This is a genomic window from Gillisia sp. JM1, from assembly GCF_000424645.1.
Lineage (GTDB): Bacteria > Bacteroidota > Bacteroidia > Flavobacteriales > Flavobacteriaceae > Gillisia.
This window is the reverse complement of the sequence record NZ_KE384218.1, coordinates 1,697,465-1,812,807: the sequence shown is the minus strand read 5'-3', so window position 1 is coordinate 1,812,807 and position 115,343 is coordinate 1,697,465. Positions and strand designations below refer to the sequence as shown.

Below are 115,343 nucleotides of genomic sequence, written 5' to 3'. Positions count from 1 at the left end.
AAATACCGATACTCCCAATCCAAAATCTGATGAATTTACCAGTTCTACAGCCTCTTTTTCATCTTTAAATGTAGTTACAGAAATTACAGGTCCAAAAGTCTCTTCTTTGAACACCGTCATTTCTTTATTAACACCCGTTAAAATTGTTGGCTCGTAATAAGTACCATTTCTAACACCTCCTAAATGAATCTTTGCTCCTTGTTTTACAGATTCTGACACTTGTTTCTCAAGATCTTCTGCAAGATCTTCGCGTGCTAAGACTCCAATATAAGTCTTCTCATCCATAGGATCTCCACTTTTCAACTCTCTTACCTGCTTGGAGAAAAGCTCCAAAAACTCTTCTGCAATAGAATCTTGTAATAAAAGTCTTTTTCCCGCAATACAACTTTGTCCTGTATTCTGGTATCTGGCTTGCACACAAGTAGCTACCGTTTTTTTTATATTGGCATCTTTAAAAACTACTAATGCATTGCTACCCCCTAACTCTAAAACAGATTTTTTTATCTCTTCTCCTGCCACCGAAGCCACAGAACTACCTGCGGGTTTACTTCCTGTTAATGTAACCGCTTTAACTCTTTTATCTCTGATTACATCTTCTACTTTTTTACTCCCAATTGGTAAATTTTGAAAGCATCCCTTTGGAAAGCCAGCTCGTTCAAATATCTTTTGAATATTTTCTCCAGATTGCATCACATTACTGGCGTGTTTTAATACTCCGATATTACCTGCCATTAATGCAGGAGCTGCAAACCTAAATACTTGCCAAAAAGGATAATTCCAAGGCATTACAGCCAAAACAATTCCTATGGGTTCAAAAGAAGTATAGCTCTTCCTGGCATCCGTTTTAATAGTTTCTTTGGATAAATGCTTTTCTGCATTTTCAGCATAATATTCACACACCCAAGCACATTTTTCAACTTCTGCAATTGCCTGAGTAATTGGCTTTCCCATTTCTAAAGTAATGGTTTCGGCGTATTCCTGCTTATTCTTTTTTAGTTCTGCTGCTGCAGCCATCATTAATTTAGAGCGCTCACTGAATGAAGTTTGTTTCCAGCTTTGGAATCTCTTATCAGCAACATCTAATGCTTCATCTATATCTCTCTTGGTAAATTCTTTGATACTGGCTACTTCCTCACCATTATAGGGGTTTCTGGATACAATCATAACTTTTTTTTCAATTTGATTAAAGATAAAAAATAACCAAGCAAAGGAATAAGCGATTAAGAGACTTTTAACTGTGCATTTGTTTATAAATCGGTTCAAAAGTTGATTAAGCAATTAAAGAAATAGCATTTATTTTAATTAAATTTAATAAACTTAAAAACTATGAATCATCGAGATAATGAATTGCCTCGTCTTAGACCAGAAATTCCATCGGCAAGAGTTTCAGAAAAAATGAGTCTGGAGGAACAATTCCAAAACAAAACGCTCCGCCCAGTTATTAAACTTCAAAACGAACTTTTTGTAGAAGTATTCAGGAACTACATTAAGAAACACAAAAACAGTTTTCACGCATATTCTGTGGAAAAGAAATTGAGTTTTATTGAAAATGCTATTCAGAGGGATATCAAATTCAGAAATAACTTAAAAGGTATTGTTATTGGCCAATTTACTGTTGAAGAATATTTACTTTATATAGAAAATTCTTCTGCTTTAAATAAGCGGATGATGAATATTGTTAAAGAACGAATGTTTAGCAATATCCAACTACTAGAACAAGAAATGGCGTACTAACAGTCCTAAAAGGATAGTTATTGTAAAGCTTATTAAAGTTCCTATAAGCACATATTCTGTTTGCTTTCGAGCTCCGGTTTCAGATTTATCGCTAAATCTCAAGATGGACTTGGCAGCGATCAAAAATCCTATTGCAGAGAAATTATTTGTAAGAATAAAGGTGAGTACCAAGGATCCGTTCAAAAATACCGATATAGCGTCCGGCGTCATCTAGACTGTTCTTATTCTGGGTCTCTTTAATTTCATTTTGCCATTTCTTGGTTGCTTTTCCTATTAAAAAACCTGCTGGAAAGATCACAAATAAATAAGCTCCAACAACCGCTAGTATAGTTGTAGAATTAAAAAATTCTTTTAGAAATGGGAGAATATTAGAAAATCCATTTATTAGGTATAGCCATACCATCACTATTATTATTAAATGAAAAAGCTGATCTAGAATAAAATACTTGAGGTTATCTTTTTTCTGATTTAGTTTCCACCAGTCTATTAAAAAATGGGTGCTGCTAATAATTAATCCAATATACCACCATTCCAATTTCTGAAGAAAAAGCACCGTTAAAACTCCTGCTAGCAAGGCATGAATAATTAAAAAATAAGATTTTACCTTATACTTTCTTTTATGCTTTATCCAGCTATTTGGTTGTAGTACGAAATCTGTTAAGAGATGGGCCAGTAGTAATTGTATTAAAATGAGCATATTATCTTCTGTTTACTAACTTATTTGTAATCACGGCTCTATACCTATTTAATAAAACTGAAATCGCATCCCAACCAGCGGCCTTTTTACGTTGATTTACGGCAGACTGGCTAATATCTATGGCTGCAGCAACTTCACGTTCTTTAAGATCTTTCAAAAGGTAGTAAACCACTTCGGCAGATGCTGTACTCCATTTATCAGTAATGGTATCTAATAGAAATAAAGAGGTGTTAAACTCGTCATTTATCTCTTCAGAATCTGTCTTTAATTTAGTTTTTCTGTTTTCAGTTTTCATTTCATCTAAACTGCGTCCCGAAAATTGAAAAGCGGGACCATTAGATTCAGAAATTGCTTCTCGTTCTAAGTCTTGCTCTCCAATTCCAATGGCTATCTTAAAATCGGCTATTTTAGAATATGCTTTATTCTTAAGCGTTTCCTTGAAATGAATTCTGTTTATGGCTGTTTTAATTTGTAGTGCTATTTTGAGGGCATCTTCAGGATTTTTAATAATTCCTTGAAAACTATCTCCCCTATATATCTGAAGACGTACTTCCTCTTGCTTATATTCCTGTGTAATGGCTTCGAACTCTTGCTTAAGAGTATCTAGTACTTCTTGTAGCACTTTCTCTTCATAAAGAGAAGAATCTATCAAATCTGCTGTTAAAACTGCTATCATAACTTCAAATATATAAATTTTATTAGTCTGAAACCTTATAAATGTAAAATATTAGTCTGCAGACTTATAAAGTACTAATATAAGCTTATAGACTTATAATTATAAAACAAAGGAAGTTCAGCTAATTATTAAATTTTTGCAAATAATTATATCAGTTAAAACCTGATACTTACTTTTAATTAAAACTATAAAAATGATACCAAATAAAACCCAATTATTCAATAATTGCTTGGATGCTGTCAACAAGAAAATACAACGTTACAAAGCAGAAATGGATACTATAAAAGAATCTATGGAAGCGAATGATGTACATACAGATTATGATGAAGAAGGAAGTAAAGGAGAATTATTAGGTGACTTTGAAAAGTACGCCAAATACCTAGATACTGCTCAAACAATGAAACTCACTCTCACTAAAATAGATAGGGAACACTACAGTGAATCAATAAAATTTGGGAGCATTATCGAAACTGAAGAAAGATATTATTTTATTGCCTGTGCCTTAGGAGAAATCAAAATGGATGATGGCAGTAGTGTCTATGTGATTTCTACTGAAGCTCCGATTTATGAAAAAATAAAAGGTAAAAAAGCAGGTGACACCTTTATGTTAAATGAAAAGGAAATAGAAATTATTGAAGTACGCTAGCTAGCTATTCCGGATATTCTATTCTTAAATGAAAAATATTCTTGAGTTTTTGTTTTAATATCTTTTTAATTAGCTGGATCTCTTTGAAGGTGATATTTGCATTTAAGAACTGAGCTTCATCCATTTGCTTATTGATGATCCTTTCTACAAAATCATCTATTTTAGCAGCAGTTGGCTCCTTTAAGCTTTTACTAGCTGCTTCTACACTATCACACATCATTAAAATTGCCGTCTCTTTACTAAAAGGAATTGGACCAGGATATCTGAAATCTAATGTAGAAACCTTATCGTTCATTTCCTTTTCTTTCATATAAAAGAAATACACCAAAGAAGTTCCATGATGGGTTCTAATAAAATCTATCACCCTATCTGGGAGATTATTTTTTCTGGCTATTTCAATTCCATGTATCACATGATCTATAATTACTTCAGCACTTTCTGCTGGAGATAGTTCGTCATGAGAATTCACAGAACTGGTTTGGTTTTCAGAAAAATAAGTAGGATTCTCCATCTTACCAATATCATGATACAAGGCTCCTACCCTAGCCAACATAGCGTTTGCTCCAATTTCATTTGCAGCAGCTTCAGCCAAATTTGCAACATTTAGAGAATGATGAAAAGTCCCAGGTGCCTTCTCTGCTAATTCCTTCAGAAGTTTAGAATTGGTATCAGATAATTCTAAAAGCGACATATCTGAAACCAATCCAAAGAGTTTTTCATAAATATAAATAAGCGGCTGCACGAACAAAGTTGCCAATCCGCCTAAAATAAAAGTAAGGAACATTTCAGAATTGAGGTCCTGTATATTTCCCTCCTGAATAATGGTAAAAGCAAAATAAACAAGGATATAAATAAAGGTGATTTGCCCTACTGAAATAAACAAATTAGCTCTTTTATACAATTCTGAAACCGTGAGGATAGTTACTATCCCAGCGATGATCTGAAGGAACATATATTCGTAGCTATTGGGAACTACAAAACCTAAAATCAGAACAGTAATTACATGGGTGAATAAACCCAATCTGGAGTCAAAAAAAGCTTTTAAGGTTAATGGCAGGATGCAAAGCGGAACAATATAAACGTATTTCGCTTCAAAATTTACAACTAAAGTGGTTAGAAACACCATCAAAAAAATATTGAAGAAAATAAATGAAACCTTCACATTGTTATCAAAAATATCTCTTCTATTTCTCCTTATAAACAATAGTAACATCAGCAAAGCGAGACAAACTAATATACTGTAACCAAATAAGATCCAATTATAACTGGAATCGCTCCATACTTGAGATTCATATTCAGATTTAAGCGATGTTAAAATATCTAAGGTTTCTCCTTCTACTATTTCCCCTTTAGAAATTATTATAGTGCCTCTTTCTATACTTCCTCTGGTATAAGAAATGGAACCTAATTTACTATCCAGTTCCTTCTGAGTAAGTTTGGCATCGTATGTAACATTTGGTTTTATAGTATTATAAAAGAATTCTAATAATTCTGGCTTTAAAGAAGATAAACTACTCTGGTTAATTTGAACATTCAGATACGGGCGGATTTCATCTTGAAGCAATAATTTATCATAGTTAACTTCAAAAGCTTCGTTCCCTCTCTTCAAATAGACCAATTTGTTCAAATCGCCTGGTTTTGCTTCAAGTAAAACTCCATATTCATATATATCGTCTAAGGCCTTTTCAATAAAACCAGACAACAGCCTTCCTTTTCTTTTTAAAATACTATCTGTAAAAGTTTTCTCTAATTGTTCTGGAACCTTAGAAGTTACTTGCTCTACTACATTTTCATTAACCGTGTAATAAGGAATATGGTTAGTGTTTATCTGAAGCTTTTCTTTAACTATTTCAGCATCGCTTTTTAAGATCGCAAAATCAAATGGCGCATATAAATTTTCATATTGCCACGGCTTGCCTTTAGTGATCTCGTATTTAAATTTGCCTCCCTTTGGAAGAAGATAAACAATTAAAAACGCCGTGACTATAAATAGAAAAACCTTGTAGAATAAAGCCTGATTTTTGTAAAAGTTGTTTACGAAATTCTTCATGTATTTTTATACTATTTTTCAAATGTAGTAAAAAAACATGGTGCACCTAGAAGCCTTGGTTTGTTCTTGATAAAATCACTAAATTCGCATCAAGAGAAAATTAAAATTTTAAGTTATGAATAAGGAAGTAGTAATTGTAAGCGCTGCAAGAACACCAATAGGAAGTTTCCTAGGTGGATTATCTACAGTACCAGCCACAAAGTTAGGTTCTATCGCAATTCAGGGAGCTTTAAATAAAATAGGATTAAAGCCAGAAATGGTTGATGAAGTATTAATGGGAAATGTGGTGCAAGCCGGAGTTGGACAAGCTCCAGCTAGGCAAGCTGCCTTAGGTGCCGGAATTCCGGATACCGTACCATGTACTACAATAAATAAAGTGTGTGCTAGCGGAATGAAAGCAGTAATGCAAGGAGCACAAGCTATTATGTTAGGTGATGCCGATATTATTGTGGCAGGTGGAATGGAAAACATGAGTTTGATACCACATTACATGCACTTAAGATCTGGACATAAATTTGGTCCAGCTACCATGATAGATGGAATGCAAAAAGATGGATTGGTAGATGCATACGATCACAATGCAATGGGAACCTGTGCCGATCTTTGTGCTACAGAGCATAATTTTAGTAGAGAAGATCAAGATGCTTTTGCTATTCAATCTTATGAAAGATCTGCCAAGGCCTGGAAAGATGGGAAATATGATAATGAAGTTGTTCCTGTGGAAGTTCCACAAAGAAAAGGAGATCCTATAGTAATAAAAGAAGATGAAGAATTCAAGAATGTAAGAATGGATAAAATCTCTTCTTTACGTCCTGCATTTTCTAAAGACGGAACCGTTACAGCAGCAAATGCGTCAACTATTAATGATGGAGCTGGAGCAGTTGTCTTAATGAGCCGTGAAAAAGCAGATGAATTGGGATTAAAAGTATTAGCGAGCATTAAGAGCTTTGCAGATGCCGCACATGAACCAAAATGGTTTACAACTGCACCTTCAAAAGCACTTCCAAAAGCACTAGCCAAAGCTGGTATTTCTCAAGATGATGTAGACTTTTTTGAATTTAACGAAGCTTTTGCCGTTGTTGGATTGGCAAATATGAAGATCTTAGGTCTTACAGATAAAAACACCAATGTAAATGGTGGAGCTGTTTCTTTGGGTCATCCTCTTGGGTGTTCTGGGGTTAGAATCATTATAACTCTACTGAATGTTTTAGAACAGAATAACGCTAAAACCGGAGCTGCTGCAATTTGCAACGGAGGTGGTGGAGCATCTGCAATTGTAATTCAGAGAGACTAAGTTAAATTAGCAAGCTTTAATTAATGCAATACGGAATATGCAACTTAAGTATTGTGCCGGTTAGAATCCAACCGGCCGATGCTTCCGAAATGGTTACCCAGCTCTTGTATGGGGAATATTTTAAAGTCCTTGAAGAACGCGGTAAATGGAGCCGAATTCGTATTGCTTTCGATTCTTACGAAGGTTGGATAGATAACCGACAATTTATTAAGGTAGAAGAATCAATTTATTTTGATCTTTCTTCTGAGGAAAGAAGGTATTCCGCAGACCTCATCGAATTCCTTACAGATGAATCTGAAGGTCTCACAACCATAGCTTTAGGATCTGTACTTAATAGTAATAAGCCACTTAAAAATACTTTTGATGGTAGTAGTATTACCGGAATAAAAGAAAAAAACAATTTGGTGAAAACTGCGCTTTTGTACCTCAACGCACCTTATATGTGGGCTGGGAAAACTCCTTTTGGAATAGATTGTAGTGGGCTTACCCAAATGGTTTATATGCTTAATGGTTATTCTTTATTAAGAGATGCCTCCCAACAAGCTGCACAAGGAGAAGCCTTAAGTTTTATAGAGGAAAGTGAACCTGGAGATCTTGCCTTTTTCGATAATTCTGAGGGGAAGATCACTCATGTGGGTATTATTATGCATGATAATTATATTATCCATGTAAATGGAAAAGTAAGAATAGATAGAATAGATCACTCTGGTATTTTTAATACTGAATTGAAAAGGCATACGCATCAACTGAGAGTAATTAAAAAGATCATTTAAACATCTTAGGCTATGCATTATAATATGTTATTGATAAGGTGTATTCTAGAATCTCATTTTAATTTCACATTGTTATAAGCTGCTTCAAAAACTATATATGTTTCATTTTAAAATCTAAATGAGATCCTGAAATAAATTCAGGATGAGGTGCGCCATAAAGTGTCATTATTTATTCCCTGCAATATCTGCAAACTTTTAAAGTGTCTAAAAACTTAAGCATAAAAAAAGGCTGTCAATTATGACAGCCTTTTTTTATTAAGAATATAAATTCTTATTTATTTTCTTGAGCAGATAATTTTGCTTTTAATGCATCTGCTTTTTCATTTTCTCCTAATTGATAGTAGATATTCATAGTAGTTCTAATAGCTTCTATATTCTCAGCATCATTTTCCATTACTGTTTCTAAATATGGCAATGCTTTTCTGTAAACATCTTTACGTTTTTCAGCAAGCTCATCATATTTATTAGTATCAGCCTTACTCATTCCTAAGGTATTCATCTCTTCAACAATTTTAGCTTCGTTAGCTAATATTGCAGCAGCAATATTTAAACGAGCTTCAGCCATCTCTGGCTCATATTGTAATGCTTTTTCGTAATAAGAAATTGCACCATCACTATCTCCCATTTCAAAAGCAGTAACTCCTAAATTGTAATATAAAGTAGCATTTGTTGGGTCTTGAGCAACAATTTGTTCCATAAGTTCTTTATACTTATCTTTTTTACCCATTCTGTAATACATATCCGCTTCGGTTTGCATTAAAGAAGTGTCATCAGGATTAGCCTCTTTTGCTGCTTCTAACGCGCTTATAGCCTCTTCTTCTCTACCTTGCTCAATATATATTAAAGCGATATTCTTAGTGATCTCTCCTGCTTTAGAAGGTGCAATTCTATCTTCTGGCTTGATATACTCACCAGTTTTAACCATCAAGTCGCGTTGTGATTTCGGCATAGCCTCTTCTTCGCCAGTAGTCTTATTAATTGCAAAATATTCAGTTTCAATACCTGTATATCCTAAATCATTAAGATCTTCATAGTATTTAATAGCTGTATCATAATTTTTCGCACTTACTGCATTAGATGCTGCAAAATATAGATATAAGGTATCCTTAGGATTCAATTTATATCCTGCATATAGTTTCTCTGCAGCCATATCATATTTCTCAGCATTCTGATCATTGATTGCACTTTGGATTAAACTATTAGTAACACCAGCCAAGCCTTGAGCAGCCGCTTCTGCATTTCCTAACTCCTCAGCTTTTTTGAAAGCCTCTGAAGCAGTCATAAGATCTTGAACAGAAGTTCCCTCTCCTGTGCCTAAATATGCTTGACCTTTAAAAACATAAAAGTCTTCTTGAACATTGTCATTAGCATCACCTAACATGGCTTCTGCTTGAGTTAACAAAGTTTTAGCTTCCGCATAACTTCCTTTTTCAATTGCCTTACCAGCATCGCGAACTTCCTTTTTCTGGGCTATCGCAACTACTGTAAGTAAAGATAAGCCTATTGTTAAAATATTCTTTTTCATTCTATTATAGTTTTTTGTTAGTTATTCATCTTCATTATTGTCAGCAATAGTTGTGCCATCAGAATTTTCGTCACTGATATCAGTATCTGTCAGCTCTTCTAGTAATTCTTCTACTACTTCTTCATCATCCTTCATTACTTTGGCAACTGCCGCAATAGCATCATTACTTTTAAGATTAATAAGTCGAACCCCTTGTGTAGCTCTTCCCATAACTCTTAGATTATCTACACTCATTCTAATAGCAAGTCCAGATCTATTAATGATCATAAGATCATCGCTATCACTTACGTTCTTAATAGCTACTAATTCCCCGGTCTTCTCTGTTACTGAAATTGTTTTCACTCCCTTACCACCACGATTTGTAATTCGATAGTCGTCAAGTTTTGAACGTTTTCCATAACCATTGGCAGAAACTACTAAAATATCAGTATCCATTTCGTTTACAGCGATCATACCAATAACTTCATCATCATCACTAGCTAAAGTAATACCTCTAACCCCTGAGGCATTTCTCCCCATTGGTCTGGTCTTTTCTTCCTCAAATCTAATGGCTTTACCACTTTTAATTGCCAACATAACATGGCTGTTTCCTGTAGTAAGCTTAGCTTCTAAAAGCTCATCGTCTTCGCGAATGGTAATTGCATTAATACCGTTTATTCTAGGTCTAGAGTATTGCTCTAAAGAAGTTTTCTTAACCTGACCTTTCTTGGTAGCCATGATCACAAAGTGACTATTTATATACTCTTCATCTTTGAGATCTTGAGTATTAATAAATGCTTTCACCTTATCGTCTGGTTCAATATTTATTAAATTCTGAATAGCTCTACCCTTAGAGGTTTTACTTCCTTCAGGAATTTCATAAACACGCATCCAATAACATTTCCCTTTCTGAGTAAAGAAGATCATGTATTGATGATTGGTTCCTGTAAACAAATGTTCTAGGAAATCTTCGTTTCTAGTGGTAGACCCTTTTTGACCTACTCCTCCTCTATTCTGAGTTTTATATTCTGTAAGTGATGTCCTTTTAATATAACCTGCATGAGATATAGTAATTACCACTTGCTCATCTGGTATCATATCTTCTATACTAAGATCTCCACCTGCATATTCTATAACAGATCTACGCTCATCTCCATATTTGCTCTTGATCTCCAACAACTCATCTGTAATAACCTTCATACGACGATCTTTTCTATCAAGAATATCCTTAAGGTCTTCAATAGTTTTAATGATCTCATCATATTCTGAACGTAATTTATCTTGTTCCAGACCTGTAAGTTGTCTCAATCGCATTTCTACGATTGCTTTTGCCTGAAGTTCAGATAAACTAAAACGCTCAATCAATTTAGATCGAGCTTCTTCTCCATTACTAGATGATCTAATTAAAGCAATCACTTCATCTATATTGTCTGAAGCAATAATTAATCCTTCTAAAATGTGTGCTCTCTCTTCAGCTTTACGCAATTCATACTGAGTACGTCTTACAACAACTTCATGACGGTGCTCCACAAAATGAACGATCATATCCTTCAAATTCAACATTTCAGGTCGACCTTTTACCAAGGCAATATTATTAACACTGAAACTGGTTTGAAGTGAGGTATGCTTAAAAAGTGTATTTAATACAATATTTGGAATCGCATCACGCTTAAGAATGTAAACGATACGCATTCCATTTCTATCTGATTCATCTCGGATAGTAGAAATCCCTTCGATCTTCTTCTCATTAACAAGATCGGCGGTTTTCTTGATCATATCGGCCTTGTTCACCTGATATGGAATCTCTGTTACAATGATCGCTTCCTTACCTTGAACCTCTTCCAAAGTAGATTTTGCACGCATCATCACTCTACCTCTACCCGTTTTAAAGGCTTCACGAACACCATCGTAACCATATATAATACCTCCCGTTGGGAAATCTGGTGCTTTTATATGAGTAATTAACTCATCTATATCTATATCATTGTTCTCAATGTACGCAACCGTACCATCAATAACTTCAGATAGATTATGAGGAGGCATATTGGTTGCCATCCCTACTGCAATACCACTCGCTCCATTTATCAATAAATTGGGAACTCGCGTAGGCAATACGGTAGGCTCTTCTAAAGTATCATCAAAATTCAATCGGTGGTCTACGGTCTCTTTGTCTATGTCTGCCAACATATCCTCAGCGATCTTTCGCATTCTGGCTTCAGTATATCGCATTGCTGCAGGACTATCACCATCTATAGATCCAAAGTTACCTTGACCATCTACAAGCATATATCGTAAACTCCATTCTTGAGCCATACGCACCATAGCATCGTATACAGAAGTATCCCCGTGTGGGTGATACTTACCTAATACTTCCCCTACAATTCTTGCAGATTTCTTGTGAGACCCAGTAGCTCTAATTCCTAATTCATGCATGCCGAACAAAACCCTTCTATGAACAGGTTTTAATCCGTCACGAACATCAGGTAAAGCACGTGACACAATGACCGACATCGAATAATCGATATAAGCCGACTTCATTTCATCTTCAATGTTGATAGGAATTAACTTTTCTCCTTCAGCCATATTAAATATTTTAATTTAGTTTGAAAATATAACGTGCCAATTTACGGTTTTCGCAGTTGTTTTGAGCACTATTGACAAGGCTTTGTGTAAATTTTATTAACAAAAAATTAGCGCAGCTTCGTTAATAAGTTAGCTATCTTATATTTTGATTATTGAAAGTAATTTTGTCAATTAGCTAGCGACATATTACTTAAAAGGTATAATTTTTGAACTACCTGATATATTGTTAATAAATAATTTAGAGAAAGGAAATAAGATGGATGATAATTTTTCTCCCAAAGTAAAGGATGTGATTGCCTATAGCAAAGAAGAAGCTCTTAGGCTAGGCCACGACTTTATTGGTACAGAACATTTAATGCTAGGGCTATTGCGAGATGGAGATGGTAAAGCCATAAACATATTGAATGCCCTAGATATAGACTTAAGTCATTTAAGACGAAAAGTAGAAATATTAAGCCCTGCAAACCCAGAATCTTTAGGGATTTCTAATGAAAAAAAGAATTTACACCTAACTAGACAAGCAGAGCGGGCTTTAAAAACTACATTTTTGGAGGCTAAGCTTTTTCAAAGCACCTCTATTAATACTGCACATTTATTATTGTGCATTCTAAGAAATGAAAATGACCCTACAACCAAACTTTTAAATAAATTAAAGATTGATTACGATGGAGTCAAAGATCAATTCAAATATATGATTACAAGTGATGACGATTATCTAGAAGCTCCAAGAGCAGAATCATTTTCAGATGAAGATGCGAATGCCGATGATGCTACCAAGGACAATCCTTTTAGTAACACTGGAAAAACCAACAAGAAATCTAAAACCCCTGTTCTGGATAACTTTGGAAGAGATCTTACTGCAATGGCAGAGTTAGATAAATTAGACCCTGTTGTTGGTAGAGAGAAAGAGATAGAACGAGTTAGTCAGATCCTTAGTAGACGTAAAAAAAACAACCCTCTTTTAATTGGAGAACCTGGTGTTGGAAAATCTGCAATCGCTGAAGGCTTAGCATTGAGAATTGTGCAACGAAAAGTGTCTAGAATACTTTTTGATAAGCGTGTGGTAACTCTTGACCTTGCAAGTATAGTTGCAGGAACAAAATATAGAGGACAATTCGAAGAGCGCATGAAAGCGGTTATGAACGAACTTGAAAAGAATGATGATATTATTCTTTTTATAGATGAAATTCATACCATTGTAGGCGCAGGTGGAGCAACAGGAAGTTTAGATGCAAGTAACATGTTTAAACCAGCCTTAGCAAGAGGTGAGATACAATGTGTTGGTGCCACTACGCTAGATGAGTATAGACAATATATCGAAAAAGATGGTGCCTTAGAAAGAAGGTTCCAAAAAGTTATTGTGGAACCAACCACGGTAGATGAGACTTTAGAGATCCTAAACAACATTAAAGGCAAATACGAAGAACACCATAATGTTAATTATACTCCAGAAGCAATTAATGCCTGCGTAAAATTAACTAACAGATATATTACAGATAGATTCCTTCCAGACAAAGCTATAGATGCTCTAGATGAAGCTGGTGCTCGTGTTCATATTACTAATATCGAAGTGCCGAAGCAAATTTTAGATCTGGAACAAAAGTTAGAAGCGGTTCGAGAAGAGAAAAATGCTGTTGTTAAGAAACAGAAGTACGAAGAAGCTGCAAAACTAAGGGACGACGAAAAAAATCTCGAAAAGCAGCTTAGTATTGCTCAAGAAAAATGGGAAGAAGAATCTAAAAAGCATAAAGAAATTGTGACAGAAGATCATGTTGCAGATGTGGTCTCTATGATGACTGGTGTCCCAGTAAACAGAATAGCACAAACAGAAATAACTAAACTTGCAGAACTGCCAAATCGTATAAAAGGAAAAGTGATAGGTCAGGATGATGCAGTTAACAAAGTTGTAAAGGCTATTCAACGAAATAGGGCTGGTCTAAAAGATCCTAATAAGCCAATTGGCTCCTTTATTTTCTTAGGTCAAACAGGTGTAGGTAAGACACAACTTGCTAAAGTGCTTGCAAGAGAACTTTTTGATAACGACGATACCCTCATAAGAATTGATATGAGTGAGTATATGGAGAAATTTGCTATTTCAAGATTAATTGGTGCACCTCCGGGATACATTGGTTATGAAGAAGGTGGACAGTTAACTGAAAAAGTTAGACGTAAGCCTTATGCTGTTATCCTGTTGGATGAAGTAGAAAAAGCCCATCCAGATGTTTTCAATATGCTTTTACAGGTATTAGATGATGGATACCTTACGGATAGTTTAGGAAGAAAGATCGACTTTAGAAATACCATTATAATAATGACTTCTAATATTGGGTCTCGTAAACTTAAAGATTTTGGGCAAGGAGTTGGTTTTGGAACTGCTTCACAAAAATCTCAAATAGATGATAATGCAAGAAGTGTAATTCAAAATGCATTGAAGAAAGCTTTTGCACCAGAATTTCTAAATAGAATAGATGATGTAGTGATCTTTAATTCTCTAGATAGAGATGATATTCACAAAATTATTGATATCGAATTAGAAAAACTTTATTCCCGAATTGGAATTATAGGTTATACTTTGGTATTAAGCGAGAATGCAAAAGATTACATAGCAGATAAAGGATTCGATAAAGAATATGGAGCAAGACCTTTAAATAGAGCTATTCAAAAATATATTGAAGATGCTTTAGCTGAAGAAATAATAACTTCTCATCTTCAAGAAGGTGATACCATATATATGGATCTTGATAAAGAAAGTGATAAGCTTACAATTAAAATTGAAAAAGCAACTGAAGAAAACGAGGTTAAATAATTATATTTTTTAAAAGAAGACAGCCATAAAGTAATATTTATTGGCTGTTTTTTTTTGCTTCAATTAATTTAAAAATCTGAACAAATTTAAAGATAAAAATTATATATAACTGAATTTCAGTCAATTAAATAAAATTGCTGTGTAAACAAAAAACATTTGATTTTCCTCCTTAAATTATTAAATTTGAATTCATAATAGCCCCTAATAATTTATGATAAATTCTGCTCTAGAGCTTCAATTCGGATCGGTAACTTTTTTTGATAATATTCAAATAGCCGAACTGAATGAAGGTATCCTTTTCGACATTACCCATAATCAAGAAATATTAGAATTAGCTCGGGAACGATTTAACAATAACCCCTACGGATATATTTCGAATAGAGTGAACTCTTATTCTGTAAACCCTATGATACATTTAGAATCGGCTAATGTTTCCAATCTTATTGCAATAGCAGTAGTGTCTACAAATCCAGTAGTAAAGCAAAATTGTATAATAGAAAAACATTTTTTTAGAAACAGCAGTTCTTTTGAAGTTTTTGAAACGCTGGACGAAGCCGTTAACTGGATGAAGCACCAACTTATTTAATCGAACAAGACCTCTTGTTCAATTTTAAAATTATCTACAACGTTTTTGGCTGCTTTAATATGTGTAGACATAATTTGATCTTCCAATAAAATTGGCACTACTTTTCTAAAATCCGTAACTACTTCCTGAAGAAACGGTGATGTTTTTTGTGGCTCTCTATAATGCAATGCTTGAGAAGCATTAAACAGTTCTATAGCCAGAATAGTAGAAATATTATCTACCACTTTTAAAAGTTTAGTGGCGCCATTGGAGCCCATACTCACATGATCCTCCTGTCCATTAGAGGAAACTATAGAATCTATACTAGCAGGAGTTGCATATTGTTTATTCTGACTCACAATACTGGCCGCAGTATATTGCGGAATCATGAATCCGCTATTTAAACCTGGATTTTCAACCAGGAATGTTGGGAGATCTCTTAATCCCGAAACTAATTGATAGATCCTTCTTTCAGAAATATTGCCAATCTCTGCCATTGCAATAGCCATATAATCTAGAGCTAGAGCCAAAGGTTGCCCATGAAAATTTCCTCCGGAAATGATCTTATCTTCTTCAATAAAAATATTAGGATTGTCTGTAACCGAGTTGATTTCGGTTTTTATCGTATTTCTTACAAAAGATAAGGTGTCTTTACTTGCTCCGTGCACCTGCGGAATACACCTAAAAGAATAAGGATCTTGTACACTTGCCTTCTCCTCCATTGCTATTTCACTTTCCTTTAAAAACCCTCTAATTCTTTCAGCAGTTTTCACTTGTCCTCGGTGAGGACGTACCATATGTACAAGCTCATTATACGGTGACATATTACAATTAAAGGCATCTATAGAAATAGCACCAATTAAATCTGCCAAGTAACATAACCTATAAGATTCTATCAAAGCATAAACTCCATGAGCACTCATAAATTGAGTTCCATTTAGCAAAGCCAAACCTTCTTTAGATTGCATTTTTATTGGTTCCCAATCAAACTTCTTGAGTACAGTTGCAGCATCCAATTGCTCCCCTTCAAAATAAACCTCTCCCTTTCCCAAAAGCGGCAAAGACAAATGGGCTAAAGGCGCAAGATCACCAGAAGCTCCTAAAGAACCCTGTTCGTAGACCACTGGTAAAATATCTTCATTATAAAAATCGATTAATCTTTGAACTGTTTCCAATGCAATCCCGCTATGTCCATAGCTTAAGGACTGAATCTTCAATAATAACATCAAACGGATTATAGGTTTAGACACTAAAGCACCTGTACCACATGCATGAGACATGACTAAATTTTCCTGCAGTTGTGTTAGGTGCTCATTTGAGATCTTTACATTACAAAGAGATCCAAAACCAGTATTAATTCCATAAACAGGAACATCGCTTTGTTTAATCCTTTCGTCTAGATATTTACGCGATTTCACAATATTTACTCTAGACTCTTCACTCAATTCCAGTTTCATTTTATTTTCAAGAATATCCTGAATAACATGTAGATCAAGAACGGCAGAACTTATATAGTGATATGAAGTCATAAACAATTTAGCATTTTAGGAAGAAAAGAAATCAATAATATCAGGGTTCTTAAGAATTCTTAAAGAATAAGTTAGCTTAAATCTCGCAAGCTTAGAACTGCAGCAAAAGTTAAACAAGTGCTAAAATAACTGAAAATTCTTCAATTACCTTCAGATTACATTTCCTTTTTAAATAAATCTAAAAATGATCTTCCAATACTATCTGCAATATCTCCGGCTATTAAACCTTCATAACTCATTTCTTCTGCCAAAATATCTCCTGTTTTCCCATGTAAATAAACTCCAAAAACAGCAGCTATCAAAGGTTCATATTGTTGAGATATAAGGGAAGTTATTACTCCAGAAAGTACATCTCCGCTTCCAGCAGTAGCCATTCCCGGATTTCCTGTATTATTTATATAAAGATCGTCCTTAAAAACAGTAATAGTATGCGCTCCTTTTATTACCACGATCAGCTTATGTTTTTTACTGAATTTTTTAACCTTTTCTAATTTATCAAAATCGTCTTCCCATTTCCCAATAAGGCGTTCTAATTCTCCGGGGTGTGGTGTTAAAACAGTATTCTCTGGCAATTCTTTTATTAGTTCTTTTTCTTTTGAAAGAATATTAATACCATCGGCATCAATAACCATCGGCTTTTTAGTGTTGATCAATAAATCCTTAAAAGCTGCAGTTGTTTCTTTGGAAGTACCTGCTCCCATCCCGAAACAAATCACATCTGGAGATAGATCGAATTCTATATTACTAAGAGTTTCTTCATTTTCATCTGTAATTACCATAGCTTCAGGCAAAATACTTTGTAGAATTTGGTATCCGCATTTTGGAGAAAAGATAGTTACCATTCCGGCACCAGTCTTTAAGGTAGCTTTTGCAGTAAGAGAAATACTGCCTATTTTCCCATAGCTTCCTCCAATAATAAGCACATGGCCATAATCGCCTTTATGAGCAAAATTTATTCTGGGTTTATATAGTAATTGAGCTTCAGGCTTATTAATTAATTGTTTGTTTACAGCGGTTTTAGCCAAATATTCTCTATCTAATCCTATATCTATTACTTGCATATCACCTATATACTCAGCTGCCTGTGGCAAGAAAAATATAAGCTTTGGAGTTTGAAATGTAATGGTAACATTTGCTTTGATGGCGGGCCGGTTTTCATTTGGCATTTTATCAGCAAACATTCCAGAAGGCATATCTATAGCAACAATAAAGGCTTTAGACCTATTTATGTGCTGCACTAATTTCCCAACCCAATCTTCTAAAGGTCTGTTAAGCCCAATCCCAAAAATGGCATCTATAATGAAATCTTTTTCTGAAATTTCTGGAAAATCATCTTCCCCTTTAATTGCGCTTGGCCAGTTATTGCTAACTTCTTTTATTCTATCGTAATTCAAGAGAAAATCTTGAGATCTTTTATTGCTGTAATTAACCACATAAGCAATCACTTGATACCCGTGTTCTAATAAAAGTCTTCCGATTACTAACCCATCTCCCCCATTATTCCCAATTCCGCAAAAGATCTTAATTGGAATTTGGGCACCATTCAATTTGGAATGAATATCGTTGAAAACCAAAGTTGCGGCTCGTTCCATTAATTCAGTAGAACTTATTTTTTGTTTTTCTATGGTCACTTTATCAGCTTTGGCAAGCTGTTCTATATCAAATATTTTCATTCTTTGGGTTCTTTATCTCGTTCTTACAAATATAAAATTTATACCTCTGCAATAATATATAAGACATAGATTCTTAAGAATTATGTTTATTTGCACCACTATTCAAATTGAAATAAATAAATTTGCGCAAATTCTAAAAGAGATGAAAAAAATAGCCCTTAACGATATACATCATTCCCTAAACGCTAAAATGGTTCCATTTGCAGGTTTCGATATGCCTGTTTCTTATGAAGGCGTTAATATAGAACACGAAACTGTTCGTAAAGATGTGGGGGTTTTTGATGTTTCTCATATGGGGGAATTTTTGATCTCTGGAGAACATGCATTAGAACTTATCCAAAAGATCAGTTCTAATGATGCTTCTAAATTAATAGATGGAAAAGCCCAATATTCTTGCATGCCTAATGAAGATGGAGGAATTGTAGATGATCTTATTATCTATAGAATGAATGCTGAAAAGTATATTCTTGTGGTAAATGCTTCCAATATTGAAAAAGATTGGAACTGGATTGCTCATCATAACACGATGGATGCAACCATGAAAGATCTTTCAGATGAATATTCATTATTAGCTATTCAAGGACCTAAAGCTGCAGAAGCAATGCAATCTTTAACCGATGTAAATTTAAAAGATCTTAAATTTTATACTTTTGAAGTTGCTGAATTTGCAGGAGTGAAAAATGTAATCATATCTGCTACAGGATATACTGGTAGTGGTGGTTTTGAAATTTATTTAAAAAATGAGGATGCAGAAACCATCTGGAATAAAGTATTTAAAGCCGGAGCCGATTTTGGTATCAAACCTATTGGATTGGCAGCAAGAGATACTTTAAGATTGGAAATGGGATATTGCCTTTACGGAAACGATATAGACGATACAACTTCTCCAATTGAAGCAGGACTAGGATGGATCACTAAATTCACTAAAGATTTTATCAATGCTGAAGCATTACAAAAACAGAAAGAAGAAGGTCCAAAAAGAAAATTGATCGCCTTTGAAATGGATGAGAGAGGAATTCCAAGACATGGATATGATATAGTGGATGCTGAAGGAAAAACAATTGGATATGTTACTTCTGGAACCATGTCTCCATCCCTGGATAAAGGAATTGGAATGGGTTACATCCCAACAGAAATGGCTAAGGCTAAAGATAAGATCTATATTCAAATAAGAAAAAAAGCAGTTCCTGCTTCATTAGTGAAACTGCCTTTCTATAAAGGATAAACCCATTGGAAAAAGTACTGATATTAGGAGCAAGCGGCTTTATAGGGAATGCCCTGTATAAGGAGCTCTGCTCCTATTTTGATACTTATGGTACCTATCATACCAATTCAGATTTCTTTGAAGCAAATCATAAGTTTTATGAATTTGATATGGAATCTGAAAACATTGATATTTTACTGGAAAATCTTAGGCCAACGGTAATTGTTTCTGCGCTCCGGGGAGAATTTAATGCTCAGGTAAACACCCATTTTTCAATAATAGATTATATTTTAAGGAACAATAGCAAATTGCTTTTCATCTCTTCAGCAAACGTTTTTGATGCCTTTACCAACTATCCTTCTTACGAGTATGATAAAACATTATCGCAAAGTATTTATGGCAGATTCAAAATTAAAATTGAAAACGCTCTGCTTAGACTTCCAAATAATAAATATAATATATTGAGATTACCAATGGTTTTTGGTGCTCATTCTCCCAGAACTTTGGAAATTAAAAATAAAATTGAATTTGGTGAAGCTATAGAAGTTTTCCCGAATGTGGTGGTTAATGCAACAGATATTACGCGGCTTACTCAGCAAATTCATTATATAATCAATAGAAAAAAAGAAGGGGTATTTCATTTAGGAAGTGAGGATCTCACCCATCAGCATGACCTAGTAAAGGATATTGCTACCGCTTTGGGGTATAAAAACCCACTTTTAAAGCAAGTATATGATTCTAATTACGATCGTTTTCTAGCTGTTTTACCAAAAGACAATCTCTTACCAAAAAATCTACGCATTTCTCTTCAGCACGTCATCAACTCCTCTGTGGTGATCTAAATTTGTTAAGCTTTCCCTAAACTATAAAGCATTTTTCAAGAGTTCTCTGCTATTTAGTAACTTTAAGAAAACCAAAACAAATGAATACTCCACAATTTAAAGATCTTAAAGCGGTATTTATAAACTGTACGCTTAAAAAGTCACCAAAGCAAAGTCACACTAGAGGACTTATAGAAGTTTCAAAAACTATTATGGAAAAGGAAGGCGTGGTGGTAGAAGTAATTCGTGCTGCAGATTATACCCTTCCTAATGGAATCCAGCCAGACATGACCAAAGAAGGAGAAGAAAAAGATGATTGGCCAGAACTATTCAAGAAAATTATAGCGGCAGATATTTTAGTGCTTTGCACTCCAATCTGGTTAGGCGCTAAATCTTCTATATGCACCAAAATAGTAGAACGTTTATATGCAATGAGTGCTCAACAAAATAAAAAAGGGCAATATATTTATTATGGAAAAGTAGGTGGCTGTTTAATCACTGGAAACGAAGATGGAATAAAACATTGTGCTATGAATATGTTATACTCCCTACAGCATTTAGGCTATTCCATTCCACCTCAAGCAGATGCCGGATGGATTGGAGAAGTTGGTCCTGGACCAAGTTATCTAGATGAAGAATCTAATGCCAAAGAAAGTGATTTCACCAATAGGAATACTACCTTTATGACTTATAATCTAATGCATTTAGCAAGTCTGCTAAAGCAATTTGGAGGATTTCCTGCTTATGGTAATTTACCTGAGGAATGGAAAAACGGTAAAAGATGGTCTTTTGAGAATCCTGAATATCGTTAAAAATCAAGAACCTCGGGGGTAAGCCCACAAGATCTGAAATGAGAAACAATTGTAAAAAACTTAAAACAAGCCTAAAGGAATTAAAAATTTTATTATGAAAAAATTATCTGAAAAAGAAATAAACGAAAAATTGAAATCTCTAGAAGGATGGAGCTATACTGATAATGCTTTGCAGACTTCTTTTGAATTCGAAAACTTTAAGGAAGCTTTTACTTTAATGACGAGAATTGCTTTTGAAGCTGAAGCACAACAACATCATCCAGATTGGAACAATGTTTATAATCAATTAGAAATTTCACTTTCTACTCATGATGCTGGTGGTGTTACCGAAAAGGATTTTAAACTGGCTAAAGCAATTGAAGGAATTGTAAATGCAGAGTAAATTATAATTAATTATAGAGGTCAGTAGATAGTTTCATATTCTAATGCCAATAGTCCTGCAAATGTCAGGTTGAGCATTTCGACTTCGCTCAATACAAGCTAAAGTCGAAACCTAATTTTTCATTCCAATAGTTCTCTCCCGAGAAATCGGGACGCTCGAACTGACTAAATAATGTCTTTACATCATTAATAATCAATTAATTAGTAGTGTGAAAGTATATGCATTTAACTACTGACCTTTAATTAATTTAATTGTCGTTCCATTTTTTTAGCTAGAAATGGAACGTTTTTTTATTTTTACACCAGATTTATAATATTTATGGGAAGAGCATTCGAATTTAGAAAAGCACGTAAAATGAAGCGTTGGTCTGCAATGGCTAAAGCATTTACTAGAATTGGGAAAGATATAGTAATGGCTGTAAAAGAAGGCGGCCCCGATCCAGATAGTAATTCCAGACTTCGTGCAGTTATTCAGAATGCGAAAAGTGTGAACATGCCTAAAGATAATATCGATCGTGCTATTAAACGTGCGAGTGATAAAGATCAAGGGGATTATAAAATAGTGCTTTTTGAAGGATATGCTCCTCATGGGATCGCTGTTCTGGTTGAAACAGCTACAGATAATAACAATAGAACAGTTGCAAATGTGCGTATGCACTTTAGTAAGAGTGATGGAAATCTAGGAACTTCAGGTTCTGTAGAATTCATGTTCGATCATACCTGTAATTTCAGAATACCTGCGGAAGGGCAAGATGCTGAAGAATTAGAGCTGGAATTAATTGATTTTGGTGCAGAAGAAGTTTTTGAAGATGAAGATGGGATATTAATTTATGCTCCTTTTGAAAGTTTTGGAGCCATTCAGAAAGAATTAGAGAATAGAGAAATAGAGATTTTATCGTCTGGCTTCGAAAGAATTCCCCAATTAACTAAGAAATTATCTACAGATGAAACTGCAGATGTAGAGAAATTATTGGAACGTTTGGACGAAGATGATGATGTGCAAAACGTATATCATACCATGGATGAATCTGAAGATTAAGTCCTTCAGGTTCTAAAATTGTTCGGGGAATTTCCCTTGAACACCTTCATAAAAACTTTGAATTTTCGGAAGATCTTTTTCAATATTACCTGTAGTATAAAAAGGCTTAGAAAATATTGTTAGCTTTTTTCCATAATCCAAAGCGACCATTATAATGGGAACATTGGCTGCTTCAGCAATATAATAGAATCCTGTTCTCCATCTTTCAGATTTTTGTCTAGTCCCTTCTGGAGATAAAGCTAGCCTGAAAATTTTCTTAGATTCAAAAATAGCGGCAATTGCCTCAACTTTCTTTTCTTTAGAAACCCTATCCACGGGTGCTCCACCCATCCATTTAAAATACCAGCCAAATGGAGGTTTGAACAATTTCTTTTTTCCAACAAAATTAATTTCGATATCTAAGATGTTCCGAGTTAAAACTCCCAAAGAAAAATCCCACCAACTGGTGTGGGGAGCTACAACAAACACACATTTTTTAATATTTGAATCGAAATCACCTTGAATTCTCCATTTAAATACTTCAAAATAAATGAACTTAGAAACGGAACTCATAGGGTTTAAATTATTCTCGGTTACCTTTAGTAGGTTCTCCTTTGCGGCGTTTTCTTTCTTCTATAAGTAAAGCTAATTCTCTACCGGTTTGTCCTCTTACCGAAGTATTTTCCTGCGCTCTTCTAATTAAATAGGGAATAACCTCCCTAACAGGCCCAAAAGGAACTAGTTTTGCCGTATTATAGCCTTTTTTAGCAAGGTTTAAACTAATATGATCACTCATGCCATACAATTGACTGAACCACACTCGGGAGTCGTTAATGGCAATGTTCTTATCTTCCATAACTTGTAAGGCAAGATAATTACTCATTTCATTGTGAGTTCCTACAAATAAAGATATATCATCTATTTGTCCCAAACAGTAAGCTAAAACGCCGTTGAAACTAACATCTGTAGCTTCTTTGCTTTCACATATAGGAGTTGGATATCCCATTTTATTCGCACGTTGATTTTCTTTTTCCATGTAAGCCCCACGTACGATCTTTGCACCAATCTTATAACCTGCGGCTTTTGCTTTTGAATGTAAGGCTTTTAAATAATTTCCTCTATCCCATCTATAACATTGCAGCGTATTAAACACAATCGCTTTTTGCTGATTGTATTTCTCCATCATCTCTTCCATAAGATCATCTGCGGCATCTTGCATCCAGGATTCCTCTCCATCTGCCAAAACACTAATATCATTCTTATAGGCAGCGCCACAAATAAGATCTACTCTATTCCTAACCCGAGCCCATTCTTCTTCTTCCTCTGTGCTCAAAGTTTCTTTAGAAGATACTTTTTCCCAAATTTCTAATCTTCCTACTCCTGTTGGTTTAAAAACAGCAAAAGGAAGTTCTTTCTTTTCTGCGGCAAATTCAATAATACTGATCTTCTTTTTCATGGCAGAGTCAAATTGCGCCTCCTCCGCTTTTCCTTCTACAGAATAATCCAAAATACTATGAACTTTCTTAGTATACATTTTTTCTATCACCTTCATACAATCTTCCATAGTCTCACCACCACTAAATTGCTTAAAAATGGTGCTTTTAATAAGACCTTCTACTGGTAAATGCAGTTTCAAAGATATGTTGGTAAGATAAGTACCAATCTTAACTAAGGTCGGCCTATTGATCATGTTAAATAAAAACAGCGCTCTATTAAGATCATCGTTCGATTTTAATTTAAAAGCTGTCTCGGTATCGTCAAAGATTTTTTGTGAGATCATACGTAGGATATTAATGCGACAAATATAATTATTGAGTTAGGATAATTTAATTATTTTCTGCTTATTTTCGATATCTATAAATTTAAATAAAACCTTTTTAAATATGGCTGTTTTAGCTAGTCAAGCTCCAATTTTTTATGCAGAAAACGGGTGCGCCGAATTATCTAATTACCTAAGGGCTTCCAAACCGTCAATGATCTTTGTTTTGGTGGACTCTAATACCCACAATAATTGCCTGAATATTTTTCTTCAGCAGCTAGAAACAACTATTACAATTGAAGTAATTGAGATGGAAGCCGGTGAAGAACACAAAAATATTGAAACATGTTCTGGAATCTGGGAAACCCTGTCTGAGCTCGGCGCAGATAGAAAAAGCCTACTGATTAATTTAGGTGGTGGCGTAGTTACAGATCTTGGTGGGTTTGTTGCAAGTACTTTTAAAAGAGGAATTCCTTATATGAATGTACCCACTAGCCTACTCGCGATGGTCGATGCGTCGGTTGGCGGTAAATGCGGAGTAGACCTCGGGAATTTAAAAAATCAAATAGGTGTTATTAATCAGCCGGAAATGGTTTTAATAGATTCTAATTATTTATCTACGCTACCTGCAAATGAAATGCGTAGCGGTTTGGCTGAAATTTTAAAACATGGCCTCATTGCAAATGAAGCATATTGGGAAAAAGCCACCAACCTGGAAGCTCTTACATTAGAGGATCTTGACAGCCTTATTATAGAATCTATAGAAATAAAATCTAGAATTGTCCAGGAAGATCCTACAGAAAAAAGTGTTAGAAAAACACTAAACTATGGCCATACCTTAGGTCACGCAATAGAATCCTATTTTTTAACCAATCCTAATAAAATCACTTTACTTCATGGGGAGGCAGTTGCAGCTGGTATGATCATGGCTACCCATCTTTCTTATAAGATATGTGGTTTTCCTGAAAAAAAATTAGAGAATATCACCAATAAAATCAATGAATTATTTCCGAAGATAAATCTCTTAGAAGAAGATTATGAAATGGTGCTTGATCTTCTGAAATTTGACAAGAAAAATTCACACGGAAACATAAATTTTGTTCTTTTGAAGGATATTGGGAAAGCAGAATTAGATGTAATTGTGCCAAATGACCAGTTAATAGAGGCCATGAATTATTATTTAAAAAATTAATTTGAAAATTTATTTGACCGCTTGAAAATAATGCTATTTTTACTATAATTGCATCATCAAATCTTAGTTATGAAAAGAGTCATTGTAGATTACAAAAAGTTAACTCCAGAAATTTTAAGCCTATTGGTAGACAAATATCCTGATGGATATGATGATGACCATGTAATTTCATTTAAAAATGCTAAAAATGAAACTGTTGAGGCGGTAGAAGTGCGAACAGAAGATTCCATATACTTGGTCAAGGTAAGTACCAAGTTAGAGAATAGTATGGCAAACTACGACGAAGATGATTATGATGACTCCGATTTCAATGAGCCAATATCTGAAATTCCCGAAAAAGATAACGGTGAGGAAGATGATGATGAAGATCTAGATAGATAATTCAATAAAAAAGCGGCCTGTTTAGAAATAGGCCGCTTTTTACTCTTTTATATGTATTAAGATTTAAGCATGTTGCATATCGTGCTTTCCTTCATTTATCTCTTCAATAAGCTTGGCATTAAAAGCCGGAAGATCATCTGGATTTCTACTTGTAACTAAGGCTTCATCCACAACTACTTCTTCATCTACCCAATTTGCACCTGCATTCATAAGATCTTTTTTGATAGAATTAAAAGAAGTCATTTTTCTACCTTCAACTACATCTGCTTCTATTAAGATCCAAGGAGCATGACATATTGCAGCTACTGGTTTCTTTTGCTTAAAGAAATCTCTTACAAAGTTGAGAGCATCCTCATCTCTTCTCAATATATCCGGGTTAATAACTCCTCCAGGCAACATAAGCGCATTATAATCTTTAGCAGTTACTTCACTTAAAGTCTTATCTACTTTATACTCTTTAGACCAATTTCCATCTGCCCAAGATTTAATATTTCCAGATTTCAAACTAACTATTTCAACTTGAAATCCTTCCTTTTCCATTGCTTCTTTAGGAGATTTTAATTCACTTTCTTCAAATCCATCTGTTGCCAAAATTGCTATTCTCTTTTTCATAATCGTTGATTTAAATATTAAAATTATAATTGATCCAAAGATACTTTTACTGACTTTCAATATTTATTAAGAGGTTTATAAAATATGATGAGTTTTGGTTAAACCTCTGCTAAATAGAATTTTATTTTGTTAATTATCGTTGGAAGAATTAGATTCCAAATCTTTCATAATTTTATCGTCTTCCTTTAATTTTTGCTTTTTTTCTTCCAGTTTGACTAATTCCTGATTAATTGCAGGTTCACCGAATTCTGTAGGAATTATTTTTTCCTTTTTATATTGTGCATATTGAACAGTGAATTCTGCCCCAAAGAACATAATTAAGCAAGTATAATTTACCCATAGTAAAATAAGAACCATGGAGGATGCTCCTCCATAAACTGAAGCTGGATCTGTTCTACCAAAATAGATTCCAATAAGATATTCTCCTATTAAAAAAAGTATGGTTGTTAAGGTTGCGCCATAAAGAGTAACTTTCCATCTAATCTTTATATCTGGCAACAATTTAAAGATGGAGCCAAAAAGTAAGGTGATAAATACAAGAGAAAGAAATGAATTCACTAAATCGAGACCTAAGGCAGTTACAGCAGGGGCATAACTTTCTATATAATCGCTTAACATTCTAATGATTGCTGAAACAATTAATCCCAAAAGCATTAAAAATCCTATAACTAAGATCATCCCAAAAGAAATCACTCTATCTATAAACATCCTAAAATAAGTACCCTCCTTTTCAGCAACATTCCAGATATTATTCATCGCTTTTTTAAGCTGAAAAAAAACTCCTGTCGCTCCAAATATTAGCATGAATATCCCAAAAATAACCGCAAAAGTAGAATTACTGCTCAAGGCAGCATTGCTTATCATATTTTCTACGATCATTGCGGAATCCTCACCTATAAATTCTGCTATTTGACCAGTAATCCGACCTTGAACCGCTTCTCTACCAAAAAAATAGCCTGCAATACTTACTACAATTATAAGCAAAGAAGGTAATGAAAATAGGGTGTAATACGCAATAATGGCACTTCTCGCCCATGGATCGTTACCATTCCAACTTACATATGCCTTTTTTAAAAGCTTCCAAAAGGTCTTCAGTTTTTTCATAATCCATAATGAGATTTAAATAGGACCAAATGGTGTTTTTGATGTCCTGCTAAAATAAATCCAGCGGCACGCGGGCTTAATTGCGATTTACTTGCTTCTCCAATTTTACAATACATCTCTTCCTCAAAGCTTTCAAAAAGAGCTATGCCAGCATCTCTTACAACTTCAAATTCTTTAATAAGACTGCTAAGACTTCTTCTTTCTGCTTTAGATACTGGAACGTAAGCATCTTGATCAAATCCCGCTATAGGTGTTAGGTCTTCACGTGCAATAGTTAAGGCTCTATACTGGAAGATTCGCTCTGTATCAATAACATGTTGAATAGACTGTGCAACGGTCCATTTCCCTTCTGCATAAGAATGTTTTAAATCTTCTTCTTGTAGACCTTTTAAGAAAATCACAAATTCCTTTTTCTGATCTTTTAAAATTGAAATCAAATCTTCATCAGGCAATTTATCTATATACGTTTGATAAAAGGGGTTATATTCTGAGGTCAGTAATTGTGATGTTGTCATAATTTAAATAAAATTTTTGAAACTTCAAGGTATAAAAAAACCCTTTGGTCCAAATGGAATAAAGGGTTTTATGAAAAAATAATAAATGATCTATAATTCTTTAAATATAGAATGCATTAAACGCTTTTTGTCGTTCATGCTTTCTTCTAAGGATATCATAGTTTCTGTTCTATAAACTCCTTCAATATCATCTAATTGAAATATTATCTCTTTTGCATGCTGTGTGTTTTTAGCACGTATTTTACAGAAAACATTAAATTTCCCTGTAGTTACATGGGCAACAGTTACAAATGGAATATCGTTTATTCGCTCTAAAACAAATTTTGTTTGAGAAGTGTTCTTCAAAAATATCCCTACGTAAGCTATAAATGCATATCCTAATTTTTCGTAGTTCAGTGTCAATGTAGAACCCAAAATAATTTGCGCCTCTTCCATCTTTTTAACACGTACATGCACGGTTCCTGCAGAAATATTCAGTTTTTTAGCAATATCAGTAAACGGGGTACGCGTGTTCTCGATTAACATATCCAGAATCTGATGATCGGTTTCGTCTAATTTATATTTTGCCATGATTCTTAAAGTCTTTTAATGAAACACAAAATTAACACAATTTCACTAGACGATTAGCAAAGAAATTTAATTTTTTTCCTAATTTATCATTAATACTTCATAATTAACAAGAATTTTATCTACTATAACGTTTTCGGTGAGTAAATTATGGTCAGGAAGAGTAACGTTCTTAAAATCGCAGTTGATTTCCTTGTGTCCAAAGAACTCTAATTTTGGGGAAATGTTTTCTACGAATGGTAAAAAAGTCACCTCTTCATCTTTTAAAATTTCTTTAAACTGAATCGCTATATCAACATTCTTCCCGTTAATCTCTGCATTTCTTAAAATCAGATCGTAAAACAGTTTCTCGTTTTCCGGAATATTAAAATAAGTTGAAGTTTCAACTTTCTTATAAGCTTGAGTTGCAATTGCATTTAAGCCTGAAAAAAGAGCGTATAAGACATATTCTCTTGTTTTGTCCCGAGCGTAATCGCCCTTCGAATGACCAGCCTCAAATAAAATGGTTGGTACTCCCAGACTCTGGAACGTATCCCCCGTGCAATTGGCATTATAACCATCATCATATCTTCCAATCTTGTTTGAGATAAGCTTAGAGAGGTCTTCATAGATAGCACCTATAACTTTCATAGACTCTTCGCGGGACTTGGTTAAAGACCTTCCAATATCTTCTGAAGGGGTTAGAAAAGATAAAATAGCTGGAATTTCATTTGCTCCAGCACTAAATATAGTGCGCTGGTCATGAAGATTGAAGCAAAAATCTGGCTGAAGATCATCAAATGTCTTTCTTAAAACTTGACTTTCCACCTGAGTTAAGTTTTTTGCATCTCTATTTAGATCGATCTCATTAGCATTTACACGACTATAAGATCGTGCTCCATCTGGATTTAGCATTGGGATTATATATAAAGTACAATTACTCAATATATCTTTTACTACAAAATCCTGCGAATGATCGCTAAAAACATTCAGCATATCAAATACAGCTTTTGTAGTAGTGGATTCATTTCCGTGCATTTGAGACCACATGAGAATTTTAAGTTTTCCAGAACCAACTTTAATTAAATGGATAGGTTCCCCTAAAGTTGATTCCCCTAAAACTTCTACCTCAAAATTCGAAGTCGCTTTTTTTAGTGGATTAGAAATATGAGTAGCATTTATATATCTACCAGTTAGAGAAGCCTCTTTGAAAGTTTCGTAATTGTTTAATATAGATGAAAGTATATTTATCATGTTTACAAAAGTAAATAATCATTAATTTACAAATGTAAACAGTTAAAACTAACTATCCTGTTTACATTAGTAAACAAATTATTTAAATCTATTAGGAACGAAAGTGGAAAAATTCCAATCTTAACTATATTATAACTTAAACACTTTGTTTTTAGTTGATTATATATAACTACCTAAACTTAAAGTTTATTATAATTAAGCTAAATTACAATTGTAACTTGCTATATCCATTACATTGTTTTACATTTGTAAACACGCAAAGTTCAATATTAAATTTACAATGGTAAACAGTGATGATTTCTCAAAAAGACTAGTAATAATTCTAGATTATTATGATATTTCGGCAGCTGCTTTTGCAGATGCTATCCAAGTTGGTCGCTCTTCTATCTCCCATATATTATCTGGAAGGAATAAACCTAGTCTAGATTTTGTGCTTAAAATTGTGCAAACCTATCCTGAAGTAGAATTATATTGGCTCTTAAATGGGAAAGGAAGTTTCCCTAAATCGGAAGATGAGAAAGTGGTTCCCTCAAGTAAATCAGAGACTCCTGCCCCATTAATTAGGGATGAAAAATCAAAAAGCGAACAACCAATTGAAAGTTCTATTAAACCCGAGAGCCTTCCTGGAAGTAGCTTTTCAGCAAAAACGATTAAAAGAGTGGTGCTTTTTTATGAGGATGGCACTTTTGAGGCCTTCGAAAATTGATAATTAGGCTATATTATCTTTATTTTTGCGGTATGAAAGCCTATAATGGGCATTTAATATAAATAATCAATTTCACTTCCGTGAATAAAACGAACTCAATAATCGTTCAAAACTTATTTAGATGAAAAAACTCCTCCTTTGCCTCTGTATATTTTTTCTGTTAGTCTCTTGCTATTCCCCAGAGAAAGAATGCAAACAATTCCATACAGGAACATTTAAATTTGAATCTTATTTAAATGGAGAACTGGTCACTTCTACATTCACTAGGAATGACACGCTGGAAGTAGACACTTTTAAAGGCTCTGTAGACACTTCCTCTGTAAGATGGCTCAATGATTGCGAATATATAATAAAGAATCTACACCCTAAAAATATGGCAGAAAGGAAACCTTTGCATATTAAGATACTTACCACAAAAAATGATTCCTATACTTTTGAATATGGTTTGGTTGGAGATCCAAAGAAAAAGAAAGGTACCGTAACCAAGGTTAAAGATTAATTAGCGATTTTGGATATGCCTGGTTTCGTCTGGCAAGCGATCAACCACTTCGTCACCCTGAACTCGTTTGAGGGTCTTTCTCTAGTCTCGCTGAGATGATTAAAAACACTTCGACAAGCTCAGAGTGAAAATATCGAAACACGAAACTGTAACCAAGCATCGGGAGTTTTAGAGACTTTCTCTGGATTTATAGAAATGCTAATACACACTTCGACAAGCTCAGTGCGACAGCAGCAGAATATAAAACTATCCGGAAGCATCCTTTAGGAACTTGCCCTGAACTCATAGAGATGTTGAAACAATTCCTCTAACCAGCTGAAAATAAATCAAGACCCTCGGGGCAAGCCACTAGGTATGTCCCGATGGTCCGGGAGGAAAATACTTTTAAAAATTCGAGGCAAGCCCGCATGAATGTTTCGGGCAGGCCTCGGGGAAATAAACTCTCAATGAGGGATTAAATAAACAAAACTGATATATTATTCGATTTTTCTGTTTTTTAGAAGATCGTTTTGCTCTTGCATTAAAACTGTTAGATCAGACAGCAACTGAATTTCCTTAGGAGTTTCAACAGTTTTATCTTTAGGGTTTTGCGCTTTTCTTCTGAAGTTATTCATGAACTTTACTACGAGAAAAATGGTAAATCCAATGATCACAAAATCCAGCATAGCTTCTACCAAAGCGCCATAGCCTATAGCTATCTCTTTTAATTCCACAGCACCAACTTGAGTAGCATCAATTCCATCCCGAAGTATAATTCTTCTGTCTGCGAAATTAACCCCATCTGTGAGCAGGGAAAGAGGTGGTAATACTACTTGTTTAACCAGAACGTCCACAACTTTATTAAAGGCAGTACCAATTATGATACCCACCGCCATGTCTATCATATTGCCTTTAACGGCAAACTCCTTGAATTCTTTAAACAAACCCATTACTCATCAAATAATTTTGTTTGACTTTCCTCTCCATTATTTTTCTCTTTATACACTATCCCTGAAGAGTTGCTTTCTTGCTTCTTATTTTCCTCTCCTTCGACAACTTCCTCCTCCTGAACTTCCAAATCTTCGAGAACCACTTCCTCTACCTCATAAGGCGTAGGTTCCAATAAATTAATTTGCTTAATTTTTTCTGTAGTCAACTGGTTTCCAAGTGCCTTAACTCCTTTTACTGAAATAAATTCTTCAATATTAATTATTTGATTTTCTCTAAGTTCTTTTCCTCTGATTTTAGAGAAAACAAGCTCTACTTGCGGAATATAATCTGTAGAAACCAATTCTAAATAAGACTTTTCGTGATCTCCTATAAACTGCTCTTCTCTATCTTCATGTTCAATTAAGAATCGCTTCACATAATAACGCTCCTTATCTGCTTCCCAATAAACTGCTGAGATAGGTTTTTTAGGGACCCATTTTTCCAGAACTATAAATTCATCATCAAATCTAGTGGTTAATTCTGGCTTAATGGTTTTAGCAACTCCATCTTGAGTAACTAGCAATAGCCTATCCTCTCCCTTGAATTCACCTAATAAATCTCCACGTTCATCTACATTTAGCCTCTTCACACTATCATCAAACCAAATTCTCCGAGGTTTAAGTGTAGAAACTCCTTCCTCCTTCAACTCTATTTTCTTAACTGCATATTTGGTGACGATATTTCCTTTTACATTTCGGCCTTTTATTGCCATATCTGCAAAGTCTACTTCAAATTTAAGCTTCTTAATACTGCCTACTTGTCTAAGATACACAGTAACAACCTCAGCTTCACCATTAGGATTTGCTGAAAAATATAAGATTTTGGACTCTTTTTTACCCTGAGAAACAGGATATTCCCGATCTCTGGTTATAGAAGTCACTGCAAAGCGTTTTATATAAGAAGAACCGCCTTTTCCATCACGATAGATCAAATTATAGATAGTCCGCTTATCTTTCTTTTTGAAGACAGCCACATGAACAATATCTTTTCCTATAAATGTTTTGGAATCTACTTTGGTAACCATCATTATACCATCTGCAGTAAAACAAATGATATCATCTATATCTGAACAGTCTGCAACAAATTCATCCTTTTTTAAAGAGGTTCCAATAAACCCTTCTTTTCTATTTACATAAAGCTTTGTGTTGTGCATAGCCACTTTAGAAGCCTCTATGTCTTCAAATAGTTTAAGCTCTGTTTTACGCTCCCTTCCTGCTCCATACTCCTTTTTCAACCTTGCAAAATAGGCAATAGCAAAGTCTACAAGATGATCTAAATGATGTTTCACTTGTGCTATTTCATCTTCTAGGGCATCAATCTTTTGTTGCGCTTTATCTATATCGAATTTAGATATCCTCTTAATTCGGATTTCTGTTAATCTAGTAATGTCATCTTCGGTAACTGCACGTTTTAAATGTGTGGTATGTGGTTTTAAACCCTTATCTATCGCATTTATAACGCCTTGCCAAGTCTCTTCTTCTTCAATATCACGATAGACCCGGTTTTCTATAAAAATTCGTTCTAATGATGCAAAATGCCATTGCTCTTCAAACTCCTCTAATCTAATCTCCAGATCACTCTTAAGAAGACTGAGAGTGTGATCTGTAGATCGTTTCAGCATTTCTGAAACTCCAAGAAAGATCGGTTTATTATCAATGATCACACAACCTAAAGGAGAAATAGAATTCTCGCAGGTAGTAAACGCATATAATGCATCTATCATTTTATCTGGAGACACATTTGGCGGTAAATAGATCAAGATCTCCACATGCTCTGCAGTGTTATCCTCTATTCGCTTGATCTTTATCTTGCCTTTATCGTTTGCTTTTAATACAGATTCTATTAAAGAAGTGGTTGTAGTGCCAAAGGGTATCTCTGTTATTGCCAGTGTATTCTTATCGTATAGAGATATTTTTGCGCGAACCCTTACTTTTCCTCCACGTTTCCCATCATTATAATTTGAAACATCTGCTTCTCCTGAGGTTGGAAAATCTGGAAATAGTTTAAAACTCTTCCCCTTTAAATGTTTAACGGAAGCATCTATAAGTTCAATAAAATTATGAGGTAAAATACGGGTACTTAATCCTACCGCAATTCCCTCAGCGCCTTGAGCAAGTAATAGAGGAAATCTAACAGGTAGATTTACTGGTTCCTTTTTTCTACCATCATAAGAAAGCTGCCAATTGGTTATTTTAGGATTATAAATAACTTCCAAAGCAAATTTGGAAAGCCTAGCTTCAATATATCTAGGGGCAGCTGCGCGGTCGCCGGTAAAAACATTCCCCCAGTTTCCCTGCATATCTATAAGCAGTTCTTTTTGCCCAACCTGCACCATGGCATCTCCAATACTCGCATCACCGTGAGGATGATACTGCATGGTATGCCCAACTATATTTGCTACTTTATTGTATCTCCCATCATCCAGATCTTTCATAGAATGCATGATCCTGCGCTGTACTGGTTTAAAACCATCTTCTACAGCCGGAACAGCACGTTCTAAAATTACATAAGAAGCATAATCTAAAAACCAATCCTTGTACATTCCTGTAACCCGAATAAGTTTTTCTTTAGACTGCTCCTGTTCTTCTGGGGCTTCTTGGGAATTATCTTGATATTCTAAATCCATTAAGACGCTGCTTTGTTTTTCTCAAGTACTTTTCTAAGCGACTCGATCATTCCTCGTTTCTTCTTTTTATTTAAAAAGGTAATATTGAAGGTGTATTTTCTTAGTCCTTTCTTTCTTCTACTCCTAATATAAATTCTGAGCGTGGCATAAAAAAAGAGATCTATAACTTTAAAATCTATTAGTTTTCCTTTTGGAAATTCTGCTCTTTTTACTCGGTATTCAATGAATTTTGAAAAAAACAAGCCATTGTTCTTAAAATTCAGCGTTTCCCCATCACTATCAAAATCGAAAAGCTGCCCGATTCTGTGGAAATAAATTCCGAAAATAATAAGTAAAATATTTGGTAGAAAATGACTGAAAGTAATAGTGCTTTCATTGTCTGAAGCCATTAACTCCAAATTCACAAAGATATTTGTTACAAAAGCTGCTACAATTAACATGTAAATAGGTGGAACAAGCTTAGTTTCACTAGTATTTTTAAACCTCATAGGCTATTCCTCTATCAAATCGAGTTCGACTTTTAAATTATCTATTATAAATTCCTGCCTGTCTGGCGTATTTTTACCCATATAAAACCCTAACAATTCTTCAATAGACATTTCTTTATCTAACATTACAGGATCCAATCTAATATTTTCCCCAATAAAATGCTTGAATTCGTCTGGAGATATCTCTCCAAGTCCTTTAAATCGGGTGATTTCTGCTTTCCCGCTCAATTTCTCTTCAGCTTGTTGTTTTTCCAACTGGCTGTAGCAATATATTGTTTCCTTTTTATTCCGAACCCTAAATAAGGGAGTTTGTAGAATATATAAATGATTTTCTTTTATAAGCTCTGGAAAGAACTGAAGGAAAAATGTTATTAATAACAACCTAATGTGCATTCCATCTACATCGGCATCTGTTGCAATTACGATATTGTTATATCTTAGATCTGCAATAGATTCTTCTATATTTAAGGCTGCTTGCAATAAATTAAATTCTTCGTTCTCGTAAACGATCTTTTTAGAAAGTCCATAGCTATTTAAAGGTTTCCCTTTTAAACTAAAAACAGCTTGAGTGTTCACATCTCTGGATTTAGTGATACTACCACTCGCAGAATCTCCCTCGGTAATAAATAAAGTAGATTCTAAATATTTCTCTTTCTTACTATCCCCTAAATGAATTCTACAATCTCTAAGTTTTTTATTGTGTAAACTTGATTTTTTCGCTCTATCCTTGGCTAATTTTCTAATTCCCGATAATTCCTTCCGCTCGCGTTCTGCCTGTAAAATCTTTCTTTGTAATTTATCTGCAGTCTCCGGATTCTTATGAAGATAGTTATCCAGATATTTTTTTAGAAAATCGTTAATGTGTGTTCTTACGGTTGGTAAATCGCCACCCATATCTGTAGAACCTAATTTAGTTTTGGTCTGACTTTCAAAGACAGGCTCCATTACTTTTATACTAATTGCTGTAACAACAGATTTTCGAATATCTGAAGATTCATAGTTTTTCCCGAAGTATTCTCTGATGGTTCTTACTAAAGATTCCCTATAGGCGGCTAAATGCGTTCCTCCTTGAGAAGTATTTTGTCCATTTACAAAAGAATGGTATTCTTCAGAATATTGAGTTTTACTGTGTGTAAGTGCAAGTTCTATATCTTCACCCCTTAGATGGATAATTGGATATAATTGATCATCTTCATTTATACTATCTCCCAGAAGATCTTTTAATCCATTTTCAGAATAAAATTTCTCACCATTAAACATTATAGTAAGTCCAGGATTTAAATACACATAATTTTTGAGCATTTTTTCGATATACTCATTACGGTATTTAAAGTTTTTGAAAATAGATTCGTCTGGAGTAAAGGAAACCTTTGTTCCACGACGTCTTGAAGTTTCATCAAGTTCTTCTTCATTTATCAAATTTCCCTGCTCAAATTCTGCAGATTTAGATCTTCCATCTCTGGTAGATTCTACTTTAAAATTGGAAGACAATGCATTAACTGCTTTTGTTCCCACTCCGTTTAATCCAACAGATTTCTTAAATGCCCGGGAGTCATACTTCCCACCCGTATTCATTTTAGACACTACATCTACCACTTTCCCTAATGGAATACCACGCCCGTAATCCCGAACAATTACCCGTTGGTTTTGAACAGAAATCTCAATGGTCTTACCTGTTCCCATGACAAACTCATCTATACTATTATCTAAAACCTCTTTTAGAAGAATATAAATCCCATCATCTGCAGTAGAACCGTCACCAAGCTTTCCAATATACATTCCGGGGCGCATTCTAATGTGCTCCTTCCAGTCTAAAGAACGAATATTATCTTCGGTATACTTAGTTTCTTCTATCATAAATAGTCTGTGGCATTGAGTCGCTAATATAAGGCTTACATTAAAAAATTGAAATAGGTAGCCAACAAAGTAATTAACAAAGAAATTAAGAATATTTTAATAAGAATTGCCAATTATTTTTCTAGAGAAATTAAATTGAATTTTTTTATTAAAAACAGAAAATCTCAAATTGTGACAAGATTTAAATTCTGATTATAAAAAAAATTATCAGCAAAGTATCTTATGGTTATCGTCATACTGTCCCGATACATTGACAGATTCAGAGTCTTAACATAAATTTGTTGATTTTTAATAACAGGATGAGATGCTGAATCAAGACCTGCATTAAAGTAAGATGTCATCCCCACGGAGGAGGGATCTCTTATCTAAGAGATTCTGCTCCACTGACATTTTTCTGCTTGTCAAACTGAATGCGAAGTTTGGCACAAACATAGGATAACGAAAAACGTGAACATCCTTAGTTAAAGATAATAACCTACAAAAAACTTGACTATCCGGAATCAATATTCTTCTTGACTAAAAACAGAAAATCTCACATTGCTGCAAGATTTAAATTCTGGTGATATTTTATTTTTGAATTATACGTTGAATCTAAAATGCATTACATCTCCGTCTTTAACTATATATTCCTTTCCTTCAACTTTCATTTTTCCAGCTTCTTTTACTTTGGCTTCGCTCCCTAAAGAAACAAAATCCTCATAGGCGATTACCTCAGCACGAATAAAACCTTTTTCGAAATCTGTATGTATCACTCCTGCAGCTTGAGGGGCACTAGATCCAACTGGAATGGTCCAAGCTCTAACTTCTTTAACTCCTGCAGTAAAATAGGTTTGTAACTTAAGAAGTCTGTAAGCTCCGCGAATAAGTTTTGCTGAACCCGGTTCATCCAATCCTATATCCTGAAGAAACATTTTTCTTTCTTCGTAATCATCAAGCTCAGTAATATCAGCTTCAGTCCCTACTGCCAAAACGATTACCTCAGCATTTTCATCTTTTACCGCTACTTTCACCTGCTCTACAAATGCATTCCCATCTACAGCTGCTTTTTCATCTACATTACACACATACATTACCGGTTTATCTGTAATAAGTTGAAGATTCTTAATAAATTCTTCTCTTTCAGATTCGGTAAGATCCAGAGCTCGAACAGATTTACCTGCTTCCAATCCAGCTTTCACCTTCAATAATGCTCCTTCCTCTTTTTGAGCCTCCTTATTACCAGTTCTAGAAGCTCTCTTTACTTTTTCTAATTTCTTATCTATCGTTTCAAGATCTTTTAGCTGAAGCTCCATATCTATGGTCTCTTTGTCCCTAACAGGATCTACAGAACCATCGACGTGTATGATATTATCATCTTCAAAACAACGCAAAACATGCAGAATTGCATCTGTCTCCCTTATGTTCCCTAAAAATTGATTCCCTAAACCTTCCCCCTTACTTGCTCCTTTTACAAGTCCAGCAATGTCTACTATATCTACTGTTGCAGGTAGTACACGCTCTGGATTAACCAAAGATTCTAATTTTTGAAGTCGCATGTCCGGAACATTCACAACTCCAATATTTGGTTCTATAGTACAAAAAGGAAAGTTTGCACTTTGTGCTTTTGCATTAGATAAACAATTAAAGAGTGTTGATTTTCCAACATTAGGTAATCCTACAATTCCGGCTTTCATATTTTTTAATTTAATGCTGCTATTTTGCGGCTGCAAATATAGAGATTTGAACCGAGAAAAGACAGCCTCAATTAAGTAATAATCATCTAAAAAATAATAAAAATATTTCTCGAATTAAGGCATATTTTAAATCTCTAATTTCATCTTTGCAGTTCTACTTCAACTTTTAAAAAAGGAAGCTATTTTGAACAATTTATCACGGAATTCAGGGATCAAATTGAAAACAAATTTCGGTATTTTTTAAACTTTATAAATTTTATAAAAAAATAAATTTGTGAACAATCTTTTGTTCACAAATAATTATATTATTGATAATCAGTATGTTAAATAAGTTTAGCTGTAAACTTTATTGATTTTACGTTTTAAAAAATCAATAGTTTTTAACTACATTTACAATATCGAAAGTACAGCCTTTAACCACTTACAATTATAATTAATGAAAGTTGAAACCAATCTCACCCAGAACAAAACCTATACTCAGGATGAAGCTTTTGAAGCCTCCAAAAAATATTTTGAAGGAGATGAACTAGCAGCCAGAGTTTGGATAAACAAATACGCTTTAAAAGATTCTTACGATAATATTTATGAGCGATCTCCACAAGATATGCATGTGAGAATTGCCAAAGAAATTGCCAGAATTGAAGCAAAATATCCTAATCCTATGAGTGAAGAGGAAATTATGGGATTAATCGAGAACTTTAAATATATAGTACCACAGGGCAGCCCAATGGCGGGAATAGGAAATAATTTTCAAGTGGGCTCACTTTCTAATTGCTTTGTAATCGGTAGCGATGGAGAAAGCGATTCCTATGGAAGTATTTTGAAAATTGATCAAGAACAAGTACAGTTAATGAAACGTCGTGGTGGGGTTGGACATGATCTTTCGCATATTAGACCCAAAGGTTCTCCTGTAAAAAATTCTGCCCTAACCTCTACCGGAATTGTGCCTTTCATGGAAAGATACTCAAACTCTACCAGAGAAGTTGCTCAAGATGGAAGACGCGGTGCTTTAATGCTGTCAATCTCCATAAATCATCCAGATTCTGAAAACTTTATAGATGCCAAAATGGAGCAGGGAAAGGTAACTGGCGCTAATGTATCTGTTAGGATAGACGATGAATTCATGAAATCTGTGGAAAATACAGCTCCTTATGTGCAAAAATTTCCGATACATAGTAAAAATCCTAAACAATCTAAGGAGATAGATTCTTTGGTATTATGGAACAAGATTGTTCATAATGCATGGAAGTCTGCCGAGCCTGGGATTTTATTTTGGGATACCATCATTAATGAATCAGTGCCAGATTGTTATTCAGATCTTGGTTATAAAACTGTTTCTACTAACCCGTGTGGGGAAATACCTCTTTGTCCTTATGACTCTTGCAGACTTTTAGCTATTAATCTTTTCTCTTATGTTGAAAATCCATTTACTTCAGAAGCAACTTTTGATTTTAAATTGTTTAAAAAACATGTTGCTGCAGCACAGCGAATGATGGATGACATTATCGATCTAGAATTAGAGAAAATTGAAGATATTCTTCGAAAAATTAATACAGATCCAGAAAATGAAGAGATAAAAAGGGTAGAAAGAAATCTTTGGTTAGAAATTAAAAAGAAGGCTAATGAAGGCAGACGTACAGGAATAGGAATCACTGCAGAAGGCGATATGCTCGCAGCTTTAGGAATTGCATATGGAAGTCCAGAAGGGATTGAGTTTTCGGTAAAAGTTCATAAAACTTTAGCCTTAGAAGCTTATAGAGGATCTGTTAATATGGCTAAAGAACGAGGAGCTTTTGCTTTTTATGATTCAGATAAAGAAAAAAACAATCCATTTATTCAGCGTGTAAAAGAAGCAGATGAACAGCTGTATTATGAAATGCTGGAACACGGTAGAAGAAATATTGCGATGTTAACTATTGCTCCCACAGGAACCACAAGTTTAATGACCCAAACTACCTCTGGGATTGAACCTGTGTTTATGCCTGTTTATAAAAGACGAAGAAAAGTAAATCCAAATGATAAAAATGTAAGCGTAGATTATGTAGATGAAACCGGAGATTCTTGGGAGGAATATGTTGTATTTCATCACCGTTTTAAAGAATGGATGCAGGTAAATGGTCATGAAATAAGTAATGATTATACTCAAAAAGATCTGGATGAATTAGTTAAAAAATCTCCATATTACCAATCCACCTCCAATGATATAGATTGGTTGAGTAAAGTGAGAATGCAGGGAGCTGTTCAAAAATGGGTAGATCACTCTATAAGTGTAACAGTCAATTTACCAAATGACGCTACAGAGGAGCTTGTTGGAAAACTTTATATGGAAGCATGGAAAGTTGGCTGTAAAGGAGTAACCGTTTACAGAGATGGCTCTAGAAGCGGTGTCCTTATTTCTAATGAAGCGAAAAAGGAAACTACAGAAAGTAATACTCGATTTTCAACCAAGAGACCGGTTGAGTTGAAGGCAGATGTAATCAGATTCCAAAATAATAAAGAGAAATGGATCGCCTTTATTGGACTTATCGATGACAAACCTTATGAAATCTTTACAGGTTTGGCAGATGATGAAGACGGAATTCTAATCCCAAGATGGGTGGATAACGGATTGATTATTAAAAATAAGAATGAGCAGGGAAATTCAAGATATGATTTCCAGTATAAAAACCAAAGAGGTTATAAAACCACTATTGAGGGCCTATCTCATAAATTTGATCCTGAATACTGGAACTATGCAAAATTAATCTCCAGTACCTTAAGACATGGCATGCCTATAGAGAGTGCAGTAGATCTTATTAATAGTTTACAACTAAACAGCGAATCTATAAATACCTGGAAAAACGGGGTTGCTCGAGCCTTAAAACGTTATGTAGCAGACGGCACCGAAGCAAAAGGACAAAAATGCACCAATTGCAGCTCTACAAATCTAATCTATCAGGAAGGTTGTTTAACCTGTAAAGATTGTGGATCTTCTAAATGTGGATAAGCTAGTTGCATATTCCCTAAAATATAAATTAAAGCCGTCTCAAAACTGAGGCGGTTTTTTTATGTCAAATTATTGGATAAAATTGATAATTATGGGTCTCTAAGTAATACTTTTAAGTATATAAAAACCAATTTTTAATTCAATAACCAAACTTTCATAAAGTACTGGGCTATATTCCTTTAGGAGGTTTTTTCAATCCTTGTTGGTAAATGTGTTATATTCAATACTCTAACCAATTAAAACCAATTAATTATGAACAAAATTTTATTAATTTTTATTTTTTTATATGCCCCAGGGTTTCTTATGGCTCAGCAAGTCACCGGAACCGTAACAGATAACTCCGGCGTGCCATTGCCCGGTGTGAACGTTTTTGAAAAGAACACTAATAATGGAACTACTACAGATTTCGATGGAAACTATGCTATAAATGTAAGTGAAGTTGCGACCCTAGTTTATAGCTATGTTGGTTTTGAACAAACTGAAGAAGTTGTAGGCACAAGAACAACAATAAATATAACTCTTGCTGATGGAGTTTCTTTAGGGGAAATTCAATTGGTAGGTTCTAGAGGTCCAAAACGTACAGCTACAGATACTCCGGTGGCAATAGATGTAATAGATGTGAGTTCTGTTACCACTCAAACAGGACGTATAGAAGTAAATGAATTGTTGCAGTATGCAGCACCTTCCTTCAACGCTAACAAACAATCAGGATCAGATGGAGCAGATCATATTGATCCTGCCTCATTAAGGGGTTTAGGTCCAGATCAAACATTGGTTTTGATAAATGGTAAAAGAAGACACCAATCGTCTCTTATTAATATATTTGGAACCCGAGGAAGAGGAAATACAGGAACAGATTTAAATGCAATCCCTGCTTCAGCAATTAAAAGAATTGAGATCTTAAGAGATGGTGCTTCTGCACAATATGGATCTGACGCTATTGCAGGAGTAATTAACTTGGTACTAAATGATGACGTAGGAAAATTCACCGGAAATATAAATTATGGTTTTTACAACACCAATGCAGAAGGAGATTTTCCTGAAGGAACTGCAAATACAGATGGAAATAGATTAGATACCGAAAGAGATGGAAACCAAATTGGAGACGATGAATCTTTTGATGGGGGTTCTGTTAAAGTAACTGCAAATTATGGTGTGGCTATTGGAGAGGAAGGATTTGCCAATTTTACTACAGAATACATCAGCAAAAATAAAACTTTAAGACCTGGATTTGATTTTAGAAGAGGTTTTGGAGAGGCAGCTATAGATGGCTTTAATTTCTTCGGAAATGTAGCAGTGCCATTATCAGATAATTCTGAATTCTACGCTTTTGGAGGTAGAAATTATAGAGACACCGATGCCTATGCTTTTACAAGAGATAGTACTACAGATAGAAATGTAACTAGTATCTATCCTGCTGGTTTTACTCCTAGAATAACCTCAATTATTACAGATAACTCTGTAGCTGCTGGTTTTAGAACTGAAACTGAAAGCGGTTGGAAAATAGATGTGAGTAATACTTGGGGAAAGAACTTCTTCCATTATTATATTAAGGGAACTCTAAATGCCTCCCTACAAGCTAACTCACCCACTAATTTTGATGCAGGTGGTCATAGCTTAAGCCAGAATACAGTTAATCTGGATTTCTCTAAGTTTTATGAAGATATTTTGGAAGGTGTAAACTTTGCTTTTGGAGCAGAATATAAAACGGAAAATTTCGTGATCTTCGCGGGAGAAGAAGGTTCTTATGCAACTTATGATGGTACTGGGTCTGTTAACAATGCTTATGATGACGTGGTTAGAGACTTAAATGGGGATCCTGTCTTCAACGAGGTTGGTGTTCCAATTCCAACTCCAATTACAGCTTTATTACCAGCTGGACCTGGTGGATCTCAAGGATTCCCTGGATATGGACCAGCTAACGAAGTGGACAGAAGCAGATCTAATATTTCCTTTTATATAGATGGGGAATTCGAATTTACTGATAGATTTTTATTAGCTGCTGCTGCAAGATTTGAAGATTATAGCGATTTTGGAAGTACACTCAATGGTAAGTTAGCAGCAAGATATAAAGTTACAGACGATGTAAATCTTAGAGGTTCTGTAAGTACTGGATTTAGGGCACCATCCCTGGCTCAGATTTACTACAACTTAAAATTCACAAACTTTGTTAACGGAGTAGCTCTGGAAACACAGTTGTCTCCAAATAATAGTCCGGTAACCGCCTCTTTAGGTATTGGACCGCTTCAAGAAGAAACTGCATTCAACGCGTCTTTGGGTTTTACGGCAAATTTTGGAAGTTTTACCGCGACAATAGATGGTTATTATATAGATATTCAAGATCGTATAGTTCTAACTGGAAACTTTACAGAGCTCCCACCACAATTTGAAAACGTGGAAGCAGCACAAGCTTTCGCAAATGGAGCAGATACAGAAACTGTTGGATTGGATATCGTTCTTTCTCACAAAACACAATTAGGAGAGGGAACTTTGACTTCCAGCCTTATTGGAAATATTAACAACATGACAATTACCGATGTTAAAAATGGTGCTTTAGATGAACAAACTTTCTTTGGAGAACGCGATAAAGCATTTTTATTGGCATCTGCCCCAGATAGTAAGTTTATATTGAATTTAAATTATGACCTCAACAAGTTTAATGTTGCTTTAGGTCTAAATAGATTTAGTGAAGTGGAATTATTAGATTATCAAACATTTGAAGACGTAGCAGATTATGGGAGTTTTGAGAATCAGATCGCGGCGGCTACAGATACTTACAGTCCAAAGATCACTACCGATTTAAATTTAGGTTACGAATTAACTGATAACCTAAAATTAAATATTGGTAGCAACAACCTTTTTAACATATATCCAGATCAACAAGACGATTTTGTTGAGGGTGGTGGATATTGGGATTCTGTACAAATGGGATTTGGTGGAGCATATTACTATGCCAAATTGAATATTCAGTTCTAATTCAATATGTGATTTTTATAAAAAAGGCGAGAACTAATGTTCTCGCCTTTTGCTTTATAATAGGTGTTTTAAGGAATTACTCTACAATGTACATTTCATTAGAAGCCTTAATATAATCTTGCGGATTAAAAGTAGATTCGAAACTATTGCGCACCAAACTAAGTTTTAGATCTAATTGATCTACCTTATCTTTTAAATATTCGTCTTGTTTATATTTCTTAATCAAAACCTTATATTTATCCAAGTTCTCTAGAATTCTAAACGTAAGTGTTCCAAATCTGATTTTTAGATTTTGAACCGTGACCATTTGATTGAAAAATTCCTGTTTCCAATTCTCCCCATTCATGTTTCGTGCTTCTACAATTTTATCTTCAGCTATTTTTGAAATATCCAGTATATACTGTGTTCTTTTCTTAGCGTCTGTTTCATCTGTAAATCGCTTTCTAAATTCATTTTTATTGATACCTAAAATGTTAACGATATTTTCGTTCATGGATTTCTCTTGAAGTTCTTTAAGTTCATCCAAGCTTTTTCCAATAGAATTCCATTCAGTTTCAATCAGGTCTTTATCGTGGGTGAACTGAGAAACAGAAGTGGTTAGTTTGAACATTTTTATACTTTTCTCCTGCAAATCTCTATCTCTTCTTCCCAGGCTATTAATAAAACTACCTATTCCGTCGAAAAGGCTTCCCGCAAACATCCCAGTAAATGGAGTTCCTTCAGCCAAATTCCCTGTTACATGAATTATATGGCTTAACGCATCCAATCTTGCTTCATCTTTTTTATTCTCTTCAATATATTTTTCAAATTCCTTGAACCAAGCGGCATATCCTTCGTAATTCATAGGATTACTGACTTTGTCTAAGGTCGTGTAAAAATCTCTGGAGCTGTTGAATAGATTTAAGGGTTTGATCTCACGTTCCATCGAAGCCAGATTTAATACAGCAGAACTATAATTGTATTTATATACACTTATTACGTTCTTATCTAGTTCCAATTGTCTCTCTTCAAGTATTTGGACGCGCTCTAAAAGTTTATCTACTTTTTCTGAAGAAGAACTTGTTGTCCGAATGCTTTCGTCCAGATTCGTGATCTTGGCATCCATTAATTTTATCTTACTATCTACATTTTCTCTAAGTAGGGCTCGTTCCTTATTTAATTGATAAAGTACCAGATCTGTAACAGATTTACTTTCATTATTCTCCTGAGAAAAACTTGTGCAGGGATAAAATATCAGAATAATTAAAAAGCTAAAAATATATTTGTTCATTCTTGTTCTGAATTGATTGTTATATAAACCTATAACGATAAAGTTGTTATCATATTTTGACCCAATTGCTTAACACCTAGAAAAATAAAATAGTAAATAATCCTCGGGGCAAGACCACGAGGCATTTAGAGTTATATGTCTTTTTGGATTGATGAAAACCATCCGTTTTCATCAATCCAAAAAAATGCGAGGCAATTCTCGGGGAATCAAAATTTTAATGATAATAGATAAAACTGTAAGAATTTTTCAAAATAAATGTTTTAAAAGTGTGTTTCATCGATTAAATTTTACATTATGACGAGTTATTGGTTAAAATATCTATTTTCGTGATAAATAGTAATTAAGATTTCATAATTATTTATTTCGTTAGGTATTGTTCTTATTTTATTAACTAAATAACAAAAATTTATGTTTAAACTATTACCAAAAAAAAATATTCTTGCATGCATTTTCTGCTTTCAAGGATTATTTGTGTTAAACGCCCAAACATCCAGTCAGGATATTTCGGATAATTTAGCAACCGACACACGGGTTTCAAGCTACACAATGGAACCCAACAGAGGAACGCCTTCTCTTATAACTTTAAAAACTTCAGGTGAAACAATTTCACTTAATGAAACTCCAACTTTTTTACAATCTGCTTTAGGTCTTGGTGACGAAACTACCTTTGTTATAGAGGCAACTACCTCTTCTAATGGCGTACAAGTAGATAAATTTCAACAATATACCAATGGTATCAAAGTAGAGCATGGTGTTTTCAAAGCAATTTCTAAAAAGGGAATTGTTCTAGGTTTTTCTGCAGAGTACTATAATTTACCTGCTACTATTACAGCAACACCAAGTTTAGATGAAGCTACTGCTCTTCAAAAAGCATTAGATCATGTTGGTGCTACAACCTATGCTTGGGATTATATTGCAAGCTTGGGGAATTCTCCAGAGATCACTGCTGCTTATAATGAAGTTTTTCCAAAAGGAGAATTGGTATTTGTAGACGACTATTTAACTGCTGCTGTAGATCTTACTTTGGCTTACAGATTTAATGTTTATGCTGCAGAGCCATTATCTCGTGCAGACATTTATGTTGACGCTGCTTCAGGTAAAATTCTTTTATTAGATGCGATTATAAAGCATGCCGATGCTTTTCATACAAAAGAAGAGATCAAAAAAGAGATCAAAATTACCCCCAAAGCATTTATTGGACCCTTAAACTCTACTGTAACAAAGGCATTTGTAGGACCACTTCCTTATGTTGCTGCAAAAGGAGACACTCGTTATGCAGGGAATAGAATTTTTGATACTTCTAAAGATATAAATGGAAACTGGGTATTAAACGGTATTACTCCATCAGGAATTGAGAATGAAACTTTTTCTATGGAAGGAATTGGTGGTATACCATTAAGTGTTCCATCCATCTATCTTGTTGCAGAGCCTGTTATTGATGGAGATGGCACTAATCTGAATCCTGAAACTGGGGATAATAACTGGAGTTCAGAAGAACACAGAAAAGACCAGTTTTCTGCAACAAACCCTTATCCAATTTCTAACGAAAAGAACAACGATGATGTTGCTTTAGATGCTCATTGGGGTGCTGAAGTGGTTTTAGATTACTGGAAAAACATTCATAACCGTTCTAGTTACGACGATAAAGGAACCAAAGTTTTCAACTATGTTCACTACGGTGATGCTTACGATAATGCATTTTGGAATGGATCTGCTATGACTTACGGTGATGGTAGTTACCAAGGAGGAACAAATCCAAATGGCTCTTTTGCACCTTTAACTTCTATGGATGTTTGTGCTCATGAGATTGGACATGGAGTATGTGAATTTACAGCAGATCTAGTGTATGCAAATGAATCTGGAGCAATGAACGAAGGTTTCTCCGATATTTGGGCAGCTTCTGTAGAATCCTATGTGCTTACTCAAATAGATAATTCTTTACCTTATGATCCATGGGGAATTGGAGAGCAAATAGATGAAAGAGATGGTGGTTTAGCTCCAGGGCAAGATGCATCGCGAGCTTTGAGATGGATGGATGATCCCAAAGCAGCTGGAAATCCAGATTCTTATGGAGGTATTAATTGGACAGATCAAGACTGTGATCCTACATTGGCAAATGACCAATGTGGAGTTCACAACAATAGTGGTGTACTTAATAAATGGTATTATTTAATGGTGACAGGAAGTGGGCAAGCCTTTACAGGTGGACTTAATAAGCAATCTGCAGATGATCAAGTAAATGATGCCGGTAACCAGTATTCTGTTGAAGGATTAGGATTTTTAGCTTCAGAAAAAATAACTTACTTAAGTGAAACAATGCTTTCTCCTAATGCTAAATTTGCTGAAATGAGAGCTGTATCAATTTTTGTTGCGCAAACATTATATGGAATTGGATCTCAAGAAGAAAAATCTACCACCAATGCATGGCATGGAGTAAATGTAGGTGATACTTACAATACAGGAGAACCAAATACTATCACTTTTAGTGAAAGCAACATACAAATATTAGGAGAAGACAACCTTATAAATGGATGTGATGATTTTAATACCTACTCGGTAGTTATAACAGGAGTAGATATTACCAGTTCTTCTTCAATTACTTTAAGCACTTCTGGGAGTACCGCTACTAAAGGGAAAGATTTTGATCTTTCTACTCAGTCTTTAACGTTTAATGGTTCTGAATCTAAGTCATTAGCTATTACAGTTTATGATGATGCCGTTATTGAGGATAGCGAAACTATCGTTCTTTCTTTTGTATACAATGGGAAATTCTTAAAGCAAGAATTCGCGATTTCAGATAATGATTTTGCTCCTCGTACAGGAAGTGAACCAATGGATCTTATAGCAACCGAAACTTTTTCTAATCCTGGTTTACCAACAGGTTGGTCTGAAGTAAGAATTTCTGATGGGAATAATGTTTGGAAAGCTGATGGTGAGTTAGATGCTGCCGGAAGAGCATATATTAGTAACGGACTTGTAGATATTGCTTCTTACGATTCAAATTCTGCAACTATTACTGTTTTAAAATCTGCACTTATCAACGCCGCTGCAACTAGCGATGTAACAGTAAGTTTTGACTGGGAAGCTGGTGGAGAACTTGATGCTGTAGATCCTAGTGTGATTTTTGATTATGGAGAATTTGTATACTCTTTAAATGGTTCAGATTATGTTTCCCTGAAAAAATTCGCAGGAACTGGCCCATTAGGAGCAATTACTGCAAGTGGTAATTACTCTGCTATTATTAACGAACTAGATGGCAAAGCTTTCTTTTTAGGATGGAAATGGTTTAATGATACCAATGCCGGTTCTGAATTCAGTTTTGCAATAGATAATTTAAAAGTTTCTGCGACTCCTGCTGGGATCGAAACTCAAAAAGGGGAAACTGCTACAACAACTGTTATCGTTGGAAACACTATTTTCTTTTTAAGTGATACAGATAAAGCTTTGATCGCTAAGATTGAAAATGCATCGGCAGATCTTGGATGTGTTACCATGAGCTTAATTGATGAAGGAACCAGCTTTAGAGTATTCTCTAATATCTCTACTGCAAGACCATCTAAAGCTTTCAGTATTGACGTTGCTAATCAAGAGGCAACATACGACCTAACCATGTATTTTACAGATGAGGAATTAAGCGCATATGATTCTACTGAAGAATTGATACCATTGAAAGTGAATTCTTCAAACATCGATGATGCAAATGACAGATTGGAAAACTTTCAGTTAAACGGTGTACTTACAGATGTAAATGAAGCAGACCAATTCAAGGCTTACTCAGGAACTTTTACAGGTTCAGGATCTGTAAGTATTGTTCAGGATTTTATTTATTGTACAAGCACCCCTGCTCCATGGACTTCTAGTGATATAGGAAGTGTATCTAAAGCCGGTACTATTTGTTATATAGATGGAAGTTTTGAAATGGATGCTTCTGGCGCAGGAATAGATGGTAAGAGTGATTCTTTCTACTATACCTATCAGCAAATGACTGGAGATGGAGAAATTGTAGTAAAAGTAAACTCTTTAGAGAATACTAACAATAATGCAAAAGCTGCTGTAATGATTAGAGAAACTTTAGATGCAACTTCTGCTTTTGCAATGACTGCCATAGTTTCAAATCCAAATTTCACAGGATCTGAGGCTCACTTTGAGTACAGAAAATCAAATTCAGCTAAAGCTAGTGGTGAAAAATATGTTGCCGCTACAGCTCCAAAGTTTGTTAGATTAGTTAGAGAAGGAAACACAATTACTTCTTTTATTTCTGCAACAAATGGAAACTGGGAGTTAATTGGAACCAGCGAAGTTAACTTTGGTGGTACAGTATATGTGGGATTTGCTGCTACTTCTAACTTCAATGGAGCATCATCTCTTGCAGAATTTAGTGATGTTGCTGTATTACAGGGAGGAAAAGCATCGCAAGATGCAACTAAATCTACGTCTGCTAATCTGGAGCCAGGTGCTTCTGCAAAACCAGAAATGAAACAATTTACTGTATTTCCTAATCCAACGGCTAGTACTTTGAATATGGAGATTTATGAATCTGAGATCAAATCTGTAGCTGTTTATAATTTACTTGGAAAAGTGATAAGAGTTTATAATATTGATTCTGCATCTAGCAGAGCAAGTATAGATGTAACAGAACTAAACAAAGGATTATACATATTGAAATTAAATACGGCCGATGGTCATATCCTAAATACTAGGTTCTTTAAGAAGTAATTTCAATTGATTAATATTAGAAAGGGGGGGGATATTTCCACCCCTTTCTTTGTTTAAAAATTTTAAGGTTACATGCTGATAGAGTATAGGAATATGCATATTAATTAATACAAAAAGTGTATTTCATCGATTAAATAATACTTTTTAGTCAATATATTTGTTTTTGAACTACCTTAACATCAACTATTTAATGTATAACTAACTCATTAAATGTACACACTAACCAAAAAACTAATTATGATGAAAAAATTACATGCCAAAATGTTTATTACAGCTGCATTTAGTTTAATAGGGATTTTCTCTCTAAGCGCACAAATCAGTACTCCGCATGCTTCCGGAGCTGACAAACACGATCATGGTGTTGCTAAAGGAATGTCCAGTCCAATAGATGATTCTTTTTCTTGGCATAATGGCCCCCAAATAGAAGGAGGAGAAGAAGATATCACGTTATCTTTATCACCTAATCCTACTTCTAACAACATTAATATGAGGATGTCTAATTCTCATATAAAATCTGTCGTTGTTTACAATCTGGAAGGGAAAAAACTTCTAGGTGTCTTATATGACGTACCAGGACATGCGGCAAGTGTGGATGTTTCTAATCTTAAAAAAGGATTATTAATCATTCAAATGGAAACTGATAAAGGAAAAATTCATACCAGAAGATTTTTCAAAAAGTAAATCTACCATTACATTATTTAAAAGAGGCTAATCCAAAGACTAGCCTCTTTTTTGTTTTATTTATTCCAATCTAGAAGTACGATACACCACTCTACTCCATCCGGAGAAAAATATCTATGAATTTCTCTAAAGCCTAATTTTAAATGAGCCTTTAAAGAGCGTTGGTTTCTCAAATCAATTTCTGTGATAGCAAAATCAAATCTATCCTTATAAATAGCTTTATAAAGTTTATAACATTTCTCTAAAACACCTTGACCCCTAAAACCTTTCCCAACGCAAACTTGACCTACTATCAGGTAATTGTATTCTGCTATATGTTTAGTACTATAAAATACTTTTTCAAACTCCAAGAACATTGGCTTTAAAAGCGGCATTTGCGCTTCAGCTATTGCAGTCATTGTTAAGAGATAGGCTATCACTTTATCATTAGAAACAGCAATAATGTGAAGCGCAATAGTATTAAATTCAGTTAACAAATCTAAATTATGAGTACAGGTTAAGAAGCCTTCAGAAGCGATTTCTTCTTTTGAAAGTTTAGAATAATGATTTTCATTTTGCAGCTGCAGAATCCCTTCTAATTCTTTTTTTGAAGTACAGGTTTTATAAATTATTTCTTCCATGAATTTTACTTAAAAATTTCAATTGTATAAAATACTAAAATCATGTTTTTTTTCTTCTGAAAAATTAAATAATCCTCGAGGCAGAGCCATCGAGATATTCAACGGAAGAAAGTTTTAACATTTGACGAAAACCATCTTTTTTCAAACTTTCTCTAAAACCTCCGATGCAGAGCATAGGGGAATTCTAATGATTAAAGGTCTGAAACAAAATGAATTTTGAAATTTCGTTTTCACCCTAATTATTAATCCATTTAATAACCATAATAATTTAGTAAAAATCGATATATTAGTATGTATTCTAGTGAAATGAATCTAAAAATTATTGCTATGAAATCAAATTTTAATGAATTTCAACTAAATCCAATCACATATTTATTATTCGTGGCGCTTATATGCTTTACACCTAGTACTACTTATTCCTCCACTTTTCAGCAAAGCTTAGAAAAAAACAAATTTCAATATGTAGAATTTAAAGGAGAAGTAGTAGATGATAGAAATGGTGACCCTATTATTTCTGCACATCTTACCGTAAATGGTAGTAATATTTCCACTATTACAAATAACGAAGGTGAATTTTCTTTAAAGATTCCCGCAGATCTTATGAGCTCCCAAGTAACAATTTCCTTTTTAGGCTATAAGAGTAAGACAGTCCCTTTAAGTTCCTTTTCAAAAGAATATACCCGCATAACTTTAGAAGAGTCTGTAGAAGTTCTATCTGAGGTTAGCATTTTCAAAGCAACAGATGCCAAAAAACTCATTAGAGCTATGCTTGAAAAAAGAGGTGATAATTACTTTGATAATCCTACTTTAATGACTGCTTTCTATAGAGAGATCATTAAAAAGGGAAGAAGAAACGCTTCTCTTTCTGAAGCTGTAGTGAAGATCTATAAACAACCTAACAGTTCTGCTAAAAAGGATGACGTTGCAATTTATAAGGCTAGAAAAAGCACCGATTATGACAGATTAGACACATTGGCCATAAAATTAAGAGGTGGTCCCTTTAATACTTTGTATGTAGATCTAATGAAATATACTGAATTTGTTTTTGACGCCAGTAATTTAGAGGAATTCAAATTTAGTTTTGATCAGCCTACAAAAATGGGTAAAAGATATGTATATATTGTTGATTTTGAGGAGATAAATAAATCCTTACCCTGGTATTATGGTAAACTTTTTATAGATACCGAAACAAACACTTTATTGAAAGCATCCTACAAACTGAATGTAGATGATAAAGACACTGCATCCCAAATGTTTGTAAAAAGAAAGCCCTCAAGAGCTACGGTTTATCCTGTGGATGTTAATTACGAAATTAATTATATAGAAAGTGATGGGAAATGGTATTATGGATACGGAAATGCTCTCTTAGAATTCGTAGTAAACTGGGATAGTAAATTATTTAATTCCAGATATACTTTGAATAGTGAAATGGTGGTTACAAATTGGGAAGATTATACTAATAAGGAATCAAGAAAAGATATGAATTACATAAGACCATCTGTAGTGATGGTAGACGATATCTCTGGATTTGCTGATGCCAATTTTTGGGGAAATGATAATATTATAGAACCTGAAAAATCTATTCAAAATGCAATTGAAAAAATTCAGCGTCAGTTAAATAGAGAATAATTTACTTAAGATCTTAAAAACACCAAACCCCACGTTCTTGTGGGGTTTGGTGTTTTTAATTGTATGTAACTTGCTTATTCTTCATGCATAAATCGTTGTTTTCCTAAAAGTTCCTCTTCGGTCTCTACATGGCTATCATCTGGCACACAACAATCTACCGGGCATACTGCTGCACATTGTGGCTCATCATGAAAACCTTTACATTCTGTACACTTATCTGGAACTATGTAATAGATCTCGTCACTAATTGGCTCTTGAGCTTCATTAGCTTCTACTTTTTTTCCATCTGGTAATACCACGTTGCCTTCTAGGTCCGTTCCATCGGCATATCTCCAATCATCGGCACCTTCGTAAATTGCAGTATTTGGACACTCTGGCTCACAAGCACCACAGTTTATACATTCATCTGTTATTATAATTGCCATAACTCTTTTATTAGTAAATTTAAATTTTAATCAAAAAATCTCCAGAAATTTGGGTTGAATTTTTCATTGATTTATAGGCGATTTTAATTCTATAACTTTTAATTTCGCTAACACAAATTTAAAGCCAAAACAATTCATAACCAAATAAGCCTTATGATAATCCAACTGCGAAAATCACATTTTATAGAACTGGGTAAGTTTTTAAACCAATTTCGAAGAAATGGAATAGAACAACACGAGGATGTGATTAATAATGCTGACTTTTTCGAGGGTTTTAAAGAGCAAATAGAAAGAGCAATACATCATAATGGTTGGTTTACTCCAGAAAACATACTTTTCGCACTGGAGGGTTGGAGTGAATCTCTTAAAAGCACCAATTTAGATAAGTGGATCAAGCCTTATAATTTTGATGCTGTAGATCCTAAAACAGTGGGAATCATAATGGCTGGAAATATTCCTTTGGTTGGTTTTCATGATTTTATTTCTGTATTAATTTCAGGGCATAAAGTATTGGTAAAACAATCTTCTAATGACATGATATTGCTTCCTATTCTGGCAAATTATCTTATTTCCTTAGATTTGGAATATAAAGATAAGATAGAATTTACAGAGAACAGGATGAATAATTTTGAAGCTGTAATCGCTACTGGAAGTAATAATACTTCCAGGTATTTCGAATATTATTTTGCGAATAAAAAATCCATCATCAGGAAAAACAGAAATTCTGTTGCGATCTTAACCGGGAATGAAACAACTGAAGATTTAATAGCCTTAGGACACGATATTTTTAAATATTTTGGTTTAGGCTGTAGAAGTGTTTCTAAATTATATGTACCAGAGAATTATGATTTCGATGCTTTTTATAAAGCTATAGCCCCATGGGCAAGCTTAATGAATCATGCTAAATATGCTAATAATTACGATTATAACAAGGCTGTTTACTTAATGAGTGAATTTAAAATGTTGGATAATGGATTTTTAGTATTAAAGGAAGATCAAAGTTTTGGATCTCCTATTGCAACCATTTTCTATGAAAAATATTCAGATTTAGAAGCTTTAAAAGCTACAATCCAAGAGAATAAAGAAAATCTCCAATGTGTTGTTGCCAATGATTTTATGGAAACTGAAATCCCTTTTGGTAAAACGCAATATCCACAATTATGGGATTATGCTGATAATATTGACACCTTAGAATTTCTGGAGAATATTTAAAATCTTAATATAGGAACTCTTCATAATGCCTAAATTTTAAAATTCTCATTTAGGTTTCTACCTCACCAATTATAATTTTAATAACACAAATTCACAGGAACTTTTAGCATCTTTGTTACAAACTATATTTTTATGAAAAAACACAACTTTAGTGCAGGTCCATGTATTCTTCCGCAAGAGGTTTTTCAAGAGGCTTCACAAGCAGTTTTAGACTTTAATAATACTGGGTTATCTATCCTGGAAATATCACACAGAAGTAAAGAATTTATTGCCGTAATGGAAGATGCAAGGCAACTTGCCTTAGAATTACTAGGATTGGAAGGTAAAGGTTACAAAGCGCTCTTTCTACAAGGAGGAGCAAGTTTGGAATTTTTAATGGTTGCCTATAATCTTTTAGAAAAAAAAGCTGCTTACTTAAACACAGGTACTTGGTCCACTAAAGCGATAATAGAAGCTAAATTATTTGGAGAGGTTAATGTAGTAGCTTCTTCTGAAGATAAGAATTTCAATTATATCCCAAAAGGACTTATGATCCCTACAGATGTAGATTATTTTCATTGCACGAGTAATAACACCATTTTTGGAACTCAAATGAAGGTTTTTCCAAGCACTCCTAAACCAATGGTTTGTGATATGAGCAGTGATATTTTCTCTAGAGAACTGGATTTTTCAAAATTTGATTTGATCTATGCAGGAGCACAAAAAAATATGGGTCCCGCAGGAACAACTCTTGTTATAGTTAAGGAAGCCTTATTAGGAAAAGTTACAAGAGAAATACCTTCTATGTTAGATTATAAGGTGCATATAGAAAAAGATAGTATGTTTAATACACCTGCTGTTTATCCTGTTTATGTATCCTTTCTAACATTGAAATGGTTAAAAGCTCAAGGCGGAATTAAAGCAATTGAAGAAAAAAACGAAAAGAAAGCAGCTTTACTTTATTCAGAAATAGATATTAACCCTTTATTTAAAGGATATACTGCAATAGAAGATCGCTCTATAATGAATGCAACTTTTAACCTAACAGATGAATCTTTAAAAGAAGATTTTGAAAACATGCTTAAAGAAGCTGGGATAAATGGATTAAATGGTCATAGAAGTGTTGGAGGCTACAGAGCTTCTATGTACAATGCATTGCCATTAGAAAGCGTTCAGGTTTTGGTAGATGTTATGAGTGATCTGGAAAGAAAAGCATAAAATTATTTTAGCATATTAAGCTATAAGAATTCAAAAAATAGAAAAGAAAGCATGAAAATTTTAGCAAACGATGGGATTTCAAAAAGTGGTATTAAAGCACTTGAAAATGCCGGATTTGAAGTGATCTCTACAAAAGTTGCTCAAGAGCAATTGAAGAATTTTATAAATGAAAAAAAGATAAACGTACTTTTAGTTAGAAGCGCTACTCAAGTAAGAAAGGAACTTATTGACTCTTGCCCAAGCCTTAAAGTTATTGGTCGTGGTGGTGTTGGAATGGATAATATTGATGTTTCTTACGCTAGAAGTAAAGATCTAAAAGTAATTAATACTCCCTCTGCAAGTTCAGAATCTGTTGCAGAACTTGTTTTTGCCCATCTTTTTGGAGGGGTAAGATACTTGCATGACTCTAATAGAAACATGCCACTTTCTGGAGACTCTCATTTTAAAGACTTAAAAAAGAATTATTCCGCAGGAACAGAACTCAGAGGAAAAACTCTTGGGATTATAGGCATAGGTAGAATTGGAAATGAAGTAGCAAAACTGGCGCTAGGAGTTGGAATGAAAGTGATTGCAAGCGACGACAAAGTGGGAGAACTAGATATCACTCTTAAATTTTACAATGATCAAGTAGTTACCGTACCTATTAAGACAGAACCGGTTGCAGATCTTATAAAACATTCAGATTTTATAACAATTCATGTTCCGGCACAGGCTAAACCTGTTTTAGGTAAGAAGGAATTTGAACAAATGAAACACGGTGTTGGTATTATAAATACTTCCAGAGGTGGGCTTATAAACGAAGAGGCTTTGTTAGACGGATTGGAACATGGTAAAGTTGCATTCGCAGGACTAGATGTTTATGAAAATGAGCCATCCCCTTCCATTAAGATTTTAATGAACGAAAGAATCTCCTTAACTCCGCATATTGGCGCAGCAACTTTGGAAGCACAAGATAGAATTGGAATGGAATTGGCTGAACAAATAATAGCTATTTTAAAGAACGAAAAAGTATAATTTTCAGTTTATAAAAATCAATAATCCTTCTAGAATTTGATATTTTAGAAGGATTTATTATTTCCTTAAGGAGTGCTCCTAGATAAAAATTGTAAATTGTATTCCTAAATTAAAACAAACCTCATGGCATCTATTTTAGATTTATTGAATACTTCTATGGGCGAAGATTTTATTGCAAAAGCAAGTAAAAGTACCGATGAAAATAAAGATAATATTTCTGCAGCTCTTGGTATGGCCTTACCTATTTTGTTGGGTGCAATGAAGAAAAATATAAAAACCGAGACTGGTGCAGAAAGCTTAAACAAGGCATTAAATGATGATAAGCATGGCGATGCCTTATTAAGTAATTTGAAATCTGTTAAGGCTTCAGATATGTCTTCTGAAGGAGAAAAAATCTTAGGACACTTATTAGGTAGAAAACAGGAGATGATAACTAAGACTATAGGAAGCACTCTAAATATGAATGAATCTTCTGTTTCCAGCATTCTTAAAATGGCGGCGCCCTTACTTATGAGTGTTCTGGCAAGTCAAAAAAGTAAGGAAAATGTACAATCTTCGGGATTAGGAAGCTTACTTGATTCTGTAATGGGGTCCTCTGGAGCGCATGATGCTTCTTTAATAGAAACTTTATTAGACAAAGAAGGGGACGGAAGTGTGATTGATGATGTAACAGGAATGATTTTTGGCAGAAATAAAAAAGGTGGCGGTGGAATACTCGGCGGAATGCTAGGAGGAAAATAGATTAGGAATAATTTTTGTTGTTTTTAAAGAAAAAAAATGAAAAATTTACTATACATACTGGTTTTAGCGCTTTTTATATATAGCTGTAGTTCCACTAAGAATCGGGATTTCAATAAAAAGGAAATCACTGCTAATGCCAACGACACTGTTCGTATTGCAAATGATAGCTTGGAATATGAAATTATTGTAATTGAACCCGGCTTTAACTTATTTATAAATAGCATTGCAAAACCTAGAGGGTATCATTCACAATCTTATCTTGAAAATAAGAACATATTTTTGGTTCAGGAATATAATAGTCGTGTAAATCAACCTTTCAATTATAACCCAAATTTATATATACAAGCAATTAATTATGATAATTTCGTGGATTACGGATACGAAGTGAACTATATGCTATATAATTATTTCGTGTTTTTCTCTAGGGAGTATAATCAACGATTTTCAGTACCAACACGAATATAAGCTCAAGTTTTTTTTAATTGCACAGTGATGTGATATATTTGCAATATGAATAAATTAAAAGAACGTTGGGGAATAGATACTAATTTTCAACTTATTATTATTTTATTGGTTTTTGCCATTACAGGCTCTTCTGCTACAAAATTAGCAGCCCCTGTGTGTGAATTCTTCGGAATATACCGCGAAACTTCTCCTTGGTATATTTTCTGGAGCTTACGCATTCTCTTAATTTTCCCTATTTATCAAATATTATTAGTTCTTTTTGGGTGGTTATTCGGTCAGTTTCAATTTTTCTGGACCTTCGAAAAAAAGATGCTTACAAGACTAGGCTTCGGACGTTATTTAAATCAAGACTAATTTGAGTACTATTCAGAAATATGGTATACTAGGATTAACACTCATTTTGTTACTTCCCTCCTTTCTGAATTTTAATCATGTATTTGCACACGATCCTAATTTTGCCTGTGATGATCATAGCACTACTCACCTTCATCAAACTACATTAGACTGTGAGCTATGTGATTTTCATCCAAGCCCTATAATTGCATTTCATTTTTTTAGTTATGAGTTAGATGAAGTGTTACCTCCAAACAAAAAATTCTTTAATTATTACGAATTTTTAAGTGATTTTCAGAAACTATCTTTTTCGTTAAGAGGTCCACCTTCCTCTTTCCAAATTGCATAATTAGTTTCTGGCAGCATATAAAATGTTGCAATCTTAAATCTCTTAATTTATTAAAATGATAAAATCATTCTTAAGTGTACTATTATTAATAGTATGCGCTTCAGTATATTCACAAAATACCATTACGGGTAAACTAATAGATCTCGAAACAAAACAACCTATAATTGGTGCTAATGTTTATGTTTCAAAATTAGAAAAAGGAACCATCACCAATCTAGATGGAGATTTTAAGTTATCTAATATTCCAGATGGGGAATTTAAAATGGTGGTTTCCTTTATTGGTTATACCACAAAAACCTTCAGTTTCAGCTCTCCTTCAGGAAATCCTGTAATTATAGAATTACAACCTTCGGCTATCGAAATGGAGGAAGTAATTGTTTCTACTCCTTTTCATAAATTACAAAGTGAAAATGTGGTAAAAGTAGAACGAGAATCTTTAGATGATCTTAAAAAATCAGGTGCTGTAACCTTAGCTGAAGGAATTACCCAAATAGCTGGAGTAGAAAGTATAACTACCGGTGCAGGAATTGGTAAACCGGTGATAAGAGGTCTAAGCGCAAACAGGGTTTTGGTATATGCCCAAGGGGTTCGTTTGGAAAACCAACAATTTGGAGATGAACATGGACTGGGTGTTAGTGCTAGCGGGGTAGAAAGTGTAGAAGTCATCAAGGGTCCAGCATCTTTGTTATATGGAAGCGACGCCCTTGGTGGGGTGTTATATTTGAATCCTGAAAAATACGCTGAATCTGATAGTACTTCTATAGATGCTAGTTATAATTATTTTAGCAATACTGTTGGCTCTGAAGCAAACCTAGGCTTAAAAACTTCAGGAGAGAATTGGAGATATTTAGTGCGTGGAAATTATGCTGTACATAGTGATTATGAAACAGGTGATGGCGTTCGAGTTACCAACTCTCGTTTTGAAGAGAAGGATCTAAAAGCTGGAATTGGCTTTCAAGACACTAAATATAAGGGAGATTTCAGATACAATTACAACAATACAAATATTGGAATTCCTGGGGAAATTGGAGAACAAACCACTTCTAAAGACATTATTTATCCATATCAAAAATTGGACAATCATATTGTAAGTCTTATTAATAAGATATTTCTTCCAGAGTCTAGTATAGATCTTAAAGTTGGTTATTTGTTTAATAATAGGAAGGAATTTGAAGAAGAGTCTCCAGATCCCGCATTAGAAATGCACTTAGAGACCTTAAATTACGACCTTAAATATAATGCGCCAGTTTGGGGTAATTTTGAAACTATTTTTGGTGTACAGGGATTATTTCAGACTAATGAGAATTTTGGAGAAGAGTTATTGATTCCAGATGCGTCCATTCGCGATTTTGGCGTTTTGGGAACTACTCATTATCATTTAGAGAAAATAGATATTCAAGGCGGATTTAGATTTGACACTAGGAATATCACAACTCAAGAAAATGGGACTATTGGAGAGCCTGGATATTTTCAAGCAATAGATCGTGATTTTACAAGTTATAATGGTTCCTTAGGAATCAAATTCGATTTGTTTAAAAATTTGACAACAAGAATTAATGCTGCTTCTGGTTTTAGAGCACCTAATCTTGCCGAGCTCAGTTCTAACGGGGTTCATGAAGGAACTAATAGGTTTGAAATTGGAAATGCTAATTTGGAAAATGAGGAAAATATTCAGTTGGATTTATCACTAGAATATCGTAGCGAGCATTTTGAGCTCTTTGGAAATGCATTTTACAATAAGATCAACCAGTATATTTTTATCGCTCCCACCAATGAACTTATAGGAGAAAGTAGCGTATTTGTTTATACCCAAGACGATGCTAAATTATATGGAGGTGAGGCCGGTTTTCACCTACACCCACACCCTATAGATTGGTTGCATTTAGAAAGTAGTTTGGCCCTTGTGATCGGGGAAAAAGATAATGGGAAAAGTCTGCCTTTTATTCCTGCTACTTCTATCACTAACACATTAAGAACAGAATTTGATTCCTTTAAATGGTTCTCCAATAATTATTCATTTATTACTGTGAAAACCACAGGATCCCAAAATAAAATAAGCGATTTTGAAACCAGTACTTCAGGATACACTTTAGTTAGTGCTGGATTTGGTGGTACTATTATGATTGAGAAAGTACCTCTGGAAATAAGAATTAGTGGAAATAATCTATTCGACAAAAATTATGTTTCCCACCTTTCCAGATTAAAGACGGACGGAATTGCGAATATGGGCAGAAACATCTCTGTTGGAATTCAAACCAAATTTTAACAATATAAAAAGCCTCCAAGATTAAATCTTTGGAGGCTTATATTTCGGCTTTTTAAGTTTGTTTATTGCACAATTTCTGCTTCCATTATGTACTCCTCTTTAATTGATTCCTTATTCCAAACAAAAGTATAGAACCACATGAGTGTGAAAGTAGGAATTACATCTGTAAAAGGCAATATCTCTTCTATAAATACAAGCACAGAAGCTATTTTCCCTTTTTTACCTGGGTACATTTCAGACATTTTATTTGCAGCAAACGGTGCCCAAGCTATATCTAAAAAAGGACCTACTAATGGAATTGCCATAGTTACCATCCCAATAGCATCGTACATTAATCCTTTTATTAATAATTTATTTTTTAAGGTCTTCATCGGTTTTAAGTTTTATACATAGAATAAAGCAAAAAAAATGCCAATTATTTAAGATCGGAACTTATCAGTTTCAAAAACTCATTACGGGTTTCAATTTTTTTGAATTGTCCTCTAAATCCTGATGTAGTTGTAACGCTGTTTTGTTTTTGCACTCCGCGCATCATCATACACATATGCTGCGCCTCTATAACAACCGCAACACCCTGTGGTTGTAAGGTATTATTGATACATTCTAAAATATCATGTGTAAGACGTTCCTGCACTTGCAATCTTCTGGCAAAAACATCTACTATCCTTGGTATTTTACTCAAGCCTACAATTTTACCATTTGGGATATACGCAATATGCGCTTTTCCGAAAAATGGCAACATATGGTGTTCACATAAGGAATACAACTCTATATCCTTTACAACAACCATCTCGTCATAGCTTTCATTAAACATGGCATCATTCAAAATCTTCACAGGATCTGCATCATAGCCTTGAGTTAGAAACTGCATAGCTTTCGCAGCTCTCTCCGGAGTTTTAAGAATACCCTCACGAGAAGTATCCTCCCCTAGCCCATGGATAATTTGTTTGAAGTTATCAGTAAGTCCCTCAGTAACTTCTTCGTTATATTCTTCAAAAAATCGATACATACTATATTTTGGCCTTTTTTAATTTATCAGAAAATAATTGTCTTAGTTTTTTGATCTTTGGATCTATAATTACCTGACAGTATTGTTGTTGTCTATGCTTGGAGTAATATTCTTTATGTTCAGCTTCAGCTTCATAAAATGGGGAAGCTTGGGTGATTTCGGTTACTATAGGATCTTTAAAAACCTCCTGATCCTCAAGTGTCTTAACAATTGCCTCAGCCTCCTGTTTTTGATCTTCAGAATGATAAAATATAGCACTTCTATATTGAGTGCCCTTATCATACTGTTGTCTATTTAAAGTAGTTGGATCGTGTGTGCTAAAGAATATTAGCAATAGCTCTTTAAAAGAAATAACTGTTGGATCAAAATGAACTTCAATAGCTTCCGCATGTCCAGTTCTCCCAGATATAATTTCTCTATAAGCTGGATTTTTTATTTGCCCCCCAGTAAAACCAGGAATCACAGTGCTTACTCCTTCTATTCTTTCAAAAACAGCTTCTGTACACCAAAAACATCCTCCCGCAAGAGTAGCAATTTTAGATTCTATATTTTCCATACTTTACAAATGTTAATTAAAATTAGTGAATTAATAAAAAAACAAGATTTTTTAACGATTAATTGGGTTCTGTTGAAAATTAATTCCATTTCTTTTGTAATCTTGTAACCCCAACGGTTCTTTTTATTTATTAGATTTAATTTATGTTTCTTAGAACAATTTTTATACTATTCGTCTGTTTATCCTTCATAAAATTACAAGCCCAAAACAGTAAGCAAGATAAAATTTCTAAAAAAAGTTATAATGCCCAAAGAATTTTTAATGCTCCAAAAATAGACGGAATCCTGGACGATTCCATTTGGGAGGAACTTCCAGAGGCAAGTAACTTTGTAATGGTACAACCTGGTGATGGAACACCCATAAGAGAAACTCACAAAACTTTTGTAAAATTAGCCTACGATGACGAAGCTATTTATGTTGCAGCGACGATGCTGGATAATGAGCCAAATAGAATATTACGACAATTCACTCAACGTGATAACGTAGAACAATCTGATTTTTTTCTAATAGATATTAATACTTATAACGATGGAGAAAACCAGACACGTTTTTTAATTACTTCTGCCGGCGCTATTGCCGATGCAAAAATGTCTGGTAATAATGAAGATTACAGTTATAATGTAGTTTGGGAAGGTGAAATTTCCTTTAATGATAAAGGTTGGTATGCAGAGTTAAAAATCCCGTATGCCGCATTGAGATTTCCTAAAAAAGATGAGCAACTTTGGAGCATTCAGTTTCTGAGGAATATTTTGCATTTAAATGAAGTATATACTTGGAATTATATAGATAAATCTATTGGGAAAGACACTCAATACAATGGACTTCTAAAAGGGATAAAGAACATTGACCCCCCTGTTAGATTAAGCTTTTACCCCTATGCCTCTGCTGAAGTAGACAATTTTCAGAATAATACAATTAGTAATTTTAGTGCCGGATTAGATATTAAATATGGTATTTCTGATGCTTTTACTCTCGATGCAACCTTAATTCCAGATTTTGGGCAGACAGCCTTTGATGCCGTAGAGTTAAACTTAGGACCGTTTGAGCAAGCTTTTGGTGAAAACAGAGCGTTTTTTACCGAAGGAACCGAACTGTTTACGAAAGGAAACCTGTTCTATTCCAGACGTATTGGAGAAACTCCACTTGGTTTTAATAATGCCCAAGCCGCGATATTAGAAAATGAAATCTTGGTTGAGAATCCTGAAAAAACGGATTTATTGAATGCTATAAAAATATCTGGAAGAACAGAGAACGGATTGGGAGTGGGATTTTTTAATGCCATTACCAGCGAAACTGAAGCAATAATTGGAGATACTTTAACTGGTTTAAATAGAACAATTATTACCGAGCCTTTTGCCAATTATAATATTATCGTCTTAGACCAACAATACAATCAAAATTCATCTATCACCCTTATAAATACAAATGTTACCAGAAATGGACATGCTAGAGATGGAAATGTAACCGGATTTTTATTTGATATCAATAATAAAACCAACTCCTTCAATTATGCCGGTGAGGCGAAAATGAGTAACGTAAATAACCCTGGACAAAATATAACTGGTTTTGCTTCTGAATTTTCTTTTGATAGAACAAAAGGAAATTTTAGATATGGAATAGATCATGATTTTGCCAATGAGACCTACGACATCAATGATCTTGGTCTAAATTTTAGAAATAACTATAATAATTTTGGAACTAATATCTCCTACGAAATTTTTGAACCTACTAAGATCCTTAATAAATTTAGTATTAGGCTTTTTGGAGATCATCGAAGAAGATACAAACCTAATATTGAAACAGAAAGCGCAATTGGAACCAACTTTTTCGCAGTTACCTTAAGCAGGTTTGCCTTTGGAAGTTTTATAAAATTAAATACGGAGTCTAAAGACTTCTTTGAACCCAGAAGAGAAGGAAAATTTGTAAATTATCCTGGTTATACAGTAATAAATGGCTTTATATCTTCAGATTATAGACAGAAATTTGCTTATGATGTGAGTATGAATTATGTAAGCTTTTTTGATTCTGACAGAGAAAATTTCAGAATTAATGTAAGTCCGAGATTTAGATTTAGTGATCAATTTTCTATGATTTATAACTTTAGATATTCCACATCAACAAATAGAAATAGTTTTGTGACTTTAGAGCCTAGGCGTGAAATATTTGGGCTTAGAGATGTGAAAAGCATAGAAAATGCTATCCAGGCAAGTTATAATTTTAGCACCAAACAAGCTTTGAATTTAAGTTTTAGAAATTTTTGGTCTGTAGCAAATTTTGAAGACAGCAAATTCAGTTCGCTGCTGGATAATGGGGATTTAGCACCAATAGAATATCAAGTTACACAAAACAATAACCCTAACGCAAATTTCAATATTTGGAATTTCGATCTAAGTTATAGTTGGCAATTTGCTCCGGGAAGTGAGGCTATTCTTTTATATAGAAATTCAATTTTTAATTTCGACAATCAGAGTGAGATCCAATATGGAGAAAGTTTACAAAATTTATTCAATCAAGATCTTAGACAAAATCTATCTTTGAGAATCGTTTATTTTATAGATTATAATAATGCGAAGAATATTTTTAAAGGCTAAGGCCACTATTTTCAATTTTAAAATTGAAACGATAAGTTTATTAAACTCATGATCTACGCAAACAACATTCATAAATATTACGGAGTCCTTCACGTTTTGAAGGGAGTTAATCTACACATCGAAAAAAGCGAAATAGTGTCTATTGTAGGGGCTTCTGGAGCTGGTAAAACAACTCTTTTGCATATTTTAGGCACATTAGACCAGCCATATAAAAAACTGGATAGCACTTTAAAAGTGAATGGTATAGATATTTATTCACAGAATTCTAAAATGCTCTCTAAATTTAGAAATGAACAAGTAGGTTTTATTTTTCAATTTCATCAGTTATTACCAGAATTCACCGCTTTAGAAAATATTTGTATTCCTGCTTTTATAAAAGGAACTTCTAAAGCCACTGCAGAGAAGCGAGCTTACGAGTTGTTGGAATTCTTAAATTTATCTCCTAGAGCGCATCATAAGCCTGCTGAATTAAGTGGTGGGGAACAACAAAGGATTGCTGTTGCGCGATCTTTAATTAATAATCCTGCTGTAATCTATGCGGATGAACCATCTGGTAATTTAGACAGTGAGTCTGCCGAAAATTTACATAAGCTGTTTTTTCAACTTAGAGAAGAATTTCATCAAACCTTTGTAATAGTTACACACAATGAAGAATTGGCTAACATGGCCGATAGAAAATTGACGATGGTGGATGGAGAAATAGTTACGGGAATCTAGTTTGAAACTAGAATTTTTCGAAAACTCCTAGTCCAAATAAGGCAAAATCGTATTTCACAGGGTCTTTTTTATCCAATACCCTCAAGGAAAGATCGAGTTCTCGAACAGCTTTTGCATCGTTCTGTTTCCTACTTAACAAGCCTAGTTTTCTTGCTACATTACCAGAATGCACATCTAAAGGACAGGACAATAACGAAGGAGAAATGTTTTTCCAAATCCCAAAATCTACTCCCGCATTGTCTTTCCGTATCATCCACCTTAAGAACATATTTATTCTTTTAGCTGCCGATCCTTTTAAAGGATCACTCACATGCTTTTCTGTTCTAGATAAATGTTCAATTTGAAAAAAAACAGTTTTAAACTCAGAGATATGTTGCTGTAGGGATCCATTTGTAGTTGGGCGCGAGAAAATTGCTTCAAGTCCGCCATGATTAGTATAAATATGTTTCAGGCTTTTTATAAAACTTTTAAAATCCAAACCATTAAAGGTTCTATGAACAAAATTATCCAAAGGTTCTAAATGTGATTCAGAATGATTCAAAATGAAATCATAGGGAGAATTCCCAAGATGATCCATCATGCTATTTGCATTTTTAATAATGCTCTTTCTATTTCCCCAGGAAATAGTAGCGGCCAAAAAACCAGCAATTTCTATATCTTCCTTAAGGGAAAATTTATGCGGAATACTTATAGGGTCGCTTTCAATAAAATTAAAATTATTGTATTGTATAACTTTAGAATCGAGAAACTCTTTTAATTCTGTAGGTGACAAATTGATATATTTAAAATAATAAATATCAAATATAAAGTTTCGGGATCAAATACTGATACTGGGTTTACATATTTAAATTTTTCTATTTTGCTGAGAAATCAATAAATATCTATCTTTATAAAAACAGTGAATTTCGAGATACAGGTTGATGGCATAATTATTGGATAATTTAATGCTTTTAGTTAAATTTAATATTTCATTAACTTTAGCCATTATTACATTGTTTAATAAGATTCCAACCAAGATCTAATTTTATATGATTGAAGCTTTACAACCTGAGAATGAAATATCAAGAATAACCTCTCTACATGACCTTCAGATTCTTAATTCTGAACCCGAAGAAAAATATGACAATATAGCACAATTAGCATCCTATATTTGCGATGTGCCTGTTTCTCTTATTACACTTTTGGCAGAAGATAAGAATTGGTTTAAAGCAAAATCTGGGACAGATATGTGTGATTCAGATAGAAATATTTCATTTTGTTCTCATGCTATTTTGCAACCCGACGAATTAATGGAAATTCCAGATACACTTTTAGATGCTAGATTTGCGAATAATCCATTGGTGACAACAGGTTCTAAAATTAGATTTTACGCAGGAATGCCAATAAGATCAAATATTGGCGAAGCGGTTGGCACTCTATGTTTACTAGATACTGAACCACATTCTCTTAACGAAAAACAAAAAACTGCATTAATAGCCTTAGCAAGGCAAGTAGAAAGTTTGTTCGAATTAAGAAGGCAGAATATCGCTTTAAAAAAAGTAAAAAAAGAATTAGGAACAAAAAATAATTTACTTAAAGAATTTGCCGGGACTGTATCTCACGATATGAAAATGCCTCTTGCAAATATGATAATCACTTCAGATCTCCTTAAAGCTAAATACGGGAATTTGTTAGATGATACAGGGCGTAGCTACCTTACTTATTTAAAACAATCTTCTTTTAGGTTAAGCAATTATATTACAGATATTCTCAATCATTACGAAAGCGACACCTTATTAGACTCTCATAATGAAGATTTTGATCTACAGGATGTTTTAGAACAGATCATAGATCTCCTGAATATAAAATATGATTGTGAGATTAATTTACCTGAAGACAACTTAACAGTTCATTGCAATAGAGCTGCTTTTCAGCAAATATTTTTCAACCTGATTGGAAATAGTTTAAAATATAATACTCAGGAAAAAATTATTATAGATGTTACTAGTATAGAAAAAAACGGTTATTATCATTTTTCTATAACAGATAACGGAATTGGCATTCCTGAAAATAAACAAGAAGCTATTTTCGAACTCTTTACGATTGTAGAGGAAGCCGATAGAAGTGGTAACCGTGGAAACGGAATTGGCCTCTCCACCGTTCAAAAATTAGTGAATAATTTAGGAGGAAAAATTTCAGTAAAATCAAAAGTAAATAAAGGCACAACTTTTAATTTCACCATTAAAAGGACGCTTTAAAATAAAATATCATTGATTTCCAGTAAAATAGCTGAGAAAAATTTCATATTATTGGCTATAGTTAGTTAACTGTTGCAAGCAGGTAAGAATATGGAGCAAAAAATAGCATTTAACGAAAAGATAAGGCAATCTGTACTAATAGATTATAATATTTCCAAAACGTCTACTAAAGAAGATTTTAATCAACTAACCTTCTTGGCAGCCACAATCTGCAATGCCCCTGCAGCATTTATAAGTATAATAGATAAAAATCATGTTTGGCTAAAGTCTAAAACAGGAATAGAGATAGAAGAAATTGAGCGAAAAAATTCATTTGCACAACTTACTTTAGAATCTAAAAGGGATATATATTGTATTAATTATTCTAATGCTCCCAAGGCTTTTGAGGATGTACAAAAATATTATCATGATAATTACAAATTTTACGCAGGAATTCCATTAACGAACCTTCAAGGATATACTATTGGAGTTTTAAGTGTGTTAGACACTGAGGAAAGACAACTTAAAAAAGATCAAATAGAGGCTTTAAAGGCGTTGGGAAATCAATGCATGAAGTTGTTTGAATTTGCTAAGCAAAATAAAAAGTTTAGGGTAATTCAAAAAAAATTAAAGCAAAAATATCAGGAATTGGAGAAATTTGCCAGTGTAGTTTCTCATGATATAAAGTCTCCATTAGCCAATATAATTTCGCTTACCGAATTACTTAAGGTCGAAAACCAAGGGAAATTTGATGAAGAAACCACTCAATACTTAAATTATCTCAATGAATCTTCTTACTCCCTTCGGAGTTATGTAGATGGGATTTTGAGCTTTTATAGAAGCGAACATATTTTAGAGAAAGATTACGAGAATGTAGATCTTCATAATCTTCTTAGCGGCATTGCACATTTATATGATGTTTCAAACGATGTGGAAATAGATTATCCAGAAACTGCAACATTACATCATGTTAATAAAGCAGCTCTTACACAGATTTTCCTGAATTTGGTGACCAATGCATTAAAATATAATAGTAAAGACCAAAGGAAGATAAAAATCACTTTTAAAAAGACTGAAACGTACTATCACTTTGCGGTAATAGACAATGGAGATGGTTTTTCTGAAGAGAATTCTTCTAAGATCTTCGAGCTTTTTACTACCCTGGACACCAATGATCGTGATGGGAACCCAGGAAGTGGTATTGGTTTGGCAACTGTAAAGAAACTTATTAATAGTATGGGAGGAACTATAAAGGTGAATTCTACAATTGGAGAAGGGAGTTCTTTTCAGTTTACTATTAAACGAGTTTAGTTCCCCTTAATCACAGTATTAAAAAGCTGTTTTATATATTTGAAAAACAAATAAATATTCATGCAGTTTTATCATCCAGAGGTATTATACGCGCTTGTACTGCTGATTATTCCAATTATTGTTCATTTATTTCAGCTTAGAAAGTTTAAAACAGAATATTTTACAAATGTGAAATTTCTCAAAAAACTTAGCCTACAAACCCGAAAAAGCTCCAGAATAAAAAAATGGTTAATTCTTGCTACTAGATTATTGGCGCTTACAGCTATCATTTTTGCTTTTTCTCAACCTTATTTCCCTTCTTCCAGCACACAAAATTCTAAGAATTTAGAAACTGTTATTTTCTTAGATAATTCTTTTAGCATGCAAGCATTAGGTAAAAAGGGAAAATTATTAGAGCGCAGTGTACAAGAATTATTAGAGAGTGACTTTTCAGAAAAGAACATCACTTTAATTACTAATTCTGAAGATTATAAAAATCTAACTAAAGAAAATCTTCAAAACATAAAATATTCAGGAAATCAATTGGATTTCAAAACTTTGATATTAAAAGCAACAAATAGTTTTTCAAAAGACACCAGCACTTTAAAGAAATTTCTTATAATTTCTGACCTTCAACAAAATTTTGAGCTCCCAATAGATAAAAAGAATTCTGAGATTGAAATATATACGTATCAACAGGCTCCAGAGCGCAAAGAAAACATAAAGATAGATACTGCATTTCTTTCATCTGAAGCTATGGAGTCCAGAATACTGGAGCTTACAATAAGCAATACTGGTAATAGTTCTCAAAGTACACCCGTATCTCTTTATAATAAGGATAAGCTAATTGGAAAAACCAGTGCTAGCTTAGAGCCCAATAGTTCAGTAAATCTTACATTTCCAATCAATGATCCTGAAATAACACATGGGAAGATCCAAATAGAAGATAACGGACTGTTATTCGACAATACTCTTTATTTCTCTCTGAATAAAATTCAACCTATTAAAGTATGTAGTATAAATCAGGAAAAAAGCGACTTTTTACAACGTATATATACTGCTTCAGAATTTGATTACACTAGTTTTTTAGCTACTTCTATAAATTACAATGCACTTAATGATGCAGATGTTATTATTTTAAATGAAATCCCAGATCTCAATGAAATACTAGCTTCTACCCTCTCCAGATTAGCGTCAAAAAATAAAGTTTTTATCATTATTCCTTCCGCAGAAAATTTGGGTTCTAATTTTATTGATTTTTTAAATACACTTGGAGTTTCAGGTTTTGATAAGCGACAAGAAGAAGAGAAATTTATAACAGATATAAAATTTCAGCATCCACTTTACAAAGGAGTGTTCGATAAGCAGGTTAAAAATTTTGAATACCCAAAAGTTCAAATCAATTATAATTTAAATTCAGGTTCCAATACCATTTTATCGCTGCAGGATAATCAGCCATTTTTATTTCAAAAAGACAATTCATTTATATTTTCGGCTCCCTTAAATTCTAAAAACTCAAATTTTATTCAATCTCCCTTGGTAGTTCCTACTTTTTATAAGATGGCTATTTCTAATATTAACACTCCTCCTCTATACATTCATTTAGGCAAGGAAAATAAGATCACAGTTCCAATAGCGGTGAATAATGACGAGATCGTTAAATTGAGTTCAGAAAAACTATCTTTTATCCCCCAGCAAAAAAGTTTTGATGGAAAAATAGAGATCACCACCAACGAGTTGCCACAAAATCCCGATAATTATTCCGTAGAACTAAGAGATACGACACAAATGGCTATTAGTTATAATGTATCCAGAGAGGAAAGTAAGATGATCTATGCAGATCTAGGGGGCACTAAAAATTTACAACAAATCGAGGATTTAAATGAATTCTTTATTTCTGAAGGCTATGTAGATGAAAAGAATACTTTTTGGAAATGGTTTGTTACTTTTGCACTGTTATTTTTAATAATTGAAACTTTACTTCTAAAATATTTTAAATGAAGCTACTCCTTAAGGCTGCCAAAATAATAGATCAAGGATCTAAATACCATCACAAAAAGGTAGATATTTTAATTGAAGGAGGAATAATTAAAAAGATTGGCGCTTCCCTGAAAATTAAAGATGTAGATAAAGAGATCGATCTCAAAAATCTTCATGTTTCAAAAGGTTGGTTTGATAGCAGTGTGAGTTTTGGCGAGCCGGGATACGAAGAACGGGAAACTATTAAAAATGGACTTAAAGTAGCCGGGCAAAGCGGATTCACTCAAATTGCTCTTAACCCCGGAACAAACCCTGTATTAGATAATAACGGGAGTATAACTTCTATAAAATCTAAAGCTGAAAACAACGCTGTACAATTATTTACTATTGGAGCGCTTACCAATAAATCTGAAGGAAAAGATCTTGCTGAGTTATACGATATGCATCAAGCGGGAGCAATTGCTTTTGGAGATTATAAAAAGGCTATCGGCCATCCAAATCTTTTAAAACTCTCTTTATTGTATGCTCAAAATTTCGACGGACTTGTGCAATCCTTTCCGCAAGACGATCAAATTGCGGGTTATGGATTAGTAAATGAGCATATTAATAGCACTTCGCTTGGACTTAATGGCATCCCAGCTTTAGCGGAAGAACTACAGATAATTAGGGATCTTTATATTCTGGAATACACAGGCGGGAAGTTACATATTCCAACTATTTCTACTGAAAAATCTATAAAATTGATTAAAGATGCAAAGAAAAGGGGCTTGGATGTAAGCTGTAGTGTTGCAATTCATAATTTGATATATACCGATGATGAATTGGTAGAATTTGATACTCGCTATAAAGTATTACCTCCATTAAGAACCAAAGTGGACGTAAAAGCTTTACGAAAAGGAGTTCTGGACGGCACTATAGATATGGTAACTTCAGATCATACACCAATAGATCTAGAACATAAAAAAGTAGAATTTGAACATTCTCTTTATGGTACAATTGGTTTAGAATCAGCCTTTGGAGCACTCTCTACTATCTTCGATCTAGATGAAACTATAAGTCTATTAACCAAAGGAAGAGCACGCTTTAAGATTCCCGAAGTAGAAATCAAGGAAGGAAATCAGGCTAATTTCAGCCTTTTCGATCCTGAGGAGCAAAGCACTTTCAATAAAGAAAACATATATTCCAGTTCCAAAAATAGTATGTTCTTAGACTTAAAGATAAAAGGAAAGGTTTATGGAATTATAAATGGAACTAGATCTAGTATGCTTACTATAGGTTAATTGCATATTTTTGTAATTCATCGATCAACTAAAATTAAAAAATCATGAATACTACCATCGAAAATGGAAAATCTGCCGCAATTGTAGCATATCTTACTATTATTGGAACTATTATAGCTTATTTTATGAACAACGACACTAAAAATAGTTTCGCTAGTTTTCATATTAGACAAGCCTTAGGAATTCATATCACCTATTTTGTATTAGGAGCTTTTGTTAGTATTTTTGATAGTTGGATGGTTTCTTATTCCTTTTGGATCTTTATTATAATTCTTTGGGGATATGGTTTAGTTACTGCAATTCAAGGAGAACAAAAAGAAGTTCCTATATTGGGAGCACAATTTCAAAAATGGTTTAGCACAGTAAATTAAAAATGACAACAATCCCTCTTTCCTTAACACATCTTGTAAGACCTTCTTCTATAACTTCTGGTAAAGCTCCAACATTAATCATGTTGCATGGGTATGGCAGCGACGAAAACGATCTGTTTTCTTTTGCAAGCGAATTACCCGAAGAATTATTGATTATTTCTGCAAGAGCTCCTTATAATCTAAATCCTCATGGACATGCATGGTATGCTATAAATTTTGATGCAGTTCAAGGAAAATTTAGTGATAATGAACAAGCTATGGAATCTAGAATATCGATCTCAAATTTCATAGATGAAGTGATCGCCAATTATCCTGTAGATAAAGATAATATTACGCTTCTAGGATTTAGTCAGGGTACTATTTTAAGTTATGCAGTAGCACTAAGTGAACCTGCTAAAGTGAAAAACGTGATCGCTTTAAGCGGGTATATAAATACTGAAATTATTTCTCCTGAATTTGAAAAGAATGATTTTTCAGGTATTTCTATTTATGCGTCCCACGGAAGTCAAGATCAGGTGATCCCTGTAAATTGGGCAAGAAAAGCTCCAGAACTTTTGAAGGAATTAGGAATTGAACATAGCTATTCTGAATTCCCTGTGGGACACGGAGTACATCCTCAAAACTTTACAGAACTTAAAAAGTGGCTGGTAAATCGTCTTTAATCTTGTGGATAGAGAAATGATTTTTCTGTATTCAGAATCAGATTCTTGTTTTCATCCAACTCGTAAGAAACTAAAATCTCTCCCCAGTAAGTACCATCGGTAAAATCTGCAATAATCCATTTATGGTTTAGAATCTTCACTTTATTAACGCGCATAATTCCATCCATTCCAGCAAAGGGAACCAAATCATTATCTTCAGCTGCTTTATTTCTGCCAATAATTTCATCTTCAATAGCAAGTGCTAATTCTTTAGAATTAATTCCGGAACGTTCAAAATAAGAAATGGCTTCTTCATTTTCGGCTAAAGAGAAATAATTCAAATTCAATTTTTCACTTTCTAATTGCTCTTTCTCCTTCTCTAATTCGGCTACTCTATCTTGAAATTTTTCTATTTTTTCCTCTCTCGAATCAAGGATCTTTTTATCATTCACATAAATAAAAATCGTGAATAAAAACATAAATATTAATAGATAAGAAATTATTTTATTTCGCATTATATCGTAATTTTTAAATTATCGTAGGCCAAAAAAACATTTTTTGGCAAAGTAGCCTGGATCTCATCATGAAATCCTAATAAGTGGCTTATATGAGTAATATATGCTTGTTCTGGATTTACTTCAGCAATAAAAGCTAAAGCCTCTTCCAGACTAAAATGAGAATGATGTGGTTCCTGCCTAAGTGCGTTTATCACTAAAACCTTTACTCCCTTTAATTTTTCTGTTTCTTCAGGCTCAATGGTTTTAACATCGGTTAAATAGGCAAAATCCTTTAATCTGAAACCAAATACCTGCAACCTGTTATGCATAGCATTAACAGGAGTAATTGGAAGTTGTTTGAAAAAAAAAGCTTTGTTTTCAATTTCGTTTATCTGAACACTCGGCGCCCCGGGATATTTATCATCATTATTCAAAATATACTCGAAACGTCTATGCAAGTTTTGAAGAACCCTTGGATGTGCAAAAATTGGAATATCTCCTTGTTTAAAGAAAAATGGTCTGATATCGTCCAAGCCGGCAGTATGATCGTTATGTTCATGGGTAAAAAGAACCGCATCTAGCTTCTCTATATTATTAGTTAACATTTGAGTTCTAAAATCTGGGCCGCAGTCAATTAAAATAGTATATTCCTCCCATTCTACCAGAACAGAAACTCTTAAACGCTTATCTTTTGGGTTTTCACTTAAACAAACTGGATGCTTGCTACCAATTACTGGGATTCCTTGTGAAGTTCCTGTGCCTAAAAATGTTATTTGCAATCCTTTTATTTTAATACAAAAGTAAGTATAATTTTTTTTCTACAGCCTTCTGTTTTACTACCTTTGCTCACAGCAACCCTTTTCTTAAAAAGATAAAATTATGCCCATTACCATTATGGGGGACCGTGAGTTTGAAAACGTTCCTTCAATTAAAAGTAAAGCTTTACGAATTAATCTAAATGAAAATATTTACGGCACATTTGCCGAAATAGGTGCGGGACAAGAAACTGTAAGGAATTTCTTTAGAGCTGGAGGAGCTTCCGGTACTATTGCAAAGGCGATGAGTGCATATGATAAAGATTTTAGTGATGCCATCTATGGTGTAGAAGATGATAAAAGGTATGTTACAGAAGCTAGATTAAAGAAAATGCTCTCTTATGAGATCAATTTAATTGAAGATCGAATCTCCAGAGATAAACATCCTAACAAATTATTCTTTAGTTACGCAAACACAGTTGCAACTATAGATTTCGCTAAGAAGTACAAAGGGCACGGATGGATAGGAATTCGATACCAGGTAGATCCAAATGAAGATTATAATGAGATAAGTTTGCATATTCGTTTTCACGAAAACGATGCTAGACTTCAGCAGAACACATTAGGAATATTGGGTGTAAACCTTATTTATGGCGCTTATTATAAGTACGATAATCCTAAAAAATTACTGCGATATCTTTACGATCATATAGACAAAGATCAGATAGAAATAGATACAATCAACTTTTCGGGACCACGATTTGAAAAAGTAGATAATAGATTAATGAGTCTTCAACTGGTAAAAAATGGGATGACGGATGCGGTAATGTTTGCCCCAGATGGAAACAATATCTTGCCGGCTAGAATACTTTACAAAAAGAATATTCTAGCATTAAGAGGTAGTTTTAGACCTGTTACCAATGTGAATATGGATATGTATAAAAAGTCTTTAGAACTTTTTATACAAGAAAATAAAGTAGAAGAAGAAAATACAGAAGTTATTTTTGAAATAACACTTTCCAACCTTCGTGCTGAGGGTGAAATAGATGAGAGAGACTTTATGGATCGCGCCGAATTACTTTGCTCTTTAGGGCAAACAGTAATGATCTCTAACTTTCAGGAATATTATAGAGTTGTTGAATATTTCTCCAGATATACCAAGGAACGAATGGGACTTGCAATGGGAGTTAACAATTTGATCGATATTTTTGACGAAAAATACTATCGTCACCTAAGTGGGGGGATTTTGGAAGCTTTTGGTAAGCTATTCTTTAAAGACCTTAAAGTGTACCTCTACCCACTCAAAGATCCTGAAACTGGTGAGATCATAACAAGTGATAATTTGAAGGTACATCCGCGAATGAAGGAATTATTTAAATTCTTCAAATACAACGGGAAAGTAGTTGATATTGAAGGTTACAATCCCAATATATTGGATGTTTTTTCTAGAGAGATCTTACAAATGATACACGAAGGTAAAACCGGTTGGGAAAACATGTTGCCGGAACGCACAGCTAATATGATAAAAGAGCAGAATCTTTTTGGATATAAAGAACCTAAACTAGAAAAGAAATCTTAGAGATCTTTTATACGTCACAAAAAAACCGGATAATTAATTATCCGGATTTTTTTGTTCAAATCTGATTGACCTGTCTTTAATCTATTCTGGTAATCTTAGCACCGATAGCTCGAAGTCTTTCATCTATATTTTCGTAACCTCTATCAATTTGTTCAATATTATGAATAGTTGATGTTCCATTTGCAGACATGGCAGCAATCAATAAAGAAACACCTGCTCTAATATCTGGAGAAGTCATTGTAGTAGCTCTTAGACTAGATTTAAAATCGTGTCCTATTACGGTAGCTCTATGTGGATCGCAAAGTATAATTTTTGCTCCCATATCTATTAATTTATCTACGAAGAACAATCTGCTCTCAAACATTTTTTGATGTATTAGAACACTTCCTCTAGCCTGTGTCGCAACTACCAACAAAATACTCAATAAATCTGGAGTAAATCCTGGCCAAGGTGCATCACTAATATTCATAATAGAACCATCTATAAAACTTTGAACTTCATAACCGTCCTTATGTGCAGGAACAAAAATATCATCCCCTCTTTTCTCTATGGTAATACCAAGCTTTTCAAAAGTTGTAGGGATAAGCCCTAAATTGTCCCAGCTTACATTTTTTATTGTGATCTCACTTTTAGTCATTGCAGCCAAACCAATCCATGATCCAATCTCAATCATATCTGGTAAGATTGTATGTTCACAACCTGTAAAACTTTCTACACCTTGTATAGTTAATAAATTAGAGCCAACTCCTTCAATTTTAGCTCCCATAGAATTCAACATCTTACATAATTGCTGAAGATATGGTTCACAAGCGGCATTATAAATAGTGGTTTTTCCTTTCGCCCAAACTGCAGCCATAAGAATATTTGCAGTTCCAGTTACTGAAGCTTCTTCCAATAACATATAATTCCCAGTTAAACCTTCTGGAGCTTCTACGCCATAAAAACGCTCTTCCTTATTGTATTTAAATTTAGCTCCCAGTTTTACGAAACCGTCAAAATGAGTATCTAATCTCCTTCTTCCTATTTTATCTCCCCCTGGTCTAGGAATATATCCTTTTCCAAATCTTCCCAATAAAGGGCCAACTATCATAATAGAACCTCGAAGGCCGCTTCCTTCATTCTTAAATGCATCACTCTCCAAATAATCCAGGTCTATAGAATCACTTTGGAAACTATACCTTCCTTTATCTAGCTTTTCAATTTTAACTCCTAAATTTCCTAGAAGTTTAATGAGCTTACTAACATCTATTATATCTGGAATGTTATTAATTATAACTTTTTCCGGAGTTAATAAAACTGCACAAAGAATTTGAAGCGCTTCATTTTTAGCGCCTTGAGGTTGTATGCTTCCACTTAAGGAATGACCACCCTCAATTTGAAAAGTACCCATAAAATTTTGATTTTTTAATAGCGTTTACGTCCGCGTGGATTCCTATTACTAACTGGTTTCTTAGGCGAATTGCTATATTTTTTATTCCCTTTGAGCAAGCTAGAAGCTTCACTAAGATCTTCTTCACTATTCTTTAAGTTTATCTTACCATCACTTAATTCTTTTAAATGATTATAAATAACATCATCATCTACTGCCTCTCTATTCCAATTTAAATATGATTTTTTCATGTGATTGGCAATAGCATATTCTAAAGCATCCTTAAGCTCCCCATCTTCCCATTTTACCGCCTCATCTATCATTCTTTTAATATTGTTTCCGTAAAAACGATATTTCGGGAAATTCTGAGGGTAATCCATTGGTTCTGGATGTTCCTCTAAAACTTCTCTGGAAGGTTTTGGAAATGGAGAATCCACATCTAATTTAAAATCGCTTATTATAAATAATTGATCCCATAGTTTATGCTGAAAATCTGGAACATCCCTTAAGTGAGGGTTCATATTCCCCATTATAGCAATAATAGATTTTGCTACTTTGTTGCGCTCCGCTTCATCTTCAATGGCAACAGTGTGTTCAACCATTTTTTGTAAATGCCGACCATATTCTGGAATGATCAACTTGCTCCTTTCAGAGTTATATTCTAATTCGTATGTCAAAATTGAAATTTATTGGTGATAACTAATTTGGTAGAAATTATACCGATTGCAAAATACTAAATATTATTCAACCGCCCTATGCTGGAAAAGAATAAAATAGCATAACGCAACTTGTTTTTAGTATTAAAGGGAAATTACTCCCTCCACTTCCTTCCCTACTCGCTTATATTTTGATATAACCGCATTGGGATCGCTCATTTTTACATTCACAGAAACACTGGTATATTTACCATTTTTAGACTCTTTCGTATTAATAACTGCTCCCATATTATCAAAAATATCATGAATTTGAACAATCTTTGATTTGTTTGTAAGTACAATAAACTTATATAAATATACTGAGGGCCAAGAACTTGTTTCTGCTAGTTGGACTTTTAACTTATCGTAAAATTCTTCTGAGTTTTTGTCTGACTCCATAATTTATTTTCATTCCTTCTTTTGCAAATATACGAGTTATGATTCATTTTTTTTATCGATTGCAAATACCGAAATTTGCCATGTGCAAAATCAAAAAATAGTTATTACCGGAGGTCCCGGTACAGGAAAATCTTCTATTATTAAATATCTGGAATCTCAGGGGCATTTTTGCTTGCACGAAATATCCAGACAAATAACTTTAGAAGCTCAACAACAGGGAATAGAACAGTTATTTTTGGAGAAACCTCTGTTATTCAGTGAGAAATTATTGGAAGCAAGAATAGATCAGCATTATGAAGCAGCTCAACTTTCTAAAGAACGTATATTCATAGATCGTGGAATTCCAGATGTAGTGGCTTATATGGATTATTTTGGCACATCCTATCCAGAAGAATTTATTATAGCTTGCAAGAACCACACATACGACGAAATATTCTTGTTACCACCTTGGAAAGAGATCTATACCAGCGATAATGAGCGTTACGAATCTTATGATCAAGCTTTAATAATTCATGAGAACTTAAAAAATTCTTATATTACTTATGGTTACAAGCCTATAGAAGTACCTAAAGGTACTATTGCCAATAGAAGTAGCTTTATAATGAATTCCTTAGATGGATAATTTTGCAGCAAGCTAAAGACATATTAACTAAGTACTGGGGGTATTCTTCTTTTAAATCTTTACAAGAGGATGTCATTATTGCTGCGGAAAAAAATCAAGATATCATTGCCCTTCTTCCAACTGGTGGTGGGAAATCTTTATGCTACCAGATCCCTGCATTGCAAAAAGAAGGGATTTGTATAATTATATCTCCCCTTGTTGCTTTAATTGAAGATCAGGTAATGGCATTGCAAGAAAAAGGGATAAAGGCAATGGCTATTACAGGAGGTATTCCCTATACAGAGTTAGATACCCTCTTGGATAATTGCATTTATGGAAATTATAAGTTTTTGTATCTATCTCCAGAGCGTTTACAACAAGACCTTGTTCGTGAACGTATAAAATTAATGCCCGTAAACTTAATTGCAATAGATGAAGCTCATTGTATTTCGCAATGGGGTCATGATTTTAGGCCAGCATATTTAAATGTTTCTTTACTAAGGGATCTGCATCCTGAAATCCCTATAATGGCAGTAACTGCTACCGCTACAAGCAGAGTTGTAGATGATATAGCTGAACAATTAAAACTGAAGAGTCCTAAGATTTTCAAGAACTCCTTGGAGCGAAATAATATTCGGTTTAATGTGATAGCTTCAGAAGACAAAGAATTTAGAATGCATCAATTATTGCAGGATCGTAGCGAAAGTGCCATTGTATATGTAAGAAGCAGAAATGCGACCTTAGAAATAAGTAGGTCATTAATAAAAAATGGATATTCCGCAGCAGCATTTCACGGAGGACTTTCTTCAAAAGAAAAATCCAAACTCCTAAATTCTTGGTTAAAAGAAAAAACTAAGATCATGGTAGCTACCAATGCTTTTGGAATGGGGATAGACAAGCCAAATGTAAGACACGTTATTCATCTAAATTTGCCGGAAAGCATTGAAAGTTATTTCCAGGAAGCTGGCAGAGCAGGTCGAGATGGCAATCCTTCTGTTGCTACTATAATCACGAATAAGAGTGATATACCAGTTCTAAAAAATCAGTTTATCAATTCCCTTCCAGACTTAGCTTTCGCTATTTTAATTTATAAAAAACTCACCTCCTATTTTCAGATAGCTTTCGGGGAAGGATTAAATACGGTGCACGATTTTAATTTTGCCGATTTTTGTCATCAATATCAATTAAACAATACAAAAACATATAACACACTTCAGTTACTGGATAGAATAAGTATATTAAAATTGTCTCAACAGTTTCAAAAAGCTACTAGTCTTCAATTTATTATTTCTAATAAGCAATTACTGTATTATTTAGAAGAAAATCCGAAGTTTGATCCTGTTATAAAAGCGGTCTTAAGAACCTATGGTGGTATTTTTGACAATAAAGTTCAAATTAATATAGTCTCCGTTTGCAAGAAAGCAGGAGTTTCAGAAAAAGAGGCACTGTCTATATTGAATAATTTAGATAAAGATAAAATCGTTGAGTTTGAACATCAACAAAACGATGCTTCTATAACTTTTTTAGTGCCTAGAGAAGATGAGAACAGTATTTATCCATTTTCAGAATATATAAAAAATCAATCAATAAGTAAGCTTAGAAAAATTGAAGCTTTATTAAAGTATGTTGAAAATGACAAAAAATGTAGAAGTCAGCAATTACTAAATTATTTTGGGGATAAAGATGCTGTCAAGTGCGGAATCTGTTCGGTATGTATGCCGAAAGAAAAATATCTCAAAAAAGAATTGATTAGAAGTATTTATAATGACGTGATTTCATTATTGAAGCTTAAAGATGAAAACTCAAGAACTATCATTAGCACGCTTCCATATCAAGAAAAAGCTATTTTAAAAGTGATAGATTTAATGTTGGATAAAGAATTGATTTCTATAACCCCAACTAATACATATAAATTAAAAAATTAATGAGAGATCTAAGAATAGTTTTTATGGGTACTCCAGAATTTGCTGTGACCACCCTAAAATATATAATAGAAGCTAAATATAATGTTGTAGGTGTAATTACGGCGCCAGATAGACCGGCAGGTAGAGGAAGAAAATTACAACAAAGTGCTGTAAAGGAATTTGCCATAGCTAATGACCTTCCTGTATTACAACCTACCAATTTAAAATCTCCAGAATTTTTAGAAGAATTAAAAAGTCTAAAGCCAAATCTACAAGTTGTTGTTGCTTTTAGAATGCTTCCTAAAGTAGTTTGGCAATTACCAGAATTTGGCACCTTTAATTTGCATGCTTCTTTATTACCACAATATAGAGGTGCTGCACCAATTAATTGGTCCATTATAAATGGCGACACACATACAGGAGCCTCCACTTTCTTTATAGATGAAAAAATAGACACCGGTGCAATGATCCTTCAAAAGGAAACTCCAATCGAACTAAAAGATAATGTAGGGAGCCTTCATGATAGATTAATGATCCTTGGAGCAGAACTGGTAATAGATACATTGGATCTTATAAAAAATGATAAGGTAAAAACAATCTCACAAAAAGAAAGTGAAGGTCTAAAAGAGGCTCCTAAATTAACAAAGGAAAATACACGGATTAACTGGTCTTTAAGTGCTACTAAGCTTTTTGATTTTATAAGAGGTTTAAATCCATATCCTGCAGCATGGACTATTATTAAAAATGGAGAAATAGAATTAAATACTAAGCTTTATGATATAGAGGTCTTAATAGAATCTCATGATAAAGATGCAGGAGAAATTATTCAAGAGGAGAATAAATTAAAAGTTGCAGTTAAAGACGGATATATTTTAGTCAACGAAATTCAGTTGCCAGGGAAACGAAAAATGAAAACAAAAGAACTTTTAAATGGGTATCAATTTGAAACTGGGGCCAAAGTTCTGTGAAGCCTTATCCACACTGAAATGCCTGATTATTGAAAATAATTAGTATATTTATTAACAATAAACCTAAGTTATTAACAAAATCTCGCATTTCCCTTGATATTACTTGCGTGACTGAGAAATCCACATAAATTTGTAAAGCAAATTAACATTAACGTTTAACCAACAATTAATTTAAAATTGAAATTATGAACAAAACAGATTTAATCGATTCAATGGCTGAACATGCTGGAATTTCTAAAGCAGCAGCTAAAAAAGCATTAGAGTCATTCTTAGGAAATGTTGAAGGTTCTCTTAAAAAAGGAGATCGCGTTTCTTTAGTAGGATTCGGTTCATGGTCAGTTTCTAAAAGAGCTGCTCGTGAAGGTAGAAACCCACAAACTGGTAACACTATAAAGATTGCTGCTAAAAACGTAGTAAAATTTAAAGCGGGTGCAGATTTACAAAAAGCTGTTAACTAGTTATAGTTTTTTATAAAAAGATAAAACTCTCCTTCGGGGGAGTTTTTTTTTGAATTTATATAACAAATTATTTGAAATTGTTAAATTAATCTTTAGCTTTAATAAAAAGTATAGAATCATGATTGCTTTAAAACCAGAAAAAGGTCTTTTATTGGTTGCCGAGCCAACAATTATAGGAGATACATCCTTTAATCGCTCTGTGGTATTGCTAGCAGAACATTCTGAATCTGGTTCTATTGGATTTATTTTAAATAAGATTCTTGACTTCACCTTAAAAGATTTAATTCCAGGTCTTAATAAAAGCTTTAAAATCTACAATGGAGGGCCAGTAGAACAGGACAACCTTTATTTCATTCATAAGATACCAGATCTCATTCCTGATAGTATAGAAATTGCCAATGGGATATATTGGGGCGGAAATTTTGAAGTAGTAAAGGAACTTATTCTTAGTGACCTAATAACAGATAAAGAAATCCGTTTTTTTCTTGGCTATTCAGGCTGGGATGCAGAACAACTTACCGAAGAGTTAAATTCAAATTCTTGGATAATTACTGAGCATCAAGATGCAAAAGACATTATAGAAAGATCCTATAGATCGTTTTGGAAGGATAAAATGATGGAGCTTGGCGGAAACTATGTGTTATGGTCTAATGCTCCCGAAAATCCTAGTTATAATTAGCCCAATCTAGCCTTTACATTCAACTTAGTAAGCACCTCTTTCCCCACAGTATTATTATATTCTTTTTTACGGTATTTTGAGATTGGTTGAACTCCAACGATTACATTAGAAATAAATAATTCATCTGCTTTTTGAAGTTCAAATGGAGAGATACTGGTTTCTTCTATTTCCAGGTCCATCATTTTTTTCACAACAGAGAGGATTTGTTTTCTAGAAATCCCATTAAGAGCACCATCTTGTAATGGTGGAGTTTTAATTTTATTTCCATTCACAATAAAGATATTCCCATTTAGCGCCTCAACCACCTGCTTTTTCTCGTTGATCAAAAGACAGTTCTGATAATCATTTTCTTTAGCAAAAATACTTCCTAGAACATTTACTGCCCTATTGTTAGATTTAATAGTAGAAAGGAGTCCACTTGTTACATAGTGATCTTTAAATAATTCCACTTCATACGGCTCTTCATTTAATAAATAGAAAGGATCGGCAAGCGTTTCTGAAGTAATAATATATTCTATATCTAGAGTGTCTGGTCTATAAAACCCGCCAGATTTTCTAAAAACCGTGAATCGGATCCTTGTGGGAGAATTAGTAAGTTCATTAGCTTTAAGCAAGTCTAAGATCTCTTCCTCTAAAAATTCAGGAGAAAAATTAGCTGGGATTTCCATACGCATAATGCGCATAGAAGACATTAACCTAAAATAATGATCTTCCCAAAAGATGATCTTTCCATTAATAACCCTTAAAGTTTCGAATACAGAATCCCCATATGCAAGCCCTCTATTGAAAACTGAAATAGTTGCATCTTTATCTTCGACTAAATTCCCATTTATATTTATCATAAAAAAGCCCCGTAATATTTATAAAACGGGGCAAAGGTACTATTTAAAATATAAAAATTAGGACGAACCTAAGATCTGTTTTAAGTCTGAAATCATGTTTTCCCAAAGCATCTTCCCTTCTTCTATCTCATCATCTTCAGCAAAATCTGTGATCATGATAGAAACATCTTTAGTAATCTCGTCAACTTGAATTCTGATTTCGAAAAAATATGGAGATTCCTCATCTTCCAACCATCTAAATTTTATGCGTTCACCATTTTTCTTACTTAAAAGCTTTGCTTTTTCTTCAGATTCATTCCAAATGAAGGTAAAAAATTCCCCACGAGAATTTACATTGTCCGCATACCACTCGCTAAGACCAGAAGGTGTTGAAATATATTGATATAATAACGAAGGGGAAGCTTGTATTGGAAATTCCATTTCGTACTTAACTTTATCTTCCATGCTTTTTAAATTAGATTTTGAGCAATATATATATTAATTGCTAACCTTGAAAGAAAACAAATTAAAAGTTTCGTAAAATAAAACTTGTGCTAAAACAAATAGTTTTTATATTTGCAGCCGCAAACTTTGAGGTTGTAATGCCCATTATTATTAGCGGTTGTTCTAATCTATTTGTTTGCAATTGAATACAAAATTTGGCGAGGTAGCTCAGTTGGTTAGAGCGTTGGATTCATAACCCAGAGGTCACGAGTTCAAATCTCGTTCTCGCTACAAGTAAAAAAAAGGCTTTCAAGAAATTGAAGGCCTTTTTTATTTTAACCCAGTACAGAATAAGTACAGAAAAAGGTTTTTTTGACACCTCAATTTTATTTATTCTCATTTGTGCTCTTTTAATTTCAAATTTTCGGAAAATTTAAGTTCAATGTAAATTTCAAAAGTAATTCAGCAATTTTCCATAGAGCTTTATTAAAAAATAAACCCGATTTAACTTTTAATAAGTTTTGTGATTTACTTTCTACCCACTCAGCACTATCCCCACATTCCGGGAAAAGCTTCATTTCGGAAAATGCGCTTTATTACAAAAGTCTTGGACACAACTCCAAACCCTCCGATTTCCATTCCACTTGCCGCTTGTTCCAGAAAAAAGTCGGGAGGTGGCTAAACTCCATTCTTATCTCTATCTTGAAGTCAAATCCGATTTAAATCCTACTTCAAGTGGATAATTTGTCATCACAATACATTCAGCCCATTCCCCCTACATTCCGCAAAAAAAGCTACATTTTGGGAAAAGCGCTTCAATGCAAAGGTCTTGGACACAACCCCAAAGTTTCCGATTTCCATTACGTTCACCCTGCCTGAAAAACGGCAGGAACACTTCATTCCCAATCTACACCTTTGAAGTCAAGTCCGCTTTAAATCCTAAGATAGAAGAATAATCCGTTTTCATATCCCTTTCAGCACATTCCCCAGCATTCCGCGAAAAGCTCCTTTCCGGGTAAAGAGCTTCACTACAAAAAGTCTTGGACACAATCCAAAAATTACATATTTCCATTTCGCTACCACGATAAAAAATCGAGTCACTTCATTACAACCAGTAATTTTTGGATTAAGTCCGATAGTCTGGAATTCCATTTATTATTCTTTTTTCCTCTTCAAATTCCTTTAATACTTCCCATGTTTATTTAAACCCACTCCCCGACCTCCACTGTCTTTACCTTTTTTGTAATGCAAAATACCAAGATTTAGAAGTTAGTCCAGACTGCATAAAGCCGGTCGCTTCGCTTTCCCTTTTTATAAGTCCTCCCTAATTCTAAATCCTGAAACTGTATCAGCATCAAAAAAGGTAACAGTGAAGGCTCTACGGAAAGTAAATTTTAAAACAGAAACCATGAAATCTTATCAAATCCATAAAACTGAAGCGAAAAAAGAGTTAAAAAATCAAAAAAGGAAAACGCTCAGGATACAATAAGTAAATTTTTATAACCTACCTGTGGGTGATAGCAGGAAACTTAACAATTCATTTAAATTTTTCAATTATGAGTACACTTAGAAACAAAGTTCAGTTAATCGGAAATGTGGGGAATGCCCCTGAAATCAAGAACCTTGAAAGCGGTAAAAAAGTAGCCAGCTTTTCAATCGCCACCAACGAATTTTATAAAGATTCAAAAGGCGAAAAAGTACAGGACACCCAATGGCACAATATTGTAGCCTGGGGAAAAATCGCAGATATCGTTGAAAGTTATGTAGGCAAAGGAAAAGAAATTGCCCTCGAAGGTAAATTGAGCTCCCGCTCCTATGAAACCAGCGAAGGCGAAAAAAGGTATGTTACTGAAGTGATAGCGAGTGAAATCTTATTACTAGGTAGTAAAAATGGAAACGACACTAACGAATAGTGTTAAAAAATAAAGAGGGCGTTCCCTTCAAAGTAGCCCCCTCTTTTTAATATTAACCCTTATAATACAGATCAATTTGAAAACTAAAGTTAATGAAATTTCGATAAAATATCAGGGAAATTTTAAAATGAAACAGGCTCCTAAGATTACTTCTTCAAACAGTGCAGTAGAACTATTATTTGAATCTTGGGATAAAGATCGCATTGGTTTACAAGAATGCTTTAAAGTCATGCTTTTAAATAATTCTAATAAAGTGAAAGGAATTTTTAAAGTTTCAACCGGAGGAATCGCAGGTACACTTGTGGATGTACGTATCTTATTTGCAGTAATTTTAAAATCACTTACGACATCTATAATTTTAGCCCATTATGTAAAGTAAGTAGTTATGTAAAGTAGTTTACCTAATGGGTTTGATACTAGTAGATTAAACTCAATTTACTTTACATAATATTTTTTTTCTTCGTTGAACTTCAAGAGACATGCTTTTATTTAGAGGAATTATTCACATCTAAATTATTGTCTTATGAATGAACACATCAAAGCTTTTAACAAGTTAATGACCGATGCCGGAAATTACCTTGAATCCGAACGTGCTTACTCGGGGTATACGGTTGGGGCTTATCGAAGGGGCTGGAAACAATTAAGGGAGTTTATGGTCGCCAACGGGATCACCCATTATGACAAAGGAGTAGAAGCTCAGTTTTTAAGCAATGAGTTTGGTGGACGCAAAGGCTGTAAACTCTCCAAACAGGAAGAATTTCTAGCTAATGGAACTAAGAAACTGACCGAGTTCCAAAGTATCGGCAAGATCAATGTTGCAGCCCGTCCGCCCGGTAAGACCCCCTTGCTTTTTAATGGGATCTTAGGTGCGGAAATAGACAAATTTCTAGATTATAAAAGAGTAGAGGAAAGATTATCGACGACTCGTTTGCATTGCTATAAACGTTGCCTTTTCCGCTTTTTGGAATACTGTAATGATTATAAGTTGCATGCCATAAGGGATATTGATTTGGCTGTTTTGTTACAGTATATCAATAAGCTCGATTGTGGAAAAACCGTAGTAGTCCCTGTTCTTTCAACGCTCCGCGGTTTTATGAAGTACTTATTTGAACAGAAGCTTTTAGCAGCTGATTATTCCAAGGGAATCCCAAAGTACAGGATCATTGGTCAACCTAAATTACCTTCCACATATTCCAGAAAAGAAATTGAAAAATTGATCAACTCGGTGGAACGATCCAGTCCAATAGGAAAACGGAACTATGCCATTATTATTCTGGCTGCAAGGCTGGGACTTCGGGCTTCGGATATTGCCAGGTTGAAGTTTGCGAACCTGCATTGGGAAACCAGTACTATAGAAATAGAACAAGTCAAGACCGGCAAGGAATTAATACTTCCCTTATTGCCAGATGTAGGAAATGCTATCATCGATTATTTAAAATACGGGCGGGCTAAGTCAGAGGAGGCATGTATATTTTTATCAGAAAGGCCACCGTATAGTTATTTTACTTCAAGCAATGTGGTCACCCATGTGGTCCAGAGAGCTTATAAAAAAGCAGGGATCAACATTCAGGGCAGGCGGTTCGGGCCTCATTCCCTGCGTCACAGCCTGGGGCTTAGGATGCTGGAAGAAAGTATAGTGCTCCCTGTCATTTCTGAAGTCCTGGGGCATAAAAGCACAGAATCCACAAGGTATTATTTAAGGATCGATCTCAAATCCATGCGACAGTGTATGCTGGAAGTACCTCTTGTACCTCCCCAATTTTACCAGCAGAAAGGAGGTGTTTTTTATGATTAATTATGACAGCATATATGGTCCGGCTATAACGAAATTCATTGATATGAAAACAAAGCTGGGTTTTAAGTATAACACAGGTAAGTTTATATTATCTCAAATCGACCAGCTGGCCCATAATGGTGAAGAAGAAACAAGGGGATTTACAAAGAAGTTCGCTCAGAAATGGAGTGAAGAAAGATGCAATGAGTCGGAACGATACCGATACGATAGAATAAGATACCTCGCACAATTTTCTTCTTACCTCTGTGACTTGAGTATCCCCTCTTATATTCCCAAACTTCCACGTTATCCGAAAAATACTTTTATCCCATACATCTATTCCCAGAAGGAGATCCTATCCTTATTTAAAGCTTCTAATGAACTCAGATCTGTAAAAAGAAATATGAACTCCTGTTTGATCTGTATGCCGGCACTGATCAGGTTATTATACGGCACCGGAGTTCGCATTGGAGAAGCCCTTGCCATGAAAGATGAGGATGTAAACCTGGAGGAAAATTATTTACGTGTGAAAGATTCCAAGAATGGGAAGGAGCGTATCATTCCTATTTCGACTTCCCTGGTTAGTGTTTGTAAAGAATATAGAAACTACAGGGATCACCTCCCCATTAAAGATAGCCCTGGATATTTCTTTATTAGTGCCAATGGGAATAAATGTGGGCAAGGGGTGGGAAGTTGGTTCAAAAAGTGTTTAAGTGAAGCAGGTATCCACTATACCGGACGAAACCATGGCCCTCGTGTCCACGATCTCCGGCATACCTTTGCGGTTACCTCCCTGGCCAGCATGGCTGAAGCTGGCGTGGACTTGTATGCTTCCTTACCGATACTGTCCAACTATCTAGGACATGGATCGATAGGAGCCACCAACCATTATGTAAGACTCACTGCGAATATGTACCCAGATTTGATCAAGGAGGTTAACATGACCTGCCTGAATGTATTCCCTAAATATAGAAATTATGAAACCAACTGATTTTTCAAAGTATATCTCTGATTTTATATCAAGGTACCTGCCCCATGAAAAAGGGCTAAGTAATAATACCATTATAGCATACCGGGACACATTTGTCTTACTACTTGAGTACCTCCAGAAGGAAAAACACTTAAAATTAGAGAAACTCACTTTAGATAAGATTACCAAAGAAGTGGTCCTGGATTTTCTTGACTGGCTACAAAAGACGAGGAATTGTGGCAATGCTACCCGGAATGCACGTTTGGCGGCTATCCATTCGTTTTACAGGTTTTTACAGCGTGAAAGCCTGGGTCATCTGCATCAATGCCAGAAGATCCTATCCATTGGGTTTAAAAAATCCAGGAATAAATCCATCACTTATCTGACCATTGATGGGATGAAACTGCTATTGCAACAGCCAGATTACACCACCATTAAAGGGAGGAGGGACTTAGCACTACTGTCATTACTGTATGATACAGGTGCCAGGGTACAAGAAATCATTGACCTGACCCCTTCTATGTTGCGACTGGATACTCCGCCAGTGATCAAAATCATTGGTAAGGGAAATAGAGCACGTATAGTTCCGATGTTGGATGCACAAACCGGGCACCTTAAGAATTATATACTGGAAAACCGGTTAGATACCGCTTCTGCTAATATGTACCCACTGTTTTTTAATAGTAGAAAGGAAAAACTCACCCGTGCTGGGATCCATTACATTGTACAGAAATATTTTAAAAAAGCATTGGAAGAAAATAAAATGCTACTCCCTGAAAAAATAAGCTGTCATTCCTTGAGGCATTCCAAAGCAATGCATTTGCTCCAAGCTGGAGTGAACCTCGTCTATATCCGGGATATTCTAGGGCACGTGTCAGTTCAAACCACGGAAATCTATGCAAGGGCAGATTCTAAGCAGAAACGCAAAGCTTTAGAAAAGGCATACGTTAATGTTAATCCTAATGAAACCGCCAAATGGACAAAAAATGAAAGCTTGATGATGTGGCTGAAGAAATTTTAAGAATGTTATGTAAAGTAATACAAGCTTTTCGCTATAAAACAAGGAGGTACAGCTGTTTACTTTACATAACTATTTACTTTGCATAATGGGCTTTATGTAAAGCTTTACATAAAGCCCATAACCATCCCTCGGGAAATTTAAAACCCAGCGAGGCAGATAAACAACTGACGAATAAAATTAAAAATGCAGGTGAGTTTTTAGATATAAAATTATTGGATCATCTCATTATTATACCGGATGGGGATTACTTCTCTTTTGCTGATGAAGGTATTTTATAAGAATATTTATAATATGATTTAAAACGGGTGATGATTTTCATTACCCGTTTTTCTGTTTACAGAATTCTCAATTATTCCATCTATTAACTGAAGTTAATTTGAAAGTTTTGACTTATTCATCTTAAAAAATAGGTTTCATTTTTCAATCAAAAAAAAGGCTATTAAATTCATTTTAATAGTTGAAATTTTTGTCCCTACGGGACGAAAAGGAATAGCAAGAGGGTAACACGCAGAGCGATGTTTGATATTCCTTTTCATTTACAAATTACTGATTATCAAATACTTAAAAACGTTATAAGATTTCTAGAATTTGGAATTTACTGTAAATGCCCCCGTAGCCCTAGTAAAACGGCAAAAAATTACAGTAAACACAATAAAATTGAAGTGAATTATGAAAGGATTTACAAATATCACCATTCAGAAAAAAACTGTTGAGAGGTTCAGGGATTTTTCAAAGAAGCATTTTAAAACCCATACTGAAGCCCTGGCCGGTATGTTGGATTTTTTCTTCTACAATGAGATTTCTCCAAAGGAGAATTTTGGGCCTACCGGAAGGCGTATTGAAAACAGTTTGAAGAAAAGAATAAATGCAGTGATCGCAATTATGAAGGATGTAGAAAAGAATAAAGCTAATCCCACTTTGGCAATTTTGGAATCGCTTATGGAAGCCACTGATCCAAAAAACAAACAGCCTAAAAAAAGGGATTACGAAGAAGATGACACTCATCCCGATTTTTATAAATAACTCACTATGTATATCACAATCACAGCCCAGAAACTGGGAACAAATTATTCGCAAAGTGTTGCAGACTATGTAGATTACTTAGAAAAGGAAAACCAGCTTCCCGACATTGAAAGTGATCACGAATTTTTCTTCAATCAGAAGGAGGATGATATTTCTCCGGAAGTCGTAATAAAAGAAATAGATGCTAATACATCCAAGCTAAAAAAAATTGAACCGAAATTTTATTCCATTACAGTAAATCCTTCACAGTACGAATTGAAAAAACTTCAAAACAGCCCAGAAGCTCTAAAACAGTATACCAGGGAACTCATGAAAAATTATGCTTCCTGCTTTAACCGGGAAATCAATGGTCGGCCTGTGAATGTAAATGATATTAAATATTTTGCAAAAATTGAGTACCAGAGGGCATTTAAAGGAACTGATATCCAAGTGAAAGAAAACCAAGTTTATGCCACAAAAATACTTCAGTTAAAGAATGAGATTCAAAAAATAAACAGGGGAGAAATAGATGGCAGTATCAAAAAGATTGAAGGTGAAATTAAACGTCTGGAGGCAAATGCTCCTCATCAGCAGAATGGAAAACGAATCGTACAGGGAATGTTTAAGGAAGGAAACCAAAGCCATATTCATATTATCGTGAGCCGTAAAGATGTTTCCAATTCCTTCAGTTTATCCCCCGGGAGCAAATACAAAGCTTCCGAAGTTGAAATGAATGGCAAAATGGTGAAAAGAGGATTTAATAGGGATGCCTTTTTTCAGAAAGCGGAAAAAACATTTGATAAGACCTTTCAGTATCAGCGAAATTTCGTTGAAACATACCAAGCAAGAAAAGACTTTATTAAAAGTCCAAAAATATATTTTTCAGCAATCATGGGCCTCCCCGTTTCCGAAAAATCTCTGGCCATTAAGATGCTTCGAGAAACTGGAATGCCTATGCTTCCTGTGGTTCCTTTCTCCAAAGCGCAACTAACAGTGAAACTTATTAAATCTATTCAAAAAGGAATTCATGTAGCCTTGAGATCTGGATCAATAGGAATTTAAATTCAACTACTATGGAAACTAATGCCATTAATATTATAATCTGTATTGTAACCGTAAGTGCTATTTTTTATAGAATATATAAAATAGCAGCCTATCCATTTCCTATTAATTTACTCTTTTGCGGTTTACTGTTTTGGGTTATTTTACCCACGAACCCATCTCTGGAAGAAATAGCAACTATATTTCTCTATTTAGGTTGTCCCCTTATTTTGAGTAATACCGTTCTCTATGTATTTATACCTAAAAAAGATATAATAAATACTGAGATTAAATACCAGGTGCATTTTAAAGCAGAAAAAGGTAAATTTAAGATCGCTAACATTAAGCGAGGTGTTTCCATTATTGGTGCGGCAGGAAGTGGGAAAACAGAAAGTGTGGTATATAATCTTCTAGAGCATTTTAGCAAAAATTCTTTCTGCGGACTAATACACGATTATAAGGATTATGAGATTACCGAAATGGCCTATCCCCTATTCCAAAACCCAAATTTGCCATTCTATATACTATCATTTGATAAAATTATCCATCGGGTAAATCCTATTGCCCCGAGATATATGGAGAATGAAGAAGATATTAATGAGGTGTCAAGGGTTCTTATAGAGAACCTGCTAGAACAAAAAGAGTCCGGTGCCACTGGAGTAGGTAAATTTTTTAATGATGCCGCACAGGGGTTAATTTCTGGTCTTATATGGAAACTGAAAGTTTCTTTTCCGGAGTATTGTACGCTCCCTCACTTGATTGCAATCTACCAATATTTAGACACTGATGAACTCATAGATTTCTTGAAATCCAATCAAACTTCTCGTGCTTTTGCAGATGCTTTTATAAGTGGAAAAGATTCTGATAGGCAAACTGCGGGAGTTAAGAGTACCCTTTCTACTGCGCTCATGAAGATAAGCAGCAAACGTATTTTTATGGCACTGGCAGCAGATGATATTCCTCTGAATATAAATAACCCTGACAACCCGGCTGTGATTTCTTTAGTAAATAATCCGAAATACGATTCCGCATATTCTCCTGTCATTGCCACGGTAATGCATACCATTGTAAAGCAAATGAGCGTGCGGCATTCCAGATCATCTTTTCTTCTAATTGAAGAAGCTCCAACAATTAGATTATTAAACATGCACCGCATTCCGGCCACGCTTAGGAGTTATGATATAGCCACGGTATATGTGATGCAGGATAAAATACAAAATGATATGATGTATGGGGACAAAGCAAGTAAGGCAATTTTAAGTAATCTGTCCTATCAGTTCTTCGGAAAAGTGAATGATCCTGATACTGCTAGGTACTATGAAAGATTTTTTGACATTATAAAAGATGAAACCAAAACAGTGATGCGGGGAACCGGTTTGGATTTTGACACTAGAATATCCACGGGAGAAAAGGAGATTTCTAAGGTTAGGGCGAATGTGTTTTTTAGTTTAAAACAGGGAGAATTTGTCACTTATGCCGATGGAAAAGATAAAAAAGTTCAATTCAAACAGCAGAAAATCGAACGGGCACTACCTGAAATGTCACAATTTTTTACAGAGGAAGAAGTCAATGAAAATTATAAAAACATATACAGGGAGGTTCGTTCTATCTTTAGGGAGAAAAAAGCAAAAAAGGAGGGGGCTTGATAATCTACCCTTTTTCTTCCCAAAAAATAAAAAGGTATTGTTCTGACTCCAATAAAAAAAGTGTCGTGATTTTTATTCTGCTTATTAAAGTAATTATAGGAGATTATTCAAATTTTAATTATAATAGATTTTCGAAATTAAAAGAAGTTCCGTAGAGGAACTAATTTTTTTATAAAAACTTTAAGAATCAATCTTAAACTTTAGTGGTAATTTCTTCCAAATATAATTAAACTGAAAAAGGAAAAATTCATGGTAATGAGCGAAGCAGACAAAATATGGTATCTGGAGAATTTTAATTTTTTCTCTGAATTAAATTTAGAGGAAAGGACCTTTATATGTCAAAACACTGTTATGAATTCAGTAGAAAAAGGAGAAGCCTTATACTTTCAGAATGGTCCTGCCAAAAGCGTATATTTCTTGAAGGAAGGTAGAATGAAAATATCCAGGTTTAATGATTCAGGAAATGAATTTTTAGTTGCTTTGCTTGGGCCTGGTGAAATATTTGGAGAGTCTTCAATTACAGGAGAGAAAACAAGAAAAGATGCAGCTGTTGCAGAGGAAAAGTCTCTTTATTGTATTATGAAGGAAAAAAATATGAAACAGCTCCTCCTAAGGTCTCCTACCCTTAACTTCAAATTCACCCAAATGATCGAAACCAGAAGAGAGAAAACTGAAAAACGTATGGAAGATCTTGTCTTAAAAAATAATACTGAAAGGATCGTGGATTTTCTGATTGATTTAGCAGCAAAGCATGGTGAAGGCAAAACTGGTGTCATTACTATACCCTACTCCTTTACTCATGGAAAGATAGCCCAGCTCACCTCCACAAACAGGCAAGAAGTTTCCAGCCTTTTTAGTGGATTTAAAAAGAAAAAAATCATTGAATACAACCGGAAGCACATCAGGATCCTAAGAGTTCAGGATTTGCAGGTACCTAGACTGATTAAAGCAAAAGAAAGATCTTCAATAGTTTAAAGAAGATTGCCCAACGCCTGTATTACCTCGGGATGCGGTATCAAGGATTTTATCGGTAATATGGCTTCTTTGGCATCTTTTTCATTTAAATCAATGCCAATGTTTTTTGGCGAACATTACACGCGTAGAAGAACCAATTTCTTCGAAATTTTCATAGCGTGGTTATCGGTGGTAACCACCAAAGCGTACTGAATCATAGTAGTAAACAATAAGGTTACCAAATCTTCATCTACACTTATCCATAGATTTTGATTTTAGAATTACCGTGCCTGTGGAATGAGCAGAAATCCTGCTAAATCTAATAGTTCGGCGTTTTTATAAAATTCCTTCTGAAATTTGCCTTTGCTATTAATTTACTGATCTTTTCTCAGTGTGTTTTTGATAATTCTTTACTTTTTTTGTCTAAATCTAAAAATGCTCCGATAAAAGAAGCGTGGACAAATGATTGAGGAAAATTTCTGAGCATTTCGTCCCTTTCCACATTTCCCTCCCCAGCAAAAAAAACAAGGGCATTACTACCAATAAGACGCTCGTATTCACATCTAACTGAAGCAGGGGCCTTTACATGTCTCCTTATAGCTCCTTAATCTCGAATTGCTACTTCCATTCTATGCTCCCTGTCCTGAGTTCTAGCTTAAGCCACCAGTTACTGTATGCGATGAACCTGTACAATAGTCAGAATCCGGAGAGAAGCGAGAAACAGACAATCTTGGCAATTTCTTCCGGCTGGGCAGCTCTTTTCATAGGAATACTCCGTACTTGCATTCCCTTATTTCTTTATTGTCTTATGCCTCCTGTTTGAAAGGATTTAACACCATCCGGGTGCAATACTATTGACGTTAATTTGATCCTCAGCCAGTTCTAATGCCAGGGAACGGGTAAGAGTAATTTGCGCTCCTTTTGTACAGTCATAATCTGCCGCTGGCACGTGGTACCCTTTGGTAAATAGATGTGACATAATGATCCTTCCTTTTCAGATTTTTTCCGGTCTATGCTGAATAAATCTTCTTGAGCAGAAAAAGTAGCCATCTACATTTGTAACGAAAGCTTTATGCCAGCGCTCTGTAGATAACTCCGCTATTTTGGTTCCTGAAGCATCGATACATGCATTATTCATAAGATGAAGATCTCTACAAATTTCTCAAGTGCATTATCAAAAGCTTTTTCAACTTGGTCCTCTTTACTCATATCCAGTTGAAGACTATTTCCTACTGCCCGGCTTCCCGGACTTTTTCCAAAGTTTTTTTGGCTCCATCTTTGTCTTCAAGATATGTAACAATGATATTAGCTCCATTTTATGCAAATTCAATGGCAGTTGACTGCCCTATTCCTGAATCTGATCCTGTAATAAATGCTGCTTTTCCCGTCAATTTCATTTTTCCTGTCTTATTAATTAATATTTATTTGTTTTTTCTCCACACCGAGTCTGTAAAATAATTCAATCGTCAAAAAGGTTTTGTAGCTGTTCAAAACCTGTGGTTGCTGCCAGTCCTGCTATTTCTATTAGGCTGTACTTTCGGGAAATCTCTGTGTGAATAGATTCTCGATTTCTAAAATGAGCCTGCATATTAAGAGCTGGAATCCTCGCCACTTGCTCTATCCGGCTTACCAGTGAACTTGTAGCTTCACTTGTTTCCCAATTGGATGCTGGTACAAGTTCAGAGCTTGATGTGTCAAAATTTGCTCCTACTCCCTATTAATCCTGTGGAGTAGATTATAGTTGAATGCACGGATATTTCCACTTTGGTCGTTATAACTAGCGAGAATAGTTCCGGGATCTTTTTTATGATTAAATCCAAACAATAAAATATCTCCAGGATGCATAGTTTTGTGAATATCACGAAGAAATTTAACTGTTTCTAAATAGGAAAAATTTCCAATACTGGCTCTCAGGAAAAGGATAACTTTTTTCCTGTGTGTATGCAATGATTCTAGAGTCAGAATATACTCTGCAGATAAACCGGCAACTTTAAGTTCAGGAATTTTCTTCACAAAATGTACAGTAAGACTTTCAAAAAATCCTCGTTTGTCAAAATTATGACAGAATATGAATTCGTTAATTTTTAACTTTATAGTTAGATAAAAAAATAAAAATATTATTAAGTATAAGAGCTTATTGTATTTTATTCAATAAATTTAAAATTAACCTTAATTAAAAAGACATGGTAATTATAGACTTTAAAGCAGCCACATGGGCCGGTTTAATAACTGCAGTTGTATTTATGATGCTCGAAATGATAATGGTACCACTATTTCTGGGTGGATCTCCCTGGGGTCCTCCTCGCATGATAGCGGCCATACTTTTAGGCGGAGAAGTCTTACCTCCTCCGGCCACCTTTGACTTTGGGATTTTTATGGCGGCACTTGCTGTGCATCTGCCAATTTCTGTGCTTTTTGCTATAGTTACCGCTTTAATAATTAAGAAAATGTCTTTTGTAATGGCATTGGTAGTAGGTGCTGTTCTGGGACTTTTGTTGTATGTAATAGGTTTTTATTTGATGACAGATATCTGGCCATGGTTTGCAAAGGCCCGAAATTGGGTTACTATATTTGCTCATTTGGTTTTTGGACTTGTAGCTGCTTGGGCTTATATGAAATTGAGGATTGTAAATGCTGAAGATAGACCAGCCACAACAACCTAGATTCCAAAAATAAAATCCAGGGCTCTGGGGCATTTCAATAGTCATCATACCTCAATTTTGCTGCCGCTGAAGGAAACCAAACTTTTGGAAAAAATTGGAGTGGATATAATCGTGCTGGATTCCGTATGCTGTGGTTTGGCTGGATCCTTTGGTTTTGAAAAAGACCATCATCAGGTTGCTATGAAAGAAGGGGAAAGAGTGCTGCTTCCCGCAGTTAGAAAAGAAGACAAGGACACCATAATTCTTACCAATGGTTTTAATGTTCATCTGGCAGAATTGATGCTTACGGCTATTACAGGGGACGACTTGAATAAACAGAACCCGGAAGAACATTACAGACATAATTATGTAGAAGAAACTACTGAAAGTAATTTAATCGCCTCCATTTTAATAGCTGCAAGATCAGTTCTTGTAATTGGACTTGCCGCCCTTTGGATAAGAAAAGATAAGTAATATTAATTTTAAGTAGTATCCGATAAAAATATTTAAAAGAGGGGTTTCCCTTGATGGATTTCCCGCTTTTAAATATTTTTTTAGCAAATAGCACTACACATATCTAAAAGATTAGAATTCTTGCGTCGACTTATATAAAAAGGAACAATTCTCAGCTAATTGGCAACCTTAACCTGAATAATTCTCTAAAAAAGGTCACTTTGGATCGAACATAATCTTGGTGATGACCCATCAAGCAATTGCAATTAAACTGAAAATTGATTATCTTGAAATGTTCTAAAACTTTCTGAATTAAATTCTCTTTAAAAACAATTAATAGTTTCTAAAATATATGGATCACGACTATTCCCCTTCTGCAAAACAAGCATTTTATTTTATTCCGGATATCAGCGGATTTTCAGGTTTTGTTGAAAATACAGCTATTGAGCATAGCATCCATATAATTTCTGAATTGCTGGAAATTTTATTAGATAATAATATCCTTAATTTTAAACTAGCCGAGATAGAAGGGGATGCCTTATTTATGTATTCTGTAAAAGACTTAAAATATAACCAGATAGAGGAACAGACATCCCGAATGCTTAATGCATTCAGACATCATTTACAAAAATATGAAACTCAACGTATATGTAACTGCGGAGCCTGTGCAACAGCAATTGACTTAAAAATTAAATTTCTTGTTCATTTCGGAAGGTTGGATTTTATACGCGTGAAAAATATAAAAAAGCCTTATGGAAAGGATGTGAATAGAATTCACCGTCTTTTAAAAAACGATGTGCCTCTTAATGAGTATCTTTTACTTTCTAATCCAGCCTTTTATCATTTCAATTTAAATGCTGAAACTTCGGGGTTTATAAAATTAGAAAACAGTTCTTATGATATCAAAATTCTTCCTTATTACTATAAAGACTTAAAATCTTATAAACTTGAAATTCCCCGAGAGAAGCTTGAAAATTCAAAAATTGAATTAAAAGAAAAAGCAGATTTCACCATTGAGAGAAAATTAGCGGTACCTATAGAGGCCCTACATAATTTAATTCGTGATTTTAGGTATCGCAAATTGTGGGACGAATCACTTACCGATATAAAATTTGACGGGGCAAAGGTTAATCGTTTAGGCTCCCGGCATACGTGTATAATTGGTAATCTAAAAATGAATTTTAAGACTATAGAAAACAGGCAATATAAAGCGGAACAAGCTTATGGAGAAAGCACAGAGAACCTGCCAATGACTAAAGCTTATAAGTTTTATATTTTATTAGATGCAGTTGATTTAAATACAACTAATGTTCGCGTGGTCAATATTATAAAATTGACCTGGCTTGGATGGTTAATGAAGAAACCCATTTTCAGAAAGATAAAGAAAAATTGGGGCGAAAAATTAAAAAATCTGGAAGAATTGGGTCAAAAATTCCAAAGTAATTCAACTTAACCTTAAAATAATCAAAAATGAGTAATTATTTAGTTATTAATCCGACTTAAAAAGAGAATTTTAACCAATCAATTATGAAATGAGCATAACGCGAATAAGATACAAACACCGATGAAACTATGCGAATTGCATATGACTATCAAAAAACAATAAATTTCTACATATGAAAAATAAATTTACCGGATTAAAAGCGGTCTACGTAAACTGCACTTTAAAAAAATCCCCTTCTAAAAGTCACACTCGAGATTTAATCAATGTATCAATCGAAATCATGAAATCTGAAGGCGTAGATGTAGAAGTATTACGTTTTGTCGATTTCGATGTGCCTGTGGGCGTACAGCCCGATATGACTAAAGAAGGGTACGATAAAGATGAGTGGCCCGCGATTTATGAGAAAATAATGGCCGCCGATATTCTTGTAGTGGGAACTCCTATTTGGTTGGGAGAACGTTCTTCTGTCGCTTCAAAATTAATAGAACGTCTATATGCCATGAGCAGTTTCCAGAATGATAAAGGACAATATGTTTATTATGGTAAGGCCGGGGGTTGCATTATTACCGGGAATGAAGATGGTGTAAAACATTGTTCCATGGGAATTCTATATGCGCTTCAGCATTTGGGATACAGCATTCCGCCGCAAGCCGATGCTGGTTGGATTGGGAAAGTAGGCCCTGGGCCTAGTTATGGGGATACCGAATGGAATGGAGAAAAGAAAAATCCACCTGTAGGCTATGATTCAGAATTTACAAACCGGAATACGACGTTTATGACCTATAACTTGTTACACTTGGCTAAAATGTTAAAAGATAGCGGAGGTTATCCAGCTTATGGAAATTCCAGGAAAAAATGGGATGATGGTACCCGCTGGAATTTTGAAAATCCTGAATATAGATAGAAATTTATAAATCCAATCAAAATTTCAAATCATGCTTTTAGAAATTGATCAATATACCGATTATGCCCTACTCTTTCTTAGAATAATTATAGCGATTATCTTATTTTCTAGCGGAAAAAGTCATGCTACCCACCCTAAAGAACGTGGTGAAAGTATGGGCATGTCCAAATCCATGGCGTTTTTACTGGGAACTGTTGAAATGATTGCCGCTATTTCCATGGTTTTGGGGATTTTTACTCAGATAGGCGCAGGCCTTATTATCGCCTCTATGCTTGGTGCAATCTATATGAAAATAGGCATCTGGAAAACTGGGTTTTATGCTGAAAAAGGCTTTGGATGGCACTATGACCTCTTAATCCTATTAGGCGCTTTAGTGATTTTTACCACCGCTGGAGGTGCTTTAGTAATCCTTTAAAACTTAATCTTTTTTAAATAATATTTATATGGCTAAAAATGTATCTGAACAATTATTGGACATTCTGGTAAGTGTTGGCGTAAAACACGTATACGGAGTTACGGGTGATGCCCTTAACTTCTTTGTAAAAGCGATTGAAGAACGTGAAGATGTGGACTGGATAGGAATGAAGCATGAAGGGAATGCCTCTTATGCAGCCTTTGGTGAAAGTCAGACATCCGGAAAATTGGGTGTTTGTGCCGGAACGGTGGGGCCAGGAGCCCTTCATTTAATCAATGGACTTTATAATGCCAAGAAAGAACGGACCCCGGTAATTGCGATTACCGGTCAGGTAGACCAAAGACAACAAGGCACCAGCTTTTTTCAGGAAGTGGATTTAAAAAAGGTGTTTGATGATATTTGTGATTATCAGGCCATTATTAAAACACCTGAACAAGCCCCTATGGTTATTCAACGAGCCATTAAGATTGCTTTGGCCAATAATTCGGTTTGCAGGATAGAATTACCGGCAAATGTGGCAGAAATGAAAGCTGAAAATCAACAATTTATACATCCTATAAAAAAATATGCCTCACGTCTGGTACCCCTGGAAGAAACAGTGATAGAGGCCGCATCACTTTTAAATAAGGCAAAAACAGTAGGTATTTTAGCAGGGGATGGTTGCCGTGAAAGTCGTGATGCCGTACTGGAGCTATCTAAAAAACTGAAAGCACCTATAACCCATAGCCTTCGTGCCAGCGATATTTTTGACCATGATACAGAGAATGTGGTTGGGCTTACCGGACTCATAGGAAATCCCTCGGGTTATAATGCGGTGATGAAGTGTGATTTGCTGCTAATGTTGGGAACCGATTTTCCCTATATCGACTTTCTGCCACATGATACTAAAACTATTCAGGTAGATATAAGACAGGAAAATATTGGAAATAGGACAGCTGTAAACTTAGGGGTTTGGAGCGATATCTCCTCTTTCTTAGAAATGCTTCTTCCCAAAGTACATGCAAAAGATGATTCAGATTTTATTGAAAAATTGAAACAAAGTTTTAACGATTGGAGAAAAAACATGAAAGAACAGGCTTCTCCAGAACGTGATAATGAACCTTTACATCCGCAAATCTTTGCAGGTTTTGTGAACAAACATGCAGCCAATGATGCTATTTTCACGGTAGAAACTGGAACTTCTGCAATTTGGGCCGCTCACCATATTTCTTTTCATAGCCAAAGACGCTTAATTGGTTCTTTTAACCATGGTTCTATGGCAGTAGGCTTGCCAGCGGCCATTGGGGCGCAATTTGCCCATCCCAGTCGGGAAGTCTGGTGCCTAAGCGGAGATGGAGCTTTCAACATGGCAATGCAGGATTTTATAACAGCCGTTAAATACAACCTACCTGTAAAAGTGCTCATCTTTAATAATTCTGAACTTAGTTTTGTAAAACTGGAAATGGAACAGGTAGGATTGGCTCCAAGCCTGGATGCCTTACATCAGAGCAATGTTAATTTTGCTGAATACGCCAGGCTATGTGGTGGGGATGGCGTGAGGGTAGAACATGCCCAGGACATTGAAGCAGCTATTGTTCAGGCAAGAAATAGTAAAAAAGCATTTATTATAGACGCCGTGGTTAGTAGCGGTGCTCTATCCTTACCTCCTCATATAGGCTTTAAAGAAGCAATAGGTTTTGGAACCTCGAAATTAAGGGAGGCAGGACAGGTGATAAGTGGTGATAAAAACCAGTGGGAAAATTTGAAAAAGGAACTGCAATCCTATTTTGATTAATTGAACTTAGACTATGGATTATAGATTTCTTGATATAATAAGGGTTATTTTTCATTAAAAATGCCTACAGGTAAGGGTCTTGGTTGGGAAAATGCTATTTTTTGGAATCTTATTCCCGCTGCCATAAGAAGCATTTTAGGAGGTATCTTTCTGGTTGCTTTACCGTTTTGGTATGTCCTTAGTCCTTCAGAAAAAAATAAAATTAAAGAAAAAAGTGTCTCAGAATGAACAATAAGAAATACAAAAATTTGAAAAAAGTATGAATTTAAATAAAACCATTTTTAATTATGTAAGTTTTTTTAATTGGATGGAAAGTCTGTCAGAAATGGGTAAAACCTCTGGAGATAATCAAACCCAGGCCCTTGCCGATTTTACCACATTAAATTTGCGTAGAATGTCCAGGTTAAATAAAACCCTAAAACTTGATGATGAATTGATAGAAGCCTTAAATACCATTACCAAGCCACAGACATGGCTTGTAATTACTGAAGCATGGTGTGGAGATAGCGCGCAATCTTTACCGATAATAGGAAAGATGGCTAATTATTCAGAAAAAATTACACTATCTGTAGTATTGAGAGATGAAAACCCAGAATTAATGGAACAATATCTTACCAACGGGAGTAAATCTATTCCAAAACTTATAGTTTTTGATAATAGGGATCAGGAACTATTTACCTGGGGTCCCAGGCCTATACCTGCACAACAATTATTTATAAATTGGAAGAATAATCCACAAGGGAGAAATTGGGAAGATTTTGAAAAAGAATTGCATACCTGGTATGCAAGGGATAAATCAAAGGCAATGCAACAGGAATTTATTCAATTACTTAGTAAATTTGAGTAAAATAAAAATAATTCAGTCCAACGAGTGCGAGGGGCGCCTCAAAGAAATTTACACCCAGCTGGAGCAGCAGCGTGGGCAAATTTCAGGAGTCCATAAAATACAGAGCTTGAGGCCGGAAAGTATTGTAAAGCATATGGAGCTTTATATGGAGATCATGTTCAGTAAATCTGAACTTTCCAGTCTCCATATTTAATATATAATTGTTGGATGGTCAAACTCCAGGTTTGAAGTGGGCTGTTCAATTTCTATTCAATGTTCTTTGTGGCCATATACACCAGTTTTAACAATACCATGTCATTAGTGAATCCTCCTTTGGTCTTGGTCACCTTTCGCAATTGTCGATGGAAGTCCTGTATGGCATTGGCGGTCGCCGCACTCTTTGCTATATTTAGCGGCATGATATCTACTAGTAGGTTGCTTTTTGGAATGGCAAGTTTTGGCGAACTTCCAAGTTTATGGCAATTCCTAAAAGTATCCTAGAGCGCAACTATTATGGGTGATGGCTGCCGTAGCAGGCTTTTTTTATTGAGCGATATTAAAATTGTGGCAGGAATATTACCACAGGGAGCATTACTTGTTTTTTATCGCTGTAAATATTGCATTTATTGTACTTCGGTTTAAAGCAACCGAAGTACAAAGACCTTTTATGATTCCCTTATCTATTTGCAAATTCTTTCAGTTGTGGCTTCTGGTTTCTATTTAAACCCTGTTGGTTGAATTGTCTCATATGACAGCCAGTGAATCCCTCTTTAATAATAGAAGAAGAGATAGTAGGTATCTTCTTCTAGATCCTTTTAAACTAAATCTTATTCTTTTAAAGCGCATTTAGTTTAAAGACTTATATTAAAAAAGCTAAATCTAGTGAGAAATCTTTTTCTGTTTTCCTGTTTCTACTATTAAAGCTCAAAGTCCTTTATTTTGGCATCAGGATTAAAAAATTTCTCAGGATTAAACTCGTCCATTTTATTACCATTCCCAGCTTTTAGCGGCCATTCTTTATTGGCTAAAGCAGCTTTTCCTAACGCTACTACGTCAATTTCATTATTTGTTATAACCTGCTTGGCCAGTTCCGGAGTGTTGATGTTTCCATTTGCGAAGACAGGTAAATTTGTCCATTTTTTTGCCAGCCAGGCAAGAGAAGGTCCCTTTTCATCAAAGGCTGGTGCATCTGCATGATATTCAGTGACGTGCAAAAAATCTATCCCAGAGGTACTAAGCTGTTTAAAAATGATCTCAGCATCTTTTTCATCACCTGCCCATTTGTGGGTATAATCATTTACTTTAGCCTGAGAAATACGGATTCCTATTGGAAAATCTTTTCCCAATTTTTCCCGAACAGCCTGACACACTTCAACAAGAAGTCGAACTCTGTTCTCTATGCTTCCTCCGTACTCATCCTCTCGTTTGTTGTTATAATCAGTTAGAAACTGGTCCAGCAAATATCCGTTTGCCCCGTGAATTTCAACACCGTCAAAACCGGCCTCACGTGCATTAACGGCCGCGTTAATAAATCCATTTTTAACCTGTTCAATATCTTCTTTACTCATTTCTTCAGGAATGGGATATGCTCCTTCTCCTCCGTAAAAGCCGAGCTGTTCTCCCTTTGGAGTTAAACTGGAAGGGGCTATGGTCTTTTTGGAATAAATATTTCCCTGAGAAAGAGCTCCAGCATGCATAAGCTGGCAGAACATTTTGGCTCCTTCCTTATGAACTGCATCTGTGATGAGGCGCCAGCCGTTTACATGCTTCTGGTTAGCGATTCCCGGCTGATTTAAATACCCCTGACTGAATGCTTCATCGGGATAAGTACCTTCAGAAATCAATAGGCTAAAACCTCCTTTAGCATATCGCCTGTAATATGAGAGCATCCTCTCCGAAGGCACTCCATTTTCTTCAGCAGAAGTACGGGTCATAGGAGCCAGGGCTATTCTGTTTTTTAGCTCTACGCCATTAATATTTAATTCTGAAAATAATATAGGGTGATTTTTCTTTGTCTCTTTCATATTCGTTTTATCTGTTATTCTTTTCTTCAGGTGCAATTGCTATTTTGACTGTATATTCAATAGGCATCTTAAGATTCTTCTAAAATTTAATACGCTTTTAAAATTGCTTTACTTATACCGCAATCCCTCTAATCAGCAACTTCAAAAACCTCCATTTCAGGATGAAAGGCATACCAGGCAAACCAGAAATTCGTAACCGCCGGAACCGGCTTTCCTTCAGCATCTAAAATTTCTGCACTTTTAGCTTCGGGATTATATATAATCCTGAATTTTTTTCCCTGAAAATTATCATTTAGAGTATTCCCCTTTATCTTCTCTAGTTCTGAAAAGGGATATGATTTATATTTTCCATTCACCTCAAGACCGATCACGGTTTCCTTGGGGTGAAACCGATCATCCTTTTCGCTTACCGAAAAGTAGATATCCGAAGAAGATTCGTATCCCGGATAAGGATCGACATCATAATTCCTTTTATATCCGGTATTTTCTGATAACACCAGCGTTCCCGGATTTTTATTTTTCCATTCCTTCCAGGTGGTGTTGGAAGTATTAAGAATCTCCAATTGTTCTCCTGCCAATGGCCCTGCTACTGCTTCATATCGCAATTGTGACCATAAAGATTCGGTTTCTCTGTCGTAAAGCAATACATCACTGTTGTATAACAATCCTGATACACCAAAGGTTTTAGGCTCTCCTCTCACCGTGGCATCAAAGGCTATTCCACTACCACATAAAGGACAATAGGTGACTACCACTGGCTTATCTCCAAAATTGTCGTTGACGATTTCATGATAATTCATAATCTTTATAGGGTAAGCCTTTGCAATTCCATTTTCTTTGACTCCCAGGACGCGATCAGAATCATTCAATGTAGTTTTATCACCGCCTATGAATTTCGGCTTGTCTATAGAAGGAATGCCGTCTTTTGGAGGCCCACCGTCTTTTATTTCACCTGCGGGAATTGAGCTGTTGCTAAGATCAAAACCTTTCATTGTTTGAGAGTGAATGCTAAAAGCAGTCAGGAATGCAATGCTGCTTAATAAAACAAGACTTTTTAACATAAATACTTTTCTCTATAATTATGCTGGGAAATGCCAAAATAATTTTCTGAATATCAATGAATTATATAAAAAAAGGGAAGCTAAAAACTTCCCTTTTTCTTTTAATGTTCAGCTTTTTCCAGTTTACTTCCTGCAAAAGCTTCGTCAACTTCAGTATGGAAAATATGATTGGAATAATTGCTTATGGTTTTTACTGCCTGCGCCAGGATAATGGCCAGAATTTGTTTCTCAGAATATCCAGCATCCAGGAATTTTTTGGCTTGGTTTGGTGTTGGGTTCCCCCTACTTTCGTTCATTACTTTAGTAAACTCGTGCAAAGCGTTTAATTTATCATCTTCTATTTCTTTTCCCTGTCTAATGGCTTCAATAACATCTTTTGGAGTTTTTGAAATATTTTCAGCTAGATAGCTATGGGCAGCGGTGCAATACTCGCAGGAATTTTCAATACTAATAGTTAGCAAAACCACTTCTTGCTCTGCAGGCGTAAATCCACTGTCTTTTCTAAATTGATGATAGCCGGTATCATAAGTATTTTGCAAGGCCGGTAAATTTACCATGTTCTTATACATGTTAGGGATCATTCCGTTGGCCTTTTTAGCGCTTTCAAGGATCTCTTTTTGTTGCTCATTGGCATCTTCTAATTCCACCGGATTTAAACCGATTTTGTAAGTGTTGTTTGACATGATGTGATTTTTATTATTATCTAATTTTAGACGTATTCTTAAGGTCTGGATTACCGTTTTTAACAAAGGTTTGGCATAATTCCCTTTGGAGCCGAGTTTATAGCAAACTGCAGATTTTATAGTTTCAGCCTTATTTGCGGAAAAAGAAGCAAATTTTCAACTCCAATGATCATATGCAATTCACCCCTGTGTAAAGACGAAATTCCTGTTGATCAGGAAAGTCTTGCAGATTTTAAGGCTTCCTCAAATTCTTCCGTGGTAAATACATGGCTTGTGATCATCCTTAGGTTCATTAAAGCCCCCTGGAAAGTATCCAGTCCCGGTAATTTGGCGCTCGCACTAGCATCTGCAATCACACCTACTTCAAATCCTTCTTCAAGTAGATTCCGGGTATGGGATTCTACACATAAGTTTGTAGACATTCCGGCCATAAGCACTTTTTCTATCCTATATTTTCTAAGTTGGAGGCTAAGGTCTGTATTCTTTGGGCTGTACAATTTATGCGGATTGCAAAGTATTATATTTTCTCCTTCAAGGTATTGTTTGAATTCCTCGAGAAAATCGGCTCCGGAGCCTTCAAATCCTTCCATATCCAACCGCCCCTTGCGTTTATACATCTCTTTGGAATGCATGAACTTCTCAAGAGCACCACCAAATTTCCATTCCTTATCTGTCGGAAAAAAATAATGGGGTGATATGAAGATCTTCATTCCTTTTTCCCTGGCCAGCTTAAAAACAGTAGACATGTTCTCTATAGTATTATTCTCTTTAACACTCTCTTTTACAATAGGCCAGGCCACACCGTCTTCCCGCAGGAAATCATTCTGTGGATCGGTTATTACTATAGCGGTATTTTTATCAATTTCAAATCCGGGATCCGGGATCCCAGCTTCCTTTGCGGCACTAATTACTTTCCAATCTGTACTTTTCATAATTTTCTTTTTTGATTATAATTCGTTTTCAAATTATTCTAAATATAAGAATCACAGGAGGAAAAAACTGTCTTAAAATTGACAAACTGCAGAACTTTAATGATCATGTACGTTTAAAGAATGCTTCCTTAATAAAATGAGATTTATAAAAAAAAGAGAATTATCTGGACCTTGAGAAAATATCTGGGTTAAAGAGAAACAGGATGCTCGGACAAATGATAATGCCCGTGGACGGCCTGAACGAAGATATAACTACAACTTATGTTGAGCTCACTCAACATCAAAAATCCTTTTGATTTCGATTATATCCCGTCGGAAGGAGAAAACCTTGAAGTACGACAGGATTATGTTTATTCCCAGATAAAAGGTTTTCCAGAACTGTATTAAATGATTACTTATCTTTTATATTTCGGAAAGGAAAATGGGCGGAAGAAGTATATGATGTCTTTAGCGATAAGACCAAAAAAATTAAAAAAGGAATTCTGGAAATTAAGGTCAAATTAATTTTTGATTAATGTAAATTCCTATTTCACCTCCTTTAAAACGTTTTTTATGTGAAAATAATGTTAAATAGCCGAAGTTATAAATCTTTTTTAATAATTTTATTTTTTAGATTCTGTCTTTCCAGGATCCATCTACCCCCCCATTATATAAAACATTAATATCAAGTTTCACTTCGTGATTTGGTATTAATGTTTTTCTTTTTTCCATAAAATTCAAATATTTACCTATTTTTTGAGAGCACGGTATTAGGTTCAGACATTAATTGCTGTTCTTTTTTCGAATCCTTTTCTTCTACAATCTTTCTGTATTTACGTTTTAGGGAATTGATTTTTACACTTTCTTGGATGAAAGTCCTAATATATCAACTCAGAAAACTTATGAATCTAGTGAATAGAAATAACATAATTGGTTTTGAGAATTAATTAGTTCATTCATACTTTTTCCAGAATACGGTCAACTGTCTTGGTAAACGCAAGTAGCCTAGTCTTGTGACGCATCCCGAGCCATCGGGATTGACGGCTTTGTTGTTTTTTATTGATGTCAATAACACAGTATTACTTAGATCACTAAAATTGCGAATATGCATCGTGGCAATAATTAATTTTGCATAATCATTGTATTTTTCAATTATATAAAGAATGTTTTTTTGACTTCCTTTCATAGAATTAAATTCTTCTAGGATAATTGGATTATCTTCAATTAATGGTCTTATTCTATTGAGCCCATTCTCTCTGGCATTCAATCCACCAAAATCAGTTGATTTGATTTCTGAATCATCTTTTGATGTGAAAAAGAGAACACCATCTACCAATTGATAAACTTTGATTCTACCATTAATAATTCTTTTCAAAAACCATTTGTCATATATTGTTGCTATAAAGCAGTCACCATCTACGCCATCAATAGATCTAATTATTTTTACTTCACTAGGATTGATCAAATCATTATTCCCCTTTTCATCCTTAATTTTATATCTAATTTCTGATGTGTTTAAGTAATTTATGGCTCTTGTTATCTTTCCATAAATGGTGTCGTTCCTATTTGTGACTATATATTCTTTTTCCTGAGCTATAGTTGTTGTGATAATTAAGAAAAAGAGTGCTGTAAAAATTTTTAGTGATCTCAATAATATTTCTTTTTTGTGAATATTTTTTTTGCCAACTTGAGGCCACAAGCTAATATGGTTATTTCCAATTGAACCTACATCTTTTCTATAAGCGTTTCTTTTAGCCAGTTAAAAGCTGCTTCCTGGTCATAGTGAATTTCAGGACGCAAAAGACCTTCCATATCTCCTGTAAAACTTGGATCTTGTTCTTTGGCCTCTATATTCAGAAGAAATTCCTTTTGTGACGGAGCTTTCCCAACTGAGAATTTCATATACGCATGGAAGCACTTTACAATTTCATCTATGTCCAGTTCTATATTCCTTCTGGAATAATCAAGATCAAAGAGATCTCTCCCCTTACTACGTTGATATAATGCCCTAAGCTTAGTGCCCAAAAGTTCATTGATACTATAGGTGGTAATAGCTGTTTTTCCGCTGAACCATGGATTATTAATCTCAAAAGGAAATTCTACCCAGTCAAGCACATTAAAATGTTCCTTACAGTTAATTTCCAGTTTAAGACGCCGAGGTTCCTCTTCATATTCTGAAGTAAAACGATATAAAGCCTTTGCTCCGTGTCCCCTTACCTGGGTGCGCCTATCTTCTTCAAAAAAGTGATGACCTCCCCTATCCGCTTCATAATAGGTTTAATAGGGCCTTCTTTAATTTGTACCAGATCTATATCTTCGGAATACCTTGGAGCAGGATGTAGATATAATTTATGTAAAGCCGTACCACCTCTAAAAGCCAGGTTTTCACGAAGGAAATCGTCAGAAAAAATTTCTACCAGGGTCCTGCTAATAATTAAATCCTGTTCAACCTGTGCGAATTCTTTCCATGGCGCAGTTTTCTGCCATTGAGCTAAATAAGGTTTTGGAATCATAAATCACTTTCTGATTGTAGGTTAACATCTACTTTCCATTTGTTATCCACTGCTCCAGGCCTTTGTTTAGTGCTAGGCTGCAAAAGTACGGGATGATATTTGTTTCTGTTCAGCTTTTCAAAAATGAGATCACCTAATATGTTTTCTGGCTCTACTTCCGATATTAAATATCCCAAACGCTGCAAAGTGGCTTTGTGGTCATGCCAGTCAAGTAATTCCTCAAAGTCATTTTGGGTAATTTCTTCCAATAATTCCTCTACACTGGAAAGCATTCGGTTTAAGCCACCCAACTTATTCTGATAACGCACAAGATCTGCGAGAGTGAGTGCCGGACTAGAAATATAATAAATCCCGGCATCTGATTTTTTGGAAATAATATTACTTTTAGGCCAAACCGAGCTTGTTAAAAATCGAATGTCGATTGCGGATTTTTGAATATCCAATAACTTAGGCGCCTGAGTCATTACATAATCCCGCTGTGACTGCTGATGGCTGGCGCCATATACTTTGGCAGCGCTATAAAATCCTAAGTAATAATTACGGCCTAAATAATCAAACAGTTTATGTATATAAAGGTTAATGGGCAACTTACCAAAACTGGAATATCTGGGAGTGAGAATTAAATAGAATCCCTGACGGAGATTTATTACTTCGTTCTTTTCAATTAAACGGTCAAGTTCTCTTACAAGCGCAGTTTTTCCTTTTCCGGTTTGGTTTAAAAGTTCATTGAGTGAAAAGGAATATTCCTCTACACCTAATAGCTTGTGAATATATTCGGATACTGACATTTTAGTATTTATTCGATAAATATACCTAAAAATGGTATATAACTAAAATAAATACTATAATTTAGATTAAATATAGAACTTTTAATTCAATTGGTTCGCTGTATTGTCTGGAACTCTTTCATTTTCATACATATTTGTTTAGAACTATGTAGCCCTTATTCAAGACGAGTCACTATTACTAATAGCGGTCTTAATTAATGGAAGTATCGTGGAGTTGGGACGTATTATTGTCGGATTTGTTTTGTTTTATTACTTGATCTCTAAAATATCACTTTTCATTGGACTGCCCACTATTTGCTGGTGAACGATGTTAGGTTTTAGTTTGCAATGTATTTAACTGCTTGAGAATACATTTTTTTTATAATCATGTCCAACATTTTTTATAGAATCAATTTCCCAATTATAAACCCATGATTTCTCATTAGTTAATTCGCTAGCTTCTTTATAAAAATTTGACCCTCTTTCCAATCTATATCCTCCTTGTTTGATAGCAAGTTCTTTCACGAAACGTAACTGAACTTGGATCTATTAAATTTTATGGGTTTTTAAGTGCTTTGTGTACTTCATCAAAAATTTCAGGTCTGTCAGCAAGAACAATTAGTGTGTCTTTTGATTCTATTTTTGTTAAACCGTTTGGAATTATATAGCTATCATCTCTCTTTATCATTGCTATTATAGCATTCTTTGGAAAACCCAATTCTACAATTTTCTTATCTACTGCAAAGCAGTCTGAAGTTATTAAAAGTTCTTTCATTTCCGCTTTGGGATTTTCTGCTAATAGCAAATCAGTTGCGGTCATTTTCTTTGCTTTTTCTGGTAATCCTACATTCAACCATTTTGCAACAATGGAAAGTGTAGTACCCTGGATTAATATGGATGTAACTGAAATGAAAAACACAATGTTAAAAATCATGTTTGCCTTATCAATTCCTGCCAAAAGCGGATAAGTAGCAAAAACAATAGGAACAGCACCTCGCAAGCCAACCCAAGAAATATAAAATCTTCTTCTCAATTTCATCTTGAAAAACATCAGACTGAGAAATACGGCTATTGGCCGTGCAATCAATATCAGGAACAATGAAATGAGTAATCCAATACCTAAATATGGAACGATTTGAGAAGGAAAAACAAGTAGGCCTAAAGTGAGGAACAGAACAATTTGCATTAACCAGGCCAAACCATCAAACATTCTCAAAATGGTTTTTTTGTGTATCAGGTCTTGGTTGCCTAAGTAAACCGCACAAATGTAAATTGCAAGAAACCCGTTACCACCAAAAAAATCGGAGGCAGAAAATGTAATAAACATCAAAGCGATAACTAAAACAGGGTAAAGCCCTTCAAAGTCAAGTTTGATTTTATTAATAATGAATTTACTAAGCATGCCGAAGGAAATACCTGCAATGCCACCCAATATCATTTGTTGTAAAAACATAGGGATTATGGAGATAAAACTTTGGTCTTGATGGATTACCAAAGTTAAAAATGCAATAGTCAGCACATACGCCATTGGATCATTACTTCCGCTTTCCAACTCTAAAGTAGGTCTTAGGTTAGTTTTTAATGCAAGGCTTTTTGAGCGAAGAATTGAAAATACCGCTGCTGCATCTGTTGAAGATACTATCGAACCTAATAACAGACTCTCATAAATGGTAAAGTCAGTAACAAGCCATACAAATGTACCAAGGGAAATTGCTGTTAATAAAACACCTAATGTAGATAATGCTATTCCTTCCCAAAGAATGGGTTTCACGGTTGTCCAATTGGTATCAAGTCCTCCCGAAAACAAAATAAAGTTAAGAGATACTATGCCAATAAACTGAGCAAGTTTTGGATCATCAAAACGGATACCTCCAATTCCATCAGAGCCCGCCAACATCCCAATCGCTAAAAAGAGCAATAACGTAGGAACGCCAAATTTATAAGAAGTTTTACCGGCAAAAATACTTATAAGAAGTAAAATAGAGCCAATCAATAAAATATTTTCAATCGTTAAGTTCATTCTTTTTTGCTCTCATATTTCACCTCGCAAAGGTATTATTTTTTAGTTCAGCTGAATATTTAAAAATAGCCGGGAATCCACCTGTATGCCAAAACAATACATTAGAATTAGCAGGGATTCTTTTTTCTTTCAGGAAATCTAACATTCCATAAAAAGCTCTTCCTGTATAAACAGGGTCTAATAGAATACCTTCATTTTTTGCTAATTCATGTATGGCACTAATTTCATTGTTAGTGACCACACCATAGCCATCTTTATCATAATCTCTATTTAAATGAATATCTGTAAGTTGAATGTTTTTGTTGATATTTAATTTTTGTATTCCCTCTCTAACTATATTAAAAACAACTTCTTCGAGAGACAGACCATTTGTTTCAGCTTTATCAATACTTATTGGAATCAACTCTGAATTTAATTCATAGATTTCTTTTCCAAGGCTAAGACCTGCTTGCATACCACCAGAACTAGAAGCGAAAAAAATATAATCAATTTTTAATTTTTGTTCAATCAATTGCTCCTTTAGTTCCTTAACAGCATTAACGAACCCCAAAGCGCCAGTAAAATTTGAACCTCCATATGGGATTACAAAACATTTGTCACCTTCATTTTCAAGCTTATTTTTTATTATTTCGCTGTCCTCTCCTTTTCGGTTCTTACCCGTAAAATGTATGTTAGCTCCTAGAATTGAAGAAAGCAATAAGTTTCCATCATAAACTTCTGGTTTTTCGCCTCCTAAAAGTAAATGACATTTAAGTCCGGCTATAGAGCAAGCTGCTGCAGTTTGTCTACAATGATTAGATTGTTGTGCTCCGGCTGTAATAATTGTATCGCAACCTTCATCAAGAGCTTGTTTAATAAGATATTCTAATTTTCTAGTTTTATTTCCACCAGAGGCTAGTCCAGTATTATCATCTCTTTTAATGAAAATAGTATAACCA

At 34.5% G+C, this 115,343-nt stretch carries 106 protein-coding genes, 1 tRNA gene and 3 pseudogenes (2 of these 110 running past the window's edge); 61 read left to right on the top strand and 49 right to left on the bottom strand.

Annotation, left to right across the window (positions count from 1 at the left end):
- A protein-coding gene (locus tag H033_RS0111370; RefSeq protein ID WP_026838438.1) for an NAD-dependent succinate-semialdehyde dehydrogenase crosses the window boundary here: on the bottom strand, positions 1-1,164 show its 5' portion. The gene continues 189 nt to the left of window position 1, outside the view; only the first 1,164 of its 1,353 coding nucleotides appear in the window; it begins with the start codon at positions 1,162-1,164; the stop codon falls past the left edge of the window.
- Between the two features lie 162 nt (positions 1,165-1,326).
- Here H033_RS0111370 and H033_RS0111365 point away from each other — a divergent pair, with 162 nt between their 5' ends.
- On the top strand, positions 1,327-1,734 hold the full coding sequence (locus H033_RS0111365) for a hypothetical protein (protein ID WP_026838437.1): 408 nt from the start codon (positions 1,327-1,329) through the stop codon (positions 1,732-1,734).
- Positions 1,735-1,876: 142 nt separating this feature from the next.
- Here the strand turns inward: H033_RS0111365 and H033_RS20065 are convergent, their stop codons facing one another.
- Positions 1,877-2,431, bottom strand: a complete 555-nt coding sequence (locus tag H033_RS20065) for a DUF3307 domain-containing protein (RefSeq protein WP_231367602.1) — start codon at positions 2,429-2,431, stop codon at positions 1,877-1,879.
- Between the two features lies 1 nt (position 2,432).
- Positions 2,433-3,107, bottom strand: a complete 675-nt coding sequence (locus H033_RS0111355; protein ID WP_026838436.1) for a SatD family protein — start codon at positions 3,105-3,107, stop codon at positions 2,433-2,435.
- Between the two features lie 193 nt (positions 3,108-3,300).
- On the opposite strand from H033_RS0111355, the gene H033_RS0111350 reads away from it, so the two are divergent.
- Positions 3,301-3,753 carry a hypothetical protein gene (locus tag H033_RS0111350; protein WP_026838435.1) on the top strand — a complete coding sequence of 151 codons (453 nt, stop codon included), beginning with the start codon at positions 3,301-3,303 and terminating at the stop codon, positions 3,751-3,753.
- A 4-nt stretch (positions 3,754-3,757) separates the two neighbouring features.
- Here H033_RS0111350 and H033_RS0111345 read toward each other — a convergent pair whose 3' ends face one another.
- Positions 3,758-5,803 (bottom strand): HD family phosphohydrolase, encoded by a 2,046-nt coding sequence (locus tag H033_RS0111345; RefSeq protein ID WP_026838434.1) that lies wholly within the window; start codon positions 5,801-5,803, stop codon positions 3,758-3,760.
- Positions 5,804-5,918: 115 nt separating this feature from the next.
- Between H033_RS0111345 and H033_RS0111340 the strand changes: the two genes are divergently transcribed.
- Both H033_RS0111340 and H033_RS0111335 read left to right on the top strand, forming a co-directional pair.
- On the top strand, positions 5,919-7,097 hold the full coding sequence (locus H033_RS0111340; protein WP_026838433.1) for an acetyl-CoA C-acyltransferase: 1,179 nt from the start codon (positions 5,919-5,921) through the stop codon (positions 7,095-7,097).
- 23 nt (positions 7,098-7,120) lie between these two features.
- A complete protein-coding gene (locus H033_RS0111335; RefSeq protein ID WP_026838432.1) occupies positions 7,121-7,870 on the top strand; it encodes a C40 family peptidase in 750 nt (249 codons plus the stop codon).
- Positions 7,871-8,141: 271 nt separating this feature from the next.
- On the opposite strand, the gene H033_RS0111330 is transcribed toward H033_RS0111335, so the two are convergent.
- Together H033_RS0111330 and gyrA are read right to left on the bottom strand one after the other, a co-directional pair.
- On the bottom strand, positions 8,142-9,395 hold the full coding sequence (locus tag H033_RS0111330) for a tetratricopeptide repeat protein (RefSeq protein WP_026838431.1): 1,254 nt from the start codon (positions 9,393-9,395) through the stop codon (positions 8,142-8,144).
- A 21-nt stretch (positions 9,396-9,416) separates the two neighbouring features.
- Positions 9,417-11,957 (bottom strand): DNA gyrase subunit A, encoded by a 2,541-nt coding sequence (gyrA, locus tag H033_RS0111325; RefSeq protein WP_026838430.1) that lies wholly within the window; start codon positions 11,955-11,957, stop codon positions 9,417-9,419.
- A gap of 256 nt (positions 11,958-12,213) precedes the next feature.
- Between gyrA and H033_RS0111320 the strand changes: the two genes are divergently transcribed.
- Both H033_RS0111320 and H033_RS0111315 read left to right on the top strand, forming a co-directional pair.
- Entirely contained in the window at positions 12,214-14,763 is a 2,550-nt protein-coding gene (locus H033_RS0111320; protein ID WP_026838429.1) for an ATP-dependent Clp protease ATP-binding subunit, read from the top strand.
- A 211-nt stretch (positions 14,764-14,974) separates the two neighbouring features.
- The gene (locus H033_RS0111315; RefSeq protein ID WP_026838428.1) at positions 14,975-15,349 is read left to right on the top strand and encodes a hypothetical protein; all 375 of its coding nucleotides are present in this window, start codon (positions 14,975-14,977) and stop codon (positions 15,347-15,349) included.
- Here H033_RS0111315 and hutH read toward each other — a convergent pair.
- Together hutH and H033_RS0111305 are read right to left on the bottom strand one after the other, a co-directional pair.
- The gene (hutH, locus tag H033_RS0111310; RefSeq protein ID WP_026838427.1) at positions 15,346-16,857 is read right to left on the bottom strand and encodes a histidine ammonia-lyase; all 1,512 of its coding nucleotides are present in this window, start codon (positions 16,855-16,857) and stop codon (positions 15,346-15,348) included. The two genes, H033_RS0111315 and hutH, sit on opposite strands and share 4 nt — an antisense overlap.
- Before the next feature lie 155 nt (positions 16,858-17,012).
- On the bottom strand, positions 17,013-18,530 hold the full coding sequence (locus H033_RS0111305; RefSeq protein WP_026838426.1) for an NAD(P)H-hydrate dehydratase: 1,518 nt from the start codon (positions 18,528-18,530) through the stop codon (positions 17,013-17,015).
- Between the two features lie 142 nt (positions 18,531-18,672).
- Here H033_RS0111305 and gcvT point away from each other — a divergent pair, with 142 nt between their 5' ends.
- The 5 genes from gcvT to H033_RS0111280 all read left to right on the top strand — a co-directional run bounded on the left by gcvT (position 18,673) and on the right by H033_RS0111280 (position 22,787).
- Positions 18,673-19,755 carry a glycine cleavage system aminomethyltransferase GcvT gene (gene gcvT, locus H033_RS0111300; RefSeq protein ID WP_026838425.1) on the top strand — a complete coding sequence of 361 codons (1,083 nt, stop codon included), beginning with the start codon at positions 18,673-18,675 and terminating at the stop codon, positions 19,753-19,755.
- Positions 19,756-19,760: 5 nt separating this feature from the next.
- Positions 19,761-20,576, top strand: coding sequence for a sugar nucleotide-binding protein (locus H033_RS0111295; protein WP_026838424.1), 816 nt, complete (start codon positions 19,761-19,763; stop codon positions 20,574-20,576).
- 80 nt (positions 20,577-20,656) lie between these two features.
- Positions 20,657-21,367 (top strand): flavodoxin family protein, encoded by a 711-nt coding sequence (locus tag H033_RS0111290; protein WP_026838423.1) that lies wholly within the window; start codon positions 20,657-20,659, stop codon positions 21,365-21,367.
- Positions 21,368-21,461: 94 nt separating this feature from the next.
- Positions 21,462-21,749, top strand: a complete 288-nt coding sequence (locus H033_RS0111285) for a 4a-hydroxytetrahydrobiopterin dehydratase (RefSeq protein WP_026838422.1) — start codon at positions 21,462-21,464, stop codon at positions 21,747-21,749.
- Between the two features lie 318 nt (positions 21,750-22,067).
- The gene (locus tag H033_RS0111280) at positions 22,068-22,787 is read left to right on the top strand and encodes a YebC/PmpR family DNA-binding transcriptional regulator (RefSeq protein ID WP_026838421.1); all 720 of its coding nucleotides are present in this window, start codon (positions 22,068-22,070) and stop codon (positions 22,785-22,787) included.
- A gap of 12 nt (positions 22,788-22,799) precedes the next feature.
- Here the strand turns inward: H033_RS0111280 and H033_RS0111275 are convergent, their stop codons facing one another.
- Both H033_RS0111275 and H033_RS0111270 read right to left on the bottom strand, forming a co-directional pair.
- Positions 22,800-23,339, bottom strand: a complete 540-nt coding sequence (locus H033_RS0111275; protein ID WP_026838420.1) for a 1-acyl-sn-glycerol-3-phosphate acyltransferase — start codon at positions 23,337-23,339, stop codon at positions 22,800-22,802.
- A gap of 10 nt (positions 23,340-23,349) precedes the next feature.
- Positions 23,350-24,546 carry a proline dehydrogenase family protein gene (locus H033_RS0111270; protein WP_026838419.1) on the bottom strand — a complete coding sequence of 399 codons (1,197 nt, stop codon included), beginning with the start codon at positions 24,544-24,546 and terminating at the stop codon, positions 23,350-23,352.
- A gap of 103 nt (positions 24,547-24,649) precedes the next feature.
- Here H033_RS0111270 and aroB point away from each other — a divergent pair, with 103 nt between their 5' ends.
- Together aroB and H033_RS0111260 are read left to right on the top strand one after the other, a co-directional pair.
- Complete coding sequence (gene aroB, locus H033_RS0111265; protein WP_026838418.1) at positions 24,650-25,717, top strand: 3-dehydroquinate synthase; 1,068 nt, start codon at positions 24,650-24,652, stop codon at positions 25,715-25,717.
- A 69-nt stretch (positions 25,718-25,786) separates the two neighbouring features.
- Positions 25,787-26,098 carry a hypothetical protein gene (locus H033_RS0111260; protein ID WP_026838417.1) on the top strand — a complete coding sequence of 104 codons (312 nt, stop codon included), beginning with the start codon at positions 25,787-25,789 and terminating at the stop codon, positions 26,096-26,098.
- A 63-nt stretch (positions 26,099-26,161) separates the two neighbouring features.
- On the opposite strand, the gene H033_RS0111255 is transcribed toward H033_RS0111260, so the two are convergent.
- The 5 genes from H033_RS0111255 to H033_RS0111235 form a co-directional block, all read right to left on the bottom strand.
- Entirely contained in the window at positions 26,162-26,710 is a 549-nt protein-coding gene (locus H033_RS0111255) for a type 1 glutamine amidotransferase domain-containing protein (protein WP_026838416.1), read from the bottom strand.
- Positions 26,711-26,839: 129 nt separating this feature from the next.
- Positions 26,840-27,814 carry a YihY/virulence factor BrkB family protein gene (locus H033_RS20060; RefSeq protein WP_034886191.1) on the bottom strand — a complete coding sequence of 325 codons (975 nt, stop codon included), beginning with the start codon at positions 27,812-27,814 and terminating at the stop codon, positions 26,840-26,842.
- A complete protein-coding gene (locus tag H033_RS0111245; protein ID WP_026838415.1) occupies positions 27,811-28,329 on the bottom strand; it encodes a DinB family protein in 519 nt (172 codons plus the stop codon). The genes H033_RS20060 and H033_RS0111245 overlap by 4 nt, the downstream gene beginning before the upstream one ends.
- Before the next feature lie 90 nt (positions 28,330-28,419).
- Positions 28,420-28,899, bottom strand: a complete 480-nt coding sequence (locus tag H033_RS0111240; RefSeq protein ID WP_010232169.1) for an Lrp/AsnC family transcriptional regulator — start codon at positions 28,897-28,899, stop codon at positions 28,420-28,422.
- A gap of 78 nt (positions 28,900-28,977) precedes the next feature.
- Positions 28,978-30,129 carry a M14 family zinc carboxypeptidase gene (locus tag H033_RS0111235; RefSeq protein WP_026838414.1) on the bottom strand — a complete coding sequence of 384 codons (1,152 nt, stop codon included), beginning with the start codon at positions 30,127-30,129 and terminating at the stop codon, positions 28,978-28,980.
- Positions 30,130-30,409: 280 nt separating this feature from the next.
- Here H033_RS0111235 and H033_RS0111230 point away from each other — a divergent pair, with 280 nt between their 5' ends.
- Complete coding sequence (locus H033_RS0111230) at positions 30,410-30,835, top strand: helix-turn-helix transcriptional regulator (protein WP_026838413.1); 426 nt, start codon at positions 30,410-30,412, stop codon at positions 30,833-30,835.
- 121 nt (positions 30,836-30,956) lie between these two features.
- The gene (locus H033_RS0111225; protein ID WP_026838412.1) at positions 30,957-31,334 is read left to right on the top strand and encodes a hypothetical protein; all 378 of its coding nucleotides are present in this window, start codon (positions 30,957-30,959) and stop codon (positions 31,332-31,334) included.
- A gap of 476 nt (positions 31,335-31,810) precedes the next feature.
- Here the strand turns inward: H033_RS0111225 and mscL are convergent, their stop codons facing one another.
- From mscL to ychF, 5 genes are all read right to left on the bottom strand, one after another.
- A complete protein-coding gene (gene mscL, locus H033_RS0111220; RefSeq protein ID WP_026838411.1) occupies positions 31,811-32,263 on the bottom strand; it encodes a large conductance mechanosensitive channel protein MscL in 453 nt (150 codons plus the stop codon).
- Positions 32,263-34,929, bottom strand: a complete 2,667-nt coding sequence (locus H033_RS0111215; RefSeq protein ID WP_026838410.1) for a DNA gyrase/topoisomerase IV subunit A — start codon at positions 34,927-34,929, stop codon at positions 32,263-32,265. Before H033_RS0111215 ends, mscL begins: the two co-directional genes overlap by 1 nt.
- A complete protein-coding gene (locus H033_RS0111210) occupies positions 34,929-35,417 on the bottom strand; it encodes a hypothetical protein (protein WP_026838409.1) in 489 nt (162 codons plus the stop codon). Before H033_RS0111210 ends, H033_RS0111215 begins: the two co-directional genes overlap by 1 nt.
- 3 nt (positions 35,418-35,420) lie before the next feature.
- The gene (locus tag H033_RS0111205) at positions 35,421-37,274 is read right to left on the bottom strand and encodes a DNA topoisomerase IV subunit B (protein WP_026838408.1); all 1,854 of its coding nucleotides are present in this window, start codon (positions 37,272-37,274) and stop codon (positions 35,421-35,423) included.
- 578 nt (positions 37,275-37,852) lie between these two features.
- Complete coding sequence (gene ychF / locus H033_RS0111200) at positions 37,853-38,947, bottom strand: redox-regulated ATPase YchF (RefSeq protein ID WP_026838407.1); 1,095 nt, start codon at positions 38,945-38,947, stop codon at positions 37,853-37,855.
- 436 nt (positions 38,948-39,383) lie between these two features.
- On the opposite strand from ychF, the gene H033_RS0111195 reads away from it, so the two are divergent.
- Together H033_RS0111195 and H033_RS0111190 are read left to right on the top strand one after the other, a co-directional pair.
- The gene (locus H033_RS0111195; RefSeq protein WP_026838406.1) at positions 39,384-41,933 is read left to right on the top strand and encodes an adenosylcobalamin-dependent ribonucleoside-diphosphate reductase; all 2,550 of its coding nucleotides are present in this window, start codon (positions 39,384-39,386) and stop codon (positions 41,931-41,933) included.
- 252 nt (positions 41,934-42,185) lie between these two features.
- Positions 42,186-44,909: a TonB-dependent receptor gene (locus H033_RS0111190; RefSeq protein ID WP_026838405.1), complete on the top strand. Its 2,724-nt coding sequence runs from the start codon at positions 42,186-42,188 to the stop codon at positions 44,907-44,909.
- A 76-nt stretch (positions 44,910-44,985) separates the two neighbouring features.
- Here the strand turns inward: H033_RS0111190 and H033_RS0111185 are convergent, their stop codons facing one another.
- The gene (locus H033_RS0111185) at positions 44,986-46,179 is read right to left on the bottom strand and encodes a hypothetical protein (protein ID WP_026838404.1); all 1,194 of its coding nucleotides are present in this window, start codon (positions 46,177-46,179) and stop codon (positions 44,986-44,988) included.
- Positions 46,180-46,587: 408 nt separating this feature from the next.
- Here H033_RS0111185 and H033_RS0111180 point away from each other — a divergent pair, with 408 nt between their 5' ends.
- Positions 46,588-50,895 (top strand): M4 family metallopeptidase, encoded by a 4,308-nt coding sequence (locus H033_RS0111180; protein WP_026838403.1) that lies wholly within the window; start codon positions 46,588-46,590, stop codon positions 50,893-50,895.
- Positions 50,896-51,132: 237 nt separating this feature from the next.
- On the top strand, positions 51,133-51,576 hold the full coding sequence (locus H033_RS0111175) for a T9SS type A sorting domain-containing protein (RefSeq protein WP_196809435.1): 444 nt from the start codon (positions 51,133-51,135) through the stop codon (positions 51,574-51,576).
- A gap of 56 nt (positions 51,577-51,632) precedes the next feature.
- On the opposite strand, the gene H033_RS0111170 is transcribed toward H033_RS0111175, so the two are convergent.
- Positions 51,633-52,196 (bottom strand): acetyltransferase, encoded by a 564-nt coding sequence (locus H033_RS0111170; RefSeq protein WP_026838401.1) that lies wholly within the window; start codon positions 52,194-52,196, stop codon positions 51,633-51,635.
- A 327-nt stretch (positions 52,197-52,523) separates the two neighbouring features.
- Between H033_RS0111170 and H033_RS0111165 the strand changes: the two genes are divergently transcribed.
- A complete protein-coding gene (locus H033_RS0111165; protein ID WP_026838400.1) occupies positions 52,524-53,825 on the top strand; it encodes a carboxypeptidase-like regulatory domain-containing protein in 1,302 nt (433 codons plus the stop codon).
- A 74-nt stretch (positions 53,826-53,899) separates the two neighbouring features.
- On the opposite strand, the gene H033_RS0111160 is transcribed toward H033_RS0111165, so the two are convergent.
- Complete coding sequence (locus tag H033_RS0111160) at positions 53,900-54,250, bottom strand: 4Fe-4S dicluster domain-containing protein (protein ID WP_026838399.1); 351 nt, start codon at positions 54,248-54,250, stop codon at positions 53,900-53,902.
- Positions 54,251-54,403: 153 nt separating this feature from the next.
- Between H033_RS0111160 and H033_RS0111155 the strand changes: the two genes are divergently transcribed.
- The 8 genes from H033_RS0111155 to H033_RS0111120 all read left to right on the top strand — a co-directional run bounded on the left by H033_RS0111155 (position 54,404) and on the right by H033_RS0111120 (position 61,827).
- A complete protein-coding gene (locus H033_RS0111155) occupies positions 54,404-55,462 on the top strand; it encodes an acyl-CoA reductase (RefSeq protein WP_026838398.1) in 1,059 nt (352 codons plus the stop codon).
- Between the two features lie 132 nt (positions 55,463-55,594).
- Positions 55,595-56,659, top strand: a complete 1,065-nt coding sequence (gene serC / locus H033_RS0111150; protein ID WP_026838397.1) for a 3-phosphoserine/phosphohydroxythreonine transaminase — start codon at positions 55,595-55,597, stop codon at positions 56,657-56,659.
- Between the two features lie 51 nt (positions 56,660-56,710).
- Positions 56,711-57,673: a D-2-hydroxyacid dehydrogenase gene (locus tag H033_RS0111145; RefSeq protein ID WP_026838396.1), complete on the top strand. Its 963-nt coding sequence runs from the start codon at positions 56,711-56,713 to the stop codon at positions 57,671-57,673.
- A 123-nt stretch (positions 57,674-57,796) separates the two neighbouring features.
- Positions 57,797-58,414 carry a DUF937 domain-containing protein gene (locus H033_RS0111140; protein WP_026838395.1) on the top strand — a complete coding sequence of 206 codons (618 nt, stop codon included), beginning with the start codon at positions 57,797-57,799 and terminating at the stop codon, positions 58,412-58,414.
- A gap of 36 nt (positions 58,415-58,450) precedes the next feature.
- Entirely contained in the window at positions 58,451-58,879 is a 429-nt protein-coding gene (locus tag H033_RS0111135) for a DUF6146 family protein (protein ID WP_026838394.1), read from the top strand.
- A gap of 45 nt (positions 58,880-58,924) precedes the next feature.
- The gene (locus tag H033_RS0111130) at positions 58,925-59,233 is read left to right on the top strand and encodes a DUF6787 family protein (RefSeq protein ID WP_026838393.1); all 309 of its coding nucleotides are present in this window, start codon (positions 58,925-58,927) and stop codon (positions 59,231-59,233) included.
- A gap of 1 nt (position 59,234) precedes the next feature.
- Positions 59,235-59,561, top strand: a complete 327-nt coding sequence (locus H033_RS0111125) for a hypothetical protein (protein WP_026838392.1) — start codon at positions 59,235-59,237, stop codon at positions 59,559-59,561.
- Positions 59,562-59,616: 55 nt separating this feature from the next.
- Entirely contained in the window at positions 59,617-61,827 is a 2,211-nt protein-coding gene (locus H033_RS0111120; RefSeq protein WP_026838391.1) for a TonB-dependent receptor, read from the top strand.
- A 62-nt stretch (positions 61,828-61,889) separates the two neighbouring features.
- Here the strand turns inward: H033_RS0111120 and H033_RS0111115 are convergent, their stop codons facing one another.
- The 3 genes from H033_RS0111115 to msrA are packed head-to-tail and all read right to left on the bottom strand — an operon-like array spanning position 61,890 to position 63,392.
- Positions 61,890-62,198, bottom strand: coding sequence for a hypothetical protein (locus tag H033_RS0111115; protein WP_026838390.1), 309 nt, complete (start codon positions 62,196-62,198; stop codon positions 61,890-61,892).
- 44 nt (positions 62,199-62,242) lie between these two features.
- The gene (gene folE / locus H033_RS0111110) at positions 62,243-62,836 is read right to left on the bottom strand and encodes a GTP cyclohydrolase I FolE (RefSeq protein WP_026838389.1); all 594 of its coding nucleotides are present in this window, start codon (positions 62,834-62,836) and stop codon (positions 62,243-62,245) included.
- Between the two features lies 1 nt (position 62,837).
- Positions 62,838-63,392 (bottom strand): peptide-methionine (S)-S-oxide reductase MsrA, encoded by a 555-nt coding sequence (gene msrA / locus H033_RS0111105; RefSeq protein WP_026838388.1) that lies wholly within the window; start codon positions 63,390-63,392, stop codon positions 62,838-62,840.
- A 143-nt stretch (positions 63,393-63,535) separates the two neighbouring features.
- On the opposite strand from msrA, the gene H033_RS0111100 reads away from it, so the two are divergent.
- Both H033_RS0111100 and H033_RS0111095 read left to right on the top strand, forming a co-directional pair.
- Positions 63,536-65,983, top strand: a complete 2,448-nt coding sequence (locus tag H033_RS0111100; protein WP_026838387.1) for a DUF5916 domain-containing protein — start codon at positions 63,536-63,538, stop codon at positions 65,981-65,983.
- Positions 65,984-66,031: 48 nt separating this feature from the next.
- Positions 66,032-66,700, top strand: coding sequence for an ABC transporter ATP-binding protein (locus tag H033_RS0111095; RefSeq protein ID WP_026838386.1), 669 nt, complete (start codon positions 66,032-66,034; stop codon positions 66,698-66,700).
- A gap of 7 nt (positions 66,701-66,707) precedes the next feature.
- On the opposite strand, the gene H033_RS0111090 is transcribed toward H033_RS0111095, so the two are convergent.
- Positions 66,708-67,472: a TIGR02757 family protein gene (locus tag H033_RS0111090; protein ID WP_026838385.1), complete on the bottom strand. Its 765-nt coding sequence runs from the start codon at positions 67,470-67,472 to the stop codon at positions 66,708-66,710.
- Between the two features lie 256 nt (positions 67,473-67,728).
- Here H033_RS0111090 and H033_RS0111085 point away from each other — a divergent pair, with 256 nt between their 5' ends.
- The 6 genes from H033_RS0111085 to H033_RS0111060 all read left to right on the top strand — a co-directional run bounded on the left by H033_RS0111085 (position 67,729) and on the right by H033_RS0111060 (position 74,499).
- The gene (locus H033_RS0111085) at positions 67,729-68,937 is read left to right on the top strand and encodes a sensor histidine kinase (protein WP_026838384.1); all 1,209 of its coding nucleotides are present in this window, start codon (positions 67,729-67,731) and stop codon (positions 68,935-68,937) included.
- Between the two features lie 90 nt (positions 68,938-69,027).
- Positions 69,028-70,227, top strand: coding sequence for a sensor histidine kinase (locus tag H033_RS0111080; protein WP_026838383.1), 1,200 nt, complete (start codon positions 69,028-69,030; stop codon positions 70,225-70,227).
- 60 nt (positions 70,228-70,287) lie between these two features.
- Positions 70,288-72,207 carry a BatA domain-containing protein gene (locus H033_RS0111075; RefSeq protein ID WP_026838382.1) on the top strand — a complete coding sequence of 640 codons (1,920 nt, stop codon included), beginning with the start codon at positions 70,288-70,290 and terminating at the stop codon, positions 72,205-72,207.
- Positions 72,204-73,466 carry a dihydroorotase gene (locus tag H033_RS0111070; RefSeq protein ID WP_026838381.1) on the top strand — a complete coding sequence of 421 codons (1,263 nt, stop codon included), beginning with the start codon at positions 72,204-72,206 and terminating at the stop codon, positions 73,464-73,466. The genes H033_RS0111075 and H033_RS0111070 overlap by 4 nt, the downstream gene beginning before the upstream one ends.
- Positions 73,467-73,510: 44 nt before the next feature.
- Positions 73,511-73,837, top strand: coding sequence for a DUF4870 domain-containing protein (locus tag H033_RS0111065; protein ID WP_026838380.1), 327 nt, complete (start codon positions 73,511-73,513; stop codon positions 73,835-73,837).
- A gap of 2 nt (positions 73,838-73,839) precedes the next feature.
- Complete coding sequence (locus tag H033_RS0111060) at positions 73,840-74,499, top strand: alpha/beta hydrolase (RefSeq protein ID WP_026838379.1); 660 nt, start codon at positions 73,840-73,842, stop codon at positions 74,497-74,499.
- On the opposite strand, the gene H033_RS0111055 is transcribed toward H033_RS0111060, so the two are convergent.
- Positions 74,496-74,993, bottom strand: a complete 498-nt coding sequence (locus H033_RS0111055) for a hypothetical protein (RefSeq protein ID WP_026838378.1) — start codon at positions 74,991-74,993, stop codon at positions 74,496-74,498. The genes H033_RS0111060 and H033_RS0111055 overlap by 4 nt on opposite strands.
- Entirely contained in the window at positions 74,993-75,754 is a 762-nt protein-coding gene (locus tag H033_RS0111050; RefSeq protein ID WP_026838377.1) for an MBL fold metallo-hydrolase, read from the bottom strand. Before H033_RS0111050 ends, H033_RS0111055 begins: the two co-directional genes overlap by 1 nt.
- Before the next feature lie 100 nt (positions 75,755-75,854).
- Between H033_RS0111050 and H033_RS0111045 the strand changes: the two genes are divergently transcribed.
- Complete coding sequence (locus H033_RS0111045; protein WP_026838376.1) at positions 75,855-77,309, top strand: nicotinate-nucleotide adenylyltransferase; 1,455 nt, start codon at positions 75,855-75,857, stop codon at positions 77,307-77,309.
- A gap of 76 nt (positions 77,310-77,385) precedes the next feature.
- Here H033_RS0111045 and murA read toward each other — a convergent pair whose 3' ends face one another.
- The 3 genes from murA to H033_RS0111030 form a co-directional block, all read right to left on the bottom strand.
- A complete protein-coding gene (murA, locus tag H033_RS0111040; protein ID WP_026838375.1) occupies positions 77,386-78,699 on the bottom strand; it encodes a UDP-N-acetylglucosamine 1-carboxyvinyltransferase in 1,314 nt (437 codons plus the stop codon).
- A gap of 14 nt (positions 78,700-78,713) precedes the next feature.
- Positions 78,714-79,355 carry a DUF4290 domain-containing protein gene (locus tag H033_RS0111035; RefSeq protein WP_026838374.1) on the bottom strand — a complete coding sequence of 214 codons (642 nt, stop codon included), beginning with the start codon at positions 79,353-79,355 and terminating at the stop codon, positions 78,714-78,716.
- Positions 79,356-79,478: 123 nt separating this feature from the next.
- Complete coding sequence (locus tag H033_RS0111030) at positions 79,479-79,772, bottom strand: DUF493 family protein (RefSeq protein ID WP_026838373.1); 294 nt, start codon at positions 79,770-79,772, stop codon at positions 79,479-79,481.
- An 82-nt stretch (positions 79,773-79,854) separates the two neighbouring features.
- Between H033_RS0111030 and H033_RS0111025 the strand changes: the two genes are divergently transcribed.
- From H033_RS0111025 to H033_RS0111005, 5 genes are all read left to right on the top strand, one after another.
- Positions 79,855-80,394, top strand: a complete 540-nt coding sequence (locus H033_RS0111025) for an AAA family ATPase (RefSeq protein WP_026838372.1) — start codon at positions 79,855-79,857, stop codon at positions 80,392-80,394.
- A 2-nt stretch (positions 80,395-80,396) separates the two neighbouring features.
- Positions 80,397-82,298 carry an ATP-dependent DNA helicase RecQ gene (locus H033_RS0111020; protein WP_026838371.1) on the top strand — a complete coding sequence of 634 codons (1,902 nt, stop codon included), beginning with the start codon at positions 80,397-80,399 and terminating at the stop codon, positions 82,296-82,298.
- A complete protein-coding gene (gene fmt / locus H033_RS0111015; RefSeq protein WP_026838370.1) occupies positions 82,298-83,245 on the top strand; it encodes a methionyl-tRNA formyltransferase in 948 nt (315 codons plus the stop codon). The genes H033_RS0111020 and fmt overlap by 1 nt, the downstream gene beginning before the upstream one ends.
- A 185-nt stretch (positions 83,246-83,430) precedes the next feature.
- A complete protein-coding gene (locus H033_RS0111010; RefSeq protein ID WP_026838369.1) occupies positions 83,431-83,703 on the top strand; it encodes an HU family DNA-binding protein in 273 nt (90 codons plus the stop codon).
- 118 nt (positions 83,704-83,821) lie between these two features.
- Positions 83,822-84,382 carry a YqgE/AlgH family protein gene (locus H033_RS0111005; RefSeq protein ID WP_026838368.1) on the top strand — a complete coding sequence of 187 codons (561 nt, stop codon included), beginning with the start codon at positions 83,822-83,824 and terminating at the stop codon, positions 84,380-84,382.
- On the opposite strand, the gene H033_RS0111000 is transcribed toward H033_RS0111005, so the two are convergent.
- Positions 84,379-85,224, bottom strand: coding sequence for an aminotransferase class IV (locus H033_RS0111000; RefSeq protein ID WP_026838367.1), 846 nt, complete (start codon positions 85,222-85,224; stop codon positions 84,379-84,381). The genes H033_RS0111005 and H033_RS0111000 overlap by 4 nt on opposite strands.
- A 57-nt stretch (positions 85,225-85,281) precedes the next feature.
- Entirely contained in the window at positions 85,282-85,668 is a 387-nt protein-coding gene (locus tag H033_RS0110995) for an START-like domain-containing protein (RefSeq protein ID WP_026838366.1), read from the bottom strand.
- A gap of 196 nt (positions 85,669-85,864) precedes the next feature.
- Here H033_RS0110995 and H033_RS0110990 point away from each other — a divergent pair.
- Positions 85,865-85,938, top strand: a tRNA-Met gene (locus H033_RS0110990).
- A gap of 672 nt (positions 85,939-86,610) precedes the next feature.
- Here the strand turns inward: H033_RS0110990 and H033_RS0110980 are convergent.
- The gene (locus H033_RS0110980; RefSeq protein WP_026838365.1) at positions 86,611-86,799 is read right to left on the bottom strand and encodes a hypothetical protein; all 189 of its coding nucleotides are present in this window, start codon (positions 86,797-86,799) and stop codon (positions 86,611-86,613) included.
- Positions 86,800-87,203: 404 nt separating this feature from the next.
- On the opposite strand from H033_RS0110980, the gene H033_RS0110975 reads away from it, so the two are divergent.
- The 10 genes and pseudogenes from H033_RS0110975 (at position 87,204) to H033_RS20055 (ending at position 95,989) form a co-directional block, all read left to right on the top strand.
- Positions 87,204-87,560, top strand: a complete 357-nt coding sequence (locus H033_RS0110975) for a single-stranded DNA-binding protein (protein ID WP_006987889.1) — start codon at positions 87,204-87,206, stop codon at positions 87,558-87,560.
- Positions 87,561-87,636: 76 nt separating this feature from the next.
- Complete coding sequence (locus H033_RS0110970) at positions 87,637-87,939, top strand: JAB domain-containing protein (protein ID WP_026838364.1); 303 nt, start codon at positions 87,637-87,639, stop codon at positions 87,937-87,939.
- 144 nt (positions 87,940-88,083) lie between these two features.
- Positions 88,084-89,355, top strand: a complete 1,272-nt coding sequence (locus H033_RS0110965; protein WP_026838363.1) for a site-specific integrase — start codon at positions 88,084-88,086, stop codon at positions 89,353-89,355.
- A 43-nt stretch (positions 89,356-89,398) separates the two neighbouring features.
- The gene (locus tag H033_RS0110960; protein WP_231367601.1) at positions 89,399-90,325 is read left to right on the top strand and encodes a tyrosine-type recombinase/integrase; all 927 of its coding nucleotides are present in this window, start codon (positions 89,399-89,401) and stop codon (positions 90,323-90,325) included.
- The gene (locus H033_RS0110955) at positions 90,288-91,325 is read left to right on the top strand and encodes a site-specific integrase (protein ID WP_231367600.1); all 1,038 of its coding nucleotides are present in this window, start codon (positions 90,288-90,290) and stop codon (positions 91,323-91,325) included. Before H033_RS0110960 ends, H033_RS0110955 begins: the two co-directional genes overlap by 38 nt.
- Before the next feature lie 113 nt (positions 91,326-91,438).
- A pseudogene (locus H033_RS21605) lies at positions 91,439-91,603 on the top strand (JAB domain-containing protein); the annotation flags it as partial.
- Between the two features lie 391 nt (positions 91,604-91,994).
- Complete coding sequence (locus tag H033_RS0110950; RefSeq protein WP_026838360.1) at positions 91,995-92,348, top strand: BfmA/BtgA family mobilization protein; 354 nt, start codon at positions 91,995-91,997, stop codon at positions 92,346-92,348.
- 6 nt (positions 92,349-92,354) lie between these two features.
- Positions 92,355-93,389, top strand: coding sequence for a MobB family relaxase (mobB, locus tag H033_RS0110945; protein WP_026838359.1), 1,035 nt, complete (start codon positions 92,355-92,357; stop codon positions 93,387-93,389).
- 11 nt (positions 93,390-93,400) lie between these two features.
- Entirely contained in the window at positions 93,401-95,014 is a 1,614-nt protein-coding gene (locus H033_RS0110940) for a type IV secretory system conjugative DNA transfer family protein (protein WP_026838358.1), read from the top strand.
- 255 nt (positions 95,015-95,269) lie between these two features.
- Positions 95,270-95,989 carry a Crp/Fnr family transcriptional regulator gene (locus H033_RS20055; RefSeq protein WP_051227951.1) on the top strand — a complete coding sequence of 240 codons (720 nt, stop codon included), beginning with the start codon at positions 95,270-95,272 and terminating at the stop codon, positions 95,987-95,989.
- An 808-nt stretch (positions 95,990-96,797) separates the two neighbouring features.
- Here H033_RS20055 and H033_RS21835 read toward each other — a convergent pair.
- The 4 genes and pseudogenes from H033_RS21835 to H033_RS22295 all read right to left on the bottom strand — a co-directional run bounded on the left by H033_RS21835 (position 96,798) and on the right by H033_RS22295 (position 98,038).
- Positions 96,798-96,947, bottom strand: a complete 150-nt coding sequence (locus H033_RS21835) for an SDR family oxidoreductase (protein ID WP_196809434.1) — start codon at positions 96,945-96,947, stop codon at positions 96,798-96,800.
- Positions 96,948-96,962: 15 nt separating this feature from the next.
- Positions 96,963-97,106 (bottom strand): hypothetical protein, encoded by a 144-nt coding sequence (locus tag H033_RS21830; protein WP_196809433.1) that lies wholly within the window; start codon positions 97,104-97,106, stop codon positions 96,963-96,965.
- Between the two features lie 321 nt (positions 97,107-97,427).
- A pseudogene (locus tag H033_RS22495) lies at positions 97,428-97,664 on the bottom strand (L-histidine N(alpha)-methyltransferase); the annotation flags it as partial.
- An 11-nt stretch (positions 97,665-97,675) separates the two neighbouring features.
- On the bottom strand, positions 97,676-98,038 hold the full coding sequence (locus tag H033_RS22295; RefSeq protein WP_410503525.1) for an L-histidine N(alpha)-methyltransferase: 363 nt from the start codon (positions 98,036-98,038) through the stop codon (positions 97,676-97,678).
- A 113-nt stretch (positions 98,039-98,151) separates the two neighbouring features.
- Between H033_RS22295 and H033_RS0110910 the strand changes: the two genes are divergently transcribed.
- The 8 genes from H033_RS0110910 to H033_RS0110875 all read left to right on the top strand — a co-directional run bounded on the left by H033_RS0110910 (position 98,152) and on the right by H033_RS0110875 (position 104,447).
- Positions 98,152-98,631 carry a hypothetical protein gene (locus H033_RS0110910; protein WP_026838356.1) on the top strand — a complete coding sequence of 160 codons (480 nt, stop codon included), beginning with the start codon at positions 98,152-98,154 and terminating at the stop codon, positions 98,629-98,631.
- A gap of 84 nt (positions 98,632-98,715) precedes the next feature.
- Positions 98,716-99,084 carry a hypothetical protein gene (locus H033_RS0110905; RefSeq protein ID WP_155827794.1) on the top strand — a complete coding sequence of 123 codons (369 nt, stop codon included), beginning with the start codon at positions 98,716-98,718 and terminating at the stop codon, positions 99,082-99,084.
- Between the two features lie 331 nt (positions 99,085-99,415).
- A complete protein-coding gene (locus tag H033_RS21000; RefSeq protein ID WP_051227883.1) occupies positions 99,416-100,516 on the top strand; it encodes a DUF2652 domain-containing protein in 1,101 nt (366 codons plus the stop codon).
- Between the two features lie 163 nt (positions 100,517-100,679).
- Positions 100,680-101,411, top strand: coding sequence for a flavodoxin family protein (locus tag H033_RS0110895; protein WP_026838354.1), 732 nt, complete (start codon positions 100,680-100,682; stop codon positions 101,409-101,411).
- 31 nt (positions 101,412-101,442) lie between these two features.
- Positions 101,443-101,826 carry a DoxX family protein gene (locus H033_RS0110890; RefSeq protein WP_026838353.1) on the top strand — a complete coding sequence of 128 codons (384 nt, stop codon included), beginning with the start codon at positions 101,443-101,445 and terminating at the stop codon, positions 101,824-101,826.
- Between the two features lie 28 nt (positions 101,827-101,854).
- Positions 101,855-103,600 carry a thiamine pyrophosphate-dependent enzyme gene (locus tag H033_RS0110885; protein WP_026838352.1) on the top strand — a complete coding sequence of 582 codons (1,746 nt, stop codon included), beginning with the start codon at positions 101,855-101,857 and terminating at the stop codon, positions 103,598-103,600.
- Between the two features lie 60 nt (positions 103,601-103,660).
- Entirely contained in the window at positions 103,661-103,828 is a 168-nt protein-coding gene (locus tag H033_RS21595; RefSeq protein ID WP_155827792.1) for a hypothetical protein, read from the top strand.
- Positions 103,829-103,859: 31 nt separating this feature from the next.
- Entirely contained in the window at positions 103,860-104,447 is a 588-nt protein-coding gene (locus H033_RS0110875; protein ID WP_026838351.1) for a thioredoxin family protein, read from the top strand.
- An 896-nt stretch (positions 104,448-105,343) separates the two neighbouring features.
- On the opposite strand, the gene H033_RS0110865 is transcribed toward H033_RS0110875, so the two are convergent.
- The 10 genes and pseudogenes from H033_RS0110865 to H033_RS0110815 form a co-directional block, all read right to left on the bottom strand.
- On the bottom strand, positions 105,344-106,450 hold the full coding sequence (locus tag H033_RS0110865) for an NADH:flavin oxidoreductase (RefSeq protein WP_026838350.1): 1,107 nt from the start codon (positions 106,448-106,450) through the stop codon (positions 105,344-105,346).
- 128 nt (positions 106,451-106,578) lie between these two features.
- Positions 106,579-107,511: a DUF3179 domain-containing protein gene (locus H033_RS0110860; protein WP_026838349.1), complete on the bottom strand. Its 933-nt coding sequence runs from the start codon at positions 107,509-107,511 to the stop codon at positions 106,579-106,581.
- Between the two features lie 101 nt (positions 107,512-107,612).
- A complete protein-coding gene (locus H033_RS0110855; protein ID WP_034886189.1) occupies positions 107,613-108,194 on the bottom strand; it encodes a carboxymuconolactone decarboxylase family protein in 582 nt (193 codons plus the stop codon).
- Between the two features lie 212 nt (positions 108,195-108,406).
- Positions 108,407-109,126: a cysteine hydrolase gene (locus H033_RS0110850; RefSeq protein ID WP_026838347.1), complete on the bottom strand. Its 720-nt coding sequence runs from the start codon at positions 109,124-109,126 to the stop codon at positions 108,407-108,409.
- A 931-nt stretch (positions 109,127-110,057) separates the two neighbouring features.
- Positions 110,058-110,756: a hypothetical protein gene (locus H033_RS0110840; RefSeq protein ID WP_155827790.1), complete on the bottom strand. Its 699-nt coding sequence runs from the start codon at positions 110,754-110,756 to the stop codon at positions 110,058-110,060.
- Between the two features lie 74 nt (positions 110,757-110,830).
- A pseudogene (locus tag H033_RS20030) lies at positions 110,831-111,618 on the bottom strand (nucleotidyl transferase AbiEii/AbiGii toxin family protein).
- Complete coding sequence (locus tag H033_RS0110830) at positions 111,615-112,406, bottom strand: type IV toxin-antitoxin system AbiEi family antitoxin (protein WP_026838345.1); 792 nt, start codon at positions 112,404-112,406, stop codon at positions 111,615-111,617. The pseudogene H033_RS20030 and the gene H033_RS0110830 overlap by 4 nt, the downstream one beginning before the upstream one ends.
- Positions 112,407-112,739: 333 nt before the next feature.
- Positions 112,740-112,910 carry a hypothetical protein gene (locus H033_RS21590; protein ID WP_155827788.1) on the bottom strand — a complete coding sequence of 57 codons (171 nt, stop codon included), beginning with the start codon at positions 112,908-112,910 and terminating at the stop codon, positions 112,740-112,742.
- A 31-nt stretch (positions 112,911-112,941) separates the two neighbouring features.
- Positions 112,942-114,405 (bottom strand): potassium/proton antiporter, encoded by a 1,464-nt coding sequence (locus H033_RS0110820; protein ID WP_026838344.1) that lies wholly within the window; start codon positions 114,403-114,405, stop codon positions 112,942-112,944.
- Positions 114,406-114,424: 19 nt separating this feature from the next.
- Positions 114,425-115,343 carry the 3' portion of a D-cysteine desulfhydrase family protein gene (locus H033_RS0110815; RefSeq protein WP_026838343.1) on the bottom strand. The gene runs 77 nt beyond the window's last position, so only the last 919 of its 996 coding nucleotides appear in the window; its start codon lies beyond the right edge, outside the window; it ends in the stop codon at positions 114,425-114,427.

Excerpts from the sequence above, each read along its gene's own strand:
- H033_RS0111365 (WP_026838437.1), top strand. The coding sequence starts at position 1,327 with ATGAATCATCGAGATAATGAATTGCCTCGTCTTAGACCAGAAATTCCA.
- H033_RS20065 (WP_231367602.1), bottom strand. The coding sequence starts at position 2,431 with ATGCTCATTTTAATACAATTACTACTGGCCCATCTCTTAACAGATTTC.
- H033_RS0111355 (WP_026838436.1), bottom strand. The coding sequence starts at position 3,107 with ATGATAGCAGTTTTAACAGCAGATTTGATAGATTCTTCTCTTTATGAA.
- H033_RS0111350 (WP_026838435.1), top strand. The coding sequence starts at position 3,301 with ATGATACCAAATAAAACCCAATTATTCAATAATTGCTTGGATGCTGTC.
- H033_RS0111345 (WP_026838434.1), bottom strand. The coding sequence starts at position 5,803 with ATGAAGAATTTCGTAAACAACTTTTACAAAAATCAGGCTTTATTCTAC.
- H033_RS0111340 (WP_026838433.1), top strand. The coding sequence starts at position 5,919 with ATGAATAAGGAAGTAGTAATTGTAAGCGCTGCAAGAACACCAATAGGA.
- H033_RS0111335 (WP_026838432.1), top strand. The coding sequence starts at position 7,121 with ATGCAATACGGAATATGCAACTTAAGTATTGTGCCGGTTAGAATCCAA.
- H033_RS0111330 (WP_026838431.1), bottom strand. The coding sequence starts at position 9,395 with ATGAAAAAGAATATTTTAACAATAGGCTTATCTTTACTTACAGTAGTT.
- gyrA (WP_026838430.1), bottom strand. The coding sequence starts at position 11,957 with ATGGCTGAAGGAGAAAAGTTAATTCCTATCAACATTGAAGATGAAATG.
- H033_RS0111320 (WP_026838429.1), top strand. The coding sequence starts at position 12,214 with ATGGATGATAATTTTTCTCCCAAAGTAAAGGATGTGATTGCCTATAGC.
- H033_RS0111315 (WP_026838428.1), top strand. The coding sequence starts at position 14,975 with ATGATAAATTCTGCTCTAGAGCTTCAATTCGGATCGGTAACTTTTTTT.
- hutH (WP_026838427.1), bottom strand. The coding sequence starts at position 16,857 with ATGACTTCATATCACTATATAAGTTCTGCCGTTCTTGATCTACATGTT.
- H033_RS0111305 (WP_026838426.1), bottom strand. The coding sequence starts at position 18,530 with ATGAAAATATTTGATATAGAACAGCTTGCCAAAGCTGATAAAGTGACC.
- gcvT (WP_026838425.1), top strand. The coding sequence starts at position 18,673 with ATGAAAAAAATAGCCCTTAACGATATACATCATTCCCTAAACGCTAAA.
- H033_RS0111290 (WP_026838423.1), top strand. The coding sequence starts at position 20,657 with ATGAATACTCCACAATTTAAAGATCTTAAAGCGGTATTTATAAACTGT.
- H033_RS0111285 (WP_026838422.1), top strand. The coding sequence starts at position 21,462 with ATGAAAAAATTATCTGAAAAAGAAATAAACGAAAAATTGAAATCTCTA.
- H033_RS0111280 (WP_026838421.1), top strand. The coding sequence starts at position 22,068 with ATGGGAAGAGCATTCGAATTTAGAAAAGCACGTAAAATGAAGCGTTGG.
- H033_RS0111275 (WP_026838420.1), bottom strand. The coding sequence starts at position 23,339 with ATGAGTTCCGTTTCTAAGTTCATTTATTTTGAAGTATTTAAATGGAGA.
- H033_RS0111270 (WP_026838419.1), bottom strand. The coding sequence starts at position 24,546 with ATGATCTCACAAAAAATCTTTGACGATACCGAGACAGCTTTTAAATTA.
- aroB (WP_026838418.1), top strand. The coding sequence starts at position 24,650 with ATGGCTGTTTTAGCTAGTCAAGCTCCAATTTTTTATGCAGAAAACGGG.
- H033_RS0111260 (WP_026838417.1), top strand. The coding sequence starts at position 25,787 with ATGAAAAGAGTCATTGTAGATTACAAAAAGTTAACTCCAGAAATTTTA.
- H033_RS0111255 (WP_026838416.1), bottom strand. The coding sequence starts at position 26,710 with ATGAAAAAGAGAATAGCAATTTTGGCAACAGATGGATTTGAAGAAAGT.
- H033_RS20060 (WP_034886191.1), bottom strand. The coding sequence starts at position 27,814 with ATGAAAAAACTGAAGACCTTTTGGAAGCTTTTAAAAAAGGCATATGTA.
- H033_RS0111245 (WP_026838415.1), bottom strand. The coding sequence starts at position 28,329 with ATGACAACATCACAATTACTGACCTCAGAATATAACCCCTTTTATCAA.
- H033_RS0111240 (WP_010232169.1), bottom strand. The coding sequence starts at position 28,899 with ATGGCAAAATATAAATTAGACGAAACCGATCATCAGATTCTGGATATG.
- H033_RS0111235 (WP_026838414.1), bottom strand. The coding sequence starts at position 30,129 with ATGATAAATATACTTTCATCTATATTAAACAATTACGAAACTTTCAAA.
- H033_RS0111230 (WP_026838413.1), top strand. The coding sequence starts at position 30,410 with ATGGTAAACAGTGATGATTTCTCAAAAAGACTAGTAATAATTCTAGAT.
- H033_RS0111225 (WP_026838412.1), top strand. The coding sequence starts at position 30,957 with ATGAAAAAACTCCTCCTTTGCCTCTGTATATTTTTTCTGTTAGTCTCT.
- mscL (WP_026838411.1), bottom strand. The coding sequence starts at position 32,263 with ATGGGTTTGTTTAAAGAATTCAAGGAGTTTGCCGTTAAAGGCAATATG.
- H033_RS0111215 (WP_026838410.1), bottom strand. The coding sequence starts at position 34,929 with ATGGATTTAGAATATCAAGATAATTCCCAAGAAGCCCCAGAAGAACAG.
- H033_RS0111210 (WP_026838409.1), bottom strand. The coding sequence starts at position 35,417 with ATGAGGTTTAAAAATACTAGTGAAACTAAGCTTGTTCCACCTATTTAC.
- H033_RS0111205 (WP_026838408.1), bottom strand. The coding sequence starts at position 37,274 with ATGATAGAAGAAACTAAGTATACCGAAGATAATATTCGTTCTTTAGAC.
- ychF (WP_026838407.1), bottom strand. The coding sequence starts at position 38,947 with ATGAAAGCCGGAATTGTAGGATTACCTAATGTTGGAAAATCAACACTC.
- H033_RS0111195 (WP_026838406.1), top strand. The coding sequence starts at position 39,384 with ATGAAAGTTGAAACCAATCTCACCCAGAACAAAACCTATACTCAGGAT.
- H033_RS0111190 (WP_026838405.1), top strand. The coding sequence starts at position 42,186 with ATGAACAAAATTTTATTAATTTTTATTTTTTTATATGCCCCAGGGTTT.
- H033_RS0111185 (WP_026838404.1), bottom strand. The coding sequence starts at position 46,179 with ATGAACAAATATATTTTTAGCTTTTTAATTATTCTGATATTTTATCCC.
- H033_RS0111180 (WP_026838403.1), top strand. The coding sequence starts at position 46,588 with ATGTTTAAACTATTACCAAAAAAAAATATTCTTGCATGCATTTTCTGC.
- H033_RS0111175 (WP_196809435.1), top strand. The coding sequence starts at position 51,133 with ATGATGAAAAAATTACATGCCAAAATGTTTATTACAGCTGCATTTAGT.
- H033_RS0111170 (WP_026838401.1), bottom strand. The coding sequence starts at position 52,196 with ATGGAAGAAATAATTTATAAAACCTGTACTTCAAAAAAAGAATTAGAA.
- H033_RS0111165 (WP_026838400.1), top strand. The coding sequence starts at position 52,524 with ATGAAATCAAATTTTAATGAATTTCAACTAAATCCAATCACATATTTA.
- H033_RS0111160 (WP_026838399.1), bottom strand. The coding sequence starts at position 54,250 with ATGGCAATTATAATAACAGATGAATGTATAAACTGTGGTGCTTGTGAG.
- H033_RS0111155 (WP_026838398.1), top strand. The coding sequence starts at position 54,404 with ATGATAATCCAACTGCGAAAATCACATTTTATAGAACTGGGTAAGTTT.
- serC (WP_026838397.1), top strand. The coding sequence starts at position 55,595 with ATGAAAAAACACAACTTTAGTGCAGGTCCATGTATTCTTCCGCAAGAG.
- H033_RS0111145 (WP_026838396.1), top strand. The coding sequence starts at position 56,711 with ATGAAAATTTTAGCAAACGATGGGATTTCAAAAAGTGGTATTAAAGCA.
- H033_RS0111140 (WP_026838395.1), top strand. The coding sequence starts at position 57,797 with ATGGCATCTATTTTAGATTTATTGAATACTTCTATGGGCGAAGATTTT.
- H033_RS0111135 (WP_026838394.1), top strand. The coding sequence starts at position 58,451 with ATGAAAAATTTACTATACATACTGGTTTTAGCGCTTTTTATATATAGC.
- H033_RS0111130 (WP_026838393.1), top strand. The coding sequence starts at position 58,925 with ATGAATAAATTAAAAGAACGTTGGGGAATAGATACTAATTTTCAACTT.
- H033_RS0111120 (WP_026838391.1), top strand. The coding sequence starts at position 59,617 with ATGATAAAATCATTCTTAAGTGTACTATTATTAATAGTATGCGCTTCA.
- H033_RS0111115 (WP_026838390.1), bottom strand. The coding sequence starts at position 62,198 with ATGAAGACCTTAAAAAATAAATTATTAATAAAAGGATTAATGTACGAT.
- folE (WP_026838389.1), bottom strand. The coding sequence starts at position 62,836 with ATGTATCGATTTTTTGAAGAATATAACGAAGAAGTTACTGAGGGACTT.
- msrA (WP_026838388.1), bottom strand. The coding sequence starts at position 63,392 with ATGGAAAATATAGAATCTAAAATTGCTACTCTTGCGGGAGGATGTTTT.
- H033_RS0111100 (WP_026838387.1), top strand. The coding sequence starts at position 63,536 with ATGTTTCTTAGAACAATTTTTATACTATTCGTCTGTTTATCCTTCATA.
- H033_RS0111095 (WP_026838386.1), top strand. The coding sequence starts at position 66,032 with ATGATCTACGCAAACAACATTCATAAATATTACGGAGTCCTTCACGTT.
- H033_RS0111085 (WP_026838384.1), top strand. The coding sequence starts at position 67,729 with ATGATTGAAGCTTTACAACCTGAGAATGAAATATCAAGAATAACCTCT.
- H033_RS0111080 (WP_026838383.1), top strand. The coding sequence starts at position 69,028 with ATGGAGCAAAAAATAGCATTTAACGAAAAGATAAGGCAATCTGTACTA.
- H033_RS0111075 (WP_026838382.1), top strand. The coding sequence starts at position 70,288 with ATGCAGTTTTATCATCCAGAGGTATTATACGCGCTTGTACTGCTGATT.
- H033_RS0111070 (WP_026838381.1), top strand. The coding sequence starts at position 72,204 with ATGAAGCTACTCCTTAAGGCTGCCAAAATAATAGATCAAGGATCTAAA.
- H033_RS0111065 (WP_026838380.1), top strand. The coding sequence starts at position 73,511 with ATGAATACTACCATCGAAAATGGAAAATCTGCCGCAATTGTAGCATAT.
- H033_RS0111060 (WP_026838379.1), top strand. The coding sequence starts at position 73,840 with ATGACAACAATCCCTCTTTCCTTAACACATCTTGTAAGACCTTCTTCT.
- H033_RS0111055 (WP_026838378.1), bottom strand. The coding sequence starts at position 74,993 with ATGCGAAATAAAATAATTTCTTATCTATTAATATTTATGTTTTTATTC.
- H033_RS0111045 (WP_026838376.1), top strand. The coding sequence starts at position 75,855 with ATGCCCATTACCATTATGGGGGACCGTGAGTTTGAAAACGTTCCTTCA.
- murA (WP_026838375.1), bottom strand. The coding sequence starts at position 78,699 with ATGGGTACTTTTCAAATTGAGGGTGGTCATTCCTTAAGTGGAAGCATA.
- H033_RS0111030 (WP_026838373.1), bottom strand. The coding sequence starts at position 79,772 with ATGGAGTCAGACAAAAACTCAGAAGAATTTTACGATAAGTTAAAAGTC.
- fmt (WP_026838370.1), top strand. The coding sequence starts at position 82,298 with ATGAGAGATCTAAGAATAGTTTTTATGGGTACTCCAGAATTTGCTGTG.
- H033_RS0111010 (WP_026838369.1), top strand. The coding sequence starts at position 83,431 with ATGAACAAAACAGATTTAATCGATTCAATGGCTGAACATGCTGGAATT.
- H033_RS0111005 (WP_026838368.1), top strand. The coding sequence starts at position 83,822 with ATGATTGCTTTAAAACCAGAAAAAGGTCTTTTATTGGTTGCCGAGCCA.
- H033_RS0111000 (WP_026838367.1), bottom strand. The coding sequence starts at position 85,224 with ATGATAAATATAAATGGGAATTTAGTCGAAGATAAAGATGCAACTATT.
- H033_RS0110995 (WP_026838366.1), bottom strand. The coding sequence starts at position 85,668 with ATGGAAGATAAAGTTAAGTACGAAATGGAATTTCCAATACAAGCTTCC.
- H033_RS0110980 (WP_026838365.1), bottom strand. The coding sequence starts at position 86,799 with ATGGAATTCCAGACTATCGGACTTAATCCAAAAATTACTGGTTGTAAT.
- H033_RS0110975 (WP_006987889.1), top strand. The coding sequence starts at position 87,204 with ATGAGTACACTTAGAAACAAAGTTCAGTTAATCGGAAATGTGGGGAAT.
- H033_RS0110965 (WP_026838363.1), top strand. The coding sequence starts at position 88,084 with ATGAATGAACACATCAAAGCTTTTAACAAGTTAATGACCGATGCCGGA.
- H033_RS0110960 (WP_231367601.1), top strand. The coding sequence starts at position 89,399 with ATGAAAACAAAGCTGGGTTTTAAGTATAACACAGGTAAGTTTATATTA.
- H033_RS0110955 (WP_231367600.1), top strand. The coding sequence starts at position 90,288 with ATGTATTCCCTAAATATAGAAATTATGAAACCAACTGATTTTTCAAAG.
- H033_RS0110950 (WP_026838360.1), top strand. The coding sequence starts at position 91,995 with ATGAAAGGATTTACAAATATCACCATTCAGAAAAAAACTGTTGAGAGG.
- mobB (WP_026838359.1), top strand. The coding sequence starts at position 92,355 with ATGTATATCACAATCACAGCCCAGAAACTGGGAACAAATTATTCGCAA.
- H033_RS0110940 (WP_026838358.1), top strand. The coding sequence starts at position 93,401 with ATGGAAACTAATGCCATTAATATTATAATCTGTATTGTAACCGTAAGT.
- H033_RS20055 (WP_051227951.1), top strand. The coding sequence starts at position 95,270 with ATGAGCGAAGCAGACAAAATATGGTATCTGGAGAATTTTAATTTTTTC.
- H033_RS21835 (WP_196809434.1), bottom strand. The coding sequence starts at position 96,947 with ATGTCACATCTATTTACCAAAGGGTACCACGTGCCAGCGGCAGATTAT.
- H033_RS21830 (WP_196809433.1), bottom strand. The coding sequence starts at position 97,106 with ATGAATAATGCATGTATCGATGCTTCAGGAACCAAAATAGCGGAGTTA.
- H033_RS0110910 (WP_026838356.1), top strand. The coding sequence starts at position 98,152 with ATGGTAATTATAGACTTTAAAGCAGCCACATGGGCCGGTTTAATAACT.
- H033_RS21000 (WP_051227883.1), top strand. The coding sequence starts at position 99,416 with ATGGATCACGACTATTCCCCTTCTGCAAAACAAGCATTTTATTTTATT.
- H033_RS0110895 (WP_026838354.1), top strand. The coding sequence starts at position 100,680 with ATGAAAAATAAATTTACCGGATTAAAAGCGGTCTACGTAAACTGCACT.
- H033_RS0110890 (WP_026838353.1), top strand. The coding sequence starts at position 101,443 with ATGCTTTTAGAAATTGATCAATATACCGATTATGCCCTACTCTTTCTT.
- H033_RS0110885 (WP_026838352.1), top strand. The coding sequence starts at position 101,855 with ATGGCTAAAAATGTATCTGAACAATTATTGGACATTCTGGTAAGTGTT.
- H033_RS21595 (WP_155827792.1), top strand. The coding sequence starts at position 103,661 with ATGCCTACAGGTAAGGGTCTTGGTTGGGAAAATGCTATTTTTTGGAAT.
- H033_RS0110875 (WP_026838351.1), top strand. The coding sequence starts at position 103,860 with ATGAATTTAAATAAAACCATTTTTAATTATGTAAGTTTTTTTAATTGG.
- H033_RS0110865 (WP_026838350.1), bottom strand. The coding sequence starts at position 106,450 with ATGAAAGAGACAAAGAAAAATCACCCTATATTATTTTCAGAATTAAAT.
- H033_RS0110860 (WP_026838349.1), bottom strand. The coding sequence starts at position 107,511 with ATGTTAAAAAGTCTTGTTTTATTAAGCAGCATTGCATTCCTGACTGCT.
- H033_RS0110855 (WP_034886189.1), bottom strand. The coding sequence starts at position 108,194 with ATGTCAAACAACACTTACAAAATCGGTTTAAATCCGGTGGAATTAGAA.
- H033_RS0110850 (WP_026838347.1), bottom strand. The coding sequence starts at position 109,126 with ATGAAAAGTACAGATTGGAAAGTAATTAGTGCCGCAAAGGAAGCTGGG.
- H033_RS0110830 (WP_026838345.1), bottom strand. The coding sequence starts at position 112,406 with ATGTCAGTATCCGAATATATTCACAAGCTATTAGGTGTAGAGGAATAT.
- H033_RS0110820 (WP_026838344.1), bottom strand. The coding sequence starts at position 114,405 with ATGAACTTAACGATTGAAAATATTTTATTGATTGGCTCTATTTTACTT.